We start from the raw sequence: 115,047 nt of genomic DNA, 5'->3' as shown, positions 1-115,047 counted from the left end.
CGGCCACGGTGGTCAGCGCCAGGGACTCCAGCGGCGGGCGGGCCGCCAGGAGCAGGCCGAGCGCCGCGAGCCCGGCTCCCGCCCCGCACACCCAGGCCGTCCCCGGCGCCACCGCCAGCGCGCCCAGGGCGGCCAGCCAGGCCGCCACCGCCGGGACCAGCAGCCGAAGGTCCGGCGGCCGGTCCAGCCCGTAGGCGTCCGTTCCCAGCCAGGCCACCACCGCCCGCTCACCCCACCGTCACGTGCGGCCGGAGGGTGGCGAGCATCTTCTCGCCGATCCGGGTCACGTTCAGCAGTTCGTCGACGCTGGAGAAGGGGCCGTGCTGTTCCCGGTGGGAGATGATGTTGTCGGCGATCACCGGGCCGACTCCGGGCAGGGTCTCCAACAGCGCCCTGTCCGCCTGGTTGAGGTTCACCGGGCCGCCGACCCCGGCGGGGTCGGGACCGGGTGCGCTGGAGGCGGCCGGAACGCCCACCAGCAGCTGCTCGCCGTCCACCAGCGGCCGCGCCAGGTTGAGCAGGTCCAGGTCGGCCCCCTCCAGCGGGCCGCCCGCCTCCTCCACGGCGTCGGCGACCCGTGAGCCCGGCTCCAGCGTGTACAGGCCCGGGTCGCGCACTTCTCCGCCCACGTGCACCACCAGCTCCGCCCCCTCCGCGCCGGTCGCGGGCGCGTCGGCCGCCGCGGGCCGCGGCGCCGCGCCCTCCTCCGGGGCGGGGTGGTCGGCGGGCGCGGCCTGGGGAACCATCTCCGGCGCGGTCACCGCGGTCGGCCGGTGGTGCAGCGCCAGTACCGCGACGACCGCCAGCGCGCCCAGGACCACCAGGGCGATCACCGCCCGCCGGGAGAGCGCCGCGTGGGGCGGCCAGCGCCGCGCCAAGCGTTCGAGGAGGGCCTGCGGCGGCTCGGCGGTGAACTCGGTGTAGCCCGGCGGGGGAGGGGAGGGGCGCGTCCTCCCGGTACCGTCCCGCCGGGCCCCCGTGGCGGGGCCGTCCCCGGCCCCCACGGCCTCCTCGGCGGAACCCGGGGCCGCGGGCGCCGGGTGCGGGTCCGTGCCCTCCGCGGGCCGGGAGCGGGCGTCGCGGGTTCCGGGCCGGGGCCCGCCCCCGGAGGCGTCGGGCGGGTGCGGCCGGTACGGGGAATCCGCTCCGGGCACGGCGTAGGGGGCGCTGGGGATTGGCGGCGAGCCCTCGCCGGGCTGCCCGGGCGGGCGGGGGGAACGGGCGCGCGGCTCCCGGGCCGCGGGTGCGGCACCCGTGGTGAGCGCGCGGAGCCGGTCCTGCTGGTCGGGACGGGGAGAGCGGCGCCTGGTACGGCGCTGAGCGGTCATGGTTCCACGCTAGGAAGCGGGGAACGCCGTGTCAGCGGGTGGTTCCAGGCTGTGGACAACGCGCGGGGAGCCGGAGAAAGACGAACCCCGGCCGGTGCGGAGCACCGGCCGGGGTCGGAAGGTCAGACTCAGGCGGACTGCAGCTGGTGCAGACGCTTGGCGATCGCGCTCTTGCGGTTCGCGGCCTGGTTCTTGTGGATGACGCCCTTGCTCGTCGCCTTGTCCAGGGCGCGCGCGGCGGCGCGCTGCGCGACGGTGGCCTTCTCGACGTCCCCGGCCTCGGCAGCTTCGCGGAACTTGCGGACGGCCGTCTTCAGCGAGGAGCGCACCGCCTGGTTGCGGACACGGGCCTTCTCGTTCTGCCGAATGCGCTTCTTCTGCGACTTGATGTTCGCCATGCGAAAACGTGCTCCAGTTGATCTGATCAGCGCGCCGACCGGACCCAGGCGGCTCAGCTCGCGGGCAGCCGTTCCGCGAGGGGCGCGCGTGGGCGACGGCGCAGGGTGTGTGAGTCCACAGGGCTCATTCGAACGTGGAAGTCCGAGACACGGACCTCCAGTATGCAGCACGCCGGGCACCGCTCGGGCACGCCCGGCCTCAGGAGAGCAGCCATCCGGCGGTGTAGGCGGCCACGTCCTCCCGGCTGGCCTCGTCGCCCAGGTAGAACGCCACCCCGAGGGTCATCCCCTCGGACGGCTCCGCCTTGGTCATCCCCAGCCTGATCGCGGCCAGCGCGGTGGCCACGGACTCCTCCCCGCCCCCGGGGGCCCACTCGCCGCCGCCGTGCGTGGGCAGCCCGAACCGCACCGCCACGTCCCCGCGGGTGCGCAGCGCGGTCACCGACTCGGTCACCTGCCGCACCATGAACCCGCCGTACAGCGCCTCGCCGGGCATACCCGCGCCCACGCCGGGCAGGACCACCTCGTCCGCGTGCTCGGCCACCCGGCCCAGGTACCCCTTGGACCAGTACTTCTCCTCGCGCTCCAGGACGAAGGACGGCACCCGCCCTCCCGGGACCAGCTCCACGTGCTGGGCCTGGAGCGACAGCACCGGCCCCTCACCCAGTTCCTCGCGCACGAGCGCCATGAGCGCGGGCATCGAGGGGTCGTTCACCGTCACCGGCCGGATCTCCAGGTGGACCCCGGCGAACCCGTCCGCGGCCACCTCGGCCACCGCCGGGGCCAGCGCCTCGCGGGCCCCGCCGTCGAGCCGGTCGCGGACCAGCGACGATCCGCTCTCCACGTGCCGCAGCCAGGCCAGCGCGCGCACGTCCGGGTACCGCCGGCCCAGCCAGGACAGCGCCTCCGCGGTGTCCGCCACGCGCTCGATCCCGCCCTCGGCGTCGATGTCGCCCGCGTACACGTACACCGTGTCCACCCCGCCGGTGTCCAGCACCCGCTCCAGGGCGGCGGTGTCCTCCCACGAGGACACCCACGCCGCGTCGGCGCCCCGGGAGGCCGCCCACGGAGCCGGTGCCCCCGAGTACTGGTAGGCCAGCAGGGCCCCGCCCCCCGCCACCACGACCGCGACCGCGGCCAATCCGGCCAACAGCCGTGTCAACAGCCACTTCACCCGCCCGCTCCTCCCACGTCCGGCACGGCCCGTTCCCGGTCCCCGGTCGCATAACCTGGACACGAGTCCCACGCCCGCGCCCCATACTGCCGCACGGGCCGCGGCCGTCCCCGGCAGAGGGGGACCCGTCGCCGTGGGATGATGGACGATGCCGTGGGGACACGACCGCGGCGGGGCGGCGCCCCAGCGAGGCGCGCACCCGGACCCAACCTGTGAACGGAGCACGGTGGCACAGCCGAACTGGACCGATCCCGCGCTGATCCGCAACTTCTGCATCATCGCGCACATCGACCATGGCAAGTCGACGCTGGCCGACCGGATGCTCCAGATCACCGGGGTCGTCGAGGACCGCCAGATGCGCGCCCAGTACCTGGACCGCATGGACATCGAGCGCGAGCGCGGCATCACCATCAAGTCGCAGGCGGTGCGGATCCCCTTCACCGCGCTCGACGACCGGACCTACACGCTCGACCTCATCGACACCCCCGGCCACGTCGACTTCACCTACGAGGTCTCGCGCTCCCTGGCCGCCTGTGAGGGCGCGATCCTGCTGGTGGACGCCGCGCAGGGCATCGAGGCGCAGACCCTGGCCAACCTGTACATGGCCCTGGAGAACGACCTCACCATCGTCCCGGTGCTCAACAAGATCGACCTGCCGGCCGCGCAGCCGGAGAAGTACGCCGAGGAGCTCGCCGGGATCATCGGCTGCGAGCCCTCCGACGTGCTCAAGGTCAGCGCCAAGACCGGCGAGGGCGTCGAGGAGTTGCTCAACGAGATCGTCAACCAGATCCCGGCGCCCGTGGGGGACGCCGACGCGCCCGCCCGCGCGATGATCTTCGACTCGGTCTACGACACCTACCGCGGCGTGGTCACCTACGTCCGGGTCGTGGACGGCAAGCTCAGCCCCCGCGAGCGCATCCAGATGATGTCCACCCGGGCCTCCCACGAGATCCTGGAGATCGGCGTGAGCTCCCCCGAGCCCACCAAGTGCGACGGCCTGGGCGTGGGCGAGGTCGGCTACATCATCACCGGTGTCAAGGACGTGCGCCAGTCCAAGGTCGGTGACACCATCACCTCCCTGAACAAGCCCGCCACCGAGATGCTCTCGGGCTACCAGGAGCCCAAGCCCATGGTGTTCTCGGGCCTGTACCCGATCGAGGGCACCGACTACCCGGTGCTGCGCGACGCCCTGGAGAAGCTCCAGCTCAACGACGCCGCCCTGGTGTTCGAGCCGGAGACCTCCGCCGCCCTGGGCTTCGGGTTCCGCTGCGGCTTCCTCGGCCTGCTCCACCTGGAGATCACCCGGGCCCGCCTGGAGCGCGAGTTCAACCTCGACCTCATCTCCACCGCGCCGAACGTCATCTACCGCGTGGAGATGGAGGACGGCGAGGAGCACACGGTCACCAACCCCAGCGAGTTCCCCTCCGGCAAGATCGCCGCGATCTACGAGCCGATGGTCCGGGCCACGCTGCTCAGCCCCGCCGACTACATCGGTCAGATCATGGAGCTGTGCCAGGAGCGCCGCGGTGAGCTGAAGGGCATGGACTACCTGTCCGAGGACCGCGTGGAGATGCGCTACACGCTGCCCATGGCCGAGATCGTCTTCGACTTCTTCGACGCCCTGAAGTCGCGTACCAAGGGCTACGCCTCCCTGGACTACGAGCCCACCGGCGAGCAGCAGGCCGACCTGGTCAAGGTCGACATCCTGCTCCAGGGCGAGGCCGTCGACGCCTTCTCCGCCATCGTGCACAAGGACAAGGCCTACACCTACGGCGTGGAGATGACCAAGAAGCTGCGCGAGCTCATCCCCCGGCAGCAGTTCGAGGTGCCCGTCCAGGCGGCCATCGGCGCCCGGGTGATCGCCCGTGAGAACATCCGCGCCATCCGCAAGGACGTGCTCGCCAAGTGCTACGGCGGTGACATCAGCCGTAAGCGCAAGCTGCTGGAGCGGCAGAAGGAGGGCAAGAAGCGGATGAAGATGGTCGGCCGGGTCGAGGTGCCCCAGGAGGCCTTCATCTCCGCCCTGTCCACCGACACCAGCGGCGCTGAGGACAAGAAGAAGAAGTAGTCCCGGCCGGCGGGAGCGGACTCAGGCGGGAACGGTCCGGGTGAGCATGTGCGACGAGCGCATGCGCCCGTCGGGGGCGAACCGGCCGAAGAGGTGCACCTCGATCGCGAGGTCCCTGCCGCGCTGGGTGACGTGCAGGGTGTAGCGCGCCGCGCTCGGGACCCTGGCCGCCGACCCCGAGGCCGGGCTCGGGGTGATCGCCAACGCCGCGGGTGTGACCCGTCAGACCGTCTACGCGCACTTCGCCTCGCGTGAGCGCCTGCTGGGAGCCGTCGCCGACCGGATGCGAGGCCACCGTCGCCGCGATGGACGCCGCCCAACCCGACGCGGGACCGGCCGCCGACGCCCTGGTCCGCTGGAGGCCGCGGTCGGGGCGGCTGCGGCACCCCGCCCTGGCGCGGTTGCTCAGCGCGTCGCCGGTCGGTCCGGACACCGACCGCGCCCGGCACGCCGCCATCGCCGAACGGCTCAGGCGGGTGGCCGAACGCGGTCGGCGAAACGGGGAGCTGGACCCCGACTGGCTGGTCGCCGCCGCCGTCGGGCTGGCCCACCTCGCCGGGGAGAAGCAGGACGCCGGACGCATGTCCGAGGCCGCCGCGGCGGGCGCTCCGTGTGAGCCTGCTGAGAATCCTCGCGGTCCCCGCCGCGAAGCGGTGAGCGGTTCCGAGCGCGAGGCGGCCGGGGCCAGGGCGACCTGACGTTGCTGCTGGGACAGCGAACTCGTGGGATAGATGGGTCTGCTCCCCGGCAGAGGGAACTGGATTTCCCAGTCCAACTTCCGGGGAGCAGTTCAGGCCGGGGCGTCCCTTCCCGGTGTCCGGCGGCCGGGCCGCGGCCTCAGCCCTTGACCGCTCCGGAGGTCAGGCCCTCGGTGATGTAGCGCTGCAGGAACCAGAACACCGCCAGCGTGGGCAGGGACAGCATGATGGCCCCCACCGCGAACATGCCGAAGTTGGCGTTGCGCTGCGAGGCCACCAGCTGGTACAGCCCCAGCCCCAGGGTCTTGGTTTCGGTGTCGCGCAGGAACACGCTCGCCATCAGGAACTCGTTGATGGTGGAGATGAATACCAGCAGGCCCACGATCGCCAGCACCGGGGTGACCAGCGGCAGCATGATGCGGAAGAAGACCTGTGCGTGCGAGGCCCCGTCCATCTGCGCCGACTCGTCCAGTTCCTTGGGCACCGTGTCGAAGAAGCCCTTCATCAGCCACGTGTTGATGCTCAGCGCGCCGCCCAGGTAGACCAGCAGCAGGCCCCAGCGGGTGTCGAAGCCGATCGCGGGGTAGTACTCGCCGATGTTGGTGAACATCAGGTAGATCGCCACGATCGCCAGGAACTGCGGGAACATCTGGATCACCAGCAACCCGATCAGCCCCACCCGGCGGCCCTTGAACCGCATCCGGCTGAAGGCGTAGGCCGCCAGCGCCGACAGCAGCACCGTGATCGCCGCGTTGCTCACCGCGAAGAACAGCGAGTTGCCGTACCAGGTGGCGAACGGGGTGTTCCGGAACAGGTCCGCCGCGTTGGCCAGGCTGGCCCCGGTCGGCCACAGCTGGGCGCTGGACAGGGTGCCCAGCGGGTTGAGCGCCGCGGAGACCACGAACAGCACCGGGAAGAGCGCGAAGGCCGCGACCAGCCACATCACGGCGTGGCGCCAGCCGAGCCGCTTCGCCCACAGGGCGAACCGCGTGGCCGCGCCGCGCCGGTGGGGCGCGCGTGCCGCGGGGGTGTCCACCGTCATCGGTCCACCTCCTGGAGGGCCTTGCTCCGGCTCAGGCTGACCACGGAGATCACCGAGACGATCACGAAGATCATCACCGACAGCGCGGCGGCGTACCCGTACTGGGCGGTGGCCTCGTTGAAGGCGAGCCGGTAGGTGTAGGTGATGAGCAGGTCGGTGGCCCCGGCCGTCGGGTTGTCCGGCGAGAAGGGGCCGCCCTTGCTGATCAGCCACACCGCGTTGAAGTTGTTGAAGTTGAACGCGAACGTCGCGATGAGGATCGGCGTCATCGCCACCATCAGCAGCGGCAGGGTGACGTTGCGGAAGGCCTGCCAGGGGCCCGCGCCGTCGATCTGCGCGGCCTGGCCCAGCTCGCGCGGGATGGCCTGGAGCGCTCCGGTGGCCACCAGGAACATGTACGGGTAGCCCAGCCACACGTTGGCCAGGATCACCGCGGCACGCGCGCTCCAGGCGTCCCCCAGCCAGTCCACCTGCAGGCCGAGCATCCGGTTGAACAGGCCGAAGTCGGTGTTGAACATGTCCCGCCACAGCAGGTACATGGCCAGGGAGCTCATGGCGTAGGGCAGCACCACCAGGATCCGGTAGAGCGCCCTGCCGCGCAGGCGGGGCACGTGCAGGGTCAGCGCCACGGCCAGGCCCACCACGAACACCAGGAAGGTCACGCTCGCCGCGAAGGCGACGTTCCACAGCAGGATGCCGAAGAAGGAGGAGGCGAAGGTCGGGTTCAGCAGGAAGCGGGCGAAGTTGTCCAGGCCCACGCCGACCTGCCAGCCCTGGGCCAGCCGCTCGCCCTCCTCGTTGTAGAAGGCGCCGCGCTCGTCGTCGGCGTGGTAGACCGCGCCCGACTCGGTGTCGGTGACACAGTCGCAGTCCTCGTCGTAGACGCGGGTCGCGCTGCCCTCGAAGGCGCTGGACAGGCCGCTGGAGCGGATGCCCGCGCCGCTGTCGGTGGGCACCGCGAACTCCTGGAGGTCGGCGCTGCGCGCGTTGACCTCGGCGGGCGTGAGGACCGTGTACCCGAAGGCGTCGGTGACCTTGCCCGAGGCCGGGTCGACCTCTGCTCCGGACAGCGTGTCCAGCCCCTCGGCGGTGCCCACGTAGGCCTCGTCCCCGGCGTCGGTGAGCAGGAAGGCCAGTTCGCCGGTCTCGGGGTCGCCCATGGTGGCGACGGTGAGCGTGTACTCCGGGGAGTCGGGGTCGCGGGTGACCGAGAAGGCCTCGATGGCCGCGATGGCCTGTTCCTTGTCTCCCCGGTGCCCGTCGCTGAGGTTGGTCACCGAGGTGCTCATCGTGTAGAGCACCGGCAGGATCTGGAAGGCGGTCAGGAAGAGCACGCCCGGCAGCAGGTACTTGGCCGGGACGGTGCGCCCGGACAGGTAGACCCAGTAGACCAGGCCGACCACGGCGACGACGAGGCCGATGCCCCACCAGTTGTCCGCCACGTACAGGGGCAGGACCGCCCACACCCCCAGGGCGGTGAACAGTCCCAGCAGTGCGGTCTTGAGCAGCTGTCCGCCCAGCGACCCGGTACCCGCGAAGCGGCCCGCGGGCAGGGGCGGACGGGCGGGCGCCCCCGGGGAGGGGGCGCCCTCGCTGTCGGTGTTGGAGGCCACCACTACTCGCCGATCTGTTCGGCGATCGTGTTGTGGGCCGCCTCCATGGCCTCACGGACGTCCTCGCCCGCCAGGGCCTGGGCCTGGGCCTGGCCCAGCGGCTCCCAGGTCTCGCCCATCTCGGGGATGGAGGGCATCGGCATGCCGTCGGCGCCGGCCTCGGCGATGGCGGCGATGTTGGGGTCGTCGGCCGAGACGCTCTCCAGGGCCTCGGACTGGACCGGGGTGCGCGGGTCGGCCTCGTAGAGGCTGAGGACGAACCCGGGGTCGGTGACGTAGTTGGTCACGAACTCCTGGGCCAGGGCGCTGTTGGCGCTGCCCTCGGTGACGAAGAAGGCCTGGTAGCCGATGTAGGGCCTGGCCGGACCGCCGTCCTCGAAGCCGGGGATGGGGCTGATCGCGTACTCCACGCCCGACTCGTTGGCGTCACCGATGTTCCACGGGCCCGCGACGAAGAACGGGGCGTCCTGCTCGTAGAAGAGCACGGCGTCGTTCTCGGTGTCGATGGAGCGGCGCAGGACGCCCTCGCCCTGCTCGCCGTACTCGGCGATCTTCTCCATGGCGGCGATGGACTCGTCGGAGCCCACGCCCAGGTCGGAGGGGTCCCAGGTGCCGGTGTCGTCCTGGCCGAACAGGTAGCCGCCCGCGGAGGTGAACAGGGCGTTCATGCGGAAGGGCTCACCCTCCTGGCCCACGGCCATGGCCAGCACCTCGCTGGTCTCGCCGTCCTCCTTGAGTCGTGTGCCGACCTCGACCAGTTCCTCGAAGGTCTCGGGGGCCTCCGGAACCAGCTCGCTGTTGCGCATGAGGAAGATGTTCTCCTGCGAGTACGGCACCCCGAAGAGCTGGCCGTCGAAGGAGAGCGCCTCCAGGGCGGTCTCGTCCACACCCGCGGCGCGGTCCTGGGGCAGCTCGACGGGCTGCACGGCGCCGTTGCGCACCAGGTTGCCGGTCCAGTCGTGGGCGCCGATGAAGACGTCCGGGGCGTTGCCCGCCTGGTGGGCGTTGAGCAGGTCGCCCTGGATGTCGTCGAAGGCCAAGCCCTGCACCTCGACCTCGATGCCGTTGGCCTCGGTGAACTCCTCGGCCGCGGCCTGGATCGCGTCGGCCCGCTCGGGGTCGGACCAGATGACGAGGGTGCCCTCGGCGGCGGTCCCGCCGCCCTCGTCGGCGCCGCCACCGCCGCAGGCGGTCGCCATCAGTGCGATCGCGGCGATGCCCGTGACCGCTGGTGCGCTGCGGAATCTCATGGTGTCTTCCTTCCGGGAGGCCGTGATGAGGAGGTCGCGCATGCGTGTCGTCGGTGGCCCCGGGGCCGGCTGGGGCATGCGTGGTGATGTGACGCTAGCAATAACTTGCAATCTTTGAAAGACTTTTCAGGTCGCTTGCATAAAGATGTGGAAACGCGGCGGAAACAGAAGGGTGACTTCCTGCTCTGTGTAGCCGCGGTGTGACCGATGGCTGATCACCCGGGGCGGACGCCGGTTGGGCGACACCGTGGAACGCGTCGTGGTCGGCTACTCGATACCGGCCCTGATCTGCGCCTCCGCCTCCGCCAGCGCCGCCGCCGGGTCCGCGTCGCCGATGATGTCCGCGCTGGCCTGACCGAACGGGCCCCACACCGCGTTCATCTCGGGGATGGCGGGCATGGGCACGCCGTCCCGCCCGGCGCGCTGGAAGGCCGCCAGGTCCGGATCCTGCTCCGCCACCTGTTCCAGGCCCGCCACCAGCGCCGGAACGCGCGGATCCGCGTCGTAGAGGGTCACCGAGAACTCCGGTTGGGCCACGAATCCGGCCGCGAGCTCCTCGGCCAGCCCGGGGGCCGAGGCGCCGGAGGAGACGAAGAAGGTCCGCACGCCCAACAGCGGACGGGCCGGGCCGCCGTCGGCGAAGGGCGGCACCGGACTGATCGCGTACGGCACCCCCGCCTGCTTGACCGACGCCATGTTCCAGGGCCCGGTGACGAAGAAGGGCGCGGCGCCCCCGGTGAAGAGCGCGGTGGCCCCGGCCGCGTCCGTCTCCCGGCCCAGCACCCCCGAGCCCGCCTCGCCCAGCCCCCGCAGCCGCTCGAAGGCCGCCACCGACTCCGGCGCCGCCACGCCCAGGTCGGCGGGGTCGGGGTCCCCCGACGCGTCCGCTCCGAACAGGTAGCCGCCGGCCGAGGTGAACAGGGGGTGGATGTGGTAGGCGTCGCCCTCCGGTCCCACCTGCAGGCTCAGCGCGCGCTCGGCCCGGCCCGCCCGCACCAGCTCCGTCCCCGCATCGACCAGCTCGTCGAAGGTCTCGGGGGCCTCCGGGGCCAGGTCGGTGTTGCGCAGCAGCGCCAGGTTCTCGGTGGCGTAGGGCACCCCGTACACGCGTCCCTCGTAGGTGACGGCCTCCAGCGAGCCCGGCGTGAACGCGCCGGCGTCCTCCGGGCCCAGTCCGCCGGGTACGCGTCCCGACGCCGCCCGGACCGCCTCCGGGTTCCCGGTGCCCAGGGCGTCCGGGGACCCGGGGCGGCCCCACGGCCTCGGCCGCACCGAAGGCCGTGGTGGCACCGGCGGCCTCAGCCGCGCAGCCACACCGCCGTCTCGGCGGGCAGGGCCAGGGTGCCCTCGGCCGGGGCCTCGACCGGGCCGCTGGCCACGAGCACCTCACCCGTGGCGGAGAGCTCCACCGGCGCGCCGGTGAGGTTGACCGCCACCCGCACGTCCGGCTCGCGCTCGAAGTACAGCACGCCCTCGGGCGCCTCCAGCCAGGTCATGGAGCCATCGCCGAGCGCGTCCAGCTCCCGGCGCAGGCCCAGCGCCCTGGTGTACATCTCCAGGGTCGAACCCGCCACGCCGCGCTGGGCGTCACGCGCCAGGGCGCCCCACCCCTCGGGCATCGGCAGCCACGGCACGCTGCCCTCGGGGCCGAAACCGTACGGGGAGTCCCCGTCCTCCCAGGGCAGCGGAACCCGGCAGCCGTCCCGGCCCCGCTCGGTGCGCCCGGAGCGCTCCCAGGTCGGGTCCTGCAACGCCTCCTCGGGCAGGTCGGTGACCTCGGGCAGCCCCAGCTCCTCGCCCTGGTACAGGTACACCGAACCGGGCAGGCCCAGCATCAGCAGCGTCGCCGCGCGCGCCCGGCGCAGCCCCTGCTCGCCGCCGCCGAAGCGGGTCACGTGCCGGGTCACGTCGTGGTTGGACAGTACCCAGGTGGTGGTCGCGCCCACCGCGCTGTTGGCGGCCAGGGAGCGGTCGATCACCTGGCGCAGCCGCCCGGCGTCCCAGGGGGCGGTCAGGTACTCGAAGTTGAACGCCTGGTGCAGCTCGTCCGGACGCAGGTAGCGGGCCACCCGGTCGGCGTCCTCCACCCACGCCTCCGCGACCAGGGCGCGGTCCCCGGGGTACTCGGCGGCGATCCGCGACCAGCGCCGGTAGATCTCGTGCACGCCGTCCTGGTCGAAGTAGGGCAGCGTGGTGCTGCCGTCGAGCAGGTCGGCCCTGGCGTCCTCGGCGATGTCGGGCAGTTCCGGGTCCTTGACCAGGCCGTGCGCGACGTCGATGCGGAAGCCGTCCACGCCCCGGTCCAGCCAGAAGCGCAGCACGTCGTCGAACTCGTCGTGCACGTCCCGGTGGGTCCAGTCGAAGTCGGGCTGCTCGGCGTCGAACAGGTGCAGGTACCACTGCTCGGGAGTGCCGTCGGGCCGCTTGAGGCGGGTCCAGGCCGGTCCGCCGAAGATCGACTTCCAGTTGTTCGGCGGCTCCTCCCCGTCGGGTCCGAGCCCGTCCCGGAAGACGTACCGCGAGCGGGCGGGGTCGCCCGGTTCGGCGGCCACGGCCTCGCGGAACCACCCGTGGGCGGAGGAGGAGTGGTTGGGCACCACGTCGATGATCACCCGGATACCCAGGTCGTGGGCGCTGGCCAGGAGGGCGTCGAAGTCCTCCAGGGTGCCGAAGCGCGGGTCCACGTCGCGGTAGTCGGCGACGTCGTAGCCGCCGTCGGCGAGGGGGGAGACGTAGAACGGGGTCAGCCAGATCGCGTCCACACCGAGCTCGGCCAGGTGGGGCAGGCGTTCGCGGATGCCGGCGAGGTCGCCCTCCCCGTCCCCGTTGGAGTCGGCGAAGCTGCGCACGTAGATCTGGTAGATGGCTGCTTCACGCCACCAGTGCGGCTGAGGCTCCATGAGCGGGGGTCCTTCCCTGTGGGCTACTGCAATTTCTTGCGCAAGATTACCGCCAACTTTCGGCCATGTGACGGTGATCTCGACTAGAGTTGCGCCCATGGGTCCACGACTTGCCGACATCGCGCGGCACGCAGGCGTCAGCGAGGCCACCGTCTCGCGGGTGCTCAACGACAAGCCGGGCGTCGGCAGCGACACCCGCAAGGCCGTCCTGACCGCCCTGGACGTACTCGGCTACGAACGCCCCGCCCGGCTGCGGCAGCGCTCGGCGGGACTGGTCGGCATGGTCATCCCCGAGCTGGAGAACCCGGTCTTCCCGATGTTCGCCCAGGCCGCGGAGGGAGCCCTCGCCCAGCGCGGGTACACGCCCGTGCTGTGCACGCAGACCCCCGGCGGGATAACCGAGGACGAGTACGTGGAGCTGCTCCTGGAGCGCAACGTCTCGGGCATCCTCTTCGTCTCCGGACGCCACGCCGACACCACCGCCTCCCACGAGCGCTACCACGCGCTGGTCTCGCGCCGGCTCCCCATCGTGCTCGTCAACGGGTTCGCCGACGCCATCCCCGCCGCGTTCATCTCCTGCGACGACCGCGAGGCGGGCCGCCTGGCCGTCAACCACCTCGTCGCCCTCGGCCACACCCGCATCGGCTTCACCAGCGGCCCAGAGCGCTACGTCCCGGTCCGCCGCAAGCTGGAGGGCTACCATCAGACCCTGGCCCAGCACGGCCTGGACGGCGGCGACCTCGTGGAGCTGTCCCTGTTCGGCGTGGAGGGCGGCCACGCCGCCGCCATGCGGCTGATCGACCGCGGCGTGACCGCCATGGTCTGCGGCTCGGACATGATGGCCCTGGGCGCCATCCGTGCCGCCCGCCAGCGCGGCCTGCGCGTCCCCCGGGACTTCTCGGTGGTCGGCTTCGACGACTCCCAGCTCATCGCCTTCACCGACCCGCCGCTGACCACCGTCCGCCAGCCGGTCAACGCCATGGCGCTGGCCGCCGTGCGCGCGCTGTGCGACGAGATCGCCGGGCACCCCGTCTCCCACAACGAGTACGTCTTCGACCCCGAACTGGTCGTGCGCGGCTCCACGGCCATCGCCCCCGCCAGGGACTCCGACCCCCTCACCCCGCAGACCGTCGAGGCCGCCCCCGCCGAGAGCCGCGCGAGCAGCCCCCGCGTCTGAGCCCGGCCCGGGTGCCGGGGCGCCCCGCGCGCTCCCGGCGCCCGCTCCCCGCCCTCCGGGGACGCGCCCGGGGCCCCTCCCCGCCCCGCGCCGGACGGAGGCGGGCACCGCTCCCGCGTTCGGGCACGTCCGGGGCACGCCGCCGGGTCGGCGACACTGGAACCATGCCTTCCGTTGCCCTCGACGGCGATCCCGTACCGAGCACCGGGGAACTGCCCGCGCCCTCCCTGGCCGAACTCGGCGACCGCCCCCTCGGGTTCTACGTCCACGTGCCCTTCTGCGTCACCCGCTGCGGCTACTGCGACTTCAACACCTACACGGCCGAGGAGCTCGTCTCGCGCGACGGCACCGCCACCGCCTCCCGCGACACCTACGCCGACCAGGCCGTCGCCGAGGTGGAGCTGGCCGACCGGGTCCTGGCCGGCGCGCGCCCGCCGGTGAGCACCGTCTTCGTCGGCGGAGGCACGCCCACCCTGCTGCCCGCCGAGGATTTGGGCCGCGTCGTCGCCGCGATCCGGGACCGCTTCGGGCTGACCCCGGACGCCGAGCTGACCACCGAGGCCAACCCCGAGACGGTCACCCCCGACTACCTGGAGCGGCTGCGCGCGGCGGGGTTCACCCGCGTCTCCTTCGGCATGCAGAGCGCCCGCCCGCACGTGCTCCGGGTCCTGGAACGCGGCCACACCCCCGGTCGCCCCGAGCAGTGCGTGGAGTGGGCGCGCGGAGCCGGGTTCGAGCACGTCAACCTCGACCTGATCTACGGCACCCCCGGCGAGGGCGACGACGACTGGCGGGCCTCGCTGGAGGCCGCGGTCGGCGCCGGCCCCGACCACGTCTCGGCCTACTCGCTCATCGTGGAGGAGGGCACCCGCCTGGCGGCCCGGGTCCGCCGCGGCGAGCTCACCGAGCCCGACGACGACACCATGGCCGACCGCTACCTCATGGCCGACGACATCCTCTCCGCGGCCGGGTACACCGCCTACGAGGTGTCCAACTGGGCGCGCACCGACCAGGGGCGCAGCAGGCACAACATGCTCTACTGGACCGGCGGCCACTGGTGGGGTGTGGGACCCGGCGCGCACAGCCACGTGGGCGGCACCCGCTGGTGGAACGTCAAGCACCCGGCCGCCTACGCCGCGCGCCTGGCCGCCGGGGACAGCCCCGGCCAGGCCCGTGAGGTGCTCACCGAGGAGGAGCGCCGCTTCGAGCGCGTGCTGCTGGAGTTGCGGGTGGAGCGGGGGTGCCCGCTGGACCTGCTGGAGCCGCACGGTCGCGCCGCGGCCGTGCGCGCCGTGGCCGAGGGGCTGCTGGACGCCGAAGCCCACGCGGCGGGCCGCGCCGTCCTCACCCGGCGCGGGCGGCTGCTCGCCGACGCCGTGGTGCGCGACCTCACCTGATCCCCCGCCGCCTCGCCGCGCCGCACCGGTCGCGCCTCGGAACGCGGCGAGGGGCCCGGCTTCCGTGTCCGGGCCCCTCGCGGTGCGCGGGTACTACTTGATCCAGCTGACGTTGAACGGGTAGCGGTACCACTCGCCCCGGTTGGCCGCCGTGCCGCCCAGGATGCCGAAGACGACGGCGACGATCGCGACGATGAGCCATGTCACCAAGCCGATGAGCAGGAAGGTCAGGACCCACGACACGACTATGCCGATGGTGATCAGCAGCTGGAAGTTCAGGGCCTGCGCCGCCTGGTCCCGGACGAACGGCGACTCGTCCTTCTTGAGCAGGTAGATGACCAGGGGGGCGACCCAGCCGAGCCCTCCGAAGACGAGGCTCACCAGGCCGCCGCCCAGGTGGGCGAACAGGCCCATCTGGCGTTCGCTCGCGTTGGGCTGGCCGGTCGTGGCCGAGGAGGGGCCGTACCCTGCCGGCGGGTAGCCGTAACCGCCCTGGGGCTGACCGTAGGGGCCCTGCTGGTGGGGCCCGCTCTGGTAACCGCCGGTCTGCTCCTGGTAACCGGGCTGGCCCGGCGGGTATCCCTGGCCCGGGTAACCGCCCCCAGGCTGCCCCGGGTGGCCGCCGTACTGCCCGGGTCCTCCGGGATGGCCCTCCCCGGGCTGGCCGGGATGGCCGCCCTGCTGGTGGCCGGGCTGGGAGGGGTAGCCGCCGGAGCCCTCTTGTCCGGGCTGCCGACCATGGCCGTAGGGCTCCTCGGGCGGGTTGGTGGGGTGGGACATCGTGGTTCCTTAGGTGCGGAAGCGCTCGGTCTGGGTGCGGGAGCGGATCACTTCAGCAGGCGGATGCTCACGGGGTAGCGGTACCACGTCCCCCTGTTCGCGCCGCTGGCCCCCATGACGCCGAACACGATGGCGACGATCCACGTCAGCGCGATCAGGAGGGAGCCGATCCAGGACACTCCCGGAAAGAAGATACCCAGGCCGATGAAGACCACCCATGAGAAGAGGTACGGAATCAGCAGGGTGATCTGGAAGTTCGCCGCCTCCGCCGCGTGGTGGCGCACGAACGGCGACTGGTTGCGCTTGGCGAAGTAGATGGCCAGCGGGGGGACCCATCCCAGGCAGGCGATCACGAAGCCGGACAGGTGGGCGAGCATGGCCACCAGCACGCCGCCGTCGCCCTGCTGCTGGGGCTGGGCGTAGGCCCCCGCCTGGCCCGGGGCGGCCGGGGGCTGCTGCCCGTACGGCTGCTGCGGCTGTCCCGGTTGCCCGTACCGCGGCTGCTGGGACTGTGCGTAACCGTACGGCTGCGGCTGGCCGTAGGGCTCCTGCTGACCGTACTGCGCGGCGTAGCCCTGGTGGGCGCCGGGGGGCTGGGCGTACCCCGGCTGGGCTCCGGAGGCCTGCCCGTAGCCGGGCTGCGGGGCGTGGGGCGACTGCGCCCCGGACGGCTGCCGCCCGTAGGCCCCCGGCTGTCCGTACCCCGGCTGCTGGGGCTGCTCGGGGGAACCCTCCGGAGGCGCGAAACCGGGCTGCTGCGGCTGTCCCGGTTGCCCGTACCGCGGCTGCGCGTAACCGTACTGCTGGGCCTGGCCCTGCTGCTGGCCGTGGTCCTGCGGGGGCTGCTGCGGCTGGCCGTACCCCCCCGGCTGGCCGTGCCCCTGCGGTTGGCCCTGGTGGGCGCCGGGGGGCTGGGCGTACCCCGGCTGGGCTCCGGAGGCCTGCCCGTAGCCGGGCTGGCCGCCGGTGGGGTGCTGCTCCTGCTGTCCGTAGCCGGGCTGCGGGGCGTGGGGCGACTGCGCCCCGGACGGCTGCCGCCCGTATCCGGGCTGGGGGCCCGAGGGCTCGCCGGGCTGCCCGCCGTGGTGCGGCCCCTGTCCTCGCTCCTGCGGTGCCTCCCGCCCGTTGTCCGGCTGCTGGTCCTGCTGGGGGTCCTCCGGGGACGGTGGGTTCGTCGGGGTCTCGCTCATGCTTTTCCTTGGCTCCGCTGATGAGGGGCGGTTCTTGTCCTACCGTGCCGTACCGACGACCGCGCGGGGCCGGAGGCGGGACCGCGGTGCCAGCGGCGCCGACACCCCGTTCCGGGCCAAATCCTAGGCCCCTGGCGTCCCACCGCGCGCGAAGCCGCACAGGCGGCGTGCCCGGGAGCGCGTCCGGCGGGACGGCCCGGGGTACCGCGCCGCCGGCCGTACCGGGGGCGCGCGACCCGGAGGGGGGAGCGCCGGGCGGGTCTCAGCGCTCCTCGGGGTGCGGCCCGGTGACGAAGTCGATCAGCTCCTCCACCCGGCCGAGCAGGGAGGGCTCCAGGTCGGCGTAGGTACGGACCGAACCGAGGATCCGGCGCCACGCCTCACCCGTCTCCATCCGCCACCCCAGGGCGCTCACGACCCCCTCCTTCCAGGGCAGCCCCCTGGGTACCTCCGGCCAGGCCTCGATCCCCACGGCGCGCGGTCGCACCGCCTGCCACACGTCCACGTAGGGGTGCCCCACCACCAGCACGTGCTCGCCGCGCACGCGTTCGGCGATCCGGGTCTCCTTGGAGCCCGGGACCAGGTGGTCGACCAGGACGCCGAGTCTGCGGCCGGGGCCGGGTGAGAAGTCCGCCACGATCGAGGGCAGGTCGTCCACCCCCTCCAGGAACTCCACGGCCACGCCCTCCACGCGCAGGTCGTGCCCCCAGACCTTCTCCACCAGTTCGGCGTCGTGGACGCCCTCCACGTAGATCCGGCTCTCCCGGGCGGTACGTGCGCGCGCGTCCGGAACCGCCACCGACCCCGAGGCGCTGCGCAGCGGGCCCCGCGGGGCCGCGGAGGGCCGCACCAGCGTGACCGGCGCGCCGTCGACCAGGAAAGCGGCCGGACCGAGGTCGAAGACCCGGCGGCGCCCGTGCCGGTCCTCCAGGGTCACGGTCGCCTTGTCCCAGGCCACCACCGCCCCGCAGAAGGCTTCTTCGGCGTCCTCCGCGACCAGGCCCCGGGCCAGCGGTACCTCGGGCACGGACCCCTTCCTCGGCAGGCGCCAGTCCCCGGCGAGCACGTTCCGGCCGTAACGGTCGGTTCCCTTGGTTGCCACGGTCGTGCAGTCTACTGGTGGGGCACTCCCGGACGCGGTCGGTCGCGGCGCGCGCCGCGACCGGGGTGGGAGGGGGCCGTCCCCGTGTGGTACTACCCGTGGGTAGCCTTCGGGGTTTGCGCCCGGGCATAGAATTAGCACTGAGGACCATGGAGTGCCAGGAGGTGGCGAGTTGCTGGATGAGCGCAAGCTCGCGGTCCTGCGTGCCGTCGTCGAGGACTTCGTCAACACCAACGAACCCGTGGGGTCCAAGGCCCTGGCTGACCGGCACAGGCTCGGTGTCTCCCCGGCGACCATCCGCAACGACATGGTCGCGCTGGAGGAGGACGGCTACATCACCCAGCCGCACACGAGTGCGGGCCGGGTGCCCACGGACAAGGGGTACCGGCTCTTCGTGGACCGGCTCTCCTCGGTCAAGCCCCTCTCACCCGCCGAACGGCGCGCCATCGAGTCCTTCCTCAACGGCGCCGTCGACCTCGACGAGATCGTCGCCCGCACCGTACGGCTGCTCGCGCAGCTCACCCGGCAGGTCGCGATCGTGCAGTACCCCTCGCTGACCCGTTCCTCGGTACAGCACGTGGAACTGGTCCCGCTGGGCGGCCAGCGGGTCATGATGGTCGTGATCACCAACACCGGGCGGGTCGAACAACGCGTCATCGACGGCCTGGGAGAGGTCAACGAGGCCGCCGTCAACGACCTGCGCTCCATGCTCAACCGGGCCATCGCCGGGCTCCACCTCGGTGACGTGCCCGACGCGGTCGAGGACCTGCCTTCCCAGGTCCCGCCCGAACACCGCCAGGTGGCGGTGTCGGTGCTCTCCGTCCTGCTGGAGAGCCTCGTCGAACGGCACGAGGAGAAGATCGTCCTCGCCGGGACGGCCAACCTCGCCGCCGTCGACTTCGCAGCCAGCCTCCGGGACGTCCTGGAGGCGCTGGAAGAGAACATGGTCCTCATCCGTTTGCTGGGGGAGGCGAAGGACCCGTCGATGCTCACGGTGCGCATCGGCGCGGAGAACTTCCACGAGGGCCTGAGGTCCACCTCCGTCGTCTCGGCCGACTACGGTGTGGGAAACCAGTCGCTCGCCAAGATCGGAGTGGTGGGACCCACCCGGATGGACTACCCGGGAACGATGGGAGCGGTACGCGCCGTGGCTCGGTACATCGGACAGATTTTGGCAGGACAGTAGCTCAGTGGCCAGAGACTATTACCAGGTCCTCGGAGTGCGTCGTGACGCCTCGAAGGACGAGATCAAGAAGGCCTACCGGCGGCTCGCGCGCGAGCTGCACCCGGACGTCAACCCGGACCCCGCGACCCAGGAGCGGTTCAAGGAGGTGACCCAGGCCTACGAGGTCCTCTCCGACGAGAACAAGCGTCGGATGTTCGACATGGGCCAGGACCCCTACGCCCCCGGTGGCGGCGGCGCCGGAGGGTTCGGCGGCGCGGGCGGGTTCGCCTTCGACGACATCATGAACGCCTTCTTCGGCGGCGGGCAGCCCGGTGGCCGGGGCCCGCGCGAGCGGGTCCGCCGCGGCCGCAGCATCAAGATCCGCGTCGAACTGGACCTGGTGGAGACCGCGTTCGGGGTCAGCAAGGAGATCACCTTCCCCACCGCCATCCTGTGCGAGACCTGCCAGGGCGAGGGGACCGCGGCCGGTTCGCACCGCACCACCTGCGAGATGTGCCACGGCCAGGGGGAGGTCTCCCAGGTCACCCGCTCCTTCCTCGGCCAGGTCATGACCTCGCGCCCCTGCCCGCAGTGCTCGGGTCAGGGGACGGTCATCACCAACCCCTGCGGCGACTGCGCGGGCGAGGGCCGGGTTCGCGAGAAGGTCACCCGGACCGTCAAGATCCCCGCGGGCGTGGACGACGGCACCCGCATCCAGCTCGCCGGTGAGGGCGAGGTCGGCCCCAACGGCGGGCCGCGCGGCGACATCATCCTGGAGATCATCCAGCGCCCGCACCCCACCTTCGAGCGCCGCGGCGACGACCTGCACTGCACGGTCACCGTCCCCATGACGGCCGCCGCGCTGGGCGCCTCCTTCGCCTTCGACACCCTGGACGGCACCGAGAACATCGACCTGCGCCCGGGAACCAACTCCGGCCACGTCATCACCCTGCCCGGCAAGGGCGTCACCCACCTCGACGGCGGCGGCCGGGGCGATCTGCGCATCCGCGTCGACGTGGAGACCCCGAGCCGACTCGACGAGGAGCAGGAGGCGCTGCTGCGCAAGTTCGCCGAACTGCGCGGCGAGGACCAGAACCCGGGCCGCTTCAGTCCGGGGCACGGCGGTTTCTTCTCCAAGATCCGCGACGCCTTCGGCGCCAAGTGACCCCGCCGGTCTTCCTCGTCGAGACCGCCGACCTGGCGGCCGACCGGGTGACGGTGGGCGGCGCCGAGGGCCGCCACGCCGCCGTGGTGCGGCGCATCCGCGAGGGCGAGACCGTCGACCTGTCCGACGGCCTCGGCCTGCGCGTGCGCTGCACGGTGGCCGCCGTGGCCAAGGACCACGTCGTCTGCGCGGTGGTGGAGCGCCGGGAGGAGCCCGCGCCCCGTCCCCGCCTGACCGTGGTCCAGGCCCTCCCCAAGGGCGACCGGGGCGAGCTGGCCGTGGAGATGATGACCGAGGCCGGGGTGGACGCGGTCGTGCCCTGGGCGGCGGAGCGCTGTGTCACCCGCTGGAGGGGCGAACGGGCCGCCAAGGCCCTGGCCAGGTGGCGCGCCACCGCTCGCGAGGCGGCCAAGCAGGCCCGCCGCGTCCGCCTCCCCGAGGTCGCCGGCCTCGCGGACCGCGCCGAGGTCGCCGGACTGCTGGCCGGGGCCGATCTGGGGGTCGTGCTGCACGAGGACGCCGAGGCCCGCCTGGCCTCGATGGAGCTGCCCCGCACCGGGGACGCGGAAATCGTCCTGGTCGTGGGGCCCGAGGGCGGCTTCTCCGAGGCCGAACTCGACGCGTTCACCGCCGCCGGGGCGGTCCGGGCCCTGTTGGGGGACAGCGTGCTGCGCACCTCCACCGCCGGGCTGGCCGCGCTGTCGGTGCTTCAGGCGCGCACCGGCCGCTGGTAGGGCCGCCGCCGGTCGGGGCCCGCACCCGCGGCGGCGCGGGCGGACGGGCGTTCCCGAGGTGCGCCCCCGCGCGCGCGTCAGTTCTCGGACTTGGTGGTGGTGCCGTCACCGGTGGTGGTGCCGCCACCGCTCTCACCGGTCTCCTCACGGCCGCCCTCGCCGGCACCGGAACCGGTGTCGCCGCCGGAACCGTCGCCGGCGCCGCCCGTGCCGCCGCTGCCGCCGTCACCGCCACCGGTGCCGGTGCTGGGCTCGCCCGTCGGCTCGCAGCCCTCCTCGGCGGACTCCGCGTCCTCCTCGGCGCCGCCCGCCGGGGCGGAGGGATCGTCGCGGGAGGCCGCCGGGCACGTGGGGGTCGCCTCCGGGTCCTCCTGGACGGCGGTGGAGCCCTCCTCGGAGGGTTCGGGACTGGGCGGGGTCGCCGGGTCCGGCGGGGGCGGCTGCTCCTGCTGGGCCTGGCCGGGGGCGGAGTCCGTGGAGGACGTGGACGGGACCACACCGCCGTCCGGGACCTCCTCGGGCGGTGTGCCCTGGCGGTCGGCGCCCGCGGGCACGATCTCCAGAACCTGGTCGCGTACCTGCGGGCTGGACATGATCACCGAGGCGGCGATCAGTCCGGCTCCCGCCACCGCCAGGGCGGGGCGCAGCCAGGGCAGTCCGAACCAGATCGATCCGCGGTTGCGCTCAGTGCGCTCGCGGATGAGGTTCAGCGCCTCGGGCGAGGTGGTGACCGTGTCGGCCTCGGCCTTGAGTAGCTGGCGAAGCTGCTCCTCGAACGGATCGTTCGTCGGGTTTGTCGGGGTGGTCATGTCGTCTGCTCCAGAACAGAGCGGAGCGCGGAGATACCGCGGGACGTGTGGCTCTTCACCGCGCCCCGGCTGATTCCCATGGCGTCCGCGATCTGCGCCTCGGACAGGTCGCCGTAGTACCGGAGCACGATGGCCTCTCGCTGACGGGTGGGTAGTTTGCGCAGGGCGCGGATGACCGCCTCGCGCTCCAACAGGTTCAGGGCGCCGTGTTCGGCGCTGGGGGCGTCGGGCAGGGCCTTGGGCGCGTGCTTTTCCACAACCGCCCTGTGACGGAGCACGGACCTGGCCTTGTTCACCACGGCCTGGCGGAGGTAGGACAGGGCCTTGTTCGGGTCGCGCAGGCGGCGCCAGGCGCCGTGCATGGCGACGAACGAGTCCTGGACGACCTCTTCCGCGGTCGCGTGGTCTCGGACGAGCAGGGCGGCGAGACGGACGAGCGGACGGTAGTGCTCCCGGTAGAGCTCCGTCACCGCGTGGTCGGCGTCCCACTCCACCGAGAGCGGGGCCGTGGCGGCTCCGGCCACCATCGTTTCTGTCGTCACATCAGTTCGACGCACACCCTTGTCGCGGGGTTTACGAAAGGGCATACCTCTTCTTTTCCGGGTAGACGTGCGTTTCCATCCGAACACGCGGGAACTCGGCCGGGGCCGGACGGAGCCGACGACCTGACGCGCACGGATGGAAAGCGTATCGCGGCTGGAACCCGGACCAACGCCGAACCGGCTTCCAGAAGATTACGAAAAGACCGCCTTGGGGCCTACGTCCGCGGCCGACCTGCGGCATCATGGTCCCGGACAATCCCGAGACGGCGACCGCCCCGGCGGTCGCGGACGGAAAGGTTCCCGATGGCCCAGGACGACTGCCTCTTCTGCAAGATCGCGAAGGGGGAGGTGCCCGCCGAGATCGTCCGCGAGAGCGAACGCACCGTGGCCTTTCGCGACATCAACCCCCAGGCGCCCACGCACGTTCTGATCATCCCCCGTGAGCACTACCCCAACGCCGCCGAGGCCGCGGCCGCCGACACCGGGCTGCTCGACGAGATCGTCCGGGAGGCGCACGAGGTGGCGGCCGAGGAGGACGTCGCCGACCTCGGGTACCGGCTGGTCTTCAACACCGGCAGCGGTGCCGGGCAGACGGTCTTCCACCTGCACGGGCACCTGCTCGGCGGGCGCGGGCTGAACTGGCCCCCCGGGTAGGCGCCGGGGCCGCCCCGGCGGTCTCTCCCCGCCCGTGATAACCGATCGAGCGGGGAGGGGGCGCCTTGGTAGACTAGTGACCGTGGGCTTCGAGGGTTCGGTGTGACCTCTGGGAACACCGGCGAGGAGCCTGGCCCGGCGCCGTTCTCCGAGCGCCGGGAACCGTCCACGAGGTGCACCGCCCGCGACGCGGGCCGGTGCCCGATGAAGGGTAGGGGCAGCGGCCGCCAGGCCACACCATGTCCGAGACAACGCACACGCACCCGCCGCGGGACACACAGGTCAAGGTCGTGGTGCCCGACGAGCACACGATGATCAGCCTGCTCGGCTCGGGGGACGAACTCCTCAGGGCGTTGGAGCGGGCCTTCGAGAGCGACATCCACGTCCGTGGCAACGAGTTCACCATCAGCGGCAGCCCCGAGGAGACCGCGGTCGTGGTCCGCCTCGTCGAGGAGCTGATCGAACTCGCCAAGAGCGGCACCCACGTCACCCCCGACACCATCGGGCGCATGATCCACATGCTGCGCTCGCCCGGTACCGAGCGCCCCGCGGACGTGCTCACCACCAACATCCTGTCCAACCGGGGCAGGACGATCCGGCCCAAGACGCTGAACCAGAAGCGCTACGTCGACACCATCGACCGGCGCACCGTGGTGTTCGGCATCGGTCCCGCGGGCACCGGCAAGACCTACCTGGCCATGGCCAAGGCGGTCAAGGCGCTCCAGGACAAGGAGGTCAACCGGATCATCCTCACCCGCCCCGCGGTCGAGGCCGGTGAGCGCCTGGGCTTCCTGCCCGGCACCCTCTACGACAAGATCGACCCCTACCTGCGCCCGCTCTACGACGCCCTGCACGACATGCTCGACCCCGACTCCATCCCCAAGCTGATGGCGGCCGGGACCATCGAGGTCGCACCCCTGGCGTACATGCGCGGCCGGGCGCAGCCGGTGCACACCAACGTCCTGACACCGGAGGGCTTCCGGCCCATCGGTGACCTGAGGGTCGGCGATCTGGTCGTCGGGTCCGACGGTGAACCGACCCCGGTCCTGGGGGTCTACCCGCAGGGCCCCAAGGCGGTCTACCGGCTCACCGCGCAGGACGGGTCCTCGACCCTGTGCTCGGAGGACCACCTGTGGTCCGTGCGCACCCGCGACGACACCAGACGGGGCAGGCCTCACCGGGTGCTCACGGCCAAGGAGATCCTCCAGAGCGGCCTGCGCAGCTCCCACTACCGCAAGTACGAGCTTCCCCTGCTCAGCCGGCCCGTGGAGTTCCCCGCGAGGGAGGTTCCCATGGACGCCTACGCGCTCGGCCTGTTGCTGGGCGACGGGTGCCTCACGGGTTCGACGACGCCGAGCTTCTCCACGGAGGACCCCGAGCTCGCCGAGGCCCTGGAGGCGCTCGTTCCCGGTGTCCGGGTCAACTGGAAGGCGGGACCGGACTACGTCGTCAACCGCGTACGGCAGCCCGGCGACGTCATCACCATCGCCAACCCGGTGACCGCGGTCATGCGGGAGCTCGGCCTGTGCGGGACCACCTCGGCGACGAAGTTCGTTCCGGAACCGTACCTGTACAACTCCGCCGAGGTGCGCCTCGCGCTCCTGCAGGGTCTCCTGGACTCGGACGGCGGACCCGTCTCCCAGAACGGTCGCACCTGCCGGATCCAGTACAGAACCGCCTCGCCGGGGCTGGCGTCCGCGGTGCGGTTCCTGGTCCAGTCCCTGGGCGGTGTCGTGTACACGCGTACACGTGGGTCCGAGGGCAGGGCGCCGGGTCTGGCCCGCGGCAGGCAGGTGTTCCACCGCCACGACACCCACGTCCTCGACCTGCGGCTGCCGGAGGGCGTCGAGCCCTTCCGGCTCGGGCGCAAGCGGGACAGGTACGAGGCCACCGGTGGCGGCCGTCCGATGCGCTTCATCGACTCCATCGAGCCCGCGGGGACCGAGGAGTGCGTCTGCATCCAGGTGGCGGCACAGGACTCCCTGTACGTCACGGAGGACTTCCTGCTTACCCACAACACACTGAACGACTCCTTCATCATCCTCGACGAGGCCCAGAACACCTCGCCGGAGCAGATGAAGATGTTCCTCACCCGGTTGGGCTTCGGTTCCAAGATCGTGGTCACCGGCGACGTCACCCAGGTCGACCTGCCCGGCGGGCAGACCAGCGGCCTGCGCACGATCGAGGGCATCCTGCGTGACATCGACGACATCGCCTTCTGCCGGCTGAGCAGCGAGGACGTCGTCCGGCACAAGCTGGTCGGCCAGATCGTGGACGCCTACGGCCGCTACGACGCCGCCCAGGGCGACTCCCGGGACCGCCGCGGCCCCGCCAACGGCGTCCGCCCCCGGCGCGGTCCGGGGCGGCGCGAGGCCTCCGACACCCCGGCGGAGCCCGAGGCGGGCGACGGCCGGACCGCGGAGCAGGCAGACTGAGGTAGTACGGCGTTCGAACCGGTGGGCCCGTCCAGTACGGGTCCACCGGTTCGGTTGCCACGGGCGCGCCGCCCAAGGGCGTGCCGCACCACCGGCCGGGCGCCCCGCCCGGCCGCCGCTATCCCGAGTGAGGCATCCGCAACCGATGAGTATCGACGTCGCCAACGAGTCCGGCGTCTCGACCGTGGACGAGGAGAGGCTCTCCCGTCTGGCCAGGCACGTGCTCGACGCCATGCGCGTCCACCCGCTGGCCGAGCTGTCCGTCGTGCTGGTGGACGAGGGTCCGATGACCGACCTGCACGTGCGGTGGATGGACGAGCCGGGCCCCACCGACGTGCTGTCCTTCCCCATGGACGAACTGCGCCCCGGAGGCCCCGGCCGCACCAGTGAGCCCGGCGTCCTCGGGGACGTGATCATCTGCCCGCAGGTCGCCGAGCGCCAGGCAGAGAAGGCCGGGCACAGCACCGAGGCCGAGATCGACCTGCTGTGCACCCACGGCATCCTGCACCTGCTGGGCTACGACCACGCCGAGCCCGAGGAGCACAAGGAGATGTTCGGCCTGCAGGCCGAGATCCTGTCCGCGTGGCGTGAGCGCGAGGCCGCGGCCGGTGAAGGGGACGAGAGCGGCCGATGAGCCCGTCAGTGTGGCCCGGCCTGGCCGCGCCGACCGCAGGGGACCCCGCCGGGTGGCTCACCGCCTTCGCGGTGGCCCTCGCCCTGACCGCCGTCGCGGGTTTCCTGGTGGCGGCGGAGGTGGCCGTCACCCGCGTGATGTCGGTCGGGCTGGCCGCGGTCAGCGGGACCGAGGGCTCCGCACGGACGGGACGCCGGTGGGAGCGGGTCATGGCCGACCCCACGCGCCACCTCAACGTGCTGCTGTTCCTGCGCGTGGTGTGCGAGGTGTGCGCCGTGCTGGCCGCCGCGGTGGGCATGGTGTTCCTGCTGGGGCCGGACTGGCCCGCGCTGGTGCTGACCGCCGGGGCCATGGTGGTGGCGGAGTCGGTGCTGATCGCGATCGCGCCGCGCATCCTGGGCCGCCAGTTCTCCGGGCCGGTGGCCCGGGCCAGCGCCGCCGCGGTCTACCCGGTCCAGGTGGTGGTGGGTCCGCTGGCCCAGCTGTTCGTGGGCGCGGGCCGGGCGCTCACCCCGCGCGGCAAGGGCGACCGCGACGGCCCCTTCAGCACCGAGGTGGAGCTGAGGCAGCTGGTGGACCTGGCCGAGCGGGGCGAGGTGATCGACTCCGCCGAGCGGGAGATGATCCACTCGGTGTTCAAGCTCGACGACACGTCCGTGCGCGAGGTGATGGTGCCCCGCCCCGACATCGTGTTCACCTCCCGGGATGACGACGCCGACGAGGTGCTGAGCCTGGCGCTGTCCAGCGGGTACTCGCGCATCCCGGTCACGGGCGAGGACGAGGACGACGTGGTCGGCATCGTCTACCTCAAGGACCTGGTGGAGCGGTTGCGCGACCGCTGGGCGGCGGTCGCGGGCGGCGGGGAGGACGTGTCGCTCACGGCGGGGGACGTGATGCGCCAGGCCACCTTCGTCCCCGACACCAAGCCCATCGACGAGCTGCTGCGCGAGATGCAGAAGCAGCGCAACCACGTGGCCGTGGCCATCGACGAGTACGGGGGCACCGCGGGCCTGGTGACCCTGGAGGACATCGTGGAGGAGATCGTCGGCGAGATCACCGACGAGTACGACCACGAGATCCCGCCGGTGTCCTGGCTGGACGGGGACCGGGTGCGGGTGACCGCGCGCCTGCCGCTGGGCGAGCTGGACGAGCTGTTCCCGGACCGGAACCTGGACGTTCCGGACGTGGAGACGGTCGGCGGCCTGGTCGCCTACGTGCTGGGCCGGGTGCCGGTCGGCGGGGCCCAGGCCGAATACGCTGGTCTCAGGCTCACCCTTGAGGGCAAGAGCAGCCGCCGCAACCGGATGACCACGGTCCTGGTGGAGCGCCTGCCCGACGACTCCGAGTCGGAGCCGTCGGCCGAGAACGACAACGTGAGGAGCACGGATCAGTGACGGAGACCACGGGGCTCGGGCCCGAGGACGGCAAGCTCATCACCCTCGCCCGGGCCTCCCGGGCGCGCAACGCGGCCGCGGAGGGCGCGGCCGTGCGCGACGAGACGGGGCGCACGTACGTGGCCGCCACGGTGGCGCTGCCCTCGTTGAGGCTGAGCGCGCTCCAGGCCGCGGTGGCCGCGGCCGTCTGCGGGGAGGCCTCCGCGCTGGAGGCCGCGGTGGTCGTGACCGAGGCCGCGCAGCTGACCGAGGACGACCGCGCGCTGGCGGAAGACCTGAAGACCCAGCTGGTGGTGATCGCCGCCCCCGACGGGGTGCCCGCGAGCATCACCCGCCGCTGAGAAGGACACCTGAAGGACGCATGAACGATCTCGACCTGGAGAAGCTGCGGGTGCCGCTGGAGACGCCCTCCCACCCGGAGGGCTTCCGCAGCGGTTTCTCGTGCTTCGTGGGCCGCCCCAACGTGGGCAAGTCCACCCTGATGAACGCGCTGGTCGGGCAGAAGGTGGCGATCACCAGCAACCGGCCGCAGACCACCCGGCGCACGGTGCGCGGCATCGTGCACCGGCCCGACGCGCAGCTGATCATCGTGGACACGCCCGGACTGCACAAGCCGCGCACCCTGCTGGGCGAGCGCCTGGACTCGCTGGTGCGGTCCACGCTGGTCGAGGTGGACGTGATCGCCTTCTGCCTCCCCGCCGACGAGCCGATCGGGCGGGGCGACACCTACATCGCCAAGGAGTTGGCGGAGCAGACCAACACCCCGGTGGTCGCCCTGGTCACCAAGACGGACCGGGTGGACAGGGACGCGGTGGGCCGCCACCTGATGGCGGTGAACGAGCTGGGGGACTGGGCGGACATCGTCCCGGTCTCGGCCCAGGGGGGCTTCCAGCTGGAGACCGTGACCGACGTGCTGTGCTCGCACCTGCCGGAGGGGCCGCCGCTGTACCCCGACGGCGACCTCACCGACGAGCCGGACGAGATGCTCGTGGCCGAGCTGGTGCGCGAGGCGGCGCTGGAGGGTGTGCGCGACGAGCTGCCGCACTCCATCGCGGTGGTCGTGGACGAGATGTCCGAGCGGGAGAACACCCGGCCGGGCAAGGAGCTGGTGGACATCTACGCGTCGCTGTACGTGGAGCGACCCAGCCAGAAGGCGATCGTGATCGGGTCGAAGGGCTCGCGGCTGCGCGACGTGGGTTCGCGGGCGCGCAAGCAGATCGAGGCGCTGCTGGGCCGGCGGGTGTTCCTGGACCTGCGGGTGCGGGTGGCCAAGGACTGGCAGCGCGATCCCAAGCAGCTGCGCAAGCTGGGCTTCGACCAGCCGACGTGACGGGCGGGGGTGCGGGGCGCGGCTCCCGCACCCCTTCTAGCTCTGGTTGTTGAGGTCGGTGGCGAGCATGGCGGCGCAGCGGCGCACGATGGGCGCGGCGCGTTCCACGAAGTCCCAGCCCACCCGGGCCTCGGGGCCCGAGACCGACACCGCCATCCCCGAGGGCGCGCCGACCACGGGGGCGGCGACGCAGCGCACGCCGACCTCCTGTTCGCCGTCGTCGATGGCGTAGCCGCTGGAGCGGATGCGCCGCAGCTCGGCCATGAACTTCTCGGGGTCGGTGATGGTGCGCTCGGTGGCGGCGGGCATGCCGGTGCGGCCCAGGGTCGCCCGCGCCTCCTCCTCGTCGAGCTGGGAGAGCAGGGCCTTGCCCACGCCGGCGGAGTGCGGCAGGACGCGCCGTCCGACCTCGGTGAACATGCGCATGGAGTGCTGTGAGGGCACCTGCGCCACGTAGACGACCTTGTCGCCGTCGAGCATCGCCAGGTTGGCGGTCTCGCCCAGGTCCTCCACCAGGCGGGCCAGGTGCGGCCGGGCCCAGGTGCCCAGCATCTGCGAGGCCTTGTCGCCCAACCCGATCAGCCGCGGTCCCAGCGCGTAGCGGCGGGAGGGCAGCTGTCGCACGTATCCGTTGCCCACGAGGGTGCGGATGATGCGGTGGATGGTCGGCAGCGGTAGGCCGGAGGACTCGGCCAGCTGGCTCAGCGAGGTCTCGCCGCCGGCCTCGGCCATGATCTCCAGCAGGGAGAAGGCCCGGTCGAGGGACTGCACGCCGCCGGGGCGTTCACGTTTTCCCTGCTCGTCCGGGTGTAGAGGGGTCTGTGGGGCTGACAACGATCGCGCTCCCATGCTGAGGGCCGTGGGTTCGGGGACCTGCCCCCGTCGGGGTGGGGGCGGCTTTGCGGCATCACTTCTTCTATAGCACGTGGTGCGCGGGCGGTCCGCTCGTCCGGAAGGCTTCCCGCGGTTCCGGGTATTCCTGGAACACCTCTGTGCTCCTTGTTATTCCGGGATGCAAAAGTTAGTATCCGCGATAGGAAAAATGCGAGGGAGAGGACACCACGTGGAAGAGGACCGGACCCTCCGGCCGGGCGCGGGCCGCGATCTGGGCCTGGACGTGCTCACCGCCGGACTGAACGCGCGCCTGGCCGACGCCGACGCCCGGCTCGCCCTGGACTACCCGGGTTCCTCCGGTGACCGGCAGCCCGTGCACACCGTCTACGTCCCCGCGGACCGCGTACGCGCCGGCCTGGCCGCCGAGTGGGGCCGCGCGGCGCTGTCCTGTCTGGACGAGCACGCGCCCGACGCGGCCGCCCTGGCCGCCGCCACCGGCGTGGCCGAGGACGCCGTCGCCGAGGTGCTGCCCCGCCTGCGCGACAAGCTGCGCCGCGAACCCGTCGAGGACCTTCGCGTGGACCTGGAGGACGGCTACGGCGACCGGGGCGACGAGCAGGAGGACCGCGACACCGTGGCCGCCGCCCGCGCCCTGTGCGCGGACCTGGCCGCCGGTCAGGCCCCGCCCGGCTTCGGGGTCCGGACCAAGGGCATGGAGGCGGCCGGACGCGCCCGCGGCACGCGCAGCCTCACCCTGTTCCTGCACACCCTCATGGAGGAGCACGGCTCCCTGCCCGAGGGGCTGGCCCTCACCCTGCCCAAGATCACCTCCGTGGAGCAGGTCGAGGCGATGGCCTGGCTCACCGAGGAGTTGGAGCAGCGCCTGGACCTGCCCGAGGGACGGCTGCGGTTCGAGCTGCAGATCGAGACCCCGCAGTCCGTCCTGCTGCCCGACGGCACGGTGGCCGTGGCCCGGATGATCCGCGCCGGACGGGGCCGGGTCAGCGCCCTGCACTACGGCACCTACGACTACAGCGCCGCCTGCGGGATCACCGCCGCCTACCAGAGCATGGCCCACCCCGTCGCCGACCACGCCAAGGCCGTCATGCAGGTGGCCGCCGCGGGCACCGGGGTGTGGCTCTCCGACGGTTCCACCAACGTGCTGCCCGTGGGCGGGGCCGAGGAGGTCGCCTCCGCCTGGCGCCTGCACGCCTCCCTGGTCCGCCGCTCCCTGGAGCGCGGCTTCTACCAGGGCTGGGACCTGCACCCCCACCAGCTGCCCACCCGCTACCTGGCCACCTACGTCTTCTACCGGGAGGCCTTCGCGCCCGCCGCCGACCGGTTGCGCTCCTACCTGGGCGCCGTGGCCGGGGGAGTGCTGGACGAGCCCGCCACGGCCCAGGCGCTGGCCGCCGCCCTGGTCAGCGGGGTACGCTGCGGGGCGCTGGACGAGGCCGAGGTGGCGAAGGCCGCCGGAACCGACACCGGCACGCTCGCCGCCCTGGCCAGCCGACGCGTCGGACAGGAGAACTGAGCACACATGACCCGACACGATCTCGCCGTCCGCGCCCGCCGCGCCATCACCCCGCAGGGGGAGCGACCCGTCACCGTGGGGGTTCGCGACGGGCGCGTCGTCAACGTCCTGGCCGGGGACGGCGCCCCCCTCATCGCCCGCCGCGAAATGGTCCTGGCCGAGGACGAGGTGCTGCTGCCCGGACTGGTCGACAGCCACGTGCACGTGAACGAACCGGGCCGCACCCAGTGGGAGGGCTTCGCCACCGCCACCCGGGCCGCCGCACTCGGCGGCATCACCACGCTGGTGGACATGCCGCTCAACAGCGTTCCGCCGACCACGACCGTGGCCGGCCTGGAGGCCAAACGCGACGCGGCCCGGGGCAAGCTCGCCGTGGACGTGGGCTTCTGGGGCGGGGCCGTTCCCGAGAACAGCCGCCCCGGCGCCACCAAGGAGCTCGCCGCGCTCTGGGCCGAGGGCGTGTACGGCTTCAAGGCCTTCCTGTCCCCCTCCGGAGTGGAGGAGTTCGGCCACCTCTCGCCGGAGGAGCTGCTCTCGGCGGCCGAGGCGATCGGGGAGTTCGACGGCCGTCTCATCGTGCACGCCGAGGACCCCGAAGTCCTGCGGGAGGCACCGGCCGCGGCCGGGCGCGACTACGCCTCCTTCCTGGCCTCGCGCCCCGACACCGCCGAGAACGCGGCCATCGCCCGGGTGATCGAGGTGGCCCGGGTCACCGGGACGCGGGCCCACGTGCTGCACCTGTCCAGCGCCTCCGCCCTGCCGCTGATCGCGCGGGCCCGCGCGGACGGGGTGCCGCTGACCGTCGAGACGTGCCCGCACTACCTCACCCTGGAGGCCGAGCGGGTGCCCGCGGGGGCCACCCAGTACAAGTGCTGCCCGCCCATCCGCGACGCCGCCAACCGGGACCTGCTGTGGCGGGCGCTGGAGGAGGACCTGATCGACTGCGTGGTCAGCGACCACTCGCCGAGCACGCCGGACCTGAAGGACCTGGACACCGGCGACTTCGGCACCGCCTGGGGCGGGGTGTCCGGGTTGCAGGTCGGCTTCCCGGCCGTGTGGACCGAGGCGCGCCGCCGGGGCCTGTCCCTGGAGGACGTGGTGCGGTGGATGGCCTCCGGGCCCGCGCGCGTGGCCGGGCTGCGGGGCAAGGGCGGGATCGCTCCGGGCAACGACGCCGACTTCGCGGTGGTCGCCCCGGAGGAGTCCTTCCGGGTGGACGTGCGCGAGCTGCGGCACCGCAACCCGGTGAGCCCCTACGACGGGGTCGAGCTGTTCGGGCGGGTGCGCCGCACCCTGCTGCGCGGTGAGGAGGTCGGCGCCGAGGACACGGGCGGCCGGATGCTGGTCCGGGGGTAGCGCCCACCGGGGACGGAAACGGCGGCGGGGCGGAGCACCCCCGCTCCGCGCCGCCGCCTTCGGGTCAGCCGTGCAGGGCGGTCCAGCGCTCGCGCAGGTCGGCGCTGCCGGTTCCGGTGAGGGAGCCGTAGACGTTCAGGCGGGCGATGCCGCCGTCGGGGAAGACGTCGACGCGCACGTGGGTGGCGGTGACCGGGGAGTCCAGGACGAAGCGGTGGGCGCTGTCGGGCTCCAGGCGGGTACGTCCCACGACCTCGAACCAGGCGTCGGGGTCGGCCGAGCGGGCGTCGCGGCCCAGGACGGCCACCCAGCCCGCGGCGTTGCCCTTGTAGTAGGAGGTGTCCAGTTCCAGGGCGCGGACCGAGGCCTGCGCGGTGAGGCGGAAGCGCACCCAGTCGTGGTCGGTGTCGCGGCGGCGCCGGTTCTCCCAGCCGTCGTCCATCTTGGCGGAGCGCCCGGGCGAGATGATGTTGTCCGGGGAGGAGTAGAAGCGGTCCGAGGCGTCCTCGACGGTGCCGCCGTTGACCAGGGCCGCCACGTCGAACCCGCCCAGCGCCTCCAGCCAGTCCGGGTCGGGGACGGGCTCGCCGTACACGCGCAGGCGGGCGACGCCGCCGTCGGGGAACTGCCTCAGCCGCAGGTGGGTCCACCGCCGCTCGGCGGTGACCTCGAAGCCGTTGGCGGCGTGCCCGTACACGGGGGTGCGGGGGACGATCCCGGTCCACTCCGCCTTGAGCAGGTCGTCGGTGGCGGGGGTGCCCGGCAGGCTCGTGGCCTCGACGGAGACCTCACGGGGGTGGTTGCCGCGGAAGTGCGCGGTGTCCACGACCACGCCCCGCACCACTCCGGGCAGGCCGAGCCGGACCAGGGCCCAGTCGTGGTCGTCGGCGTCCGGGTGGGGGTGCTCGGCGCTCACGCCGCGCCGTCGGCGGGTCTCCCAGCCGTCCATGACCTTGCCCTTGTGGCCGAAGGCGTGCGGGTCGAACACGGCGGGTTCGGGCACCAGCAGGTTCTCGCGGTGGGCGAAGAACTCGTCGTTGGCGGCGACCACGCCGCCGCCCAGGCGGCGGTCGGCCAGGTCCACCAGGGCCGAGAAGTCGAGTTCGGTGTGGCGGTAGTCGGCGTAGGGGTCGCCGCCCGCGTAGGGCTTGGCGTTGTAGGCGCGCGGATCGGTGGGCTGGGCCCCGCTCATGTCTCTCCCGGAATGTGGGTTTGTGTCGGACATGTCCAGGTTCGCAAGCGGGAACGGTTACGTCCAGCGAAAGTTTTCGATCATTCTGTTCAGGAAAGCTGAACGGTCTTGTCGGGTGCGGCGATCCCGGCGGCCGTGTCCGCCAGGGCGCGCAGCACCGCGGCGATCTGCGGGCGCCCCTCCGAACCCGAGCGCACGGCCGTCACCACGTGGCGGCGCGGCTGGTCGGGGTGCGGGACCCGCAGGCTGATGCCCGGGGTGTCGCCCACGGCGGCCAGCCGGGGGATCAGGGCCACGCCCATGCCCGCCGCGACCATGTCCAGGATGGCCCGCCAGTCGGAGGCCACGTGCGCCTGCTCGGGTACGAACCCGGCCTGGGCGCAGGCGGCGAGGGTGATGTCGCGCCAGGGCCCCGAAGCGCCGTAGATCCAGGGCTCCCCGGCCAGGTCGCGCAGGCGCGGGGCGCGGGAGGCGGCGAGGCGGTGGTGGGCGGGCAGGGCCACGTCGAGCGGGTCGGTGAGCAGTTCGCGCCGGTCGTAGCGGTCCTGGCCGCCGATCCGGCCGTCGCGCTCGCGGGGGGCCTGGGCGGCCAGGGACAGGCCCAGGTCGATCTCCCCGGCGGAGAGCAGGTCGTAGACCTCCGCGGCCTCGGCCTGGTGCACCCGCGTGGTCAGCTCCGGTCGGGTGCGCCGCAGCCGCCGCAGGGCGGGCACCACCAGGCTGGGGATGGCGGTGGCGAACGCGCCGACGCGCACGTGTCCGGCCTCGCCGCGGGCGAAGCCGGACAGCTCGGCCTCGGCCCGTTCCAGCTGGGCGAGCACGAGGTCGGTGTGGCACAGCAGCGCGTGCGCGGCGTCGGTCAGGCGCACCCGCCGTCCGTGCGCCTCCAGCAGCGTCACGCCCACCTGCCGGGAGAGGGAGGACAGCTGCTGGGAGACGGCTGAGGGGGTCATGCTCAGCGCCTCGGCCGTGGCCCGGACGGTGCCGAACTCCTCCAGGGCGCGGAGGACGCGGAGTTTGCGCAGATCCCAGTCGGTCACCCTGCCAGGGATACCATTCACTCCTGCTGAACGGAAGTCCGAGTTCCGTATCCGCGGGCTGATCAGTTCGGGAGCAGAGGGTTGGGCCGACGCCCCGCACCCGGGGCGGAACGCCGGCCCGCGCGGGTCACCGCCGCGGCTCGTCCAGGGGCTCGGAGCCGCCCTCGCGGTAGGCCGCCCCCGCCTGGTCGGTGTACTTGGCCTCACCGGGGCCGGCGCTGCCGATCTCCTCGGTGTCGATCGCGGCGGGCGCCGAGGCGTCCCGGCCGCGTCCGAGGACGTTGAAGCACACGTTGAGCACGATCGCCACGACCGCCGCCCCGATGATGCCCGAGTGCGCGATCATCTCCACCGACTCCGGCAGGTAGGCGTAGAAGTCGGGGTAGGCCAGCGGGATCACCGCCACGCCGACGGAGGCGGCCACCAGCACCAGGTTGAGGTTGTTGGTGAAGTCCACCTTGGCCAGGGTCTTGATCCCGCTGGCGGCCACGCTGCCGAACAGGACCAGCCCGGCCCCGCCCAGGACGGGGGTGGGGATCGCGGCCATGACCCCGCCCAGCACCGGGAACAGCCCGAGGGCGACGAGGATGCCCGCGCCGGTGGCCACCACGTAGCGGCTGCGCACCTTGGTCAGGGCCAGCAGCCCGATGTTCTGCGCGAAGGAGCTGGTGGGGGTGGCGCTGAGGATCGGACCGATCAGCGAACCGCTCACGTCGGCGCGCAGGCCCGCGGAGATGCGTCTGGCGTCCACCCTGGAACCGGTGATCTCGCCGACCGCGATGATGTGCGAGGCGCCCTCGGTCAGCACCACGAGCATGATCACGCACATGGTGATGATCGCTGCGGCCTCGAACCGGGGCGGGCCGAAGTAGAACACCGAGGCCGGGTTGAACACGAGGTCGGCCTCGCCCACCCGGCTGAAGTCGGCCATGCCCAGGGGCAGCGCGACCAGCGTGCCCACGACCAGGCCCAGCAGGATGGACAGCCGTCCCCAGATGCCGGGGAAGACCCGGGAGCCGACCACGATGACCGCCAGGGTCAGCCCCGCCAGGGCGAGGTTGCCCGGGGGAGCGGCCGGGACGGAGGAGCCGTCCTCCAGCGTGCGGGTGGCGCCGTCCATGATCCACCGGGCGGCCACCGGCATCAGGCTCACGCCGATGACGGTGATGATGGTGCCCGTGACGATCGGCGGGAAGAAGCGGATGAGCTGCCCGAAGAACGGCGTCAGCGCCAGGGCGAAGAGCCCGGCGGCCAGGGAGGCGCCGAAGGCGACGGGCAGGTTCTCCCCGTCCTGGCCCGCGGCGAGCGAGGTGATGGCGCTGACGGGGACGAAGGAGCAGGCCACCACGATGGGCATCTGCGCGCCCAGGCGCCGGTGGCCCACGGTCTGCAGGAGGGTGGCCAGACCCGCCACCAGGAGCGCGCCGCTGACGAGGATGCCCATGGCGGCGGGGTCGCTGGCGAGTCCGGCGGCGGCGCCGATGACCAGGGCCGGGGCCACGGCGCCGGCGTACATGGTGAGGATGTGCTGCAACCCGTAGACGAGCAGGAGCCGCGCGGGCAGCCTCTCGTCCTCGGGGCGGGAGGGGGTGGGCGAGGCGTTCGTTGTGGCCGAGTCCTTGGCGGACGGACTGTTCGACATGGCCAGTTTCCAGCCTTTGCGCTTGTCGGCGCCCGGGAGGGGCCGGGTTCACGGGCACGGGGCCCGGTGGTGTCGCACCGGCACGGCGGCGGCCCGCGGGGCGCGCCGGAGTCCGGGGGAGCCCGCCGCGAAGGGCGGGTCGGAGAGCCGGAGGGTCGCTCCGGCGGGTGGGGGAGGCCGGGGCCCGGCCAGCGAGGCGGGCCCCGGGGACCGGGGGTCACACGAAGCCCGGTACGGCCTTCCAGGCGTCCCCGGCGTCGGGGGCGTCGTCGCGTTCGACGGTGGCCTCGATCTTGCCGTAGGGGCGGTCCGCCGCGAAGAACACCTCGTTGGGGTTGTCCAGGCCGAACGGGGACAGGTCCACGAGGAAGTGGTGGTTGTTCGGCATGGAGAAGCGGATCTCGGCGATCTCCGGGTGCGCCTCCAGGACGGCCCGGCCCATCTCGTAGAGGGTCTGCTGCAGGGCCAGGCTGTGCGTCCGGGCGAAGGCCTCCAGGCACAGGGCGCGGACGGAGGAGTAGGCCTTGTCGAAGTCGTGCTCCACGCCGGCGTAGCGCCAGCGGGCGGTGACGTCGGTGGCCAGGATCCGGTCGGTGGTCTCGGGCAGCGTCGTGTACTTGGTCTTGGGGTAGCCGTGGAACTCCGAGCCGGTGGACTTGAGCACGGTCAGGCCCTCGAAGCCGGAGACCACCCACTCGCGGGCGCCGTCCTTGTTGACCACCGTGGTGCGGGTCTCGCCGCCGCTGCGGGTGAACGCGTGGTCGTGCGGCCCCTCGGAGGTGGTGATGCGCTCCCAGGAGTACTCGTGCACCTCCTGGCGGGCCCCGTGCACGTAGCTGTGCTCGTCCACGAAGTGGCGGGCCAGCCGCAGGGCGAAGTCCTCGATCGCGCCGACGCCGCCCCACTCGCGGGCCTTGGCGTAGACGGTGTTCTTCTGGGTGTCGGTCGGCAGGCACGTGCTGTTGTCACCGACGGTGTGGACCGATTCCAGGTCCCCGCGCAGCTGGGAGGTGACGTTGACGTCCTTGATCCGGTGGACGTCGGTGTCGCGGTTGACGTGGACGAGGCGGACCTCCGCCTTGCCGTACTGGTTCTCTCCGAGTCGGATGCCCATCAGGGTGAACTCCATCCGTGTGGATGCGTGAAGTCGTCATCGTTGGCGCCGGGCGCCGTGCTACGAGGGAGGACCGCTGTGGTCATGCGGAAGGACCTGTCGCGCACTCGAAGAATCAGGTGTCACATCCTGCACCGGGTAAGACGCGTGCCGACCACTCCTCTCTGTTCTCCGGCAGGGGCGCGCCCTCGGGGGCGCGCCGGGGATCCGCGGGTTGCGGCGGGCCGCTAGGAGCCGCGGTAGGTCGAGTAGGCGAACGGGCTCAGCAGCAGCGGGACGTGGTAGTGCGCGTCCTCGTCGGCCAGGTCGAAGACGATGGCGACCTCGGGGTAGAACCCGCGCTGGCCGGTGGCCTCGAAGTAGGCGCCGGTGTCGAAGACGACCCGGTAGTACCCGGCGGCGAGCCGCTCCGGGCCCAGGTCGGGCACGCGCCCGTCGTCGTTGGTGCGCCCCTCCGCGACGGGTTTCCACGCGGTGCGGGCGGTGTCGGCCGCGGCCTCCAGGCGTACGGGGACGTCGCGGGCGGGGCGGCCCAGGGCGGCGTCCAGGACGTGGGTGGTCACGTGGCTCATGCGTCCTCCAGGAGTTTGACCAGGCGCAGCCCGGCGATCTTGCGCAGTTCGTCGCCGACCACGGCCAGTTCGGTGGCGCGGTCGTTGGCCAGGCGCTCGACCAGGTCGGACAGGAGTTCGCGGCTGGAGCGCCCGCTGGCGCAGACCAGGTAGATCTGGCCGAACCGGTCCTCGTACTCGCGCTGGGCGTGGGCGAAGATCCGCTGCACGCGGGCGGAGGCGTCGTCGGTGCCGGCGGCGAAGGCGGACTGCTCCCCGCGCGACCACGCGGACTCGGTGTCCGCGCCGTCGGCCCTCTCCCCGATGCGCGGGTGGCGGGCCAGGGCGGTGGCGGTCTCCTCGGCGGTGATCGAGCGCGCGTGCCGGTCGGCCGACTCCAGGAGCGCGGCCCGGTCGGCGAAGGGGGCCTCGGCGGCCAGGGCCGCGACCCAGCGGTCGACGTTCAGGCACTGCGCGAGTCGGGTGCGCAGCTCCTCCTCCGGCAGGGCGTTCAGGCGGTCCAGGCCCGGGTCGGTTCCGGCCGTCCGCTCCCGCGGGGTGGTCTCGGGCATGTGCTCTCCCGTGGCTCGCGGGGTCCCCGGGTCATCGGCCCCTGGGCCGGTGCCGGTGAACTCCCGTTGAGCTTTCGTAGTGCAGATATCTAATTCCGTATTACGGACTGCACGGACTCTAGTTGATAGCAGTGTGACCCTGTCAACACCCCCGGCGCAATCGTCGCGAAGTCACGGATTTCGTGGTGCGCCACCAGGGGGTTCCGTATCTCCGTACCAAGAGGGCGGGTGGGGGCGGGATTCGCGCGGGGTGGTTGACAAGCGGGGCGGTGCGCCGCACACTTCAATCATTCCTTAAAGCGAAATCTACTTTCCGCAATGTGGAAGTAGAAGCTGGAGGCAAGGTATGAGCCACACCCTCGGATACACGGTGAACTGCTCGCTGCTGTTCACCGAGCTCCCGCTGCACGAGCGCCCACGGGCCGCGCGTGAGGCGGGCTTCGAGGCCGTCGAGTTCTGGTGGCCCTTCGCGAGTCCGATCCCGCCCCAGGACGAGGTGGACGGTTTCGTCAAGGCCCTGGACCGGGCCGGAGTCCGCCTCACCGGCCTCAACTTCTTCGCGGGCGAGCTGCCCGGCCCCGACCGGGGCGTGCTCTCGCACCCCGCGCGCCGCGACGAGTTCCGGGCCAACATCGACGCCGTGGTGCGCATCGCCGAGCGCACCGGCACCACCGGGTTCAACGCCCTCTACGGACTGCGCCAGCCCGGGGTCGACTTCGACGAACAGGACCGGACCGCCCTGGAGAACACCCTCGCCGCCGCGCGCGCGGTGGCCCGGGTGGGCGGCACCGTCCTCGTCGAGCCCATCAGCGGCGCCGAGAGCTACCCGCTCAAGACGGCCGCGGACGGTCTCGCGTTCGTCGCCCTGGCCCGCGAGGCCGGGGCCGACAACGTCGCCCTGCTCGCGGACCTGTACCACCTCGTGGTCAACGGCGACGACGTGGCCGCCGTGATCCGCGACCACGCCGCCGAGTTCGGGCACGTCCAGATCGCCGACACCCCCGGCCGCGGGGAGCCCGGCAGCGGACGCCTGCCCATCGACACCCTGCTCGGCGCCGCCCAGGAGGCGGGCTACGAGGGGTTCGTCGGACTGGAGTACAAGCCCACCGTCGCCAGCGAGAAGAGCTTCGGCTGGCTCGCCTGAACCGTTCGCGGAGTGAGCCCTCCGCGCCGCGGAGCCAGCCGCACGGGCGCCCGAGCCGGCCCGCGCACACCATCCACACCGGCCACCGAGCCGCACCAGCCACGAAGGGGACCCACGTGTCCGTCAAGAAGATCGCCTTCATCGGCCTCGGCATCATGGGCCTGCCCATGGCCGTCAACCTCGTCCGCGCCGGGTACACCGTCACCGGCCACAACCTCACCCCCGACCGCGTCGACGCCCTGGTCGCCGAGGGCGGCCTGCGCGGGGGCGGCGTCGCCGGCGCCGTCGCCGACGCCGACGTCGTCATCACCATGGTCCCGGACTCCCCGGACGTGCGGGAGCTCCTGCTCGGCGAGGGCGGCGTCTACGACAACGCCAAGCCCGGCACCCTGGTCATCGACATGAGCAGCATCCGCCCCGACGTCTCCCGCGAGGTGGCCGAGGCCGGAACCGCGCGCGGCCTGCGCGTCCTGGACGCCCCCGTCAGCGGCGGCGAGGCCGGGGCCATCGAGGCCAAGCTCTCCATCATGGTCGGCGGCGAGCGGGAGGACTTCGAGACGGCCCGCCCGATCTTCGACGTCCTGGGCACCACCCCCGTCCTGGTCGGCCCGCACGGCGCGGGCCAGACGGTCAAGGCCGCCAACCAGCTCATCGTCGCGGGCAACATCCAGCTCCTGGCCGAGGCCCTGGTGTTCCTGGAGGCCCACGGCGTGGACACCGAGTCCGCCCTGGAGGTCCTGGGCGGCGGGCTCGCGGGCAGCACCGTCCTCCAGCGCAAGGGGAGGGCCATGCGCGAGCGCGACTTCGCGCCCGGCTTCCGCATCGCCCTGCACGACAAGGACATGCGCATCGTCACCGACTCCGCGCACGCCGCCGGGGTCGCCATCCCGCTCGGCGCGCAGGTGGCGCAGTACGTCGCGGCGCTCAAGAACCAGGGCCACGGCTCACTCGACCACTCCGCCCTGCTGAAGATCGTCGAGCAGCTCTCCGGCCGGTAGCCGCCTCCCCCCGCGGCACCCGCGCCCGCGTCCCCGGTGTTGGCCGCACCCGGGACAGACGAGGCGGGGCCGCCCCAGACCAGCACCCCTAGCACTGAAGGGTTCCCTTCCCATGCCACAGATGCCCGCGATGAACGCGGTCGTGGAGGTCCTCAAGGACGAGGGCGTCGACACCGCCTTCGGATGTCCCGGAGCGGCCATCCTGCCCCTCTACAAGGCGATGGAACAGGTCGGCGGTATCGAGCACCTGACCGTGCGCCACGAGGAGGGCGCCACGCACATGGCCGACGGCTGGTCGCGCACCACCGGCAAGGTCGGCGTGGCCATCGGCACCTCCGGTCCCGCCGGGACCAACATGATCACCGGCCTGTACACGGCCATCGCGGACTCCGTCCCGATCGTGTGCATCACCGGCCAGCAGCGCACCGACCTGCTGGACAAGGAGGGCTTCCAGGCGGTCGACATCGTCGAGATCGCCAAGCCCGTCACCAAGTGGGCCGTCCAGATCAAGGAGGCCGCCACCGCCCCCTGGATCTTCCGCGAGGCGTTCCGGATCGCCCGGGAGGGCCGTCCCGGGCCGGTGCTGGTGGACATCCCGGTGGACATCGCCCAGCAGATGATCGACTACGACCCCACCATCGACGCCCCGCTCAAGGTCAACACCGTCGAGCCGCACCTTCCCCGGGTCGAGCGCGCCCTGGACCTGCTGCTGGAGGCCCGGCGCCCGCTGATCCTGGCGGGCGGCGGCGTGATCCTGGCCGAGGCCTCCGAGGAATTGCGCGAGCTGGCCGAGTACCTCCAGGTGCCGGTGCAGGTCACACTCATGGGCAAGGGCTCCTTCGACGAGGACTCGCCCCTGTACTCCGGTATGACCGGCGTGCAGACCTCCCAGCGCTACGGCAACGCCTCCTTCCTGGAGTCGGACCTGGTCCTGGCCGTGGGCGCCCGGTTCGCCGACCGCCACACCGGCCAGATCGACGTCTACCGGGGCGAGCGCACGTTCATCCACGTCGACATCGAGGCCACCCAGATCGGCCGGGTCTTCGAACCGGACCTGGGCGTGGTCTCCGACGCCCGGCTGTTCCTGCGCGAACTGCTGGCGGCGGCCCGCCGTCGCGGCGCCACGGCCGACGTGCGGCCCTGGATCGACCGGATCGGCGAGCTCAAGGCCACCCTGACCCGCCGCGAGGACTTCGACACGGTCCCGGTCAAGGCGCCGCGCGTGTACAAGGAGATCAACGAGGTCTTCGGCCCCGACACCTACTTCGTCACCGCGATCGGCCTCTACCAGATCTGGGGCGGCCAGCACCAGAAGGCCTACAAGCCCCGCCACTACCAGATCTGCGGCCAGGCGGGCCCGCTCGGCTGGGAGATCCCCGCCGCGATCGGCGTCAAGAAGGCCCTCAAGGACACCGAGCCGGACGCCGAGGTGGTCGGCATCGTCGGCGACTACGGGTTCCAGTACATGGTCGAGGAATTGGCGGTCGCCGCCCAGTACGACGTTCCCTACGTCATCATCATGCTCAACAACGAGTACCTGGGCCTGATCCGCCAGGCCTCGATCCCGTTCGACATGAACTACCAGGTGGACATCCACTACGACGAGTACGGCACCGACAACGTCAAGCTCATGGAGGCCTACGGGTGCTCCGGGCGGCGCGTGTGGGAGCCGGGGGAGATCCGCGAGTCCCTGGAGTGGGCCCGCAAGCAGGCCCAGGCCACCTCGCGGCCGGTGCTCGTGGAGATCATGATCGAGCGTGAGGCCAACACGCCGCACGGCCCCGCGATCGACGCGGTGAAGGAGTTCGAGCCGGCCCCCGGCGCCTGACCCGCCTCCGAACGGCCCCGGGCGGGAAGGCCACCGCCGTCGGCGGTCCGCCCGGGGGCTCCCGTGGCCCGTGGCGCCCCCGGGAGCCGATGAACCCCCCGTTACTGGGTTGTGTCCGTAGTGTGGCGTGACGTGGGTTTTCTCCGGAACGCACCTGGGGAAACGTGGAGGGACGTGGACGGCGGGACCGCCCGTCAGGGAGCGGGACACCGGGCCCGTCGTCGGCACTCCGGGAAGTTGGCAAGCATGACCCCCCACGCGCGTATGCTCTCCGCGGCCGCACTTGCGGCCGCCGCGCTCACCTCCGCCGCCTGCTCCCCCCAGGGCGGGTCCGAGGAGGAGTTCCACCGACTGCTCACCGACAGCGGGCTCCCCGGCGGGGAGTTCCGGATCACGGCCCCCGACTCAGACGGGTACTGGTGGGCCACCTACGAGGCCACCGAGGACTGCCAGCTGCAGTTCAAGTGGGACGGAAGTTCCTCCGCGGTGCTCTACGGCGCCCACACGGGCGGCTACCTCCGCGAGGCCCCCGAGGAGACCTACGTGGAGGACTTCGGCGCCGACGCCGTGCGCCGGGCCTGCGAGGGCGAGTTCTGACCGGGCCCCGGACCCGGGCCGCCGCCCGGGTCCGGGGCGGGCTCAGCCGCAGTAGGCGGCCTGGGCGCCGACGATCCGGTAGGGGCAGTCCGCGTAGTCCAGCAGGCGCAGCACGGCCTCCCGGTTGCGCGCGGTCTCCCGCGCGATCACCGACGAGGGCGGGTAGAAGCCGCCCCCGGCGGCGCTGCGGGGGTACATCTCGTACGTGAAGTTCACGATCCGCTGGTCGCCCCACAGCCAGTCGCTGATCGACCCGTCGGTGATGTACAGGTCGCTGGACTGCTGGGGGGTGTAGCCGTTGGCCTGGGCCATGTGCCGGCCCAGCGCCGCGTGGGTGCGGTACTCGGTCCGGTCCATCCCGTTCACGACGTCGCTGTAGGTGTAGCCGAACGGCCACAGGACGAGCTCGCTGTAGGTGTGGAAGTCGATGGCCGTGGTGATCTGCTGCTCGCCGCCGACCACCCGGCCGCGCACGAAGTCGGCGATCACCCGCACCTCGGGGGCGGACTCGGGGGCCGGGCCCCGGTAGGTGATGCTGCTGGGGCTGCCGGAGGACCCGCCGCAGCAGCCCCACCGGTAGTCCCAGTTGCGGTTGAGGTCGGTGCCCACCGCGGAGGAACCGGCGTTGGGCTGGCGGTTCTTGCGCCAGTTGCGCCAGGTGGAGCCCGCCATGTCGTACTCGCTGCCGTCGGGGTTGACGTTGGGCAGGATCCAGATCTCGCGGTCCTGGACCAGCCGGGTGATCCGGGCGTCGCTGCCGTACCCGTCGGTGAGCTGGCGCATCAGGTAGACGGCCATCTCCACGGTGAGGTGCTCGCGCGCGTGCTGGGCGTGGACGAACAGCACCTCGGGCTCGTCCTCGTCCACGCGCACGTTGTCGCTGATCTTGACCGCGACCAGGTCCCGGCCCTCGTGGGAGCGCCCGATGACCGACCTCGACGCGATGCCGGGGTGGTCGGCCACCACCTGGTTGACGACGCCGAGCAGCTCGGCGTAGGTGGTGTAGCCCTCATCGGGGCTGGCGAGGGTGGTCACCGGGTCGAACTCCTCGACGCCGTAGCCGAGGAGTTCGAGCTCCTCCGCGTCGTCGGGCGTGGCGGTGACCAGGACCGAGCCGCCGTCGACCTGGTCGATGGCGGCCCCGGTGGACGCGATCTCCGTGCGGTCCCGGGCGTTGTCGGCCCCGTGGACCTCGTAGCGGTCATAGGCCGGTTCGGCGGTGGCGGTGCTGGCGGTCAGCGTGCTCAGCACGAGCGCGCCCACGGTCGCGGGCACGAGTGTGACGAGGGTTCTGCGTAGGGGGGTGAGGGACACGATGCCTCCGTAAGCGGGGGTGAGGCGTCGGATAGGTGGCGTTATTGCACGAGAAAGCCGCACATACTGTCAATATGGCTAACTTTCTGTCACTGGCGTGGCGAAGTGACTTGTTTAGCGCGCACGCCAGGTGAAGCCCGCTTTGCCCGCGCGCACCCGTGCCGCCCCCGTGGCCGGATGTGGCCACGGGGGCGCAGGAGGAGGGGCCCTCTCCCGGTGCAGACTCCGGACTGGGGATCGACGCGACGCGTTCTCCGCTCGGTCACACGTGCGATGGTTTCGAGGCCGCTGTCGCGGTGCAGCAGTGTGGGTCCGCGAAGTTCGGCACAGGCGGCCACCACGAGGTCCACAGGACCGGCGCCGCGGTGCTCGCCACGGGAGGTGGGGATGCGCTGAACCTCCCACGCTCGTCGGTGGTCTCCGTCGTCCGTCTCGACGGGGAGCGGCATCCTGTTGAGCGGAGACACGATGCGGTTGCGATGACTGGTGGACCGGGCGCTGTACGGGAACTCCAGTTCGGTGAGGGGGCAGACGGCGACAACCCCGCTCACCGGGGCGTCCTCCCACCCAGGGGAACCCGGGTGCCCGAAGACCCGGACAGAGCGCTCGTGTCGATGAGGTAGCGGGCTGGGCCCATCGGCTGGCGGGCGGGAACGAGAAACCCCGCCGACGGGACCGGCCCGGCCGCGGACGCGCTGTAGGCGGGTCCCGCGGCGGCCTCGGGCGTTGGCCGCACCCTGGGCCCCGTCGACGGGGTCTTGAACAACCCCCCTAGCACTGAAGGGTTCACTGAAAATGGTACAGACCTGTCCGGGGTCTCTTGAAATCGAGGTACCCGTAAGCGGGAGGCGGGTGGTGGCCGACCTCACGCTCCGGAGAACTTCCAGCTCAGCGAGGTCGCGTCCCACAATGTGGGCGTGAGGTACCAGGTTTTCGCGGCGGTCTGCTAGCGTGGCCACCACTATGCTGCGCGAGCTGCTCCTCCTTAGCGGCCGCGGCGGGGGTCGTTAGAAGGTCGGCTCCCTCGCCGCGGGACTTTGGCTTGTCCTGGTCGACCATGACCACGCGCCAGAACCACGAGGAGTAACCCGAGATGGTGCCGCAGCAACAGCCCAGCCCCATGCCCTTCCAGCGCTACGCGCCCTTCGCGCCGGTGGACCTGCCCGACCGCACCTGGCCCTCGAAGACCATCACCGAGGCACCGCGCTGGCTGTCCACCGACCTGCGCGACGGCAACCAGGCGCTGATCGAGCCGATGGACGCGGTACGCAAACGCGAGATGTTCCAGCTGCTGGTCCGCATGGGCTACAAGGAGATCGAGGTCGGCTTCCCCTCCGCGAGCCAGACCGACTTCGACTTCGTCCGATCCCTGATCGAAGGGGACCTGATCCCCGACGACGTGCAGATCTCGGTGCTGACCCAGGCCCGCGCGGACCTGATCGAGCGCACCGTGCAGAGCCTGGTCGGCGCCAGGCGCGCCACCGTGCACCTGTACAACGCCACCGCCCCCACCTTCCGCCGGGTCGTCTTCCGGGTGGACCGCGAGGCCTGCAAGGACATCGCCGTCGAGGGCACCCGGCAGGTCATGCGCTTCGCCGAGCAGTACCTGGGCGAGACCGAGTACTTCGGCTACGAGTACTCGCCCGAGATCTTCGTCGACACCGAGCTGGACTTCGCCCTGGAGGTCTGCGAGGCCGTCATGGACGTCTGGCGGCCCGGTCCGGGCCGGGAGATCATCCTCAACCTGCCCGCCACCGTGGAGCGCGCCACCCCCAACGTCTACGCCGACCAGATCGAGTGGATGAGCCGCAACCTGTCCCGGCGCGAGCACGTGGTGCTGTCCGTGCACCCGCACAACGACCGCGGCACCGGCGTGGCCTCGGCGGAACTGGCCGTCATGGCCGGGGCCGACCGCGTGGAGGGCTGCCTGTTCGGCCACGGCGAGCGCACCGGCAACGTCTGCCTGGTCACCCTGGGCATGAACCTGTTCAGCCAGGGCGTGGACCCCAAGATCGACTTCTCCGACATCGACGAGATCCGCCGCACCGTCGAGCACTGCACCCAGCTGCCGGTCGCCCCGCGCCACCCCTACGGCGGCGACCTGGTCTACACCGCCTTCTCCGGCTCCCACCAGGACGCCATCAAGAAGGGGTTCGCCGCGCGGGAGGAGGCGGCCGGGGCCGCCGGGACCCCGGTGGACGAGTACGGCTGGGACGTGCCCTACCTGCCCATCGACCCCAAGGACGTGGGCCGCAACTACGAGGCGGTCATCCGGGTCAACAGCCAGTCGGGCAAGGGTGGCGTGTCCTACATCATGCAGCGCGACCACGCCCTGGACCTGCCGCGCCGCCTGCAGATCGAGTTCTCCCAGGTCATCCAGAAGTTCACCGACGCCGAGGGCGGCGAGTTCGCCGCCGAGCGCATCTGGGAGATCTTCTCCCAGACCTACCTGTCCGAGGCGGGCCCGGTGGCGGTGCTGGCGCACCGCTCCACGACCGACGGCGAGGGCACGTACCGGATCGAGGCCGACGTGCGGGTGCGGGGCGAGATCCGCGAGCTGACCGGTACCGGCAACGGCCCCATCTCCGCGTTCTGCGACGCCCTGACCGACGTGGACGTCAAGGTCCGGGTCATGGACTACGTGGAGCACTCCATGGGCGGTGACGGCGACGCCCGCGCCGCCGCCTACGTGGAGGCCGAGATCGACGGCCGCGTGGTGTGGGGCGTGGGCATCCACAGCAGCATCACGACCGCCTCGCTGAAGGCCCTGTGCAGCGCGATCGGCCGCGCCTGACCCCTGCCGCGCGTCGGTGACCCGCCGCCCCGGGGCGGCGGGTCACCGTTTCACAGCAGACCGAAGGGGCCGGGGTCGGGCAGGCCGAGCCCCGCGCACGCCTCCCGGTGCACAGCGGTCAGCTCCCGCAGCGGCACCGGAGCGCGGGTGGTCGCCGCGAGGTCCTCCCGGGTCCGGGCCGACCACGGGAAGGGGTACAGGGCCAGCCCCTGCGCCGGCTCCAACGCCTCGGCCTCCCGGCGCCAGCCCGGCCAGCGCAGGTCGCGGTAGAACTCCTCCAGGCTGCCCTCCAACATCCACAGCATCCAGGCGGAGTAGGTCAGGCCCAGGTCCTCCCACTCCAGGGTGTCGGGGGCGAAGTAGACCATCTCGCCGGGCCTGCCGGGGTGCTCCGCGCCCTCGGCGCCGGGCCCGTTGAGCGCGAACACCCCGCCCAGCACGTCGTGGGCGGTCACCAGGCGCGGGGGCGGCCCGTAGACCACCGCCGCGCTCAGGTCGTTGACCTCGCCCAGGCCGGGCAGGTGCGCTCCTCCGCCGCCGTGCACGCGGAGCCAGCCGCCGTCCACGAGCAGGCCGCCGCACTCCAGCGCCATCGCGCCCAGGAAGGAACGCGCGGTGACCTGGAGGCGGTGCAGGCAGGTCCGGCCCCGTTCGGGGTCCACGGGCAGCACGCGCACCGCAACCCCGCTCCGGGCCAGGTGCCGGGACAGCACGGGCCAGGCGGGCTCCGCCACATCGACCAGCTCGTTCAGCTCACGCATGGACACCTTCCGTCGGAACGCGGGGGACCGCGGCGACGGCCAAGGCTACCGGTCGGTCCCGACGCGTTCGGCCCGAGCGCCGGAATTACTCCCAGCCGAACATCTGGGTCCAGGCGTTGCCGGACTCGCCCACGCCGATGGCGACCAGGTCGCAGTTGAGGATGTTGGCGCGGTGCCCCTCGCTGTTCATCCAGGCGTTCATCACCTGCTCGGGGCTGGTCTGCCCCTTGGCGACGTTCTCCGCGCCCCAGGCGTCGTAGCCGTGGCGGCGGGCGCGGTCCCCCGGGCCCTCTCCCTCGGGGCTCTGGTGGCTCATGTAGTCGCGCCGGTCCATGTCCTCGCTGTGCTCCTGGGACGCGGCGGTGAGCCGGTCGTCCACCCGCAGCGGGTCGCACCCGGCCGCGGCGCGCTCGGAGTTGACCAGGGTCACGACCCGGCCGGCCACCCCGGTGGAGGACCCGACGCCCCCGGAGTTTGCGCCGCCCGAGCCGCCTCCGTTCCCGGAGCCGCCGCCTCCGCTGCCGTCGCCGGATCCGCCGCCCGCGCTGGAGCCGCCTCCGTTCCCGGAGTCCTCCGTCTCCCGCTCCTCGGGGTCCTCGGGCAGGGAGGAGGCCGTCACGTCCGCGCTCTCGGGCTCTCCGGCGTAGGAGGAGGGCCGCTCGGCCGGGGTCTGGGGTGAGGGGGAGGGCCGGGCGAAGAAGTCGTCCTCGGTGGGGCTGGGCGCGGACGACTCCCCGGTGACCGCGTCACCGATCTGGCCGTCCGCGGTGGTGCGGAAGGGGTCGAGGTCCTCGCCCGCCCCGCTGACCAGCAGGGCGGCGGCCACGGCCAGACCGACCGGTACCGCGGTCAGGCCGGCCGCCAGGGGCGCCCTGCTCCCGCGCCGCCTCGAGCGGCGCCTGCCTCGGCGACCACGCGCCATGTCGCTCTCCTTGGATCGGGGGCACCGCGATGACGCGGTGTGAGGGGTGTGGCGCTGTGGGGGCGCCTAGCGCGTGAGAGTAGAGCAAATGCCTCGAAAAGGGAAACCAAACTGTAATAAAGCTGGTCAATGTGGGACTCGCGGGGCCAACGGTCCGCAGGATCCGCGACAATGGGGGCGTGAGTCTCTACCGCGACGAGGGTGTCGTCCTGCGCAACCAGAAACTGGGTGAGGCCGACCGCATCGTCACCCTCCTCACCCGGCGCACCGGCCTGGTCCGCGCCGTGGGCAAGGGGGTGCGCCGTACCAAGTCGCGGTTCGGCGCCCGCCTGGAACCGTGCACCCACGTCGACCTGCAGCTGCACACCGGCCGCACCCTGGACGTCATCACGCAGGCCGAGACGGTGCGCTCCTACGGCGAGGCCGTGGTGTCCGACTACGCCCGCTACACGGCCGCCACGGCGATGCTGGAGACCGCCGAGAAGATCGTGGCCGTGGAGAAGGACCCCGCGCTGCGCCAGTTCCTCCTGCTCATCGGCGCCCTGCGTACCCTGGGTGAGGGCAGCCACGACTCCCGGCTGGTGCTGGACGCCTACCTGCTGCGCTCGCTCGCCGTCGCGGGGTACGCCCCGTCGCTGGCCGAGTGCGCCCGCTGCGGCAGCCGCGGGGAACACCGCGCGTTCGCGGTCCACGCCGGAGGTATGGTCTGCTCGGTGTGCCGCCCGCACGGCTCCGTACACCCGTCCCCGGACACGCTCCGGCTCATGTCGGCCCTGCTCGGAGGGGACTGGGACGGCGCGGACGCCAGCGAGGGCAGGCACCGCTCCGAGTGCAGCGGGTTGGTCGCGGCCTACCTGCAGTGGCACCTGGAGAACGGAATCCGATCACTGCGCCACGTGGAGCGTTCTTGAGCCTGTTCAGCTTCGACACCGGTAAACGGCGGGAGTACACCGCGCCCGTCCCGCACCCCAGCGGCGCGCGGCCCCCCGAGCTTCCCGCCGACCTGGTGCCCCGGCACGTGGCCGTGGTCATGGACGGCAACGGCCGCTGGGCCAAGGAGCGCGGCCTGGCGCGCACCGAGGGGCACAAGGCCGGGGAGTCCTCGCTCTTCGACGTGATCGAGGGCGCACTGGAGCTGGGCATCCCCAACCTGTCCGCCTACGCCTTCTCCACCGAGAACTGGAAGCGCTCGCCGGACGAGGTGCGCTTCCTCATGGGCTTCAACCGCGACACCATCCGCAGGCGCCGCGACGAGCTGCACGCCCGGGGCGTGCGCGTCAGGTGGGCCGGACGCGCGGGACGGCTGTGGAAGAGCGTCATCCGCGAGCTCCAGGACGCCGAGGAGATGACCAGGGACAACACGGCGATGACCCTGCAGTTCTGCGTGAACTACGGCGGGCAGGCCGAGATCGTCGACGCCGCCCGCGCGCTGGCGCGCAAGGCCGCGGCCGGTCAGATCTCGCCGGACAAGATCACCGAGAACACCCTGGCCCAGCACCTGTACGCCCCCGAGGTGCCCCCGGTGGACCTGTTCGTGCGCTCCTCCGGCGAGCAGCGCACGTCCAACTTCCTGCTGTGGCAGTCCGCCTACGCCGAGTTCGTGTTCCTGGACACGCTCTGGCCCGACTTCGACCGGCGCGACCTGTGGCGCGCGTGCGAGGTCTACGCGAGCCGGGACCGGCGTTACGGCGGTGCCGTGCCCAACCCCGTGAAGGAGGAGAAGTGATGGAGCTGCGGCAGGGGATGTCCCTGGTGTCAGTGGGGGACAGCTTCACCGAGGGCGTGGGCGACCCCCGCCCCGAGGGCGGCTTCCGCGGCTGGGCGGACCGGGTGGCCGAGCACCTGGCCGATCACCTGGGCGAGATCCGCTACGCCAACCTGGCGGTGCGCGGCAAGCTCATGCGCCAGATCGTCACCGACCAGGTCCCGCCCGCCCTGGCGATGTCCCCGGACCTGGTCACGCTGAGCGCGGGCGGCAACGACCTGCTGCGGCCGGGCGGCGACCCGGAGCGGATGGCCAGGGTGCTGGACGCCACCGTCCGCCGCCTGCGGAAGGCCGGCAGCCAGGTCGTGCTCTTCACGGGGGTGAACATCTCCACGGGCTACATGCGCGGCACCATCGGCCTGTTCGCCCGCTACTACATGCACGTGCGGGCCATCGCCGACCGGCACGGCTGCCTCCTCGTGGACCAGTGGCCGATGACGGTGCTCACCGACCCCCGGGCCTGGGACGCCGACCGGCTGCACATGTCCCCGGAGGGCCACCGGCGCCTGGCGCTGCGCGTGGCCGAGGTGCTGGGCGTGCCGGTGACCGAGCGCTGGGACGAGCCCTGGCCCGAGCGCGAGCGGGTCACCTGGGCGCGGGCGCGCCGCGAGGACCTGGTGTGGGTGCGTGAGTCGCTCGGCCCGTGGATCGGCCGCCGCCTGACCGGGCGCTCCTCGGGGGACACGGTCACGGCCAAGCGCCCCGAGCTGACCCGGATCACCAAGGCCGGCGTGTGACGTAGCACCCAAAACGCCGCCGGGCATCAACCTACTGTCGCGTAACCACGGCGCTGGGTTGGATCATCGGGCACCATGAGCGGCTTTGGGATGAACTCCACGGACATCGTGTCCTACGTCGCCCTCGGCGACAGCTTCACCGAGGGAATGAGCGACCCCTACCCGGACAGCGGCAGCGTGCCCAACGGGCGCTACCGGGGCTGGGCGGACCGGCTGGCCGAGCACCTCGCCGAACACGTCGGCGAGGTGCGCTACGCCAACCTGGCGGTGCGCGGCAAGCTCATCGGCCAGATCGTGGCCGACCAGGTGCCCCGGGCGGTGGAGCTGTCCCCGGACCTGATCACCCTGTGCGCGGGCGGCAACGACATCCTGCGCCCGGGCAGCGACCCGGACGCGGTGGCCGTCGCCTTCGCCGGGGCCGTGGAGGAGCTCAGCCGCACCGGTGCGCGCATCGTCGTCTTCACCGGCTTCGACACCAACTGGCAGCCGGTCATGCGCCACCTGCGCGGCAAGATCGCCACGTACAACATGCACCTGCGCGCCATCGCGGACCGCTACGGCTGCGACGTGGTGGACGTGTGGAGCATGCGGGTCCTGGACGACCCCCGCGCCTGGAGCTGGGACCGGCTGCACCTGTCCGCGGAGGGGCACCGCCGGATGGCCCTGCGCGTGTGCGAGGTGCTCGGGGTGCCGGCGGAGGGCGGCTGGAACGAGCCCTGGCCGCCCGCGGAGGCGCGCCCCTGGCACGCCGCACGCCAGCAGGACCTGCACTGGGCGCGCGAGTTCCTGGTGCCGTGGATCGGCCGCCGCCTGACCGGGCGCTCCTCGGGTGACAACGTGAGCGCCAAGCGCCCCAGCCTGGAACCGCTGGACCTGCGCCGCGACTGACGCCTCCCGCCCCCGCCGATCCCGTAACCACAGCGCGATCGGGCGTCGGAACTCGCCACAAGTACGAGGTCACGCCAGGTGGGCGGGGGCGGGAGGCGCCGGGGCGGCGGTCAACGGGAGCAGTTGGCGCAGGTACCGAAGACCTCGACGGTGTGCGTGACGTCCCGGAAGCCGTGCTGGGCGCCCATCTCCGCGGCCCACTTCTCCACGGTCGGGCCCTCGATCTCCACGGCGGTCGCGCACACCCGGCACACGATGTGGTGGTGGTGGCTCTCGGTGTCGCACGCCCGGTAGACGGCCTCGCCGTCGTCGGTGCGCAGCACGTCCACCTCGCCGGAGTCGCTCAGCGCCTGCAGCGCCCGGTAGACGGTGGTGAGCCCGATCTTGGAACCCTCGGCACGCAGGTCCGCGTACAGGTCCTGGGCGCTGCGGAAGCCGGAGGACCCGGTCAGAGCCTGGCGTACCGCCTCGCGTCGTGTACTCATGGTGTCACCCTCCCCCGATCAGTCTGGGGCATCGTACCGGCAACGCCCGTCACGGGCGCTGCCGGGGACCTGCCCGCGGAGGCGCGGCGCAGCAGGCCGCCGACCGCGACCGCCACGCAGAAGACGGCCAGGGCGAGCACGACGATCGTCGCGCCCGGGGACAGGTCGGCGTAGAAGGACGTGGTCAGGCCGCCGACCGAGGACAGCAGCCCGATGAGGACGGCCAGCAGCATCGTCACCCGGAAGCTGCGGGTGAGCTGCTGGGCGGCGGCGACCGGGACGATCATCAGGGCGCTCACCATAAGCACCCCCACCACCCGCATCGCGATCACCACGGTCAGCGCGGCGGTCACCGCCAGCAGCACGCTCAGGAAGCGCACCGGCAGCCCGTGCGCCCGGGCCACCTCCTCGTCCTGGCACAGCACGAACAGTTCGCGGCCGAACACCGCCACCACGGCCGCCACCCCGGCGGCGAGCACGCCCACCACCCACAGGTCGGCCTCCTCCACCGTGCTCACCGAGCCGAACAGGTAGGAGACCAGCGTGGCGTTGCTCGCCCCGGGGGTGAGCCCGATGAGCAGCACCCCGCCCGCGATGCCGCCGTAGAAGAGCAGGGCCAGCGCCACGTCCCCGCTCGTGCGGGTGCGCACCCGCACGAGTTCGATGAGGACGGCGCCCAGTGTGGCCACCACGGCCGCGGTGAGGACGGGGGAGGTGCTGGTGAGCAGGCCCAGCGCCACCCCGGTCAGGGCGACGTGGCCGATCCCGTCGCCCAGCAGGGCCAGGCGCCGCTGGACCAGGTAGGTGCCGATGACCGGGGTGACCAGGCCGACGAGCACGGCCGCGATCAGCGCGCGGCGCATGAACTCGTAGTTGAGCAGCTCAGTCACGGCCGGGTACCTCGAGTCGGATCATCTCCGCGGCCGTGGTGGTGTCCGCGGAGTCGGGTGCGTTGGGGTCGGGGTGCGGGTGCTGGTGCTCGTGCCCGGGGCGCGCGCACTCGCCGGTGGGCTCGGGCGCGGCGCCGTCGTGCACCACGTGGCCCGCGTCCAGCACCACGGAGCGCTCGATCACGTCCTCCAGCGGGCCCAGTTCGTGCAGGACCAGGAGCACGGTGCTGCCGCGCTCGCGCAGCCGGGCGATGGTGTGCGCCAGTGCCCGCTGGTTCTCGGCGTCCACACCGGCCATGGGCTCGTCCATGACGAAGGTGTCGGGCCGTCCGGCCAGGGCGCGGGCGATGAGCACCCGCTGCTGCTGTCCGCCGGAGAGTTCGCGCACCGAGTGGCGGGCGCGGTCGGCCAGGCCCACGGTCTCCAGGGCCTCGTCGACGGCGGCCCGGTCGGCGCGGGTGGGCAGGGACAGGCGGCGGCGCGCGGCGACCCGGCCCGAGGCGACGATCTCGCGGACGGTGGCGGGCACGGCGCCCCCGGCGGTGAGCCGCTGGGGAACGTAGCCGATCCGGTGCCAGGAGCGGAACCGGCGCAGCGGTGCGCCGTGCACGCGGATCTCGCCGGAGGTCAGGGGCGCGACGCCGAGCATCGCGCGCATGAGGGTCGACTTGCCCGAACCGTTGGGGCCCAGGACGGCCACGGTCTGCCCCGTGGGGATGGTGAGGTCGACACCGTCGAGCACGGGGACCCCGTCGTAGGCGACGCGTGCGTCGACGACCTGGAAGGCGGGAGGTACGTCGCCGGGGACGTCCGTGAACTGGTCAGACACTGCCCCATTATCGCGAAAACGAAAATGGTTGTCAAAAATGGGCCGATCGGCGGATCCGGGATCGGCGCGGTGCCGGCTCCCGGGGCCGAAGGGGTCGACGGCGCCGGGCCGGCGGGGTGCGGGGGCGTTCAGTAGCCCAGGACGCGCGCCACCGTCAGCACCACGAGGACCGCCACCACCAGCACGCGCGGTGTCCGCTGCTGCGCGGTGAGGGAGGGCCAGGTCAGGAAGGCCAGCCACGCCAGGAACAGCGCCACCAGCAGCAGGCACAGCGCCCCGACCGGGCCGGGCGCCATCAGCCCCGCCACGAACAGGACGCCCAGGAGCAGGGGGGCCAACCAGCGGGGGCGCTGGTGCAGCCACACCAGCGGCACCGCGCTGCGCTCCTCCACCGTCCGGCGCAGTCTCCCCGCGCCCGGTGTCCGCGGGAGGTCCCCCCCGGGGAGGGGACGCCCCTGTTCTCGCCGCTTCTCGTCACCGTGCTCGGGAGGGGCCATGGTGTCCGTATCCGCTTCTGGTCCTGTGCCGCCGGGGCCGTGCTGTCTCGCCCTTGAACCCTAGTGCAGGAATCCGCCGGGATCCCTGCCCCCCGGGGTGGTACATTCCCTCCCCACCGGGGGGTCCAACTCCTTTCCCGCCGGGTGCCCCGCCACTTCCGCGACACGCGTGGCCGCCGGAGTATGGTCTACGCAGAGTAGTTGAACAATCACCCGCACTCCGGGGCGCCTGGCACCCGAGGCAAGTACCCAGAGTCATGCAACAGTCGCTCCACGCAATGAATCTTCGGAGGATGTCAGCTTCCGTGCCCGCCGCCACTGTCATCGTGACGTTCGACGTCACCGAGCCCCACCTGCAGCACTGCCTCGACTCCCTGGCCCGCCAGCGCGACGGCGACCCGGATCGCACCCCCGGCCCCGTCGAGGTCCTCCTCGCCCCGGTCCGCGACGGTGACCACCGCGCCCCCGCCGACGGCGGCGCGGACGCGGAGGACCGTCCCGCTGGGGAGAACCACACCCCGGAGGAGGACGGCCCCGGCGCGGGGGAGGCGGACGAGACCGCCGAACCCGTCCGCGAGGACGCCCTGGCCACCGCCGCCGCCTTCGCCGCCGCCCCGCCCCCCGGGCTCACCGTCCGCCCCCTGCCCCAGGAGCCCGCGCCCGACCGGCCCGCCGCGCGCGCCCGCGCCGCCGCCGCGGCCCGCGGCACCCACCTGCTCTTCCTCGACGGCTCCGACGCCCTGACCTGCTACGCCCTGGCCTACCTGCTGCGCAGCGCCGCCGACACCCGCTCCGACCTGGTGGTCGGCAACGTGTACACCTTCAACGAACTGGGAGCCTCCCCCTCCCGGGCGCACCGCCGCTACTGCGCCCGGCACCGCGTGGCCGAGGACCCCCGGAACGTACCCGCGCTGCTCGCGGACGGCGTCCTCGGCAACCGGCTCTGGCGCCGGGACTTCTGGGAGTCACTGCCCGACCGGTCCCTGGACCCCCGCGACGACGACCTCGCCCTGCGCCGGGCCGTGCTGTCCGCCGAGGCCGTCGACGTCCTGCCCGGCCCCGTGCTGCTCAGGCGCGCACGCGAGGCCGCCCGGCCGTCCCTGGACCGGGACGCGCTCACCCGCCGACTCACCGCCATGGGCGCCCTCGCCGCCAGCCTGTCCACCGCCGACCGCGAACTGTGGGACCGCACCCTGCTCCAGGGCGAGCTCCACCGGCTGCTGCTGCACCTGGACGACGCCGACGAGGAGGCCCGCGCGGCCGCCCTCGACCTGTTCGACGCCCACCTGGACCGCGTGCCCGCCCGGCTCCTGCGCGGCCTGGGCGTGCTGGACCGCCTCCTGTACCACCTGGTGCGCGCGCGGCGCCTGTCCGACGTGCTGGAGGTGGCCACCTTCGCCAAGAGCGTCGAGATCAAGAAGGCCGACGTCGTGCGCCGGGGCCTGGGCTACTACGTCCGCTACCCCTTCTTCGAGTCCGAGGACCCGGAGCGGGCGGTGCCCCGGGAGGTCTACCGGCTCGACGAGGAGCTCCGGGTCCGCCAGAAGACCGAGGACATCCGCTGGGAGAACGGCCGCCTGCACGTCAGCGGCCGGATCGGCATCCGCCACCTGCGCGCCCGCAAACGCTGGCAGCAGCACGTGGTCGCCTTCGCCGTCCACGCCTCCACCGGACGCCGGGTCCGCGTCCCCGTGCGCCTGCGGCTCGCCGCCGAGTACCGGCTGCCCGACGTCCCCGACGCCGCCCGCCACGACCACGGCGGGTTCACCGTCGTGGTCGACCCGCGCAGGCTGCGCTCCGGGGGCCGGTGGGAACCGGGGGACTGGAAACTGGAGCTGGTCGTCCTCAACCGGGGCATCACCCGGCGCAGAACCGTTTCGAACCCCGTCCCGGGGCCGACCGAGCGCCCCGGCTACCACCGGGTGGACGGGGACACGTGGGTGCGCCCGCACTGGAACCGGGACCGCCAGCTGGTGGTCGGCGTCGAACCGGTCCGGGCGCGCGTCACCGGGCACCGCTTCGACACCGGGAGCGGCGAGCTGGAGCTGGAGGGCGAACTGGTCGCCCCGCCCGCCGCCGAGGCCACCGCCCTGCGCCTGACCCGCCGCCCCGGCACCGCCGTGCTCACCCTTCCGGTCCGCGTCCGCGACGGCCGCTTCACCGCCCGGATCCGGGCCGAGGAGCTGTTCGAGCGCGCCGTCACCGAGTGCGGCGGGGTGATCCGCCAGGAGGAGTGGGAGGCCGACCTGGTCACCCCGGACGCGCGGGCCGTGCCGCTGGTCCTGCCGGACGGGGTGCCCACCGCCGGCTACGCCTCCGACGGCACGCACCGGGAGCTGGCCGTGCGGCGCGGCACCACCGGCCACCTGCGGCTGCGCGCCGGACACGCCCGGCCCCGGGTCGACCGGGCCGACTGGAGGGGGCGCGACCTGGTGTTGGAGGGGGACTTCCTCGCCGACGCCGGACTGGCCCTGGTGGCCCGGGCGCGCGGGCGCGACGAGGAGCACGCACTGGTCACCGAGCGCTCCGGTCGCCGCTTCACGGCCCGCCTGTCCCCGGCCGACGTCCCCACCCTGTCGGGTGAGCTGTCCCTGCCCGCGGGCTCCTACCAGCTGTGGGGGCGCGTCACCGACCCCGTGGCCGGGGGAGGGCCCGCCGACGCGGTCGGCACCACGGACGTGGGGGTGGAGTTCACCGAGGAGCTCATCGGCGCGCTGCCCGCGCAGATGCAGACCCGGGAGCGCGCCTACACCCTCTCCTACCAGGGGCGAGGCATCCCCGTGCTCCAGGTGGGCAGCGACCTGCGCCCCGCCGAGCGCGGCGCCTTCGCCCAGCGCGAGCTGCGGGAGGGCTTCTACCCCGCCCAGCGCCGCGAGCCGGTCGCCGAGGGCGTCCTCTTCGACGCCTACACCGGACGCCAGTACTCCGACAGCCCGCGCGGCATCCACGCCGAACTGCGCGGGCGCCCGGGCTGGGCCGACTACCCGATGTCGTGGCTGGTCGCCGACGGCCAGGTGCGCCTGCCCGGGGACCTCGTCCCCGTGCGCCACCGGGGCCGCGAGTACTACGAGGCCCTGGCCCGCACCCGCTACCTGGTGACCAACTCCCGGCAGCCCGCGTGGTTCCACCGCCGCCCCGACCAGGTGGTCGTGCAGACCTGGCACGGGTCGATGCTCAAGCGGATCGGCTTCGACGTGGCGAACATCCGCGGCAAGTCGCGCGACTACTTCGACAAGCTCGCCTGGGAGACCCGGCAGTGGGACTACCTGGTCTCGCCCAGCCCGTGGGCCACCCCGATCCTGCGCAGCGCCTTCCGCTTCGAGGGCGAGATCCTGGAGACCGGCTACCCGCGCAACGACATCTTCTTCGCTCCCGACCGGGAGGCCGTCGCCGAGCGAGCCCGTGCGCGGCTGGGCCTGCCCGAGGGGAAGAAGGTCGTGCTCTACGCCCCCACCTGGCGCGACGACAAGTACTACTCGCGCGGCAGGCACAAGCTCGACCTGCACCTGGACCTGCGCCGCATGTACGACAAGCTCGGCGGGGACCACGTGCTGCTGGTGCGCCGCCACCCGCGCGTGGTCGACAGCGTGCCGATCGTGGGGGAGGGCTTCGTGTACGACGTGTCCCTGTACCCGGAGATCATGGAGCTGTTCCTGGTCACCGACGTGCTCGTCACCGACTACTCCTCGATGATGTTCGACTTCGCCAACACCGGCCGCCCGATGCTCTTCTTCACCTACGACCTGGAGAGCTACCGCGACAACCTGCGCGGGTTCTACTTCGACTTCGAGGAGACCGCGCCGGGGCCGCTGCTGACCGAGTCCGACCAGGTCGTCTCCGCGCTGCTGGAGATCGACGAGGTGGCCGCGCGCAGCCGGGACTCCTACCGGGCCTTCGTCGAGCGGTTCTGCCCGCTCGACGACGGACGCGCCGCCCAACGGGTGGTGGACCGGGTCTTCGGCCGGGGCTGACCGGCCCGGAGGCGCCGTCGCGGGCGCGACCGCGCCTCCGGGCGGGGCGCGGTCCTGCGGGCAACCGTTCGGAGATCCCGGGCTTGGGCCACAATGGTTCCGTGATCGTCATCACCCGTTACTCCGTGCCCGAGGCCGACACCGAGGCCTTCCAGACCGACGCCGCGGCCGCGGTCGAGGTGCTCTCCCGCCGCCCCGGGTTCCGGGGCCACCGGGTGGGCCGCGCCGCCGACGACCCCCGCCTGTGGACCGTGGTCACCGAGTGGGAGGGCGCCGGCTTCTACCGCCGGGCCCTGTCCGACTTCGACGTCAAGGTCAACGCCGTGCCGCTGCTCTCCCGCGCCATCGACGAGCCCACCGCCTTCGAGGTGATGGCCGGCGGGGACGCGCCGGCCTGAGCCGGACGGGCCCGCGCGCCCGGACCGCAGGGAGTGCTCGCCTGAGCCGGGCTGAGCCGCGCGGGGCCCGTCCACGCGGCCGAAACCGTGTGTGCCCGGTTGCGGAGTGCTCTAGCCTGGGTGGACGAGGTCGTCCGCCGACGCCGCCCGTCCCGGGCCGCGGCGCACACCCACCGCCTTCCACGACCAACCGATGTATCGCGCACGCGATCCACCGACACCCAGCCGGATGGAGAGTCACCCCATGGCCGCCAAGTCAGAGGCAATGGACGCACTGGTCAACCTCGCCAAGCGCCGAGGCCTGGTCTACCCCTCCAGCGAGATCTACGGGGGTCTGCGCGCCGCCTGGGACTACGGCCCCCTCGGCGTCGAACTGAAGAACAACGTCAAGCGCCAGTGGTGGCGCTCCATGGTGCAGGAGCGCGAGGACATCGTCGGCCTGGACTCCAGCGTCATCCTGGCCCGCGAGGTCTGGGAGGCCTCCGGCCACGTGACGGCCTTCGTCGACCCGCTCACCGAGTGCCAGTCCTGCCACAAGCGCTTCCGGGCCGACCACCTCATCGAGGCCTACGAGGAGAAGCACGGCCACGAGCCCGCCGAGGGTCTGGCCGCGATCGCCTGCCCCAACTGCGGCGCCAAGGCCTCCTTCACCGAGCCGCGCATGTTCAACGGCCTGCTGCGCACCTACCTGGGCCCGGTCCAGGACGAGAAGGGCCTGGCCTACCTGCGCCCGGAGACCGCCCAGGGCATCTTCATCAACTACAAGAACGTCGAGCAGAGCGCCCGCCGCAAGGTCCCCTTCGGCATCGGCCAGATCGGCAAGTCGTTCCGCAACGAGATCACCCCGGGCAACTTCATCTTCCGCACCCGCGAGTTCGAGCAGATGGAGATGGAGTTCTTCGTCAAGCCCGGCACGGACGAGGAGTGGCACCAGCACTGGATCGACGTCCGCCACCAGTGGTACGTCGACCTGGGCATCGCCAAGGACAACCTGCGCCTGTACGAGCACCCGCAGGAGAAGCTGTCCCACTACTCCAAGCGCACGGTCGACATCGAGTACCGCTTCAACTTCCAGGGCTCGGAGTGGGGTGAGCTGGAGGGCATCGCCAACCGCACCGACTACGACCTCAAGACGCACTCCGAGGCCTCGGGCGTGGACCTGTCCTTCTTCGACCAGGAGAACAACGAGCGCTACATCCCCTACGTCATCGAGCCCGCGGCCGGTGTCGACCGGGCGGTGCTCACGTTCATGCTGGACGCCTACAACGTCGACGAGGCGCCCAACGCCAAGGGCAAGATGGAGAAGCGCGCCGTGATGCGCCTGGACCCGCGCCTGGCCCCGGTCAAGGCCGCGGTCCTGCCGCTCTCGCGCAACGCCGACCTCTCGCCCAAGGCCCGCGACCTGGCCGCTCGCCTGCGCCGTCGCTGGAACGTGGAGTTCGACGACGCAGGTGCGATCGGCCGCCGCTACCGCCGCCAGGACGAGATCGGCACCCCGTTCTGCGTCACGGTGGACTTCGACACCCTTGAGGACGACGCGGTGACCGTGCGCGAGCGCGACACCATGTCCCAGGAGCGCGTCTCCCTGGACCGCGTCGAGACCTACCTGTTCGAGCGCCTGCCGGGCTGCTAGGAGCCGCTGCTCGCGCCGACCGCGAACGCGAGAACCGCCCGGGCCCCCGGAAGAGGGGCCCGGGCGGTTCCGTGTTCCGGGCTCACAGCCTCCGGTGCATGATGTGCAGGCCGACGTAGCCGTGCTCGGGGTGGGCGAACCCCTCGGGCAGGGTGCCGATCACCGTGAACCCCAGGGAGCGCCACAGCGCGACGGCCCGGGTGTTGGTCTCCACCACCGCGTTGAACTGCATGGCGCGGAATCCGTCGGCCCGGGCCCGCTCCAGGACGTGGTTCCCCAGTGCGCGGCCGACGCCGCGCCCCCGGTGGGCGGGGTCGACCATGAAGCTCGCGCTCGCGATGTGGGAAGCGGGTCCCCCGTGGTTGCGGACACTGTTGGCGGTACCCATCACGGTGCCCTGGTCGTCGACCGCCACGAACGTGCGCCCCGGCGCGGGCGGGAACCACATCTCCCGCGCCTGCTCGGACCCGGTGGTGGTCTCCCAGCTGAAGGTGGTGCCCGCGGCGATGACGGGCTGCATGAACGCCCACATCACGGGCCAGTCGCCGGGCGTGGCGTCGCGGATCAGCATGTCCCCAGCCTCACGGGCGGCCGCGCTCCCCGCAACCGGTTTTCCAGCCCGGACAGGGGAGACGGCCGGACCCGGGGGGAGATTGGTTTCCGGCCGTCTCTGTGTGGCTCCCCGGCCGCACACGGCCGGGACACCGCTTTCAACGTAGCGCCAGTCCTCAGGTGGAACGCGGTGGTTTCGCACCTCTTGTCCTACCGCGTGAGCGAATCGTGACGCCGGTTCGGTGCGGACGCGGGCGGCTGGTCACGGGCGGTGCGGTCGTGGTTCCGTACCGGGGCGACCGTGCGTTGACCTCCTCAAGGGGCTGACCGCCCAGGACGAGGCGGTGGCGCGCACCTGGGCTCGCTGGCCCCAAGGATCCGGCCGCCCGGAAGGGGGGCGACCGCCGCGTCCTCCTCCCGGTGGGGAGCCCGGCCCTGGCAGCGCCCCCTGGCCAGTCAGAGCAGAAAGGTGTCCCGGCACGATGCGGCCGGACCCGGGGGATGGTTTCCGGTCGCCCCCTCGACCCCGTGGCCGCACGCGACCACGGAACCTTGTCCCCGATCTGGCGGTAGGGATTGGGCGTTAATCGATACTCTGATGCGCTTTGTCCTACTGCGTAAGCGAACCGTGAACGTCGATCGCGGTCCGTCCCGTGCCCGGGTGCGGGTGCGTGCGGCTCCGTTCGAGGCCACGGGCCTTCCGCGCGGGCGTGCCGGAACGCGAGTGCCGCAACACCTAACTCCTCTATGCCTAGCTCTGCTAGGGTTATATCCCTAGCGGAACTAGGTATGGGATATCGGCATGCACATCGACAAGGATCTTGTCGCGGCCTCGGCCACACCGCTCGTCCTGGGCATCCTGGCTGAGGGCGATTCCTACGGCTACGCGATCGTCAAACGCGTCAACGAACTCTCCGACGGGCGGATGCAGTGGACGGACGGGATGCTCTACCCGCTGCTGCACCGTCTGGAGCGCAACGGCCACGTCCGGGCGTTTTGGAGCACCTCCGAGGCGGGACGCCGCCGCAAGCACTACGCCATCACCCCGGCGGGGCTCCGTTCGCTGGCCGAGCGACGCCGGCAGTGGGACGTCGTCGCCGACGCGCTCAGGCAGGTGTGGCGGACCGCGCCGCGGCCCCCGCTCCTGGGAGAGGCCTCGGCAGGGGGGATCGCCTGATGAGCGGCACCCCGGGTGCGGGCGTCCTGGAGGCCCAGATCGACCAGTGGCGCGGCTTCGTGAGCCGCCGCCGGGCCATCGCCGCCTCCGACGTCGAGGAGATGGAGGACCACCTGCGCGAACAGATCGCCGACCTGGAGGCCGGCGGCCTCGATCACGAGGAGGCCTTCCTCGTCGCGGTCAAGCGCATGGGCAGCCTGGACGAGGTGTCCCGCGAGTTCGCGCGCGAGCACTCCCACCGGCTCTGGAAGCAGTTGGTCCTGGTCCCCGAGGCCGGTGACGGCGGGGGCGGCCTCGCGCGCTGGCGCGACCTCGGCACGGCGCTCGCGTTCGCGCTCGGCGCGGGCCTGGCGCTCAAGCTCCTGTTCACGTTCGTCAACGGCGACATGGCGCTGGTCCGCAACCTCGCCTTCACGGTGCTGCCGTTCCTGGCGGGTTGGTTCGCCTGGAAGCGGCGCGTCACCTGGCGGGTGTGCGCGGCGGTGGCCGCCCTCGCGCTGGTCCCGGCCCTGGCGGTGAACCTCTACCCCTTCGAGGCCACCGCGGGGCCGTTCCCGGCGCCCGGGATGACGGCGGTGCTCGCGTTCACGCACGCCCCGGTCCTGCTGTGGCTGCTGGTGGGGGTCCTGCACGCGGGCGGCGCGTGGAAGTCCCACGACCGGCGGATGGACTTCGTGCGGTTCACCGGCGAGCTGGTGGTGTACCTGGCGCTGATCATGCTGGGGTCCATGGTCCTGGTGGGCCTCACCTTCGGCGTGCTCGGACTGGTTGGTATCGATCTCGAGCCGTTCCTCGAGGACTGGCTCCTGCCGTTCGGCCTGCCCGGCGCGCTCCTGGTCGGCGCGTGGCTGGTGGAGGCCAAGAAGAGCGTGGTGGAGAACATCGCGCCCGTGCTGACCCGCGTCTTCACCCCGCTGGCGGTGGTGATGCTGCTCGCGGACCTGGTGGCGCTGCTGGTGAACGGGCCGCTGACCACGGCCGACCGCGAACTGCTCATCCTCATGGACGCCGTCCTGGTGCTGGTGCTGTTCCTGCTGCTGTACTCGGTCTCCGCCCGCGACCGGCTGGCCCCGGCGGGCGTGTTCGACTGGCTCCAACTGGTGCTGGTCGGTGCGGCGCTCGCGGTGGACGCGGTGGCGCTGACGGCGATGCTCACCCGCATCGCCGAGTTCGGGTTCACCGCCAACAAGACCGCCGCGCTCGGGTTGAACCTGGTGCTGCTGGTGCACCTGGCGTGGTCGGCGTGGCTGATGGCGGGGTTCGTACGCGGCAAGCGGCCCTTCGGCGCCGTCGAACGCTGGCAGACGGCCTACCTGCCGGTGTACGCGGCTTGGACGGGGCTGGTGGTGCTGGCGTTCCCGCCGCTGTTCGCCTTCGCCTGATCCGGAGGGTGATCGGCGCCCCCGCGCACCGGGTCCCCTCCCGGAGCGCGGGGGCGTGCGTGTGGGCTCGGTTCGCTTCGAGGCGGGCGTCGTGCAGGTGGCGGCCGTGGCGGAAGAGGCGCATGACGCGGGAGGCCAGGTCCCGGGGCGAGCAGTTCGTCCTCCACGGTGGACACGCAGTCCACCGTGCGGTCCGGGCGCAGCCGGAGCTCCATGGGCGTGCCGAGGCCGGTGTCCTGGACGATGGGGCACTTGGCGGGGGAAGCCGAAGCCGCCGACCTCCGGACCGGAGGCGGCGACGAGGTCGCGGACCGTCGCGCAGTACCGGTCGAACACGAACGGCACACCCGGTCGCGGTGCCCCGGTGTTCTCAGGCCGCGGCGTAGACCACGAACGACACCGCGACATAGTGGCAGACGAAGGCCGCGATCGTCAGCGAGTGGAAGATCTCGTGGAAGCCGAACCAGCGCGGGGCCGGGTCGGGCCACTTGAGCCCGTAGACCACCGCGCCCACGCTGTAGAGCACCCCGCCCACCAGGATGAGGATCCACGTGGCCGGGTTGGTGCCGCCGACCAGGTCCGGGATGAACAGCACCGCCACCCAGCCGATCGCCAGGTACAGCGCCGTGGACAGCCAGCGCGGGGCGTTGAGCCACAGCAGTTTGAAGCCCACCCCGGCGATCGCGCCGCCCCAGATGAGCGCCAGCATCGCGACGCGCAGCGTCCCCTCCAGGACCAGCACCACGAAGGGCGTGTAGGTGCCCGCGATGATGAGGTAGATGTTGGAGTGGTCCATGCGGCGCAGCACCCGCTGCGCCCCGGGCGACCAGCGGCCCACGTGGTAGATGGCCGAGGTGCTGAACAGCAGCACCGAGCTGAGCGCGTACACCGCGCTGGCGGCCAGCGCGGGAAGGGTGGGGGAGAGCGCCACCAGGACGATCCCGGCTGCCAGGGCCAACGGAGCGGTGCCCAGGTGCAGCCAGCCGCGCAGGCGCGGCTTGACCGCCTCCAGCAGGTCCCCGGCGGCGGACGCGGCCCGTTCGGGCACTGAGGGGTCCGAGGGCTGGGGGGGAGCGTCCCGGTCGGTCTCCGCGCGTCCGTCTCCCCGAGCCTGTTCCTCCGACACGCCGCATCCCTCCGTCTTCGGGGTCCGCCCTTCTGCGGGCCTTCCGGCAGCCTAACCTACGGAACCGTAGGTTACCTTCCGGTATGGCTGTGTTCCCGGGCACAGGAGACCCTTCGGTGCTGGTGCCAAACTGCCCCGTGTGGTGGGTGTGAAACCGGATTGGTAGGGCACGCCCCTGAGGAGAAGATCACGGGCGGAAAGCGGGATTGTGAGCTCGAGCACGACCGTGAGCAGGGGTGTTGCGGTCTCCGCGGGCCGGGTGCGGTGGATTCGGCGACCGGGGGCCCGTGTATCTGCGATAGACCATTGGTATAGACCTCTTTAATAGCTCTTAACTGCGGATATGGCGAAAAGAGGGAGTTCGTGAAGGAGGAAGCCCGCACGGTGTGGATAGAGTCCCGCCCAACCGGGCACAGGCGCCGACCCAGCGCCGGGTCATCGAGAGACGAGGGAGCACCCCCGTGGCGAAGTACGTCTACAAGTTCACCGAGGGCAACAAGGACCTGAAGGATCTGCTCGGAGGCAAGGGGGCCAACCTCGCCGAGATGACCAACCTCGGCCTGCCGGTGCCTCCCGGTTTCACGATCACCACGGAGGCGTGCCGCCACTACCTCGCCCACGGCAGCGTCCCCGCGGGCCTGGACGCCGAGATCGAGGCCAACCTCAAGGAGCTGGAGAAGGCCATGGGCCGCCGGCTCGGCCAGCCCGACGACCCCCTCCTGGTGAGCGTACGCTCGGGCGCCAGATTCTCCATGCCCGGCATGATGGAGACCGTCCTCAACATCGGGCTCAACGACGAGTCCGTGGTCGGCCTGGCCGCGCAGGGCGGCGAGCGCTTCGCCTGGGACTCCTACCGGCGCCTGATCCAGATGTTCGGCAAGACCGTCCAGGGCATCGACGGCGAGCTCTTCGAGGACGCCATCGAGGAGGCCAAGGCCGCCAAGGGCATCACCAACGACCTGGACCTGGACGCCGACGACCTGCGCGGGCTGGTGGACCGCTTCAAGGCGGTCGTGCTGGAGCAGACCGGCAGCCCCTTCCCCGGCGACCCCCGCGAGCAGATGACCCTGGCCATCAAGGCCGTCTTCGACTCCTGGAACGCCCCCCGCGCCGTCCTGTACCGCCGCCAGGAGCGCATCCCCGCCGACCTGGGCACCGCGGTCAACGTCTGCTCCATGGTCTTCGGCAACCTCGGCATGGACTCGGGCACCGGTGTGGCCTTCACCCGCGACCCCGCCTCCGGCCAGCCCGGCGTCTACGGCGACTACCTCCAGAACGCCCAGGGCGAGGACGTGGTGGCCGGTATCCGCAACACCGTGCCCCTGGCCGACCTCCGGGAGATCGACGCCCGCAGCTACGAGGAGCTGATGGGCATCATGGACACCCTGGAGAACCACTACCGCGACCTGTGCGACATCGAGTTCACCATCGAGCGCGGCAAGCTGTGGATGCTCCAGACCCGGGTGGGCAAGCGCACGGCCGCCGCCGCGTTCCGCATCGCCGACCAGCTCGTCGACCAGGGCATGATCACCCTGGACGAGGCGGTCCAGCGCGTGACCGGCGACCAGCTCGCCCAGCTGATGTTCCCCCGCTTCGACGAGGGCGCCGCCGCCGGTACCGACGCGCACCTCCTGGGCCGGGGCATGAACGCCTCCCCGGGCGCCGCGGTGGGCAAGGCCGTCTTCGACTCCTACACCGCCGTGAAGTGGTCGCGCAGCGGCGAGCGCGTCATCCTGTGCCGCCGCGAGACCAACCCCGACGACCTGGAGGGGATGATCGCCGCCGAGGGCATCCTCACCAGCCGGGGCGGCAAGACCTCGCACGCCGCCGTGGTCGCCCGCGGCATGGGCAAGACCTGCGTGTGCGGCGCCGAGGAACTCGACATCGACACCAAGAACCGGCGGATGACCGCGCCCGGCGGCGAGGTGATCGAGGAGGGCGACGTCATCTCCATCGACGGAACCAGCGGCGAGGTCTTCCTCGGCGAGGTGCCCGTGGTGGACTCGCCCGTGGTGCGCTACTTCGAGGGCGAGATCGACCCCGCCTCCGACCAGGCCGACGACCTGGTGCGCGCCGTGGACCGGCTCATGCACTACGTCGACGCCGCCCGCCGGATGCGCGTGCGCGCCAACGCCGACACCGCCGAGGACGCCGCCCGCGCCCGCCGGATGGGTGCCCAGGGCATCGGCCTGTGCCGGACCGAGCACATGTTCCTGGGCGACCGCCGCCAGCTGGTGGAGCGGCTCATCCTCGCCGACACCGAGGACGAGCAGACCGAGGCCCTGGACGCGCTGCTGCCCCTCCAGCGCGCGGACTTCGGCGGGATCCTGGAGGCCATGGACGGTCTGCCGGTGACCGTGCGCCTGCTCGACCCGCCGCTGCACGAGTTCCTGCCCGACATCACCGAGCTGTCGGTGCGCGTGGCCGTGGCCGAGGCGCGCGGCGAGAGCCACGAGAACGACCTGCGCGTGTTGCAGGCCGTGCACCGCCTGCACGAGCAGAACCCCATGCTGGGCCTGCGCGGCGTGCGCCTGGGGCTGGTCGTGCCCGGCCTGTTCACCATGCAGGTGCGCGCCATCGCCCAGGCCGCCGTGGACCGGATCAACGCGGGCGGGCGCCCCTGTCCCGAGATCATGATCCCGCTGGTGGGCACCGTGCAGGAGCTGGAGATCATCCGCGAGGACGCGCTGCGCGTGCTGCGCGAGGTCGGGCAGGAGCACGGCGTGGAGCTGGACTTCCCCGTCGGCACGATGATCGAGCTGCCCCGCGCCGCGCTGACCGCCGGGCAGATCGCCGAGAACGCCGAGTTCTTCTCCTTCGGCACCAACGACCTCACTCAGACCGTGTGGGGCTTCTCCCGCGACGACGTGGAGGCCTCCTTCTTCTCCGCCTACCTGGAGAAGGGCGTGTTCGGGGTGTCGCCGTTCGAGTCCCTGGACGTGGACGGCGTGGGCCGCCTGGTGCGCATCGCGGCCGAGGAGGGGCGGGCCGCCCGCCCGGGCATCAAGCTCGGCGTGTGCGGTGAGCACGGCGGCGACCCCGCCTCGGTGCACTTCTTCCACAAGGTCGGCCTGGACTACGTGTCCTGCTCGCCCTTCCGGGTCCCCGTCGCCCGCCTGGAGGCGGGCCGGGCGGCCGGGCGCAACGCGTCCTGACGGGGTCCGGACGCACGGCGGACGCGGTGGCGGCGGCCACCGCGTCCGCGGTGTTCCCGGGGGAGGGGCGGTCCCGGAAACGCCCTAGACTCGTGCCGGTCGGCGGTCACACGCGCACGGAGTCAACCGTGACCAGTTCGTGATGTATTCTGACCGCCAAGCAGGGCATTCCCGTTCCCCCGTCCTTCCCCACCCCGGAGGAGCGAGGGCGCGCCGACACCTTCCCCCAGTACGGCCCCGGGCCGAACCGTCTCGAACCGGGGGCGGACGGGGGCCGTCCCAGTGGGGGTACACATCCCCCGATCAGAGAAGTTGTGCGGAGGTGAGCCGGTGCGAACGGCGAACGACGGCCGCGGCGAGGAGCCGTGGGAGAACCCCACCACCCCCTCGTCCGATGACGAGGCCACCCGGGTCTTCTCCCGGGACTCCTTCTCCGCGGTCCCCGGCGGGGAGGCCGACACCACCCGCGCCCTTCGCCGCGATCCGGCCGACGAGACCACCCAGCCGCTGCGGCGCGCGGAGCCCGCCGACCCCGACGCGACCCGCGCGTTCAGCCGGGCCGACACGGCTGCCGCGGATCCGGCGCCCACCCGCGTCGCCGGCACCCCGGCCACCGAGGCCCCTGACGGGGACGCGTCCGGAGAGGGCCCCTCCTTCACCCGCCGCTTCGTCCGCGAACGCCCCCCCGGACGCGGCCGCGCGCCCCGCCCGGTCCGGGGGCGCCCCGAACCCCGGCCGCGGCCGGAGGAGCCGCGGCCCGGACCCGCCCCGCGCGAGCGCGGCTCCGCGCCGCCAGGGCCGCGCCGGCGGAGGCAGCGCCGACTGCGTCTGCGCTGGGTGGTCACCCTGCTGCTGCTCACCGCCCTGGCCCTGCCGCCCGGCACCTGGGCCTGGGTCTGGTACACCGCGCGCCAGGACGACCGCACCGCCTCCGACGCCATCGTCGTGCTCGGCGCCAGCCAGTACAACGGCGTCCCCTCGCCCGTCTTCGAGGCCCGGCTGCGCCACGCCCAGGTGCTCTACCTGGAGGGGGTGGCCCCCGTCATCGTCACGGTGGGGGGCAAACAGCCCGGCGACAACTTCACCGAGGCGGCCTCGGGGCGCAACTGGCTGATCGAGGTGGGCATCCCCGCCGAGCGGATCATCGCGGTGGAGGAGGGCAGCGACACCCTGCAGAGCATCCAGGCGGTCTCCCTCGTCTTCGAGGAGAACTCGTGGAACAGCGCCACCCTGGTCTCCGACCCCTGGCACAGCCTGCGATCCCAGCGCATGGCCGCCGACCACGGCATCGAGGCGGGCACCTCGCCCTCCCGCTCGGGCCCGGCCGTCATCGAGCGCCGCACGCAGCTGTGGTACATCACCAGGGAGACCGCGTCGCTCTGGTACTACTGGATCTTCAACGACAGCAGCGACATCCAGGTCAACGCCGCCTGACCGGGGCGGACGGCAGGGGTGTCCGCCGCTGGGAACAGGGCCGCACACACGATGAGCAACCACCTCCGTGAGGGCGGGGCACCGGGCTACACGGCGCACGACACCGAACGCCTGGCGCGTGAGAACCGCAAGAACCGCGCCCGGGACCCCTTCGAGCGCGACCGGGCCCGCGTCCTGCACAGCTCGGCCCTGCGCCGCCTGGCCGCCAAGACCCAGGTGGTCCAGCCCGGGGTGAGCGACTTCCCGCGCACCCGCCTCACCCACTCCCTGGAGTGCGCCCAGATCGGCCGCGAGCTCGGCCAGGCGCTGGGCTGCGACCCCGACCTGGTGGAGGCGGCCTGTCTGTCCCACGACCTGGGCCACCCGCCCTTCGGCCACAACGGCGAGCGCGCCCTGGACGAGGCCGCCGCCGACTGCGGCGGCTTCGAGGGCAACGCCCAGAGCCTGCGCCTGCTGGTGCGCCTGGAGGGCAAGGTCATCGACCCCGAGGGGCGCAGCGCCGGGCTCAACCTCACCCGGGCCACCCTCGACGCCACCGTCAAGTACCCGTGGATGCGCGGCGAGGGCGGCGACACCCCCAAGTTCAACTGCTACCCCGACGACGCCGAGGTGTTCGCCTGGCTGCGCCGGGGCGCGCCGCACGGGCGCACCTGCTTCGAGGCCCAGGTCATGGACTGGGCCGACGACGTCGCCTACTCGGTCCACGACGTGGAGGACGCCCTGCACGCGGGTCTGGTGGACCTGGCCGCCCTGCGGGGGTCCGCCGAACGCGCGGAGATCGTGCGGATCGCCGCCGCCCACTACTGCGACGCCGAACCGGCCGAGCTGGAGGAGGTCTTCACCGGCCTGGTCGCCGACCCCGTCTGGCCGCGGGAGTTCACTGGGGACCTGCCCTCGCTGGCCGCCCTGAAGAACCTCACCAGCCAGCTCATCGGCCGCTTCTGCCGGGCCGCCGAGGACGCGACCCGGGCCGCGCACGGCCCCGGGCGGCTCACCCGCTACGGTGCCGACCTGCTCGTGCCGCGCCGCCCCCTGCTGGAGTGCGCCCTGCTCAAGGCGGTGGCCGCGCACTTCGTGATCTCCCGTGAGGAGGCGCTGGTCTACCAGGCCGAGGAGCGGCGCCTGATCACCGAGCTGGTGGACGTGCTGTGGAAGAGCGCGCCCGAGCACCTGGACCCCCAGTTCCGCGCCTCCTTCACCGAGGCCGCGGACGACGCCGCGGCCCTGAGGGTGGTGATCGACCAGGTGGCCTCGCTGACCGACACCTCGGCGACCACCCTGCACGCGCGCCTGGTGGGCTGAGGGGCCGATTTTCCCTCCGGCCCACGCCAGGGGGTTGACATCTGCCATGTGAGCGTTAACACTGTTGCCCACCTCACAAGTGTTTCCCCCTCGTAGACCGGAGGTGTCCTCCTCGTGAACCCCCCAGGTGGCCGTACCCCCGTCATGGCGGACGTGGCCCGGCTGGCCGGCGTCTCCCACCAGACGGTGTCCCGGGTGATCAACGGCCACCCCAACGTCCGCGAGGAGACCGTGCTGCGCGTGCGGCGCGCCATCGAGGAGCTCGGCTACCACCGCAACTCCACCGCGCGCGCCCTGGTCACCCGCCGGACCAACGTGCTCGGGGTCATCGCCTTCGACACCACGCTCTTCGGCCCGGCCCAGACCCTGTCCGGGATCGAGCGCGCGGCGCGCGAGGCGGGCTACTTCGTCAGCATCGTCAGCCTCGACGACGTCTCACCGGACGGCATCGTGGCCGCTGCCGAGTACCTCATCCAGCAGTCGGTGGAGGGGTGCGTGGCCATCGCCCCCCAGCGCAGCCTGGTCGAGGCGCTGGCCGACCTGCCCGGACCGCGCCCCCTGGTCGCGGTGGAGGGCGGCGAGGGCTCGGGCCTGCCCGTGGTGTGCGTGGACCAGACCCAGGGCGCCCGCGAGGCCGTCCGCCACCTGCTCGACCTCGGGCACACCACCGTCCACCACGTCGAGGGCGACCCCCTGTGGCTGGAGTCGGAGGCCCGGGCGGTCGGGTGGCGCGGGGCGCTGGAACAGGCCGGGGCGCCGGTCCCCGAACCGCTCCAGGGCGACTGGAGCCCCCGGTCGGGCTACGACCTGGGCCGCCGCCTGGTGGCCCGCAGGGCGGCGGGGGAGCGGGTCACCGCGATCTTCGTCTCCAACGACCAGATGGCCATCGGGGTGCTGCGCGCCCTGCACGAGGCGGGGCTGAACGTGCCCGGGGACGTCAGCGTGGTCGGTTTCGACGACGTGCCCGAGGCGGAGTTCCTCACCCCCTCACTGACCACCGTCTTCCAGGACTTCGCCCAGGTGGGCAAGGAGAGCCTGGCACTGCTGCTCGGCCAGATCGGCACCGGGCGCGAGGGCGCGGCGCCCCCGGCCGGGGGCGTGCGCCGGGTCGTCCCGGCGCGGCTGCGGGTCCGGGGCAGCAGCGGCCCTCCGCCGCCGTGACCCCGATCCCCGTCCGCTGACCGACGTTCGCTGACCCGTCTCCTTCCGTCCCCTCCGTTCCTCCCGCCGACCCCTGCCCCCGCTGGCCCCCGCCGAAAGGGACTGACTCCTCATGAACCGAAATGTTAACGATCACAATTCATCTTCGACCGACTACGTGCCGTCGGTCGACGCCGTGGCCGTCGGAGTCGACTTCGGAACCCTCTCCGGACGCGCCGTCGTGGTGCGCGTGAGCGACGGCGCCGAGCTCGCCTCCGCCGCCCACGCCTACCGGCACGGCGTCATCGCCGACCGCCTGCCCGGATCGGACGCCGCACTGGAGCCGGAGACCGCCCTCCAGTCCCCCGAGGACTACCGCGAGGTCCTGCGCGTGGCCGTCCCCGAGGCGCTGCGGGCCGCGGGTGTCTCCCCCGAGCAGGTCGTGGGCATCGGCACCGACTTCACCGCCTGCACGGTCCTGCCGGTCACCGCCGACGGCACCCCCCTGTGCGAACTGCCCGGCCTCGCCGAGCGCCCGCACGCCTGGCCCAAGCTGTGGCGCCACCACGCCGCCCAGCCCGAGGCCGACGAGATCAACGCCCTGGCCGCCGAGCGCGGCGAGAAGTGGCTGGCCCGCTACGGCGGCAAGATCTCCTCCGAGTGGGAGTTCGCCAAGGCCCTGCAGGTCCTGCGCGACGACCCCGAGGTCTACGCGCGCACCGAACGCTGGATCGAGGCCGCCGACTGGATCGTGTGGCAGCTGTGCGGCCGCGAGACCCGCAACGTCGCCACCGCCGGGTACAAGGGCATCTACCAGGACGGTGAGTGGCCCTCGGAGGACTTCCTCGCCGCCCTGGACCCGGGTTTCTCCGGTTTCGTCCGCGACAAGCTCGCCCACCCCCTTTCCCAGCTCGGCGAGCGCGCGGGCGGCCTGACCGCCGAGGCCGCGGCCTGGACCGGCCTGCCCGAGGGTCTGCCCGTGGCCGTCGGCAACATCGACGCCCACGTCACCGCCGCCACCGCGCAGACCACCGGGCCCGGCCGGATGCTCGCCATCATGGGCACCAGCACCTGCCACGTCATGAACTCCGACGTGCTGGCCGAGGTGCCCGGCATGTGCGGGCTGGCCCTGGGCGGCATCACCCCCGGCGCCTGGGGCTACGAGGCCGGACAGAGCGGCGTCGGCGACATCTTCGGCTGGTTCGCCGAGAACTACGCGCCCCCCGCCTACCACGACGAGGCCCGGAAGAAGGGCGTGAGCCTGCACGACGTGCTCACCGCCAGGGCCGCCGACGCACCCGTGGGCGGGCACGGCCTGGTCGCCCTGGACTGGCACAGCGGCAACCGGTCGGTCCTGGTCGACCACGACCTGTCCGGCGTCCTGGTCGGCATGACCCTGGCCACCCGGCCCGAGGAGGTCTACCGGGCCCTGATCGAGGCCACCGCCTTCGGCACCCGCACCATCATCGAGACCTTCGCGGCCTCCGGGGTACCGGTGCACGACCTCACCATCGGCGGCGGCATGGTCCGCAACCCCTTCGTCCTCCAGGTCTACGCCGACGTCCTGGACCGGCCGCTGCGCATCGTGGCCTCCGAGCACGGCTGCGCGGTCGGCTCCGCCATCCACGCCGCCGTCGCCGCCGGAGCCCACCCCGACATCCACGCCGCCTCCGCGGCCATGGGCCGGGTCCGCGAGGAGACCGTCACCCCCGACCCCGCCCGGACCGCCGCCTACGACGAGCTCTACGCCCTCTACCGCGAACTCCACGACCACTTCGGCCGGGGCGGCAGCCGCAGCCTGCACCGGCTGCGCGCCCTGCGCAACGCCGCCCACGCCGCCCGCACCGCCCCGAAGGGAGACCGATGAGCACCCCGACCCCCCTGGCCGTCCCCGACGACCTCCGCGAGGAGGTGGACCGCCTGCGCGCCCAGGTGTGCGACCTGCACGCCGAACTGCCCCGCTGGGACCTGGTCACCTGGACCAGCGGCAACGTCTCGGCCCGCGTTCCCGGCGCCGACCTGATGGTGATCAAGCCCAGCGGCGTGTCCTACGACAACCTGACCCCCGAGGACATGGTCGTGTGCGACCTGTACGGGCGGGTCGTCGAGGGAGGGCACAAGCCCTCCAGCGACACCGACTCCCACGCCTACGTCTACCGGGCCCGCCCCGACGTCGGCGGCGTCGTGCACACCCACAGCCGCTACGCCACCGCCTGGGCCGCCCGCGGCGAGGCCATCCCCTGCGTCATCACCGCGATGGCCGACGAGTTCGGCGGCGACATCCCCGTCGGGCCCTTCGCCCTCATCGGCGGCGACGACATCGGCAAGGGCGTGGTCGCCACCCTGGAGGGCCACCGCTCGCCCGCCGTCCTCATGCGCGGCCACGGCGTGTTCACCATCGGCGACAGCGCCAAGGCCGCGGTCAAGGCCGCGGTGATGTGCGAGGACGTCGCCCGCACCGTCCACATCGCCCGTCAGGGCGGCCCCCTCGAACGCCTGCCCCAGGAGCACATCGACGCGCTCCACCACCGGTACCAGAACGTCTACGGCCAATAAGGAAGTACGTACCGTGCCCGTACCCACAGCCCCGGCCACCGAGCACCCGCCCGTGAGGGTCGGCAAGCCCCGCATCGGCCTGCTCGGCATCATGCAGCCCCTCTACGACGACATGATCCCCGGCATCACCGAGCACCAGGCGGCCTACGCCGCCCGGGTCGCCGAACAGCTCTCCGACGTCGCCGAGTGGACCGTCAGCCCGCCCGTGCGCGGCCGCGCCGACGCCGAGAACGCCATGCGCGACTTCGAGGCCGCCGGACTCGACGGCGTCCTGGTCGTCATGCTCACCTACGGCCCCTCCCTGCGCGTCACCCCCGTGTTCAGCCGGATGCGCCTACCCGTGGCCCTGGCCAACATCCAGCCCGACCCCCAGGTCAGCGCCTCCTGGGACATGGCCGACATGACCTACAACCAGGGCATCCACGGCGCCCAGGACACCGCCAACGCCATGGTCCGCGCGGGTGTGCCCTTCGAGGTCATCACCGGCGACTGGCAGGCCCCCGAGTTCGCCGCCCGGGTGGACCGCTGGGCCCGCGCCGCTCGCACGGTCACCGCTCTGCGCTCCCTGCGCGTCGGCGTCTTCGGCTACCCCATGAACGGCATGGGCGACGCCCGCGTGGACGAGACCGCCCTGATGCGCGCGCTCGGCCCCGAGGTGCACGTCATCGCCCCGGGCACCCTGCACCGGACGATGGCCGACCTGCCCGAGGAGGCGGTCGCCGACCTCATGGCCTGGGAGGACGGGGTCTTCGAGGTCGACGAGCGCCTGTCCAAGGAGGAGCGCGTCGACCACGCCCGGATGCAGCTGGGCATCGAACGGCTCCTGGAGGAGTCCGGGTGCGGTGCCTACTCCACCCACTTCGACGCGATCGGGGAGGACGGCCGCTTCGCCCGCCTGCCGATGGCCGCCGCCTCCACCCTCATGGCCAAGGGGTACGGGTTCGCCGGTGAGGGCGACGTGCTCGCCGCCTCGGTGGTCTACGCCGGACACCAGCTCGCCGGGGACGGCCACTTCACCGAGATGTACGCGATGGACTTCCCCAGCGACTCCATCCTCATGAGCCACATGGGAGAGGGCAACTGGCGGGTGGCCCGCGAGGACGAGCCCATCCGCCTCATCAAGCGGCCCCTGGGCATCGGCGGTCTGGACGACCCGCCCACCATCCTGTTCCGCTACCGGCCCGGCCCGGCCACCCTGGCCTCGCTGGTGGCCCTGGGCGGTGAGCGCTTCCGCCTGGTCGTGGCCGAGGGCGAGGTGATCGACGCCTCCGAGCTGCCCTCCCTGGAGATGCCCTACGGCCAGTTCCGCCCGGAAAACGGCGTGCGCGGGTGCATGGACGCCTGGCTGCGCGCGGGCGGCACCCACCACATGGTCATGAACACCGGCGCGCGCGCCGAGGACTGGCGGGTCCTGTGCGCGCTCACCGGAGTCGAGTACGTCCGGGTCTGACCCGGATCCGCGGCGCCCCGGCGCCCCGACCCCCCAACGGAGGGCCTCCGGGCGGGGCCCTCCACCCCCTCAGGCGCAAGGAGAACACCGTGCGCGAAGCACCACCACCATCCCCCACACCCTTCCGGGCCGCCCTCTCCGGCCCTCTCCCCGGCTCCGGCCGGTCCTCCGGCCCCGGCCGCCGCGCCGTGCTCGGCGCGGGCCTGGCGGCCGCCGCCGGACTCGCCGTCGCGGGCTGCGCTCCGCCCGACGCCCTGCTCACCAGCCGCACCCGGCTGCGCCAGTGGAACCTGTTCGCGGGCGGCGACGGCAACCGCATGATCGAGATGCACGACGCCTACCAGGCCGAGCACCCCGGGGTCGACTTCCGCGCCACCACCTTCACGTGGGGGGCGCCCTTCTACACCAAGGTCGCCATGGGCGCGGCCGGCGGCCGGGGCGCCGACATCGCCACCGTGCACATCTCCCGGCTGGAGAGCCTGGCCCCCGGGCGGCTGCTGGACCCCATCGACCCCGCGATACTCGCCGAGGCGGGCATCGACGACACCGTGGTGCTGCCCAACATCTGGGAGAAGTGCTTCTTCGACGGCCAGCTCTACGCCATCCCCATCGACACCCACGTCCTCATCCAGTACTACAACCTCGACGTGTGCCGCGAGGCGGGCGTGCTGGACGCCGACGACCGGCTCGTGGAGGTCTCCGGGCTGGACGACTACCTCGACCTGCTCCGCGAGATCCAGGGCGTCACCGGCGCCTACGGCCTGTCCCTGGACACCTGGAACCCCTGGTCCAACTTCTGGGCGCTCTACCGCCAGCAGGACGGCGACATCGTCTTCGGCGAGGACGACTACGAGATGGACGACGACAAGGCCCTGGCCGCCATGGAGGTGCTCTACCGGCTCTCGGAGGAGGGGCTCTCCCCCCGCCACTCCCGGGACGCCGACACCGCCGCCAACCTGGTCAACGCCCGGGCCGGGCTGATGATCCACGGCAACTGGGAGATCCCCACCCTGGAGGCCGCCGGGACCAACTTCTCGGCCACCCAGTTCCCGGCCGTGTTCGGCAACCACCGCACCCGCGGCGACTCCCACTGCTACGTCTTCCCCCACCAGCGCGACCGCGACCCCGAGCGCACCCGGGCCGCCGTGGAGTACGCCGCGTGGATGCTGCGCAACAGCCTCACCTGGGCCCGGGGCGGGCACATCCCCGCCTACCAGCCGGTCGTGGAGAGCGCCGAGTACGACGCACTCCAGCCCCAGGCCGAGTACCGCGAGGCCGCCGAGAACGTGCAGTTCGAGCCCCAGGCCTGGTTCAGCGGATCGGCGGGGCGCCTCCAGGACGAGGCCGCCGGCCCGCTGACCACCCTGCACCAGGGCACCCAGACCCCCGAGCAGGCCCTGGACCAGCTCAAACGGATCATCCGCGACCTGCTGACCGTCCCGTCACCGGTGTAGGGAAGGGAGTGCCCACCATGACCAGCCAGACCCGCGCCCCCGCGCCCAGCACCTCCGCCGGAACGGCGCCGCGCGCCCCCCGCGGCCTCGTCGACGTCCGGCGCAGGCCCACGACGTGGACGGGCCTGTGGTTCACCCTGCCCTTCCTGGCCTTCTACGCCCTGTTCCTGCTGTGGCCCTCCGTGCTCGGCCTCGGCTACACCTTCACCGACCGCAGCCTGGCCGGGGGAGAGATCTCCTTCATCGGGACGGACAACTGGCGGGAGAGCCTGACCGACCCCGACCTGTACGACTCCCTGTGGAACACGCTGTGGTTCACGGTCCTGAGCGTGCCCGTCATGGTCCTGCTCGCGCTCGGCCTGGCCCTGCTCACCGACCACGCCCGTCGGCTCGGGTGGTTCCTGCGGCTGTCCTTCTTCGCGCCGTTCGTGCTGCCCGTCGCGGTGATGACCCTCATCTGGAACTGGATGTACAACCCGAGCCTGGGGCTGTTCAACGGCACCCTGGAGCGGTTCGGCATCACCGGCCCCGAGTGGCTCTTCAGCGAGGACACGGCGATGATCTCCGTGGTCATCGCGACCGCTTGGTGGCAGGTCGGCTTCAACTACCTGCTCTATCTGGCCGCCATGCAGTCCATCCCCAAGGACGTCTACGAGGCGGCGGCCATCGACGGCGCGGGCGCCTGGCAGCGCATCGCCCGCATCACCCTGCCCATGCTCACCCGCACCACCGCCCTCATCGCGGTCCTCCAGCTCATCGGCTCACTGCGGGTGTTCGAGCAGATCTACCTCATGACCATGGGCGGCCCCAACTTCGCCACCCGCACCGTCATCCAGTACATCTACGACTCCGGCTTCGTGGGGCTGCGCGTGGGCCTGGCCTCCTCCATGGCCTACATCTTCATGGTCCTCATCATCGCCGCCTCCATCGCCCAGTTCCGCCTGTTCTCCCGGAAGGAGGGCTGACCATGGCCGCACCAGCCCCCGCCACCACCCCCGCGCCGCGCGCCGTCTCGGCCCCCGCGCGCCCGCCCCGGACCTCCCGGAAACGGCGTGTCACGGTCGGCTCGGCCGCGCTGTACACGGTCGCCGCCCTGGCCGGGATCCTGTGGTTCGTCCCCCTGCTGTGGGCCTTCGCCACATCGGTCAAGCCCGAGGGCGAGACCACCGTCATGCCGCCCAGCTGGTTCACCCCCAACGCCACCCTGGACGCCTACGCGGAGGTCCTGGGCCGCGGCGACATCGTCCGCTGGACGATGAACTCCCTCATCACCACCACGATCGTCACCGCACTCACCCTCGTCGTGTGCGTGCTGGCCGCCTACGGCTTCTCCCGGTTCGACTTCCGCGGCCGCGGCTGGCTCTTCGCCCTGGTCATCGGCGGCATCCTCATCCCGCCGCAGGTGCTCATCGTGCCCCAGTTCGTGCTGATGACCCAGCTCGGTCTGGTGGACACCTACTGGGGCGTGGCCCTGCCCCAGGTGGTCGCCCCGGTGTTCGTGTTCATCCTCAAGCGGTTCTTCGACGCCATCCCGCGCGACTACGAGGACGCGGCCAAGATGGACGGCGCCGGACCGCTGCGCGTGCTGTGGAACGTCATCCTGCCGCTGTCGCGGCCCATCCTCACCGCCGTCGGCATCTTCACCTTCATCGGCGCGTGGAACAACTTCCTGTGGCCGTTCATCGTGGTCAACGACCCGGAGATGATGACCCTGCCCGTGGGCCTGGGCACCGTCCTCGGCCAGTACGGCATCCAGTACGCGCAGGTCATGGCCTCGGCCGTGCTGGGCGCCCTGCCCCTGCTCGTGGTCTACCTGCTCTTCCAGCGGCACATCGTCACGGGTGTGGCGGGTGCCGGGATCAAGGGCTGACACGCTTCCCCCGACCCCCAGGAGCCCCTCATGCCACACCCGCTCACCCGCACCGCGACGGTGCTCGCCGCCGCGCTGACCGCATCCGTGGTCGCCGCCACGGCCCTGACCGCCCCGGCCTCGGCCGCACCGAAGGACTGGGACCGCCCGCCCAACAACCCCGGCCTGCCCCTGAGCGGATACCAGCCCGAGGACCAGCACCCCTTCACCGGAGGGCTGCGCGTGCACGACCCCGCCCTGTACAAGGGCGGCAGGGGGCAGGACTGGTACGTCTTCGGCACCGGCAACCCCGACATCGGCGACGGCAACATCCAGATCCGCAGCTCGCGCAACGGGCGCCACTGGACCTACACCGGCACGGTCTGGGACACCAAGCCCGACTGGCTCACCGAGGCCGTCCCCGGCGTGGAGACCCTGTGGGCGCCCGACATCCACCACTCCGACGGCACCTACTACCTGTACTACTCGGCCTCCACCTTCGGCTCCAACCGCTCGGTGATCGGCCTGGCCACCAACACCACCCTGGATCCCGAGGACCCCGACTACGCCTGGGCCGACCGGGGCCCGGTGTTCGAGTCCTTCCCCGGCGACCCCTACAACGCCATCGACCCCGGCGTGGTCGAGGACGCCGAGGGCCGCCACTGGATGACCTTCGGCTCCTTCTGGAGCGGCATCCGGATGGTGGAACTGGACTGGCCCAGCGGCCGGGCGGCCGAGGGCGCCGAGGTGCTGCACCTGGCCGACCGCCAGGAACCCCCCAACGCCGTCGAGGCGCCCTACATCGTGCACCGCGACGGCTACTACTACCTGTTCGTCTCCCTCGACCACTGCTGCCGCGTCGAGAGCGACTACAAGATCGCGGTCGGCCGCTCCGCCGACGTCACCGGTCCCTACCTGGACGCCGACGGCGTGCCCCTGCTCGAGGGCGGCGGCACCGTGATCCTCGCCGACGAGGGCACCATCACCGGGTCGGGCGGCCAGTCCGTCTCCGGCGGCCTGCTCGCCTACCACTACTACGACACCGACCTCGGACCCGACTTCGACTTCCGCATGGCGATCCGCAGGCTGCACTGGACCGCCGACGGCTGGCCGTACGTCCGCTGACCCGCACCGCACCGGGTCCGGCCCCCGCGGGCCGGACCCGCCCACCACAGGAGGAGAACCCTTGCTCAACGCCTCGCTCCGCGTCGACGCGGCCACCCCCCTCGCCCCCGTCCACCGCCGCACCTTCGGCTCCTTCGTGGAACACATGGGCCGCTGCGTCTACACCGGTGTCTACGAGCCCGACCACCCCACCGCCGACGCCGACGGGTTCCGCCGCGACGTCGCCGACCTGGTCCGCGAGCTGGGCGTGACCACCGTGCGCTACCCCGGCGGCAACTTCGTCTCCGGCTACCGGTGGGAGGACGGGATCGGCCCCAAGGACCAGCGCCCCGTCCGCCGCGACCTGGCCTGGCACAGCCTGGAGACCAACCAGTTCGGCCTGAACGAGTTCATGACCTGGTGCCGGCGCATGGACATCGAACCGATGATGGCCGTCAACCTCGGCACCCGCGGCCTCCAGGAGGCCCTGGACCTGCTGGAGTACACCAACCACCCCTCCGGCACCCACCTGTCGGACCTGCGCGCCGCCCACGGTCACGCCGACCCCTACGACATCCGCATGTGGTGCCTGGGCAACGAGATGGACGGCCCCTGGCAGATCGGCCACCTGGACGCCCGCTCCTACGGCCGCAAGGCCGCCCAGGTGGCCCGCGCCATGAAGATGGCCGACCGCGACCTCGAACTGGTCGTGTGCGGCAGTTCCGGATCGGCCATGCCCACCTTCGGCGCGTGGGAGGCCACCGTCCTGGAGGAGACCTACGACGCCGTCGAGTACATCTCCCTGCACGCCTACTACGAGGAGCACGACGGCGACCTGGCCAGCTTCCTCGGCTCGGTGACCGACATGGACCACTTCATCGAGTCTGTGGTCTCCACGGCCGACGCCGTCGGTGCAAGGCTGGGCAACCGCAAGCGCATCCAGCTCTCCTTCGACGAGTGGAACGTGTGGTACCTCAGCCGCCACCAGGCCCAGGCCGAGGTCCAGCCCACCGACGACTGGCGTGTGGCCCCCCGCGTCATCGAGGACCAGTACAACGTCGCCGACGCCGTCGTGGTCGGCAACATGCTCATCAGCCTGCTCCGGCACAGCGACCGCGTCACCGCCGCCAGCCAGGCCCAGCTCGCCAACGTGATCGCCCCGATCATGACCGAGCCCGGCGGGGCGGCCTGGCGGCAGACCATCTTCCACCCCTTCGCGCTCACCGCGGCCGCCGCCTCCGGCCACGTGCTGCGCGCCGAGGTCACCGCCCCCGTCCAGGACACCGCCAAGTACGGTGAGGTGCCCGTCCTGGACGCCGCGGTCACCACCGACTCCGAGACCGGGCGGGCCGCGCTCTTCGCGGTCAACCGCTCCACCGACCAGCCGCTTACTCTGGAGGCTGACCTGCGCGAACTCGATCCGAGCGGGGTGGCCGAGGCGCTCACCCTCGCGGACGAGGACGTCTACGCGGCCAACACCATGGACGATCCGGACCGGGTCGCGCCCCAGCCCAACAAGACCGCCCGGCTCGACGGAGGGCGGCTCACCGTCACCCTGCCCCCGGTCTCCTGGACCGCCCTCACCCTCTCCATCCCCCGCAAGTGAACGGAAAGGCGCAGCCCATGACCCCCCGTACCACCAAGGCGCTGGCCCTGCTCGGCGCCGCGCTCCTGCTCACCGGCTGCGGCGGCGTCGGCGACGCCGCCCGCTCCGAGGGCGAGGCCGGAACCGTCGGCATCGCCATGCCCACCCAGTCCTCCGAGCGCTGGATCAACGACGGCCAGAACATGGTCGCCGAGTTCGAGGCCCGCGGCTTCGGCACCGACCTGCAGTACGCCGAGGACGTCGTGGAGGACCAGGTCTCCCAGATCGAGAACATGATCACCCGGGGAGCCGACGTCCTGGTCATCGCCGCCATCGACGGCGAGGCCCTCGGAGACGTCCTGGACATGGCCGCCTCCAGCGACATCCCCGTCATCGCCTATGACCGCCTCATCCGCGGCAGCGAGAACGTCGACTACTACGCCACCTTCGACAACTTCGAGGTCGGCGTCCTCCAGGGCCAGTACATCGTCGACGCCCTGGACCTGGAGAACGAGGAGGGCCCCTTCAACATCGAGCTGTTCGGCGGCTCACCCGACGACAACAACGCCTACTTCTTCTACGACGGGGCGATGTCGGTCCTGCAGCCCCACATCGACGACGGCACCCTGGAGGTCCGCAGCGGCCAGACCTCCATGGAGCAGATCGCCACCCAGCGCTGGGACGGCTCCATCGCCCAGTCCCGCATGGACAACCTGCTCAGCGCCCACTACTCCAGCGAGGACGTGGACGCGGTGCTCTCGCCCTACGACGGCATCAGCCTCGGCGTCATCGAGTCCCTGCGCGCCGTCGGCTACGGCACCGAGAGCAAGCCCCTGCCCGTGGTCACCGGCCAGGACGCCGAGGCCGCCTCGGTCAAGTCCATCATCGCCGGGGAGCAGACCCAGACTGTGTTCAAGGACACCCGGGCCCTGGCCACCCAGACCGTGGACATGGTCGAGGCGCTCCTGGCGGGCGAGGAGGTCCCGGTCAACGACACCGAGACCTACGACAACGGCGTCAAGGTCGTCCCTTCCTACCTGCTCGAACCCGTCTCCGTCGACGTCGACAACTACCACGACGTGCTGATCGGCAGCGGCTACTACGAGGAGTCCGACCTCCAATGACAGACCAGGAGAGGCGGCCCGCCGCCCCGGGCGGGCCGCTCCTGCTGATGCGCGACATCCAGAAGGAGTTCCCCGGGGTGCGCGCCCTGGACGGCGTGTCCCTGAGCGTGGGACACGGCCGTATCCACGCCCTCATGGGGGAGAACGGTGCGGGCAAGTCCACCCTGATGAAGGTGCTCAGCGGGGTCCACCCCGCGGGCTCCTACACCGGGGAGATCCTCGTGGACGGCGAGCCCTGCGCCTTCTCCGGGGTCGCCGACAGCGAACGCGCCGGGATCGCCATCATCCACCAGGAGCTGGCGCTCATCCCGCAGCTGTCCATCAGCGAGAACATCTTCCTCGGCCACGAGCGGTCCCGTTTCGGGATCGTCGACTGGGGCTCCACCCACGCCCGGGCCCGGGAGCTGCTGCGCCGGGTGGGGCTGGACGAGAACCCGGCCACGCCCGTCTCGGCGCTCAGCGTGGGCGCCCGCCAGCTCGTGGAGATCGCCAAGGCCCTGGCCAAACGGGTCCGGCTGCTCATCCTGGACGAGCCCACCTCGGCACTGAACGAGGTGGAGAGCGCCCGGCTGCTGGAGCTGCTTCTGGACCTGCGCGAGCAGGGCGTGACCTGCATCCTCATCTCGCACAAGCTCAACGAGATCATGCGAGTGTGCGACGAGGTCACCATCCTGCGCGACGGCCGCACCATCGAGACCCTGGCCGTGGAACGCGACGCCGAGGGCACCCCCTCGGTGGACGAGGACCGCGTCATCCGCGGCATGGTCGGCCGCGCCCTCGACCAGCGCTACCCAGACCGGACCGGCGAGATCGGCCCGGTGCGCTTCGAGGTGCGCGACTGGACCGTGGACCACCCCGCCCAGGCCGGGAGGCGCGTGGTGGACGGGGCCCACCTCACCGTCCGTGCCGGGGAGGTCGTGGGCATGGCGGGCCTCATGGGCGCCGGGCGCACCGAGTTCGCCATGAGCCTGTTCGGCCGCTCCTACGGCCGCCACGTCCGCGGCACCGTGCTCAAGGACGGCACCGAACTCGACACCAGCGGCGTCGCCGAGGCCGTGCGCGGCGGCATCGCCTACGTGCCCGAGGACCGCAAGACGCTCGGCCTGCTCCTCGACGACGACATCCGGCACAACACCACCATGGCGGCGCTGGGCCGGATCTCCCGGCACGGGGTCCTCGATCCCGGGCTGGAGGCCGTGGAGGCCGAGCGGATGAGCGAGCGGATGCGCGTCCGCAGCCACGGCACCACCCAGACCGTGCGCACCCTCAGCGGCGGCAACCAGCAGAAGGTCGTCCTGGGCAAGTGGATGTTCACCCAGCCCGACCTCCTGATCCTCGACGAGCCCACCCGGGGCATCGACGTGGGCGCCAAGTACGAGATCTACCTCATCGTGCGCCAACTCGCCGCGGCCGGTGCCTGCGTGCTGCTCATCTCCTCCGAGCTGCCCGAGATCCTCGGCATGTGCGACCGGATCTACACGATGTGCGAGGGGCGCATCACCGGAGAGGTCCCCCGCGCGGGGACCGACCAGGAGACCCTCATGAGACTGATGACACGAACCGGGGACCGCCCGTGAAAGAGCCGACCACCACCTCACGCCTGTCCCGGCTCGGCGCCGCCCTGATGCGGGACAACGCCCGCCAGTACGGCATGGCCATCGCCCTGGTGGCCATCATCGTGCTGTTCCAGATCCTGACCGGGGGACTGCTACTCACCCCGCTCAACGTCACCAACCTGATCATGCAGAACTCCTACATCCTGATCCTGGCGATCGGGATGATGCTGGTCATCGTCACCGGGCACATCGACCTCTCGGTCGGCTCGGTGGTGGCGTTCACCGGCGCGGTGTCGGCGATCATGCTCACCTCCTGGGGGCTGCCCACCGTGGTGGTCGTGCCCCTGGCCCTGCTCCTGGGCGCCCTCATCGGCGCCTGGCAGGGCTTCTGGATCGCCTACGTGCGCGTGCCCGCCTTCATCGTCACCCTCGCCGGGATGCTCGTGTTCCGCGGCGCGACCCTGGCGGTACTGGGCGGGGAGTCCATCGCCCCCCTGCCCGCCAACCTGCGCTCCCTGTCCAGCGGTTTCCTGCCCCTCCAGGGAGAGGGCCTGCACCTGCCCACCCTGGTGCTGGGCGCGGCCGGGGCCGCGGCCATCGTGTGGGTCCAGTGGCGCGCGCGGTCGCGCTCGATCGGACACGGACTCCCGGTCCCGCCCGCCGGGGTCACCGCCGCCTCCTCGGCGGTCGTGGTCGCGGCGGTGCTCGCCTTCACCTACGTGCTGGCCCAGTACAACGGCCTGCCCGTGGTGGGCGTGTTGCTCATCGCGCTCATCGCCGGGTACTCGTTCGTCATGCGCTCCACCACCATGGGGCGGCGCGTGTACGCCGTCGGCGGCAGCGAGCAGGCCGCCGCGCTGTCCGGCATCCGCACCCAGCGGACCACGTTCTGGGTGTTCGTCAACATGGGCGTGCTCTCGGCGCTGGCCGGGCTGGTGTTCACCGCCCGGCTCAACGCCGCCACACCCGGCGCCGGGACCATGTTCGAGCTCGACGCGATCGCGGCGGCCTTCATCGGCGGCGCCTCCGCCTCCGGGGGCGTGGGCACCGTCGTCGGGGCCGTCATCGGCGCCCTGGTCATGGGCGTGCTCAACAACGGCATGTCGCTGATCGGCCTGGGCGTGGACTGGCAGCAGCTCATCAAGGGCCTGGTGCTGCTGCTCGCCGTGGCCTTCGACATCTACAACAAGCGCCGCGCCACCTCCGGGCGTTCCGTCTCCCTGCCCCTGACGCGGCGGCGCGACGGGAACGGAGGCGGGGGCGGCGGGGGCGGCAGGACGCCCGCGCCCGCCCGGGCCTCCTCCTCCTGAGGACCCGGGAGGTCCGGGGCCGCAGCTAGCTGTAGCCCCGGATCTCCCGGAACACCCGCTCCAGCTCCTCCTCGCGGGCGTCGAACACCCGCCCGCCCGTCATCTCGGCGAGCTCGGTCATCTCGGGCACGTCCGACTCGCCGAACAGCACCGTGAACACCGGCACCCCCGCCACCGCGTCCGGCAGCTCCGCCAGCGACTCCCCGAACCCCTCCAGGTCGGTGCCCGTGTTCACGACGCCGTCCGTCATGAGCACCACCGACATCAGACGTTCGTCGTCGGGGCCGGAGTAGTCCTCCTCCAGCAGTTCGTAGGCCCGCACGAGGGCGTCGTAGGCCGCCGTGTCGCCCAGCGCCTCCAGGTCCTCCACCGCCGCGGCCAGGTCGGCGTTGGCCTCTCGTGCCGCACCCGGCTCCATGACGAACCTGAGCGGCTCGGCGGGTTCGGTGGCGAACGGCAGCAGGGTGACCTCCTCGCGCTCCTGGAAGGTCTGCGTGCTGCGGGACAGCGAACCGCCGTCCGCCCGGGTCAGCGCCTGCAGGGCCGACTTCAGCTCCGCGAGCCGGTCGCCCTCCATCGACCCCGACACGTCCAGCACGTACACGGTGCGCGCCGGGCGGCGCAGCGTGGCGAAGTAGTCGGCCACCAGTCCGTCCACCACCTCACGGCTGGAGGGGAAGGCCAGTTCCACCAGGGAGGGGACGGGCGGGGACAGCTCGGCCTCCCCGTTGACGGGGCGCCGCCGCGTCTGGTCGGCGATCCGCTGCTGGGTCTCCGCCGAGGTCAGGTCCTCCACCAGCCGCTCGTACCCCGCCAGGACCTCCTCGGAGGGTTCCGACAGCAGTGTCAGCGGGTAGTCGGCGGTCACCACGCCGTCGGCCGGGTAGACCACGGTCAGCGGTTCGGGCAGGGCGCCGGCGTCGTTCAGGGACAGGATCACCGATTCGTAGTTGATCAGGCCGTCCACCGGCCGGCCCTCCCGTGCGCGCCGCACGTAGGCGTCCGTCAGCCACCCCGAGGACCCCGCCGTCACCTCTTGCCCCTGGAAGAACTCCGCGAGCTGGGGGCCCACTCGTTTCACGTCCTCGGTGCTCAACGCAGCGCCGGTGTCGGCCATCGCCGCGGCCACGCCGATCAGCGCCGAGAAGCCGGAGTTGGAGGCGCCCGGGTTGGTCATCCCGTAGGTGAAGTCCTCCGCCGCGACCGCCTCGTGCACGTCCGACCAGGTCACCTCGGCGCCCCCGGTCCAGCCCAGCTCCTCGGCACGGTCGGCGGCCACGCCCAGGACCACGGGGGAGACCATGATCGGGGTCTCCGCGTGGATGGCCGACCGGGCGCCCCCGTCCAGGGCGAGGTAGCGGTTGGAGGCGAACCAGACCGCGTCGTAGGTCCCCGCCTCGCCCTCGCGGTCGCCCGCGGCGATCTGGGCCATCCCGTCCAGGGTGCCCCGGTACTCCAGCGCCACCGTCACCCCGGTGCGCTCGGCGACCTCCTCCAGCAGCGGCTCCAGGTCGGCGAGCTCGCTGCCGGCCAGGACCCGCAGCGTCACGTCGGGCTCCCCGCCGCCAGGGGCGCAGCCCGTCGCCAGCAGGACCGCCGCCAGCCCCGACGCGCACGCGGCGCGGACCCTTCCCGTTCCCAGCACCCGTTCCCCGCTCCCGTGTCCGGTGTTCGTCCGCATGACGTCAGCTCCCGCCGCCGCGGGCCGCCTCGTCGGCCGTGGGCGGGCGTATCCCGTTGTCGCTGTAGGCCTGCTCGATCGCGGTCAGCAGGCCCTCCATGGCCTCGTGGGTCGGGCTGTTGACCACGTCGTCCAGGCGGGTGCGCACCGGCAGCCCGTGCTCGGCCACCAGGTCGTCGAAGGAGTTCCCGGCCTGCGTGCGGAAGCCGTGCTCCGCCGCGAGCTCCTGCAACCGCTCGTCCTCGGTGAGCAGCCGCCCGACCTCCGCGCCCGCGTCGGTGAACGGGACGACCCTGTGCTCGGAGTAGACGGTCGGGGCCGGGTAGAGCACCACGGCGTCCTCGGCGAGCGCGGGCCCGTTGACCATCGCGTCCACGTACTGCGACTCGTAGGCCCACAGCAGCGGCGTGTGCCCCGCGCCCAGGTCGCGGTACTGGTCGAAGGGCTGCTGGGAGGACTCCGGAGGATGGCCCTGGGCCAGGAACAGCCGCGAGAGCGTGTCCGTGAGCTCGCGGTCCACGCCGCCGGGGGGCACCACCTCCTCGCCGTTGAGCAGGTAGGACAGGGCGGCCACGTGCATCGCCGCGGAGTTGGAGGTGCGCGGGTCGGTGGTGCGCACCAGCACCTCGTTGCGGTTGCTGGAGCTGACCGCGCTCCCGGGCAGGTCGCGCCAGCGGACGCGTTCCCCGGTCAGCTCCAGGTAGGCGGCCAGGTCGAAGGACCAGGTGCCGTCCTCGGCCCGGTGCGCCACCCCGGCCTCCTCCAGGGCGTCCACCATGGGCCGGTAGCTGAGCACGACCATCGGCGTGCTGAAGGGCCGGTACTCGTCCCCGAGGCCGTGCAGCCGCCGGACGTACTCCGCGGCCTGGCCTGATCCTGGGGAGAGGAAGTCGGCCTCCCCGGGGTCCTCGGCCATCAGCCGCGAGCCCCGGGCCCGCACCGCCACCTCGTAGCCGAGTTCCGCGAACCGGTCCCGGACCCGCTCGTCGGTGAACAGCTCCACCTTCTCCGAGCCGACCAGGCCCTGTACCGGCGTCGTGCTCTGGAACACGCGCCCGAGAACGACGAACCCGAGCGCGACGGCCAGGGCCACCGCGAGCACGGAGGCGACGACCACGAACCAGAACGCGCCCCGGCCGGACGTGTGGGGGGATGCACGCACCTCGCCGATCCTCCTCGAAGCATGGGAGTGGAGGCCATCACGCTGCCACGGCGGCCGGGCGCCGAAACGACCGGGAGGTGTCCGGGGGGTGGAGTGAAGGGAAAGCCCGGGCGGGTGCGGTCACCGTCCGGACCCATGCCGTACGGCTCGGTCCGTGCCGTGCACGGGGGCCGGGCCGGGGACGACGACGGGAACGTCCCCGGGGCGAACTACCCTGGACAGCGTGGCAGGCCGGATCAAGGACGAAGACATCGCGCTCGTACGCGAACGCACCCCCATCGCCGACGTGGTCGGTGAGTACCTGCAACTCCGCAACGCCGGAGGCGGCTCGCTCAAGGGGCTGTGCCCCTTCCACGACGAGAAGTCCCCCTCCTTCAACGTCACCCCAGCCAAAAACCTTTGGTACTGCTTCGGCTGCGGGGAGGGCGGTGACACCATCACCTTCCTGCAGCGGATGGAGAGCCTGAGCTTCACCGAGGCGGTCGAGGCGCTGGCCCGCCAGATCGGCGTCACCCTGCGCTACGAGGAGGGCGGGCGCAGCGCCCGGCGCGACGAGAGCAAGCGCCAGCGCCTGCTGGACGCCCACCGGGCCGCCGCCGAGTTCTACGCCGAGCAGCTGCTGGCCCCCGGCGCGGTCACCGCGCGGCGCTTCCTGTCCGAACGCGGCTTCAACCGCGCGCACGCCGAGCACTTCGGCCTCGGCTACGCCCCCGCGGGCTGGGAGAACCTCACCGCCCACCTGCGCCGCAAGGGCTTCACCGACGCCGAACTGGTGGAGGGCGGCCTGGCCAGCCAGGGACGGCGCGGCGCCTACGACCGCTTCCGCAACCGGCTGCTGTGGCCCGTGCGCGAGGTCACCGGCGAGGTCGTGGGCTTCGGGGCCCGCAAGCTCGACCCCGAGGAGGACGGCCCCAAGTACCTCAACTCACCCGAGAGCCCCATCTTCCACAAGGGGCGCCTGCTCTACGGCCTCGACCTGGCCAAGCGACACATCTCCCAGCGGAGCCAGGCGGTCATCGTCGAAGGCTACACCGACGTCATGGCCTGCCACGTCGCGGGCGTGACCACCGCCGTGGCCACCTGCGGCACCTCCTTCGGCGAGGACCACCTCAAGATCCTGCGCCGGATGCTGCTGGGCCGCTCCAACCAGGGCGGCCGCGTGGTGTTCACCTTCGACGGCGACAAGGCGGGCCAGAAGGCGGCCGTACGCGCCTTCGCCGAGGAGCACGGGTTCGCCTCCGAGACCTTCGTCGCCGTGCAGCCCGACGGGCTCGACCCCTGCGACCTGCGCCTCAAACAGGGGGACCAGGCCGTGGTGGACCTGGTGGAGCACCCCGCGCCGCTGTACGAGTTCATGATCCGCAACGTCATGGAGGGCTACGACCTGACCACGGCCGAGGGGCGCATCGCCGCCCTGGACGCCGCCGCCCCGGTCGTGGCCAGCATCCGCAACGAGGGCGTGCGCCTGTCCTACGGCAAGAACCTGGACCGCTGGCTGGGCCTGATGGACGAGGCCTTCGTGCTGCGCCGGGTCCGCCAGCACATGCGCGGGGGGGACCGGCCGGGTCGGCGCCGGGAGGTGCCCGCCGCGCGCCCGGCTCCCACCCCCGACGCCCGGGAGGCCCCCTACGACCTCGGCGACCCCTCGGTCCAGCGCGAACGCCAGGCGCTCAAGCTCGCCCTGCAGTACCCCTCACTGGCGGCGGGCTTCGACCGGCTCGTCGAGGAGGACTTCACCGTCCCCCAGCACCGGGCCGTGCTCAGGCTCGTCGCGGACCATGGCGGGGTGGCCGCCGCGCACGACCCCGCCGCCTGGGTCGCCGGGCTGCGCGAGGCCGCGCCCAACGACACGCAGCGTGATTTCCTCACCCGTTTGGCGGTCGAACAACTGGAGTTCTACGGAGAACTCGACGAGCGTTACGCCCAGCAAATACTGGGCACAATCAAGACTCATTCCATCAATCGGAGAAAAATAAACCTCAAGTCCCAGCTCTCGCGGCTCGACCAGGTCTCGGAACCCGAGGAGTACCTGCGGTTGTCCACCGAGTTGCTCCGCCTTGAGCAGGAAAGACGCGCACTCGCCGAGGAGTGACCACCCGCTATGTAGCAGCGGGGTGACAATAATAGTTCTCCCTTTTCCGGTACCCGTGCGGGCACAATGGGGGGCGTGGCTCCCACAGTTGTGACCAACGAAACGCCGCCCGTTCAACAGGTGGTCCGGCTGCTCCCCGACGCGGGTCGGGGACCGGTCAGCCGCGGCGAGGTCGCCTCGGCGCTGGAACGGCTGGACGCGCCACCCGACTTCCTGGACCAGGCGGTCGTCCACCTGTCCCGGATCGGTGTGGAGGTCACCGACCCCGACGACGCCGGGCCGCTCGCCGATCCGGGCCGACGCTCGGGCTCGGACCTGGTCCGGCTCTACCTGCGCGAGATCGGCCGGGTGCCCCTGCTGACCGCGGAGGAGGAGGTGGACCTGGCCAAGGCGATCGAGGTCGGCCTCTACGCCCAGCGCCGCGCCGCGGACGGGTGCACGGCCGAGGAGCTCGGCGCCCTGGTGGAGGAGGGCAGTCGGGCCAAACGGCGCCTCATCGAGGCCAACCTGAGGCTGGTCGTGTCCATCGCCAAACGGTATATGGGCCGGGGTCTGCTTTTCCTCGACCTCATCCAGGAGGGCAACCTCGGACTGATCCGCGCGGTGGAGAAGTTCGATTACCGCAAGGGTTTCAAATTCTCCACCTACGCCACGTGGTGGATTCGCCAGGCCATCACCCGGGCTATCGCCGACCAGGCGCGCACGATCCGTATTCCCGTGCACATGGTCGAGACCATCAACAAGATCGTCCGGGTGCAGCACCAACTGCACCAGCAACTGGGCCGCGAACCCAGTACCGCGGAGATCTCCTCGGCCGCCGGATTCTGCGGCGAACGGGTCCGTGAAATCCAGCAGCTCGCCCGCGAACCGGTTTCGCTGCAGTCGCCCATCGGCGAGGAGGAGTCCGACTTCGGTGATTTCATCGAGGACTCCGACGCGGTCGTCCCCGTGGAGGCGGCGGCCTTCACCGTCCTGCAGGAGCACCTGGGCGCGATCCTGGCCGGGCTCTCCGACCGCGAGCGGCGCATCATCCGGCTGCGGTTCGGGATGGCCGACGGCCATCCGCACACCCTGGAGGAGGTGGGACGCGAGTTCGGGGTGACCCGGGAGCGGATCCGCCAGATCGAGGCCAAGACCCTGGCCAAGCTGCGCCATCCCTCACGGGCGGGCACCCTGCGCGACTTCCTCATCGCCGACTGACGCCGGGAACACCCACGACCAACGCGCGGGCCCCTCCCCGGGTTCCGGAACGGCCTGTTGTGGCCGACCTGTGCCAGACACCCGGTTTCCCGTCCCGGGCCGTCTACGGTCGTACTGTGAACGCCTCTCCATCCACACGCGGTGACGGGGCCCGGCCGCGGCGCCGCCTGCGCGTCCTGGGCGCGGTCCTGGCCGCCGCCGTACTGATCACGGGGGTCTTCGTGGCGGCGAGTACCCGGGAGCTGGAGCGCATCGGCTACTTCGCCGACTGGAACGTGGCCAACCGCGACTACACCGTCAAGGAATTGGAGGCCAGCGGCGCCCCCGCGCACCTGACCCGCCTCATGTGGGCCTTCGGCGACGTCAGCCCGGAGGGGCTGTGCCACATCCCGGGCAACCACGACCAGCCCTGGGAGCTGTACCAGCGCCGCTACGAGGCCGAGGAGAGCGTCGACGGGCGGGCCGACGACTACGACCAGGGGCTCGCGGGCAGCCTCCACCAGCTGCGCCTGCTCCAGGACGAACACCCCCACCTGCGGGCCAGCCTGTCCCTGGGCGGCTGGAACTGGTCCACGCACTTCTCCACCGCCGCGCGCACCGAGGAGTCCCGCCGGGCCTTCGTCTCCTCCTGCCTGGACCTGTGGCTGCTCGGGAACCTGCCGGTGCTCGGGGACGAGCCGCAGGGGGGACCGGGCTCCGCCGCGGGCATCTTCGACGGCATCGACCTGGACTGGGAGTGGCCCGGCGGAGGGGGCGCCTCCGACAACGTCGAGCACCCCGACGACGCGGCCAACTTCACCCTGCTGGTGGCCGAGTTCCGCCGCCAGATGGACGACCTGTCCAGCCGCACCGGACGCGACTACGTCCTGTCCGTGTCCCTGCCCGGCGGGAGCGGCTCCTCCGACGCCTACGAGGAGGAGGTCTTCGACCACGTCGACTTCGCCACCGTGCAGGGCTACGACTTCGCCGGACCCTGGAACGAGCAGACCGCCTACCACTCCAACCTGTACCCCCCGGCGTTCAACCCGGAGGCCAACAGCGCCGACCGCGCCGTCCAGCGCTACCTGGACCTGGGCGCGCCGCGGCACAAACTGGTCCTGGGCCTTCCGGCCTTCGGCCGAGGCTGGCAGGGGGTGTACCCCGCCGACTCCGGCCTCGGCCAGCCGGCGGACGGGCCCGCCGACGACGCCTACGACGGCCCCACCATGGCCTACGCCGACCTGCGCGAGCGCGGGGGCGAGCACTTCGTGGACGAGGAGGCGGGCGCCGCCTGGACCTACGACGGCGACCAGTGGTGGACCTACGACACCCCCGAGGTCGTGGAACTCAAGGGCGCCTACGTGCGCGAGCGGGGCCTGGGCGGCCTCATGGTCTGGAACCTGGACATGGACCCCTCCGGCGAGCTGGTCCGAGCCATGGACGCCTCCCTGCGGGGCTGAACCCCCGCGCGCGCGGACGGGCTCGCGCGGCGCCCTTGCGGCGCCGCCGACGCACCCGCCACGCTGAACACCATGGCCGACCCGTACAGCACCACAGACCGCACCGACGTGACCGCCCTGCGCCGCGACCTGGAGAGCCGGGTCCGCGGCACGGTCGCCCTCGATCCGGGAACCCTCGCCCTCTACACCTCCGACGCCTCCAACTACCGGCGCGTACCGCTGGCCGTGGTCGTCCCCGAGACCGTCGACGACTGCGTGGCGGCCGTGCGGACCTGCGCCGAACACGGTGTTCCGGTCGTGCCCCGGGGCGGGGGCACCTCCATCGCGGGCAACTCCATCGGCACCGGCGTGGTCATCGACACCTCCCGCCACCTGCGCGCCATCGAGCGCATCGATCCCGAGGCCCGCACCGCCACCGTCCAGCCCGGCGTCATCCTGGACGACCTGCGCAAGGCCACCGCCGAGTACGGGCTCACCTTCGCCCCCGACCCCTCCACCCACAGCCGCTGCACCATCGGCGGCATGGTCGGGAACAACGCCTGCGGCTCCCACTCGGTGGCCTGGGGCACCACAGCCGACAACATCGTCTCCCTCGACGTGCTGCTCAGCGACGGCACCCGGCTCACCGTCGGCTCCTACGACAGCGACGAACAGATGCGGGCCCTGGCCGCCCGCCCCGGCCGCGAGGGCCGGATCCACGCGGCCCTGGCCCGTCTGGTGGAGGAGTACCGGGCCGAACTGCGCACCGCCATGCCGGACTTCCGCCGCCGGGTGTCCGGCTACGCGCTGGACCGGCTGCTGCCGGAGAAGGGGCGCAACCTCGCCGCCGCCCTGGTGGGCACCGAGGGCACCTGCGTGTTCGTGCTCGGCGCCACCGTGCGCCTGGTCCAGTCGCCGCCCGCCCGCGCCCTGGCCGTCCTGGGCTACCTGGACGCGCCCGCGGCCGCCGACGCCGTCCCCGACCTGCTCGGCCACTCCCCGCTCACCGTGGAGGGCATCAACTCCCGCATGGTGGCCGATCTGGACCGGCACGGCTCGGGGCCGCGGGTCCCGCTGCCGGAGGGCGGCGCCTGGCTCCTGGTGGAGACCGCCGGGCCCGACCGCGAGGGCGCGGCCGAGGCCGCCGAGCGCATGATCGCCGATCTCTCCGGCGCCTGCCGCCCCCAGGACGCCCTCGTCGTCGCCGACCCCGCCCACCAGAAGGCGCTCTGGCGCATCCGCGAGGAGGGCGCCGGACTCACCCAGCGCACCCCCACCGGGGCCGAGGCCTGGTCCGGCTGGGAGGACGCCGCCGTACCCCCCGAGAACCTGGGCGCCTACCTGCGCGACTTCGACGACCTCATGGAGCGCCACGGCCGCTTCGGCGTGGTCTACGGGCACTTCGGCGACGGCTGCCTGCACGTGCGCATCGACTTCGAGCTCACCCACGAGCGCGGCCGCCGCGAGTACCGGGAGTTCATGGAGGAGGCCGCCGGGATCGTCGTCAAGCACAACGGCTCCCTGTCGGGGGAGCACGGCGACGGCCAGGCCCGCTCGGAGCTGCTCGCCCGCATGTACCCCGAACGCCTCATCCGGGCCTTCGGCGAGTTCAAACGCGTCTGGGACCCCGAGGGCCTCATGAACCCCGGCATCATCGTCGATCCGCTGCCGCTCGACGCCGACGTGCGGGTGGCCGCCGACACCCGCCCGACCCTCCCGCTGCTGTCGCGGACCGCCCTGGCCTACCGGGAGGACGGCGGCGACTTCGCCAAGACCCTGCGCCGCTGCTCGGGCGTGGGCAAGTGCCGCCGCCAGGAGGGGCCGGGCGTGATGTGCCCCAGCTACCAGGTCACCCAGGAGGAGAAACACTCCACCCGGGGCCGCGCCCACCTGCTGTTCGAGATGGCCAACGGCGAGGTCATCACGGACGGGTGGCGCTCGGAGGAGGTGCGCGAGAGCCTGGACCTGTGCCTGTCCTGCAAGGGCTGCCTGAGCGACTGCCCGGTCAACGTGGACATGGCCAGCTACAAGGCCGAGTTCCTGCACCAGCACTACCGGGGGCGGGTGCGCCCGGCCGCCCACTACTCGATGGGCTGGCTGCCGGTCTGGGCGCGCCTGGCCTCGCTCGCCCCGGCCGAGGCCGAGCGCGCCACCCGGCTGCCCGGGGTCTCCCGCCTGGCCAAGCGGCTGGCGGGCGTGGCCGCCGAACGCGACCTGCCCTCCTTCGCCCGCACCACCTTCACCCGGGCCTTCCGGCGCCGCGCCGCACGCGGTGGGGCGCGCACCGAGGGGCCGCGGGTGGTGCTGTGGCCGGACACCTTCGGCAACCACATGAACCCGGGCGTGCCCGCCGCCGCCGTGCGCGTGCTGGAGGACGCGGGGTTCCGCGTGGTACTGCCCCGGGGACAGGTGTGCTGCGGCCTGACCTGGGTCTCCACCGGACAGCTGGAGGTGGCGCGCGCGGTCATGCGCCGCGCGGTGCGGGCCCTGGCGCCGCTGGTGGAGGAGGGCCTGCCCGTGGTGGGGCTGGAGCCCAGCTGCACCGCGGCCCTGCGCCACGACCTGGTGGAGCTGCTCCCCGGGCCCGAGAGCGAGAGGGTGGCCGCGGCCGTGCGCACGCTGGCCGGGTTCCTCAACGAGTACGCGCCCGACTGGCGGCCGCCGCGGATCGACGCCTCGGCCCTGGCCCAGGTGCACTGCCACCAGCACGCGGTGATGGGCTTCGACGACGACCGGGCGCTGATCGCCCGTGCCGGGATCGACGGCGAGGTCCTGGACTCGGGGTGCTGCGGCCTGGCGGGCGACTTCGGCTTCACCGAGGGCCACTACGAGGTGTCCGCGGCCATCGGCGAGCGCGAACTGCTGCCCCGTGTGCGCGCGGCCGGCCCGGACACCCTCGTGCTCGCCGACGGCTACAGCTGCCGAACCCAGATCGGCCAGGGGACCGGCCGCCGGGCCCTGCACCTGGCCGAGGTCCTGGCCCGGGGGCTCGGCGAGCGGTGAGCCGGACGCGCCACCGGTGAGGCGGCCCGCGGCGGCCTCCGGAGGGGGCTTACACGCCCATCTGGTCGCGCAGCTCCGCCAGGGCCCGGGAGACGGCGTCGGGCAGGTGCTGGTCGTCCGGGTCGACCCCCTCGCCCAGGTGGACGCGCCAGGAGACCTCGGCGCCCCCCGGCGGACGGCGCGCCACCAGCCGGAAGCCGGTGGCGGAGTCAGGCTCGGGGAAGGGCACGAAGCGGTTGACCAGGATGGTGGCGGTGACGCGCTCGGAGACGGTCTCGGCCAGGCGGCGGTAGTCCACGCCGTCGGTGCCGGGGCCTGAGCGCAGCGCCACGACGTGCTCTCCCGAGTTCTCCTCCAGGAAGGTGAGGGTGTCGGGGGTCCAGCGGGCCCGGTCGATGTCCTGCCAGGGCACGGCGCGGCCGTCGGGCAGGTGCAGGGCGCGCGTGGTGGCGACCAGGACGGGCTCCTCGGCGCCGCCCCGGGCCGCGGCGGGCGCGTGCGCCAGCACGCGCTCGCCGCGCTCCAGCCGGGCGCGCACCCCGGCGGGTACGCCCCTGGAGAACAGGGCCACTAGCGGTCCCCGCCGGGCGCGCCCCCGTCGCCCGGCGGCTGGGTGCCGTTGGAGCTGTGGGCCTCCCACTCGACGAGCTCGGCCTCCTCGTCGGTGGGCCGGGCCAGGAAGTCGCGCAGCGACGTGACCGGCACCTTGTGCACGGCCTTGTCGTAGACGGTGCGGCCCGCGTTGCTGACCTGGGCGCCGACGAGACCGGCGACCTCCTGGACGACGGGGCTGTCCGCCACCTTGCGGGCGGTGCGGGCGAGCTGCTCGTAGCGGGCCCTGCCCGCCCTGGCCCCCAGGACGTAGCCGATGGCGAGTCCGGCGGCGAACGTGATCCGGTAGCGCATGGGGTACCTCTTCAGCCTTGGAGACGATCGGCGGGATCCTGATTCGACGTTACCCCGAGGGGGCTGGGGCACACATGCCGACACCGGTCACGAGCACTCCGCGGGCACGCTAACCTAGACCTGTCGCCGAGGCCCGTGGGGCCCCGGGCGGCGCCCGATCCCGCGTAGCTCAATTGGCAGAGCAGCCGGCTGTTAACCGGCAGGTTATTGGTTCGAGTCCAATCGCGGGAGCAGTGCGGACGGGTCCCTCCCCCGGGAGGGGCCCGTCGTCGTTTCCGCACCCCTCTCCCGTCCGCGACCTGGTCCGCTGGCCGGGCTCCCGGTTCCTGCTGTAAGGTCACGGCCATCCAGGTGACCCGTGCCCCCGGTTTTCCCCTCACACCCCTTTCCCGGGTACGGCGACAAGCGAGGACCGATGCCAGGCACCACCGTGGAGACCACCGGACGCCCCCGAGCGGTGGAGGCCGCCTTCCTCCTCCTGCTCGCCTACGTCGCCGCAGGCCCCGTCACCTGGGTGCTGGACGTGCTCGTCATCGCCCCGACGGGATGGAGCGAGATGCGCGCCGCGGACGGGGGCAACGGCCTTCGCCAGCTTCTCATCTCAGGCTCCTTCACTCTGCTGACCGCGGTGTTGGGCGTCATCCTCGCCGTCCTGGTGCGCCTGGGCCTCGACTGGGCCCGTGCCGTGGTCGCCGCCGTTGGCGTCCTCGCCGTGCTGATCAGCCTGATCACCGTCACCATGGACGGTACGGCGTTCCAGGTGACGCCCTACGAGCTCCTGGCCCGGACCGTCCCGAACCTCATGGGCCTGACCGCCCTCGTGCTCCTGTTCCTGCCGCGGTCCAACGCCTACTTCTCCCGGCGGCGGGGGTCCTAGGCCCGCGGACCGGCACCGGGCGGAAAACGCGTCGCGAGCACCCTCCGGAAGGCGCTAGGCTTGGGGGCGTCGCCGAGGCCCGTGGGGCCCCAGGCGGCGCCCGATCCCGCGTAGCTCAATTGGCAGAGCAGCCGGCTGTTAACCGGCAGGTTATTGGTTCGAGTCCAATCGCGGGAGCAGTGCGGACGGGTCCCTCCCCCGGGAGGGGCCCGTCGTCGTTTCCGGGCGGCACCGCCCCGCGCGGACGAGAACGCAGCAGGCCCAGGGGTGTCCTTCCGAGCGCCCGGCAGCGGGGCGAGTAACCCGCGACCAGCTTCAAGGACGCTCTGAGGTCACGGGGCGGCAGGCGGCGGGCACCCCCGCCGCCGCGTACGCGGTCAGCCCGTGCACCCCCCTCGCCGGGGGCCGGGCCCCCGGTTCCGGAGCGCTCCGCCGCGTATGGTCATCCCCCGGCCGGGGTAGGCGTCGGTCAGACCACCGCCCCGTCGGCACCCCCGGTGCCAGGAAGCGGGCCCGGGGTGCCTGCTCCCGGACGGGGCGGTGGTCGCCCGATGCCGACGGGAACCGGTGAGATCCCCAGACCCGTAGGCGGTGACCGCACCTTCCCGGTCGGTCCGGGGCGGGGGAGGGGACTCTCCCCCCAGGGGTACGTCGGTCCGGCGTGACGTAGGCACGCCACGGCGGTGACGTGCCGGGGTTTCGGATCCCCTGCCTCGTCCGAGGAGCCCCGGACGCAGGAAAACCCCGCACCGTCCTGACGAACAGGGAGTGCGGGGCTTTTCGCGTTGGGCCGCGCCCTCGTTCTCGGTGCCCACCTGGTCACCAGGTTTTCGAGAGATAACGGGACGTTCCCGGCCTCCGTGTGCCCCCATGGTTCGCTCCGGGCAGGCCCAAGGGAGCCGCCAGGGCACCGGCCCCGGCACCAGCTCACCAGGAGCGCCCATGACCCAGGCACCCGCCCGCCCCGACACGGCCCCCGGGGACTGGCCCGACACCCGCCAGCCGGACAACACCAAGATCGACGCGCAGATCCGCGAGCTGGGCTACGACCCGGTCAACAAAAAGGGCATGGACGGCATGCACTTCCTCTTCGCGGCCGACTACACCACCACGGACGGCGCGCAATTCCTGAACGATGCCCTGAAGGACAAGAGCTACAAGGTGATCGTGCGCTCGCAGGTGCTCACCTTCGCTCCGGGGCCCTTCCAGGCGGTCTCCGACCTCTACACCAACTGCACCGAAGACACGGCCCCCATGGAACTCCAGTGGTCGCAGACGGTGTCCAGCACGATGTCCTTCGAGGTCACAGCGGGTGTGGAGGCCACGTTCTTCGAGGTGGTCAAGGCGTCCATGTCGATGTCCTTCGGCATGTCCTGGACCACGTCGGAGACGTTCTCCAGTACCTACGGTATGCAGGTGCGCTCCAAGCACCTGGGGTGGATGGAACGCTCCGCCAACCGCCAGACCATCACCGGAGAGATCTGGGTCATCAAGGAGCCGGACTTCTTCACTATCGCGTGGTACGGGAACGGGCAGATCACCGGGCAGGCCACGGACGGGCGCCCCAAGGGCACGCTGGTGCCCAAGACCCGCCCGATGACCCAGGGCGAGATCAGCAAGTTCTGCACCACCCGCCAAGACGACGGGGTCGGCCCGGTCCTCCCCTCCTTCGCGCTGCCCTACCTGAGCGCGGTCTCGCTGGACGCCCAGGAGGAGTAGCGGCCGCGGGCGAGTACGCAACACGGAGTCGCGACCTGACACCGAAAGTGATGGGAGTGCCATGAAGAACACCACCCGGACGCTGACCGTCCCCGCCCTGACCCCGGCCGGGTCCTTCACCGCCGCCAGTCCGGCCGCCGCCGTCCCCCGGACTCGACGGCCTCATGGGCGGCCTCCCCTCGCTCCTCCCCCCCGAACCCGGATAAGGAGGTGCGCCGGGGTGCCGGTGCACACCGGGTGAGACCAGGACACACCGGCGGCCCGCACCCCTTGTTCGCCCGGGTTGCGGGCCGTCGCGGCGGTCGCCGGCCTGCCCGTCGCCCCTTTCCGGCCTGTCTTGTCCGCCCCGCGGGGCCTCGAACCCGGTGTCCCCGATCCCGTGGCGCGCGTAGTCCGGGGTCTGGCCGTGCCAGCCGGTCAGCACGCCCTCATCCGGGGGTTCCCGCGTCCGGCCACCACGGTCGTCCTCCCCCGGGAAGGGGCCCGTCGCCGTTTCCGGGCGACCCCGCCCCGCGCGGACAAAAACGCCGAGGGTCTGTTGACGCGACCTTGGCAAGCGCTTACCGTTCCGCAGAAAGCGCTTTCCTTCTCCGTGGGGGGAGGGGGCGGACGCCGTGCGGCACCCGGCCCCTCCTCTCTCCACCCCCCACACCCCCCGACCTGGAGAAGACCATGAAACTCAGACACGTCACGGCGTGCGCCGTCCTGCTGGCGGGCTCGCTCGTCGCTCTGTCCGGTACCGCGGCGCAGGCGGCCTCCACCCGCTACGAGGCCGAGAACTCCCCGGCCGTGTGCACCGGCACCATCGACTCCGACTGGAGCGGCTACTCCGGCAGCGGTTTCTGCAACGGCACCAACACCGTCGGAGCCCACACCCAGTTCGGCGTGGACGCCTCCGCGTCGGGCACCGCGACCCTGCGGGTCCGCTTCGCCAACGGCACCGCCTCGGCCCGCCCCGCGCAGGTGGTGGTGAACGGCTCGGCGATCGCGTCGGTCTCCTTCGAGGGCACCGGCGCCTGGAACTCCTGGGCGACCAAGACGCTCACGGTGCCCCTTGGGTCGGGCGGCAACACCGTCCGGCTCCACCCCACCGGCTCCGAGGGCCTGCCCAACGTCGACTACCTCGACGTAGAGACGGGCGACACCCCGCCGCCTCCGGGCTCGGCGCTGTACGTGGCGCCCGGCGGCACCGCGAACGCGGCCGGAACGGAGTCCGCCCCCACGACCCTCGCCTCGGCGATCGGCCGGGTCGCCTCCGGCGGAACGATCTACGTGAGGGGCGGCACCTACCGTTACTCGCAGACGATCACCATTCCCCAGGGCAACAACGGCACCCCGGGGGACCGCACGGAACTGTTCGCCTACCCCGGTGAGACCCCCGTGCTGGACTTCTCGGCCATGAGCGAGAACTCCGCCAACCGCGGGCTCGCCGTGAACGGGTCCTTCTGGCACGTCCGCGGCATCGTGGTCGAGCGGGCCGGGGACAACGGGATCTTCGTCGGCGGAAGCAACAACGTCCTCGAACGCACGGTGACCCGCTTCAACCGCGACACCGGGCTCCAGCTCTCCCGGATCTCCTCCACCACCCCGCGCGACCAGTGGCCGTCCCACAACCTCATCCTGAGCGCTGAGTCGCACGACAACGCCGACTCCGACGGCGAGGACGCCGACGGCTTCGCCGCCAAGCTCACCTCCGGCCCCGGCAACGTCTTCCGCTACGCCGTGGCCCACCACAACATCGACGACGGCTGGGACCTCTACACCAAGACCGACACCGGGGCCATCGGCGCTGTGACCATCGAGGACTCCCTCGCCTACGGGAACGGCACCCTGAGCAACGGCACCCAGAACCCCAGCGGCGACCGCAACGGCTACAAGCTGGGCGGCGAGGACATCGGGGTCAACCACGTCATCCGGCGCAGTATCGCCTACGACAACGGCAAGCACGGGTTCACGTACAACCGCAACCCCGGCACCATGACGGTGTCGAACAACCTCAGCGTCGGCAACGCGCAGCGCAACTTCAACTTCGAGGCGGGCACCTCGGTGTTCCGGAACAACACCTCATGCGACAGCGGGTCGACCGACCGCTTCGTCGGGAACGCCGACGGCTCGAACCAGTTCTGGTCCGGCTCCAACGGGTCCCGGTGCTCCTCCTACACCGGTTCCCTGGGCTGGTCCTTCGCCTCGGACGGTCGCCTCGTCGTGACCCTCGGAGGCCGTCAGGTGCAACTGTGACCTGACGTCGGGTGCCAGCGAGCACCACGGCGCCGACCGCGGGGCCCTTTCCGGCAGGGGAGGGCCCCGTCCAGTGCCCACTCCTTTCCACCCATGACCCGATGATCCTTTTCCGAAATTCTTCCGGAAAATTCCCGTAAAGTCTGGCTGGAAAGCGGTCTCCTTCCTACGATGGTTTCACTCCCGGTTCCGGACCCGCGACCCTCCGTCCTCCGAACACGCCTCCGCGGGAGCGGTGGCCCCGCCGGGCCGAGCCGGACCACCCCCCATCCGGCGCGCGCGAGGGGCCCGTCCCGTCGGCCGCGCGCTCCTCCCGGAGGTCTCCATGTCCTTCCACCGACACCGGCACCGACACCGTCCCCGAACGTGGGCTGCCGCAGCCCTGGCGGTCGCCGCCGGCCTGGCCGCCCTGACCCTGGCACCGGCACCGGCCGCGGCCAGTCCGGACGAGCACAACGGCGCCGACTGCGCGGTGCCCGGCTCGGGCTCCCCGGCGTCCACCTCCCAGCTCCCCGACCCCTTCACCCGGCTGGACGGCACGCGCGTGTCCACCGCGGACGAGTGGGAGTGCCGCCGGGCCGAGATCCACGAGCTGGCCGAGCGCTCCGTCTACGGATCCAAGCCCGCTCCGCCGGACAGCGTGACGGGATCCGTCTCCTCGTCCCGGATCACCGTGAACGTGACGGACCAGGGCCGCAGCACCAGCTTCTCCGCCTCGGTCGACCTGCCGAGCGGCCAGGGTCCCTTCCCGGCCGTGATCGTCTACGGGGGCTTCGGGGCGGACACGGCCACGATCAAGGCCGCCGGTGCCGCCGTCATCAGCTACGACCCCTTCGCGGTCGGGGCGGAGGGCACGTCCCGGGGCAGCAAGCGGGGCGCGTTCTACGACCTCTACGGCTCCTCCAGCGGTACGGGACTGCTCATGGCCTGGGCCTGGGGCACGAGCCGGATCATCGACGTCCTCGAACAGTCCGGCGGTGCCGTCCTGCGTACCGACGCCACCGGCGTCACGGGGTGTTCGCGCTACGGCAAGGGCGCCCTCGTCGCCGGCGCCTTCGACCAGCGCGTGGACCTGACCATGCCGATCGAGTCGGGTACCGGCGGAGTTCCCGCCCTGCGCGCGGTCGCCCAGGAGAGCGGAGCCCAACCGCTGAGCAGCGCCTACGGCGAGCAGCCGTGGCTGGGCGACGCCTTCGGCGACTACACGGGCAACCCGAACGCGCTGCCGGTGGACACACACCAGATCGTCGGCATGGTCGCGCCGCGGGGCCTGCTCATCATGGACAACCCGCACGTCGACTGGCTGGGCGCCCGCTCCGCCAGCGTCGCCGCCCGGGGCGGGGCCGAGGTCTACCGGGCGCTCGGCGCCGAGGCCAACATCAGTTACTGGTCCGACGTCCAGGACGGCACCCACTGCGCCAGCAGATCCGAGTGGCGGGGACCGCTGCGGCAGAGCATCGAGGCCTTCCTGCTGGGGACGGGCCAGGCGCCCGGTGTGTTCCGCGTCTCGCCCGCCAAGTCCGGCGACCTGTCCGCGTGGCGGAACTGGCAGACCCCGGTGCTGACCGGCGGCGGGGACCCGGGTGACGGCGACCCCGGGGACGGTGGTCCGGGCGACGGCGAGGACGGCGCCTGCACCGCCAGCTACCGCACGGTCAACAGCTGGTCCGGAGGGTTCCAGGGCGAGGTGTCGGTCCGCAACGACGGCACCACCCCGCTCGACGGCTGGACCGTCGGCATGACCCTGGCCTCCGGTCAGTCGATCGCCAACCTCTGGAACGGGCAGAACACCGGCACCAGCGGGTCCGTGCGGGTGCGCAACACCCCCTGGAACGGCACGGTGGCCGCCGGAGCCGCGGTCACGTTCGGGTTCGTCGTCAGCGGCGGTTCGTCCGCTCCGCCCGGCGGCGTCAGTTGCGCCAGCCCCTGATCCGGGCGGCGCGCGCGTACGCGGGGAGCGGGGTCCTTCCGCGGGAGGGGCCCCGTGGCCGTCGCCCCGGCTTCCCACGGCACTCCGTTCCGGCGAACCGGGTCCGGTGGGAGGGCGGCCCCTCGCCCGCTGCCGGGCCACGGCGGCTCCAACGCGGGTCAGAGGGCGACGGGAGAGGGATCAGATTTCGCCGATGCCGCCGATCAGCAGGCGGCGGTTGCGCTGGGGCATCTGGTAGCAGCCGGGCACGGGCGGTGCCACGGGCAGCGTGCGCCAGCGCTGGACCTCGATCACTCCGGGCTCGCTGATCCGCCAGCCCTCGAAGAAGGCCTCGATGGCCTGGCGGGAGCGCCAGCGACCGGATCCGAGACGGTCCAGGAAGAGCCGCTCCAGCTGTTCGGTCCGCGCGACGTCCTTGGGGAAGGCGGCGGAGTCGGGACGGCAGTAGTGGCTGAGGACCATGCGGCTTCCGGGGGCCAGGGCGTCGCGCAGGGCGGCGATGTGCTTCCCCGGAGTGTCGGCGTCGGAGGTGTGCGCGACCACGCCGGTGAGCAGCAGGCCCACGGGCTCGTCGAGGTCGAGGAAGCCCCGGGTCTCGGAGCTGCGCAGGAGTTGGTCCGGCTGGGTGAGCCCGGCCCGTACCGCCGTGGTGGTGCGCCCGTCGCGCAGCAGAGCCAGGTGGTGGGTCAGTACCACCGGGTCGTCGGTGGCGTAGAGGACGCGGGCCGAGGGGTCGCTCTCGTGCGCGATCTCGTGTGGGTCGCCGGGCGCGGGCAGGCCCGCGCCGAGCTGGACGAACTGGCGGATACCCAGGTCCTCGCTCAGGTGCCGTACCGCCCGCTGCAGGAAGGCGCGCTCACCCAGGACCAGGTCCTGGAACCCGGGGGCCACCTGCTCCGCCCGGCTGGCCAGGTCCCGGTCCACCTCGAAGTGGTCCTTGCCCTTGAGGTGGAAGGAGTGCAGCCGTGCCAGACTCGGTCGGGTCAGATCGAGGGGGGGCGGGGGATTGGCCCGGACGTGGTTGCCCCCCGCCCGCCTCAGGAAGTCGGGAGAGGTGAATCGAGACATCGCCGTCCTCTTGTCGGAGGTGGGGAAGTGGGTCGACCACTGGATTCTATTCCGAGTGTGCGGTGTTGTTAACCGAGTCACAGACACGGGATGGAGAAATCATCGCTCGGAGTGCCCGGGAAGTGTCGAGGAGTACGGCCGAGGGTGCTCTTGGGGTGGCTAGTACTTATATGCTCAATGTCCATTATGTGGCGTATTGGGGAGGGCTCTCGGTGCACGCAAGCCCGTGGGTGCGGGCTTCGGGCGTATACGGCTGTCAACCCCTGTGACTCCGGCGCCTTCGGGGAGAGCGTCGGTCGGACCGCGCCGGGCGCGATCGGAACCCGGGCTTCCCCGTGCCCGGCCGTGGAGAAAGGAACGTGGTCACCGCCCGGCGGGCCATTCTTTGCCGCGCGGCGGCTGCCTGCGGGAATCAGCTTTCTGGACACGGAATTCCCGCCCACCCGACCGACGATGGGACGTATCGGAAATCGCTCCCGCCCACCCGCGTCCACGGCTCTCCGGTCGCCTGCGGCGCCCTCCGGGGCCCGGCCCGCGCCTCACGTAGGATGATCCGCGTGGACCGCCCCTATACCATCCTCAGCTGCGCCATGTCGGTCGACGGACGCATCGACGACACCGGCCCGGAGCGGCTCCGCCTCTCCAACCCGGCCGACTTCGCCGAGATCGACGCCCTGCGCGCGGAGTGCGACGCGATCCTCGTCGGCGCGGGCACCCTGCGGACCGACGACCCCCGGCTCCTGGTCCGCTCACCCGAGCTGCGCGAGCGCCGACGCGCCAGGGGGCGCACCGAGCACCTGCTCAAGGCCCTGGTCACGCGCAGCGGAAGGGTCGACCCCGCCGCCCGTTTCTTCGCCACCGGCGACGCGGGGGCCGTGGTCTACACCGGGGGAGCGGGCGTGTCCACCGCCCGTGAGGCGCTGGGCCGCCGCCCCGACGCCGACCCGCCCGCCGAGGTCGTGGACGCGGGCGACCCGCCCACCGCCGCGGCCGTCCTGGCCGACCTGGCCGGACGCGGAGTGGAACGGCTGCTGGTCGAGGGCGGCGGGCACATCCACACCCTGTTCCTCACCTCCGGACTGGTCGACGAGCTGCGGCTCGCCGTGGCCCCCTTCTTCGTGGGCGAGGAGGCGGCCCCGCGCTTCGTCCTGCCCGCCGCCTTCCCCCAGGGCCCCGGCGCGCCGATGCGCCTGGCGGAGGCACGCTCGCTCGGGGACGTGGCGGTCCTGCGCTACCGCCTGAGCGACCGGGAGGACGGCGCGGGGGAGCGGGGGTGAGCTCCGGTCCGCCACCGTCCGAGGGGACGGCCGACGCCCTCTGGCTGCGCCGTACCGTCGGGCTGTCGCGCTCGTGCCCGCCCTCGGCCACCGCCTTCTCGGTGGGCTGCGCGGTGGTCGCCGCCGACGGCACCCTCCTGGGGGAGGGCTATTCGCGCCGGGACGACCCCCGCGACCACGCCGAGGAGACGGCCCTGCGCGGGATCGACCCCGAGGACCCCCGGCTGGCCGCCGCCACCCTGTACTCGTCGCTGGAGCCGTGCAGCTCCCGCTCCTCCCGGCCGCTGGCGTGCAGCGACCTCATCCTGACGACGCCGGTGGCGAGGGTGGTCTTCGCCTGGCGCGAGCCCGCCCTGTTCGTGGACTGCGACGGGGCCGAGCGCCTGCGCGCCGCGGGGCGGACCGTGGTGGAGCGCCCCGACCTGGCCGGGGCGGTCCGCGAGGTCAACGCCCACCTGCTGGGCTGAGCCGCGCGCCCGCTCAGAGCCGGTTGACGTCCACCACGCGGACCACCGCCCGGCCCTCGGCGTCGGAGGCGGCCAGGTCCACCTCGGCGCTGATGCCCCAGTCGTGGTCGCCCGCAGGGTCGGCGAGGATCTGGCGCACCCGCCACAGCTCCGGTTCCCGCTCGATGAGCAGCATCGCCGGACCGCGCGCGTCGGGACCGGTGCCGATCTCGTCGTGCTCCTCGAAGTACTCCTCCAGGGCCTCCGCCCAGGCCTCGGCGTCCCACTCCCCGTTCTCCTCCAGGGCGCCCAGCTCGCCGAAGCGGCGGCGTGCGGCCAGTTCCACCCGCCGGAACATCTCGTTGCGCACCAGCACCCGGAAGGCCCGGGCGTTCGTGGTCACCGGGCGCACCCTCTCCTCGGCGGGCTCGTCCTCCGCGGGGGCCTCCGCCTCGGGGTTGGTCAGCTGCTCCCACTCGTCCAGCAGGCTGGAGTCGACCTGGCGCACCAGCTCGCCCAGCCACTCGATGAGGTCGCGCAGCTCCTCGGTCTTGGCGTCGTCGGGCACCGTCTGGTTCAGCGCCTTGTACGCGCTGGCCAGGTAGCGCAGTACCAGGCCCTCCGAGCGGGCCAGCTCGTAGTAGCCCACGTACTCGGTGAAGGTCATCGCCCGCTCGTACATGTCGCGGGCCACCGTCTTGGGCCGGAGCGGGTGGTCGCCCACCCACGGGTGGCCGCGCCGGTAGACCTCGTAGGCGTGGCTGAGCAGCTCCTCCAGCGGCTTGGGGTAGTCGACCTCCTCCAGCCGTTCCATGCGCTCGTCGTACTCGACACCGTCCATCTTCATCTGCTGGACGGCCTCGCCGCGCGCCTTGTTGAGCTGCGCGCCCAGGATCTGGCGGGGGTCGTCCAGGGTGGACTCCACCACGCTGAGCACGTCCAGCGGGTAGGCGGGCGACTCCTTGTCCAGCAGCTCCAGCGCGGCCAGCGCGAAGGTCGACAGGGGCTGGTTGAGCGCGAAGTCGGACTGCAGGTCCACCGTCAGCCGCGCGGTGCGCCCCTGCTCGTCGGGTTCGTCCAGCGTCTCCACGATCCCGCCGTCCAGCAGCGACCGGTAGATGGCGATCGCCTCGCGGATGTGGCGGCGCTGCGTCTTGCGGTCGTCGTGGTTCTCCCGCAGCAGGTGGCGCATCGAGGAGAAGCAGTCGCCGGGCCGGTTGATCACGCTCAGCAGCATGGCGTTGCTCACCCGGAACCGCGAGGTCAGCGGTTCGGGCTCGGACTCGATGAGCTTGCGGAAGGTGGCCTCGTCCCAGGAGACGAACCCCTCGGGGGCCTTCTTGCGCACCACCTTGCGCCGCTTCTTGGTGTCGTCGCCCGCCTTGGCCAGCGCCTTCTCGTTCTCGATGACGTGCTCGGGGGCCTGGGCCACCACGTGGCCCACGGTGTCGAAGCCCGCGCGACCGGCCCGCCCGGCGATCTGGTGGAACTCGCGGGCGCGCAGGCGGCGCACCCGGATTCCGTCGTACTTGCTCAGGGCCGTGAACAGCACGGTGCGGATGGGCACGTTCACGCCCACGCCCAGGGTGTCGGTGCCGCAGATGACCTTGAGCAGCCCGGCCTGGGCCAGTCGCTCCACCAGCCGCCGGTACTTGGGCAGCATCCCCGCGTGGTGCACGCCGATGCCGTGCCGCACGTAACGCGACAGGTTGCGCCCGAACCGGGTGGTGAAGCGGAAGTTGCCGATCTCCGCCGCGATCGCCGCCTTCTCCTCCTTGGTGCACATGTTGATGCTGGTGAGCGACTGCGCGCGCTCCACCGCCTGCGCCTGGGTGAAGTGCACGATGTAGACCGGGGCCTGGCCGCTGCCCAGCAGCTCCTCCAGGGTCTCGTGCAGCGGGGTGACCCGGTAGTCGTAGTAGAGCGGGACGGGGCGCTCGGCGGAGGCCACCACGGCGGTGGACCTGCCGGTGCGCTCCTCCAGGTCCTCCTCGAAGCGGCTGACGTCGCCCAGTGTGGCCGACATCAGGACGAACTGCGCCTGCGGCATCTCCAGCAGGGGCACCTGCCAGGCCCACCCGCGGTCCGGTTCGGCGTAGAAGTGGAACTCGTCCATGATGACGGTGTTGATGTCGGCGTGCGCGCCCTCGGCCAGCGCGATCTGCGCGAGCACCTCGGCCGTGCAGCACACGATGGGCGCGTCGGCGTTGACGCTGGCGTCACCGGTCATCATGCCGACGTTCTCGGTGCCGAAGATCTTGCACAGGTCGAAGAACTTCTCCGAGACCAGCGCCTTGATCGGCGCGGTGTAGAACGCGCACTCGTCCCGGGCCAGGGCGGCGAACAGCGCGCCCGTGGCCACCAGGCTCTTGCCCGAGCCGGTGGGGGTGTTGAGGATGACGTTGGACCCGGAGACGACCTCGATGAGGGCCTCCTCCTGGTGGGGGTAGAGGGTGAGGCCCCGCTCCTCGGCCCACAAAGCGAACGCCTCGAAGAGGGAGTCGGGTTCAGGTTCGGCCGGAAGCACATCGATGAGACTCACGGTCTCTATACTGCCTGCTCCGCGAAGCCCTTCGGGACGGTGCGCCGCCCCCACGACGACGGGCACGCCCCGCGTGGGGCGCGCCCGTCACCGTGTCGCTCCGGTCGTCAGACCAGGCCGAGCTGCTTGACGGTGTCGCGCTCCTCGACGAGCTCCTTGACGGAGGCGTCGATGCGGCCGCGGGAGAACTCGTCGATCTCCAGGCCCTGCACGATCTCCCACCTGCCGTCGCGCGAGACGACCGGGAAGGAGGAGATGAGGCCCTCGGGCACGCCGTAGGAGCCGTCGGAGGGAACGGCCGCGGAGGTCCAGTCGCCCTCGGGGGTGCCGTTGACCCAGTCGTAGACGTGGTCGATGGCGGCGTTGGCGGCGGAGGCGGCCGAGGAGGCGCCCCGGGCCTCGATGATCGCGGCGCCGCGCTTGGCGACGGTGGGGATGAAGTCGTTCTCCAGCCAGGCCTGGTCGCCCACGGCCTTGGCGGCGTTGGCGCCGTTCACCTCGGCGTGGAACAGGTCCGGGTACTGGGTGGCGGAGTGGTTGCCCCAGATGGTCAGCTTCTTGATGTCGTTGATCGACACGTCGAGCTTCTTGGCGAGCTGGGTGAGCGCGCGGTTGTGGTCCAGGCGGGTCATCGCGGTGAAGCGCTCGGCCGGGACGTCGGGGGCGTGGCTCTGCGCGATGAGCGCGTTGGTGTTGGCGGGGTTGCCGACCACCAGCACGCGGATGTCGTCGGCGGCACCGGCGTTGATCGCCTCACCCTGGGGCTTGAAGATCCCGCCGTTGGCCTCCAGCAGGTCACCGCGCTCCATGCCCTTGCCGCGCGGGCGGGCGCCGACCAGCAGGGCGACGTTGGCGCCCCGGAAGGCCTGGGTGGCGTCGTCGAAGATGTCGATGCCCTGGAGCAGCGGGAACGCGCAGTCGTCCAGCTCCATGGCCGTGCCCTCGGCGGCCTTGACGGCCTGCGGGATCTCCAGCAGGCGCAGCTTCACCGGGGTGTCGGCGCCGAGCAGCTGGCCGGAGGCGATCCGGAACAGCAGCGCGTAGCCGATCTGCCCGGCGGCGCCGGTTACGGTCACGTTGACAGGTGCTTTGGACATAGCGTGAACTCTCCTGAACGACGTTGTGCGACCCGCGATGTTACCAACGGGTTCACGCGGCGCCGGTGCCGGGCGCTGGGGGCCGTCCATGGCGCGCCGCACCTCAACACCCTAGACCTCGGACTCCGGCGGCCGGTGACCCAGGGGCGCGGTAGGGCCCCGGGGTCCGCCCGCAGGCCTTGTCCGGTAACGGATTCCGGGCGGGGAAAGGCCGGACACACCCTGTTAGGATGACGTTTGCCGACGACGGCGGGCCGGTAGCTCAGTTGGTTAGAGCAGGGGACTCATAATCCCTGGGTCGCGGGTTCGAGTCCTGCCCGGCCTACTCTCTCCGAACGTCAGAAAGGCGCCGCCGACCTGCGGATCCAGGCCAGCGGCGCTTTCCCGTGCTATCGGTGGCCGACCGAAACGATAGGGCGCCGGCCGGCGCAATACCCCTTGTCCGGAACTCGGCGCGCCCGGCTTCCGCGCGCGAATGCGAAATCGGACATCAGTATCGTGTCTTCCCGTTTCAGTGCGTGTGCTGGAGAAACTCCCCGGTGCGGTGGTGCGCACGGGGCCGGGGACGGGGGGTCAGGTGCTCGCGGCCAGCGGCCAGGAGCCGTCCACGACCGCGTCGGGGTTCCTGCGGCGGAGGTAGTCCTGGAAGCTGGCGGCTTGGGCGGCCTTCCAGGTGACCTGGGCGTCGTGCAGGTCGTCGATGTCCATGTCGGCGAGTTCGGGGTGGGTGGCGGCGAGCTTCCAGGCCAGGCGGGCGGCGGCCAGGGCGTCGGCTGCGGCCCCGTGGGCCTGGTCGGCGTCCAGGCGCACGCCGTGGTGGGCGCACACGTCGACGAGTTTGCGCGAGCCTCGCCGGAAGGTGTCGAAGCGCTTGTCGATCACCAGGGGGTCCAGAACGCGCACGGCCTCCCCGAAACGGGCCTCCGCGCCGTGCCGGCGGAGTTCGGCGGAGAGCAGGCCGAGGTCGTAGGGGGCGTTGTAGATCACCACGGGCAGCCCGTCGGCGACGGCCTTCTCCAGGGCGGCGCCGATCTCGGGCACCGCCTCGGCGGCGGGGCGCCCGTGTTCGCGGGCGTGGGCGGTGGTGATGTGGTGGATGTCGGTGGCCTCCTGGGGGATGTCGATCCCCGGGTCGACCAGCCAGGTGGTGACGTCCTTGGTGCGGGCGGCGGGGTCGATGCGCCACAGGGCGGCGGTGACGATGCGGTCGTGGGCCAGGTCCAGGCCGGTGGTCTCGATGTCGAACGCGGCCATGGGCCGGGTGTGCCAGGTCATGCGGGCCTTTCCGGTTCGGGGGTGCGGTCCTGGGTGTGCCCGCCGCGGGCGCCGCACACCGTTACTGGTGGGTTCCGACCGGGTCCGCGCGCCAGGACGGCCGGGCCCGCACGGTACCGCCTGACCGCGACATTAGCGGTACGGCGTGCCGGGCGCCCGGCATCGGCACAGGTGGTGGCGGACGCGAAACGCCGCCCGGAACATCCCGGAACCTCCGCGGTCCCCGGGGGCGGCTCGTTTACGCTGGTGGCCCGTTAGGGGGCGTGGTGTCCCACGTCCCGGTCACCACCGCGCGCCCGGTGCCGTTAACGGTGGGACACCGTATGCCTGGGGAGGCGAGTGTTGGGAGCGGATCGGACATCCGACGGAAGCGGGCGGCGCGGAAGCCCCCACCGCCTGCTGCACACGGTCTCGGCGGTCACGGTCGCCCTGCTCCTGGCCGCGGTGGTCAGCACCACGGCCTCCCGCGGCGTCGGAGCCAAGTCCGCGATACCCGAACAGCCCGCCGCGCCCCGGGCGGCCGCCCCCTCCTTCGAGTCCCTCGTCGACCGGATCGGCATCTCCCGGGACGCCTCACCGGACAACGTCGACCTCGACGGCTCCGGCAACAGCCTGTCCGCGCAGGCCCTGGCCGCCGCCGGGTGGACCCCCGGAAGCGAGGTCGTCCTGCTGGGCACCCCCCTGGAACTGCCCGACTACGCCCCCGGGCGCTCCGACCACCTGGTCGCCGACGGCCAGTCGGTGGGCCTGCCCGGGAAGCGCTACCGCTCGCTGACCTTCCTGGCCACGGCCACCGGCGGTTCCGGCGCGCGGGGCACCGGAACCGTGGTCTACGCCGACGGCGAGCGACAGGGGTTCACCCTGTCCGTCCCCGACTGGTCCGAGGGGGCCGCGAGCGAGGCCGCGCTCACCCTGCCCTACGCCAACTCGGCCGGGGACGGTCCCAGCCTGGGCACGGTCCGCCTGTACGCGCGCGCCGTCCCGGTCGACCCGGCGCGCGAGATCTCCCACGTGGTGCTGCCCGAGGAGGCGGGTCGGGGCCGCATCCACCTGTTCTCGCTGGGCGGGCGTCCCGCGGACTCCGGGTGGACCGGCACCTGGGCGCGGGCGACCTCGGGCTACGTGGAGGCAGGCCCCTGGGAGGACCAGACCCTGCGTCTGGCGGTGCGCACCACCACCGGCGGCCACCGGCTCCGGATCCGCCTGGAGAACACCTTCGCCGCCGAGCCCGTCACGGTGGGCGCTGCCTCCCTGGCGCTGCGGGGGGAAGGGGCGGCGACGCGGGGCTCGGCGGTCGCGCTCACCTTCGGCGGGAGTTCCGGGACCGTCATCCCGGCCGGGGGGCAGGTCTTCAGCGACCCGGTGGAGGTCCTCGCGCCTCCGCAGACGGACGCCCTGGTCAGCCTCTACCTGCCCGAACGGGTCACCACAGCTCCGGTGCACTACGCCGCCTCCGACACCCACTACACGAGTGCCCGGGGCAGCGGCGACCAGACCCTGGACACCACCGGGGAGCCGTTCACCGGCCGGATCCGGCAGTGGCCCTTCCTCACCGGGGTGGAGGTGCTCGACGCCCCCGGGGCGGTCGCGGCCCTGGGCGACTCCATCACCGACGGCACCCGCTCCACCGCCGACGCCCACGCCCGCTGGCCCGACGTGCTCAGCGCCCGCCTGGCCGAGCGGTCCGGTCCGCCCGACCCGGGCGTGCTCAACCTCGGTGTGGCCGGCAACCACGTGGTCCTGGACGGCTACCCCGGAGAGGGGGTCTCCTCCAACCCCAGCGGTGTGGCCATGCTCCGGCGGGTGGACCGCGACGTGTTCGCCCAGAACGGGGTGGACACGCTCATCGTCTTCGCCGGTATCAACGACCTGCGCTGGGGGACCGACCCCGACGAGGTGATCGGCGGTATCGAGCGGATCGCGGGGCTGGCCCGCGAGTACGACATGCGGGTCTTCGCGGCCACGCTCACCCCGTGCGGGGGGGAGCGGCGCTGCACGGAGGACGTCGACCGGGCCCGGCAGCGGGTCAACGCCCACCTGCGCGAACAGGCCGGGGTCCCGGAGTCCCCCTTCGACGGGGTCTGGGACTTCGACGCGGTCCTGCGCGACCCACAGGACCCCGCCCGCCTGCTGCCCGCCTACGACTCCGGGGACCACCTGCACCCCGGCGACGCCGGTCTGCGGGCCCTGGCCGAGTCGGTCGACCTGGACCAGCTGCTCGGCCTCTGAGCGGCCGGGGCTCAGCGCGGGCAGCCCAGGTGGTGGTGGATCACCAGGTCCACGTACACGGCGCCGAGGTCGTCCAGGCTCAGGCCCGCCCCGGGGTCGTACCAGTACAGCAGGGAGTCGAAGGTCTCCAGCACCTCGTCGGCGGCCCGGCCGGGGTCGCACACCCGGAACACGCCCGCGACCACCCCGTCCACGATGACGCCGCGGATGTGCTCGCGGTAGATCCGGGTCAGGGAACTGACCTCGCGGTGGCGGGTCGGGTGGATGGCCCGCAGGACGGGCAGCATCTCGTGCGCCAGGGAGGTGGCCGCGCGGTGCTTCCACCCGTTCTCCACCTGTCGCCTGACCAGGGCGGCCATCCGCTCG

Annotated in this window: 95 protein-coding genes, 3 tRNA genes and 4 pseudogenes (2 of these 102 cut by a window edge); 62 read left to right on the top strand and 40 right to left on the bottom strand. The window is 72.3% G+C overall.

The window, feature by feature from the left end:
• From FYW95_RS01760 to FYW95_RS01745, 4 genes are all read right to left on the bottom strand, one after another.
• On the bottom strand, positions 1-220 hold the 5' portion of the coding sequence (locus FYW95_RS01760) for a ComEC/Rec2 family competence protein (RefSeq protein WP_159939865.1). Its footprint begins 2,114 nt before the window's first position; the window shows 220 of its 2,334 coding nt (coding positions 1-220); its start codon is at positions 218-220; its stop codon lies beyond the left edge, outside the window.
• A gap of 7 nt (positions 221-227) precedes the next feature.
• Positions 228-1,328: a helix-hairpin-helix domain-containing protein gene (locus FYW95_RS01755; protein WP_159939867.1), complete on the bottom strand. Its 1,101-nt coding sequence runs from the start codon at positions 1,326-1,328 to the stop codon at positions 228-230.
• 128 nt (positions 1,329-1,456) lie between these two features.
• A complete protein-coding gene (gene rpsT, locus FYW95_RS01750; protein ID WP_159939869.1) occupies positions 1,457-1,726 on the bottom strand; it encodes a 30S ribosomal protein S20 in 270 nt (89 codons plus the stop codon).
• 199 nt (positions 1,727-1,925) lie between these two features.
• Positions 1,926-2,900, bottom strand: a complete 975-nt coding sequence (locus FYW95_RS01745; protein ID WP_160049896.1) for a hypothetical protein — start codon at positions 2,898-2,900, stop codon at positions 1,926-1,928.
• Positions 2,901-3,126: 226 nt separating this feature from the next.
• Here FYW95_RS01745 and lepA point away from each other — a divergent pair, with 226 nt between their 5' ends.
• Entirely contained in the window at positions 3,127-4,968 is a 1,842-nt protein-coding gene (gene lepA, locus FYW95_RS01740; RefSeq protein ID WP_159939873.1) for a translation elongation factor 4, read from the top strand.
• A 21-nt stretch (positions 4,969-4,989) separates the two neighbouring features.
• Here lepA and FYW95_RS01735 read toward each other — a convergent pair whose 3' ends face one another.
• Positions 4,990-5,172, bottom strand: coding sequence for a hypothetical protein (locus FYW95_RS01735; RefSeq protein ID WP_201294600.1), 183 nt, complete (start codon positions 5,170-5,172; stop codon positions 4,990-4,992).
• Between FYW95_RS01735 and FYW95_RS28790 the strand changes: the two are divergent.
• A pseudogene (locus tag FYW95_RS28790) lies at positions 5,162-5,206 on the top strand (hypothetical protein); the annotation flags it as partial. The gene FYW95_RS01735 and the pseudogene FYW95_RS28790 sit on opposite strands and share 11 nt — an antisense overlap.
• Positions 5,207-5,219: 13 nt before the next feature.
• Positions 5,220-5,666, top strand: coding sequence for a hypothetical protein (locus tag FYW95_RS01730; protein ID WP_236567576.1), 447 nt, complete (start codon positions 5,220-5,222; stop codon positions 5,664-5,666).
• A 139-nt stretch (positions 5,667-5,805) separates the two neighbouring features.
• On the opposite strand, the gene FYW95_RS01725 is transcribed toward FYW95_RS01730, so the two are convergent.
• The 5 genes from FYW95_RS01725 to FYW95_RS01705 all read right to left on the bottom strand — a co-directional run bounded on the left by FYW95_RS01725 (position 5,806) and on the right by FYW95_RS01705 (position 12,471).
• Positions 5,806-6,708, bottom strand: a complete 903-nt coding sequence (locus FYW95_RS01725) for a sugar ABC transporter permease (protein WP_159939875.1) — start codon at positions 6,706-6,708, stop codon at positions 5,806-5,808.
• Positions 6,705-8,324 (bottom strand): ABC transporter permease subunit, encoded by a 1,620-nt coding sequence (locus FYW95_RS01720; RefSeq protein ID WP_159939877.1) that lies wholly within the window; start codon positions 8,322-8,324, stop codon positions 6,705-6,707. The genes FYW95_RS01725 and FYW95_RS01720 overlap by 4 nt, the downstream gene beginning before the upstream one ends.
• Entirely contained in the window at positions 8,324-9,571 is a 1,248-nt protein-coding gene (locus FYW95_RS01715) for a sugar ABC transporter substrate-binding protein (protein WP_159939878.1), read from the bottom strand. The genes FYW95_RS01720 and FYW95_RS01715 overlap by 1 nt, the downstream gene beginning before the upstream one ends.
• Positions 9,572-9,838: 267 nt before the next feature.
• On the bottom strand, positions 9,839-10,843 hold the full coding sequence (locus FYW95_RS01710; RefSeq protein ID WP_236567577.1) for a sugar ABC transporter substrate-binding protein: 1,005 nt from the start codon (positions 10,841-10,843) through the stop codon (positions 9,839-9,841).
• A gap of 26 nt (positions 10,844-10,869) precedes the next feature.
• Positions 10,870-12,471, bottom strand: coding sequence for a glycoside hydrolase family 13 protein (locus FYW95_RS01705; protein WP_159939882.1), 1,602 nt, complete (start codon positions 12,469-12,471; stop codon positions 10,870-10,872).
• A 97-nt stretch (positions 12,472-12,568) separates the two neighbouring features.
• On the opposite strand from FYW95_RS01705, the gene FYW95_RS01700 reads away from it, so the two are divergent.
• On the top strand, positions 12,569-13,648 hold the full coding sequence (locus FYW95_RS01700) for a LacI family DNA-binding transcriptional regulator (RefSeq protein WP_159939884.1): 1,080 nt from the start codon (positions 12,569-12,571) through the stop codon (positions 13,646-13,648).
• 164 nt (positions 13,649-13,812) lie between these two features.
• Positions 13,813-15,045, top strand: coding sequence for a radical SAM family heme chaperone HemW (gene hemW, locus FYW95_RS01695; protein ID WP_159939886.1), 1,233 nt, complete (start codon positions 13,813-13,815; stop codon positions 15,043-15,045).
• A 93-nt stretch (positions 15,046-15,138) separates the two neighbouring features.
• Here the strand turns inward: hemW and FYW95_RS01690 are convergent, their stop codons facing one another.
• Positions 15,139-15,825 carry a DUF4870 domain-containing protein gene (locus FYW95_RS01690; RefSeq protein WP_159939888.1) on the bottom strand — a complete coding sequence of 229 codons (687 nt, stop codon included), beginning with the start codon at positions 15,823-15,825 and terminating at the stop codon, positions 15,139-15,141.
• Between the two features lie 47 nt (positions 15,826-15,872).
• A complete protein-coding gene (locus FYW95_RS01685; RefSeq protein WP_159940066.1) occupies positions 15,873-16,202 on the bottom strand; it encodes a DUF4870 domain-containing protein in 330 nt (109 codons plus the stop codon).
• On the opposite strand from FYW95_RS01685, the gene FYW95_RS01680 reads away from it, so the two are divergent.
• Entirely contained in the window at positions 16,191-17,036 is an 846-nt protein-coding gene (locus FYW95_RS01680) for a hypothetical protein (RefSeq protein WP_160049895.1), read from the top strand. The genes FYW95_RS01685 and FYW95_RS01680 overlap by 12 nt on opposite strands.
• Positions 17,037-17,277: 241 nt before the next feature.
• Here the strand turns inward: FYW95_RS01680 and FYW95_RS01675 are convergent, their stop codons facing one another.
• Complete coding sequence (locus tag FYW95_RS01675; protein ID WP_159939892.1) at positions 17,278-18,117, bottom strand: DUF3097 domain-containing protein; 840 nt, start codon at positions 18,115-18,117, stop codon at positions 17,278-17,280.
• A 172-nt stretch (positions 18,118-18,289) separates the two neighbouring features.
• Between FYW95_RS01675 and hrcA the strand changes: the two genes are divergently transcribed.
• From hrcA to FYW95_RS01660, 3 genes are read left to right on the top strand one after another with little or no spacing between them, the layout of a single operon-like run.
• Positions 18,290-19,303, top strand: a complete 1,014-nt coding sequence (hrcA, locus tag FYW95_RS01670; protein WP_159939894.1) for a heat-inducible transcriptional repressor HrcA — start codon at positions 18,290-18,292, stop codon at positions 19,301-19,303.
• 4 nt (positions 19,304-19,307) lie between these two features.
• Positions 19,308-20,447, top strand: a complete 1,140-nt coding sequence (gene dnaJ, locus FYW95_RS01665; protein ID WP_159939896.1) for a molecular chaperone DnaJ — start codon at positions 19,308-19,310, stop codon at positions 20,445-20,447.
• Positions 20,444-21,181, top strand: a complete 738-nt coding sequence (locus FYW95_RS01660) for a 16S rRNA (uracil(1498)-N(3))-methyltransferase (RefSeq protein ID WP_159939898.1) — start codon at positions 20,444-20,446, stop codon at positions 21,179-21,181. The genes dnaJ and FYW95_RS01660 overlap by 4 nt, the downstream gene beginning before the upstream one ends.
• Before the next feature lie 77 nt (positions 21,182-21,258).
• Here the strand turns inward: FYW95_RS01660 and FYW95_RS01655 are convergent, their stop codons facing one another.
• Together FYW95_RS01655 and FYW95_RS01650 are read right to left on the bottom strand one after the other, a co-directional pair.
• On the bottom strand, positions 21,259-21,990 hold the full coding sequence (locus FYW95_RS01655; RefSeq protein ID WP_159939900.1) for a hypothetical protein: 732 nt from the start codon (positions 21,988-21,990) through the stop codon (positions 21,259-21,261).
• A complete protein-coding gene (locus FYW95_RS01650; RefSeq protein WP_159940068.1) occupies positions 21,987-22,517 on the bottom strand; it encodes a SigE family RNA polymerase sigma factor in 531 nt (176 codons plus the stop codon). The genes FYW95_RS01655 and FYW95_RS01650 overlap by 4 nt, the downstream gene beginning before the upstream one ends.
• A gap of 318 nt (positions 22,518-22,835) precedes the next feature.
• Here FYW95_RS01650 and FYW95_RS01645 point away from each other — a divergent pair, with 318 nt between their 5' ends.
• The 8 genes and pseudogenes from FYW95_RS01645 (at position 22,836) to era (ending at position 28,979) form a co-directional block, all read left to right on the top strand.
• Entirely contained in the window at positions 22,836-23,186 is a 351-nt protein-coding gene (locus FYW95_RS01645) for a histidine triad nucleotide-binding protein (RefSeq protein ID WP_159939902.1), read from the top strand.
• A 239-nt stretch (positions 23,187-23,425) separates the two neighbouring features.
• Positions 23,426-24,124 (top strand): annotated as a pseudogene (locus FYW95_RS28785) (PhoH family protein); the annotation flags it as partial.
• Positions 24,113-24,940 (top strand): annotated as a pseudogene (locus FYW95_RS28780) (LAGLIDADG family homing endonuclease); the annotation flags it as partial. The pseudogenes FYW95_RS28785 and FYW95_RS28780, both read left to right, overlap by 12 nt.
• Before the next feature lie 264 nt (positions 24,941-25,204).
• Positions 25,205-25,621, top strand: a pseudogene (locus FYW95_RS28775) (PhoH family protein); the annotation flags it as partial.
• Between the two features lie 145 nt (positions 25,622-25,766).
• Positions 25,767-26,255, top strand: a complete 489-nt coding sequence (gene ybeY / locus FYW95_RS01635; RefSeq protein WP_159939906.1) for an rRNA maturation RNase YbeY — start codon at positions 25,767-25,769, stop codon at positions 26,253-26,255.
• Positions 26,252-27,649, top strand: a complete 1,398-nt coding sequence (locus FYW95_RS01630; RefSeq protein ID WP_159939908.1) for a hemolysin family protein — start codon at positions 26,252-26,254, stop codon at positions 27,647-27,649. The genes ybeY and FYW95_RS01630 overlap by 4 nt, the downstream gene beginning before the upstream one ends.
• Positions 27,646-27,990 carry a cytidine deaminase gene (locus FYW95_RS01625; RefSeq protein WP_159939910.1) on the top strand — a complete coding sequence of 115 codons (345 nt, stop codon included), beginning with the start codon at positions 27,646-27,648 and terminating at the stop codon, positions 27,988-27,990. The genes FYW95_RS01630 and FYW95_RS01625 overlap by 4 nt, the downstream gene beginning before the upstream one ends.
• A gap of 20 nt (positions 27,991-28,010) precedes the next feature.
• Positions 28,011-28,979: a GTPase Era gene (gene era / locus FYW95_RS01620; protein ID WP_159939912.1), complete on the top strand. Its 969-nt coding sequence runs from the start codon at positions 28,011-28,013 to the stop codon at positions 28,977-28,979.
• Positions 28,980-29,015: 36 nt separating this feature from the next.
• Here the strand turns inward: era and FYW95_RS01615 are convergent, their stop codons facing one another.
• The gene (locus tag FYW95_RS01615) at positions 29,016-29,750 is read right to left on the bottom strand and encodes an IclR family transcriptional regulator (protein WP_159939914.1); all 735 of its coding nucleotides are present in this window, start codon (positions 29,748-29,750) and stop codon (positions 29,016-29,018) included.
• A gap of 271 nt (positions 29,751-30,021) precedes the next feature.
• Between FYW95_RS01615 and FYW95_RS01610 the strand changes: the two genes are divergently transcribed.
• Positions 30,022-31,347, top strand: a complete 1,326-nt coding sequence (locus FYW95_RS01610) for a DUF6986 family protein (protein ID WP_159939916.1) — start codon at positions 30,022-30,024, stop codon at positions 31,345-31,347.
• Between the two features lie 6 nt (positions 31,348-31,353).
• Entirely contained in the window at positions 31,354-32,703 is a 1,350-nt protein-coding gene (gene allB / locus FYW95_RS01605) for an allantoinase AllB (RefSeq protein ID WP_159939918.1), read from the top strand.
• A 64-nt stretch (positions 32,704-32,767) separates the two neighbouring features.
• On the opposite strand, the gene alc is transcribed toward allB, so the two are convergent.
• The 6 genes from alc to uraD form a co-directional block, all read right to left on the bottom strand.
• Complete coding sequence (gene alc, locus FYW95_RS01600; RefSeq protein WP_160049894.1) at positions 32,768-33,895, bottom strand: allantoicase; 1,128 nt, start codon at positions 33,893-33,895, stop codon at positions 32,768-32,770.
• Between the two features lie 89 nt (positions 33,896-33,984).
• Positions 33,985-34,935, bottom strand: coding sequence for a LysR family transcriptional regulator (locus FYW95_RS01595; protein ID WP_160049893.1), 951 nt, complete (start codon positions 34,933-34,935; stop codon positions 33,985-33,987).
• Between the two features lie 127 nt (positions 34,936-35,062).
• Entirely contained in the window at positions 35,063-36,577 is a 1,515-nt protein-coding gene (locus FYW95_RS01590; protein WP_159939924.1) for a nucleobase:cation symporter-2 family protein, read from the bottom strand.
• 217 nt (positions 36,578-36,794) lie between these two features.
• Complete coding sequence (gene pucL, locus FYW95_RS01585; protein WP_159939926.1) at positions 36,795-37,691, bottom strand: factor-independent urate hydroxylase; 897 nt, start codon at positions 37,689-37,691, stop codon at positions 36,795-36,797.
• Between the two features lie 227 nt (positions 37,692-37,918).
• Positions 37,919-38,263 (bottom strand): hydroxyisourate hydrolase, encoded by a 345-nt coding sequence (gene uraH, locus FYW95_RS01580; RefSeq protein ID WP_159939928.1) that lies wholly within the window; start codon positions 38,261-38,263, stop codon positions 37,919-37,921.
• Entirely contained in the window at positions 38,260-38,814 is a 555-nt protein-coding gene (uraD, locus tag FYW95_RS01575) for a 2-oxo-4-hydroxy-4-carboxy-5-ureidoimidazoline decarboxylase (protein ID WP_159939931.1), read from the bottom strand. The genes uraH and uraD overlap by 4 nt, the downstream gene beginning before the upstream one ends.
• A 346-nt stretch (positions 38,815-39,160) precedes the next feature.
• Between uraD and FYW95_RS01570 the strand changes: the two genes are divergently transcribed.
• The 4 genes from FYW95_RS01570 to FYW95_RS01555 all read left to right on the top strand — a co-directional run bounded on the left by FYW95_RS01570 (position 39,161) and on the right by FYW95_RS01555 (position 43,381).
• On the top strand, positions 39,161-39,958 hold the full coding sequence (locus FYW95_RS01570) for a hydroxypyruvate isomerase family protein (protein WP_159939933.1): 798 nt from the start codon (positions 39,161-39,163) through the stop codon (positions 39,956-39,958).
• A 116-nt stretch (positions 39,959-40,074) separates the two neighbouring features.
• The gene (locus FYW95_RS01565) at positions 40,075-40,956 is read left to right on the top strand and encodes a 2-hydroxy-3-oxopropionate reductase (RefSeq protein ID WP_159939935.1); all 882 of its coding nucleotides are present in this window, start codon (positions 40,075-40,077) and stop codon (positions 40,954-40,956) included.
• A gap of 112 nt (positions 40,957-41,068) precedes the next feature.
• A complete protein-coding gene (gcl, locus tag FYW95_RS01560) occupies positions 41,069-42,784 on the top strand; it encodes a glyoxylate carboligase (RefSeq protein ID WP_159939937.1) in 1,716 nt (571 codons plus the stop codon).
• A gap of 246 nt (positions 42,785-43,030) precedes the next feature.
• Entirely contained in the window at positions 43,031-43,381 is a 351-nt protein-coding gene (locus tag FYW95_RS01555; RefSeq protein WP_159939939.1) for a hypothetical protein, read from the top strand.
• Positions 43,382-43,423: 42 nt separating this feature from the next.
• Here the strand turns inward: FYW95_RS01555 and FYW95_RS01550 are convergent, their stop codons facing one another.
• A complete protein-coding gene (locus FYW95_RS01550; RefSeq protein ID WP_159940070.1) occupies positions 43,424-44,698 on the bottom strand; it encodes a M14 family metallopeptidase in 1,275 nt (424 codons plus the stop codon).
• A gap of 1,090 nt (positions 44,699-45,788) precedes the next feature.
• Here FYW95_RS01550 and leuA point away from each other — a divergent pair.
• Positions 45,789-47,489, top strand: a complete 1,701-nt coding sequence (leuA, locus tag FYW95_RS01545; protein WP_160049892.1) for a 2-isopropylmalate synthase — start codon at positions 45,789-45,791, stop codon at positions 47,487-47,489.
• A 50-nt stretch (positions 47,490-47,539) separates the two neighbouring features.
• Here the strand turns inward: leuA and FYW95_RS01540 are convergent, their stop codons facing one another.
• Together FYW95_RS01540 and FYW95_RS01535 are read right to left on the bottom strand one after the other, a co-directional pair.
• A complete protein-coding gene (locus FYW95_RS01540) occupies positions 47,540-48,250 on the bottom strand; it encodes a DUF2625 domain-containing protein (protein WP_159939943.1) in 711 nt (236 codons plus the stop codon).
• A gap of 85 nt (positions 48,251-48,335) precedes the next feature.
• Positions 48,336-49,172 (bottom strand): CAP domain-containing protein, encoded by an 837-nt coding sequence (locus tag FYW95_RS01535; RefSeq protein WP_159939945.1) that lies wholly within the window; start codon positions 49,170-49,172, stop codon positions 48,336-48,338.
• A gap of 179 nt (positions 49,173-49,351) precedes the next feature.
• On the opposite strand from FYW95_RS01535, the gene recO reads away from it, so the two are divergent.
• The 4 genes from recO to FYW95_RS01515 all read left to right on the top strand — a co-directional run bounded on the left by recO (position 49,352) and on the right by FYW95_RS01515 (position 52,562).
• Positions 49,352-50,083, top strand: coding sequence for a DNA repair protein RecO (gene recO / locus FYW95_RS01530; RefSeq protein ID WP_160049891.1), 732 nt, complete (start codon positions 49,352-49,354; stop codon positions 50,081-50,083).
• The gene (locus tag FYW95_RS01525; protein ID WP_159939949.1) at positions 50,080-50,898 is read left to right on the top strand and encodes an isoprenyl transferase; all 819 of its coding nucleotides are present in this window, start codon (positions 50,080-50,082) and stop codon (positions 50,896-50,898) included. The genes recO and FYW95_RS01525 overlap by 4 nt, the downstream gene beginning before the upstream one ends.
• Entirely contained in the window at positions 50,898-51,674 is a 777-nt protein-coding gene (locus FYW95_RS01520) for an SGNH/GDSL hydrolase family protein (RefSeq protein ID WP_236567578.1), read from the top strand. Before FYW95_RS01525 ends, FYW95_RS01520 begins: the two co-directional genes overlap by 1 nt.
• A gap of 75 nt (positions 51,675-51,749) precedes the next feature.
• Entirely contained in the window at positions 51,750-52,562 is an 813-nt protein-coding gene (locus tag FYW95_RS01515) for an SGNH/GDSL hydrolase family protein (RefSeq protein ID WP_236567579.1), read from the top strand.
• A gap of 110 nt (positions 52,563-52,672) precedes the next feature.
• Here FYW95_RS01515 and FYW95_RS01510 read toward each other — a convergent pair whose 3' ends face one another.
• The 4 genes from FYW95_RS01510 to FYW95_RS01495 form a co-directional block, all read right to left on the bottom strand.
• Positions 52,673-53,047 (bottom strand): Fur family transcriptional regulator, encoded by a 375-nt coding sequence (locus FYW95_RS01510; protein ID WP_159939951.1) that lies wholly within the window; start codon positions 53,045-53,047, stop codon positions 52,673-52,675.
• Entirely contained in the window at positions 53,044-53,937 is an 894-nt protein-coding gene (locus FYW95_RS01505; protein WP_159939953.1) for a metal ABC transporter permease, read from the bottom strand. Before FYW95_RS01505 ends, FYW95_RS01510 begins: the two co-directional genes overlap by 4 nt.
• Positions 53,930-54,766 carry a metal ABC transporter ATP-binding protein gene (locus FYW95_RS01500; RefSeq protein WP_159939955.1) on the bottom strand — a complete coding sequence of 279 codons (837 nt, stop codon included), beginning with the start codon at positions 54,764-54,766 and terminating at the stop codon, positions 53,930-53,932. The genes FYW95_RS01505 and FYW95_RS01500 overlap by 8 nt, the downstream gene beginning before the upstream one ends.
• A gap of 128 nt (positions 54,767-54,894) precedes the next feature.
• Positions 54,895-55,263, bottom strand: a complete 369-nt coding sequence (locus FYW95_RS01495) for a DUF6703 family protein (protein ID WP_159939957.1) — start codon at positions 55,261-55,263, stop codon at positions 54,895-54,897.
• Positions 55,264-55,568: 305 nt separating this feature from the next.
• On the opposite strand from FYW95_RS01495, the gene FYW95_RS01490 reads away from it, so the two are divergent.
• The 3 genes from FYW95_RS01490 (at position 55,569) to FYW95_RS01480 (ending at position 61,265) form a co-directional block, all read left to right on the top strand.
• Positions 55,569-59,234, top strand: a complete 3,666-nt coding sequence (locus FYW95_RS01490) for a CDP-glycerol glycerophosphotransferase family protein (protein WP_159939959.1) — start codon at positions 55,569-55,571, stop codon at positions 59,232-59,234.
• Between the two features lie 101 nt (positions 59,235-59,335).
• The gene (locus tag FYW95_RS01485; protein WP_159939961.1) at positions 59,336-59,632 is read left to right on the top strand and encodes an antibiotic biosynthesis monooxygenase family protein; all 297 of its coding nucleotides are present in this window, start codon (positions 59,336-59,338) and stop codon (positions 59,630-59,632) included.
• Between the two features lie 244 nt (positions 59,633-59,876).
• Entirely contained in the window at positions 59,877-61,265 is a 1,389-nt protein-coding gene (locus FYW95_RS01480; protein ID WP_201294596.1) for a glycine--tRNA ligase, read from the top strand.
• An 82-nt stretch (positions 61,266-61,347) separates the two neighbouring features.
• Here FYW95_RS01480 and FYW95_RS01475 read toward each other — a convergent pair whose 3' ends face one another.
• Positions 61,348-61,836: a GNAT family N-acetyltransferase gene (locus FYW95_RS01475; protein WP_159939963.1), complete on the bottom strand. Its 489-nt coding sequence runs from the start codon at positions 61,834-61,836 to the stop codon at positions 61,348-61,350.
• 783 nt (positions 61,837-62,619) lie between these two features.
• On the opposite strand from FYW95_RS01475, the gene FYW95_RS01470 reads away from it, so the two are divergent.
• Positions 62,620-62,994, top strand: a complete 375-nt coding sequence (locus tag FYW95_RS01470) for a PadR family transcriptional regulator (protein WP_159939965.1) — start codon at positions 62,620-62,622, stop codon at positions 62,992-62,994.
• Complete coding sequence (locus FYW95_RS01465) at positions 62,994-64,376, top strand: permease prefix domain 1-containing protein (protein WP_160049890.1); 1,383 nt, start codon at positions 62,994-62,996, stop codon at positions 64,374-64,376. The genes FYW95_RS01470 and FYW95_RS01465 overlap by 1 nt, the downstream gene beginning before the upstream one ends.
• A 370-nt stretch (positions 64,377-64,746) precedes the next feature.
• Here FYW95_RS01465 and FYW95_RS01460 read toward each other — a convergent pair whose 3' ends face one another.
• Positions 64,747-65,502 carry a PAQR family membrane homeostasis protein TrhA gene (locus FYW95_RS01460; RefSeq protein WP_159939969.1) on the bottom strand — a complete coding sequence of 252 codons (756 nt, stop codon included), beginning with the start codon at positions 65,500-65,502 and terminating at the stop codon, positions 64,747-64,749.
• A 461-nt stretch (positions 65,503-65,963) separates the two neighbouring features.
• On the opposite strand from FYW95_RS01460, the gene ppdK reads away from it, so the two are divergent.
• The 15 genes from ppdK (at position 65,964) to mmsB (ending at position 86,521) form a co-directional block, all read left to right on the top strand.
• Positions 65,964-68,657, top strand: coding sequence for a pyruvate, phosphate dikinase (ppdK, locus tag FYW95_RS01455; protein ID WP_159939971.1), 2,694 nt, complete (start codon positions 65,964-65,966; stop codon positions 68,655-68,657).
• A gap of 330 nt (positions 68,658-68,987) precedes the next feature.
• Entirely contained in the window at positions 68,988-70,091 is a 1,104-nt protein-coding gene (locus FYW95_RS01450) for a YdcF family protein (RefSeq protein ID WP_159939973.1), read from the top strand.
• 51 nt (positions 70,092-70,142) lie between these two features.
• On the top strand, positions 70,143-71,393 hold the full coding sequence (locus tag FYW95_RS01445) for a deoxyguanosinetriphosphate triphosphohydrolase (protein WP_159939975.1): 1,251 nt from the start codon (positions 70,143-70,145) through the stop codon (positions 71,391-71,393).
• A 144-nt stretch (positions 71,394-71,537) separates the two neighbouring features.
• The gene (locus FYW95_RS01440; RefSeq protein ID WP_159940078.1) at positions 71,538-72,554 is read left to right on the top strand and encodes a LacI family DNA-binding transcriptional regulator; all 1,017 of its coding nucleotides are present in this window, start codon (positions 71,538-71,540) and stop codon (positions 72,552-72,554) included.
• Between the two features lie 175 nt (positions 72,555-72,729).
• Positions 72,730-74,400 (top strand): ribulokinase, encoded by a 1,671-nt coding sequence (araB, locus tag FYW95_RS01435; RefSeq protein ID WP_159940080.1) that lies wholly within the window; start codon positions 72,730-72,732, stop codon positions 74,398-74,400.
• Complete coding sequence (locus tag FYW95_RS01430) at positions 74,397-75,089, top strand: L-ribulose-5-phosphate 4-epimerase (RefSeq protein ID WP_159939977.1); 693 nt, start codon at positions 74,397-74,399, stop codon at positions 75,087-75,089. The genes araB and FYW95_RS01430 overlap by 4 nt, the downstream gene beginning before the upstream one ends.
• Positions 75,090-75,102: 13 nt before the next feature.
• Entirely contained in the window at positions 75,103-76,539 is a 1,437-nt protein-coding gene (locus tag FYW95_RS01425; protein ID WP_160049889.1) for an L-fucose/L-arabinose isomerase family protein, read from the top strand.
• Between the two features lie 89 nt (positions 76,540-76,628).
• Entirely contained in the window at positions 76,629-77,993 is a 1,365-nt protein-coding gene (locus tag FYW95_RS01420) for an extracellular solute-binding protein (RefSeq protein ID WP_160049888.1), read from the top strand.
• Between the two features lie 17 nt (positions 77,994-78,010).
• On the top strand, positions 78,011-78,958 hold the full coding sequence (locus FYW95_RS01415; protein ID WP_159939982.1) for a carbohydrate ABC transporter permease: 948 nt from the start codon (positions 78,011-78,013) through the stop codon (positions 78,956-78,958).
• Between the two features lie 2 nt (positions 78,959-78,960).
• Complete coding sequence (locus FYW95_RS01410) at positions 78,961-79,863, top strand: carbohydrate ABC transporter permease (protein WP_159939984.1); 903 nt, start codon at positions 78,961-78,963, stop codon at positions 79,861-79,863.
• Between the two features lie 30 nt (positions 79,864-79,893).
• Positions 79,894-80,967 (top strand): arabinan endo-1,5-alpha-L-arabinosidase, encoded by a 1,074-nt coding sequence (locus FYW95_RS01405; RefSeq protein ID WP_159939986.1) that lies wholly within the window; start codon positions 79,894-79,896, stop codon positions 80,965-80,967.
• A 61-nt stretch (positions 80,968-81,028) separates the two neighbouring features.
• A complete protein-coding gene (locus FYW95_RS01400) occupies positions 81,029-82,552 on the top strand; it encodes an arabinosylfuranosidase ArfA (RefSeq protein WP_159939988.1) in 1,524 nt (507 codons plus the stop codon).
• Positions 82,553-82,569: 17 nt separating this feature from the next.
• Positions 82,570-83,655: a multiple monosaccharide ABC transporter substrate-binding protein gene (chvE, locus tag FYW95_RS01395; protein ID WP_160049887.1), complete on the top strand. Its 1,086-nt coding sequence runs from the start codon at positions 82,570-82,572 to the stop codon at positions 83,653-83,655.
• Complete coding sequence (locus FYW95_RS01390) at positions 83,652-85,232, top strand: sugar ABC transporter ATP-binding protein (protein WP_159939992.1); 1,581 nt, start codon at positions 83,652-83,654, stop codon at positions 85,230-85,232. Before chvE ends, FYW95_RS01390 begins: the two co-directional genes overlap by 4 nt.
• Complete coding sequence (gene mmsB / locus FYW95_RS01385) at positions 85,229-86,521, top strand: multiple monosaccharide ABC transporter permease (RefSeq protein ID WP_159939994.1); 1,293 nt, start codon at positions 85,229-85,231, stop codon at positions 86,519-86,521. Before FYW95_RS01390 ends, mmsB begins: the two co-directional genes overlap by 4 nt.
• 25 nt (positions 86,522-86,546) lie before the next feature.
• Here mmsB and FYW95_RS01380 read toward each other — a convergent pair whose 3' ends face one another.
• A complete protein-coding gene (locus tag FYW95_RS01380) occupies positions 86,547-88,202 on the bottom strand; it encodes a VWA domain-containing protein (RefSeq protein WP_160049886.1) in 1,656 nt (551 codons plus the stop codon).
• A 4-nt stretch (positions 88,203-88,206) separates the two neighbouring features.
• The gene (locus FYW95_RS01375) at positions 88,207-89,364 is read right to left on the bottom strand and encodes a hypothetical protein (protein WP_160049885.1); all 1,158 of its coding nucleotides are present in this window, start codon (positions 89,362-89,364) and stop codon (positions 88,207-88,209) included.
• A gap of 223 nt (positions 89,365-89,587) precedes the next feature.
• On the opposite strand from FYW95_RS01375, the gene dnaG reads away from it, so the two are divergent.
• From dnaG to FYW95_RS01355, 4 genes are all read left to right on the top strand, one after another.
• A complete protein-coding gene (gene dnaG / locus FYW95_RS01370) occupies positions 89,588-91,456 on the top strand; it encodes a DNA primase (RefSeq protein WP_160049884.1) in 1,869 nt (622 codons plus the stop codon).
• A 66-nt stretch (positions 91,457-91,522) separates the two neighbouring features.
• On the top strand, positions 91,523-92,656 hold the full coding sequence (gene rpoD / locus FYW95_RS01365; RefSeq protein WP_201294594.1) for an RNA polymerase sigma factor RpoD: 1,134 nt from the start codon (positions 91,523-91,525) through the stop codon (positions 92,654-92,656).
• A gap of 116 nt (positions 92,657-92,772) precedes the next feature.
• A complete protein-coding gene (locus FYW95_RS01360) occupies positions 92,773-94,095 on the top strand; it encodes a glycoside hydrolase family 18 protein (RefSeq protein WP_159940002.1) in 1,323 nt (440 codons plus the stop codon).
• A gap of 72 nt (positions 94,096-94,167) precedes the next feature.
• The gene (locus tag FYW95_RS01355) at positions 94,168-97,077 is read left to right on the top strand and encodes an FAD-binding and (Fe-S)-binding domain-containing protein (RefSeq protein ID WP_160049883.1); all 2,910 of its coding nucleotides are present in this window, start codon (positions 94,168-94,170) and stop codon (positions 97,075-97,077) included.
• A 49-nt stretch (positions 97,078-97,126) separates the two neighbouring features.
• On the opposite strand, the gene FYW95_RS01350 is transcribed toward FYW95_RS01355, so the two are convergent.
• Complete coding sequence (locus FYW95_RS01350; protein WP_159940006.1) at positions 97,127-97,648, bottom strand: hypothetical protein; 522 nt, start codon at positions 97,646-97,648, stop codon at positions 97,127-97,129.
• Positions 97,648-97,983: a hypothetical protein gene (locus tag FYW95_RS01345; protein ID WP_159940008.1), complete on the bottom strand. Its 336-nt coding sequence runs from the start codon at positions 97,981-97,983 to the stop codon at positions 97,648-97,650. Before FYW95_RS01345 ends, FYW95_RS01350 begins: the two co-directional genes overlap by 1 nt.
• Before the next feature lie 158 nt (positions 97,984-98,141).
• On the opposite strand from FYW95_RS01345, the gene FYW95_RS01340 reads away from it, so the two are divergent.
• The 6 genes from FYW95_RS01340 to FYW95_RS01315 all read left to right on the top strand — a co-directional run bounded on the left by FYW95_RS01340 (position 98,142) and on the right by FYW95_RS01315 (position 104,747).
• A tRNA-Asn gene (locus tag FYW95_RS01340) sits at positions 98,142-98,214 on the top strand.
• A 184-nt stretch (positions 98,215-98,398) separates the two neighbouring features.
• Positions 98,399-98,860, top strand: a complete 462-nt coding sequence (locus FYW95_RS01335; protein WP_159940010.1) for a hypothetical protein — start codon at positions 98,399-98,401, stop codon at positions 98,858-98,860.
• Positions 98,861-98,964: 104 nt separating this feature from the next.
• Positions 98,965-99,037: transfer RNA gene (locus tag FYW95_RS01330), tRNA-Asn, on the top strand.
• 765 nt (positions 99,038-99,802) lie between these two features.
• Positions 99,803-100,579 (top strand): hypothetical protein, encoded by a 777-nt coding sequence (locus FYW95_RS01325; RefSeq protein WP_160049882.1) that lies wholly within the window; start codon positions 99,803-99,805, stop codon positions 100,577-100,579.
• A 672-nt stretch (positions 100,580-101,251) separates the two neighbouring features.
• A complete protein-coding gene (locus FYW95_RS01320; protein WP_159940014.1) occupies positions 101,252-102,817 on the top strand; it encodes a carbohydrate-binding protein in 1,566 nt (521 codons plus the stop codon).
• Positions 102,818-103,142: 325 nt separating this feature from the next.
• Positions 103,143-104,747 (top strand): glucuronyl esterase domain-containing protein, encoded by a 1,605-nt coding sequence (locus FYW95_RS01315; RefSeq protein WP_159940016.1) that lies wholly within the window; start codon positions 103,143-103,145, stop codon positions 104,745-104,747.
• A gap of 180 nt (positions 104,748-104,927) precedes the next feature.
• Here the strand turns inward: FYW95_RS01315 and FYW95_RS01310 are convergent, their stop codons facing one another.
• A complete protein-coding gene (locus FYW95_RS01310; RefSeq protein WP_160049881.1) occupies positions 104,928-105,815 on the bottom strand; it encodes an SAM-dependent methyltransferase in 888 nt (295 codons plus the stop codon).
• A gap of 557 nt (positions 105,816-106,372) precedes the next feature.
• Between FYW95_RS01310 and FYW95_RS01305 the strand changes: the two genes are divergently transcribed.
• Positions 106,373-107,092 (top strand): RibD family protein, encoded by a 720-nt coding sequence (locus tag FYW95_RS01305; protein WP_159940020.1) that lies wholly within the window; start codon positions 106,373-106,375, stop codon positions 107,090-107,092.
• Positions 107,089-107,559, top strand: a complete 471-nt coding sequence (locus tag FYW95_RS01300; RefSeq protein WP_159940022.1) for a cytidine/deoxycytidylate deaminase family protein — start codon at positions 107,089-107,091, stop codon at positions 107,557-107,559. The genes FYW95_RS01305 and FYW95_RS01300 overlap by 4 nt, the downstream gene beginning before the upstream one ends.
• A gap of 13 nt (positions 107,560-107,572) precedes the next feature.
• Here FYW95_RS01300 and FYW95_RS01295 read toward each other — a convergent pair whose 3' ends face one another.
• Both FYW95_RS01295 and FYW95_RS01290 read right to left on the bottom strand, forming a co-directional pair.
• Positions 107,573-110,065 (bottom strand): DEAD/DEAH box helicase, encoded by a 2,493-nt coding sequence (locus FYW95_RS01295; protein WP_160049913.1) that lies wholly within the window; start codon positions 110,063-110,065, stop codon positions 107,573-107,575.
• A 122-nt stretch (positions 110,066-110,187) separates the two neighbouring features.
• Positions 110,188-111,177 carry a malate dehydrogenase gene (locus FYW95_RS01290; protein WP_159940024.1) on the bottom strand — a complete coding sequence of 330 codons (990 nt, stop codon included), beginning with the start codon at positions 111,175-111,177 and terminating at the stop codon, positions 110,188-110,190.
• A gap of 251 nt (positions 111,178-111,428) precedes the next feature.
• Here FYW95_RS01290 and FYW95_RS01285 point away from each other — a divergent pair.
• A tRNA-Ile gene (locus FYW95_RS01285) sits at positions 111,429-111,502 on the top strand.
• A gap of 248 nt (positions 111,503-111,750) precedes the next feature.
• Here the strand turns inward: FYW95_RS01285 and FYW95_RS01280 are convergent.
• Complete coding sequence (locus FYW95_RS01280; RefSeq protein WP_160049880.1) at positions 111,751-112,452, bottom strand: exonuclease domain-containing protein; 702 nt, start codon at positions 112,450-112,452, stop codon at positions 111,751-111,753.
• Positions 112,453-112,791: 339 nt separating this feature from the next.
• On the opposite strand from FYW95_RS01280, the gene FYW95_RS01275 reads away from it, so the two are divergent.
• Complete coding sequence (locus FYW95_RS01275; RefSeq protein ID WP_370462342.1) at positions 112,792-114,681, top strand: GDSL-type esterase/lipase family protein; 1,890 nt, start codon at positions 112,792-112,794, stop codon at positions 114,679-114,681.
• 11 nt (positions 114,682-114,692) lie between these two features.
• Here FYW95_RS01275 and FYW95_RS01270 read toward each other — a convergent pair whose 3' ends face one another.
• On the bottom strand, positions 114,693-115,047 hold the 3' portion of the coding sequence (locus FYW95_RS01270; protein WP_159940086.1) for a TetR-type transcription factor C-terminal domain-containing protein. It continues 266 nt past the right edge of the window; 355 of the gene's 621 nt are visible here — the last part of the coding sequence; its start codon lies beyond the right edge, outside the window — the gene reads right to left on this strand; its stop codon occupies positions 114,693-114,695.

The organism is Nocardiopsis sp. FR4 (genome assembly GCF_009830945.1).
In the GTDB taxonomy this organism is placed as follows: Bacteria; Actinomycetota; Actinomycetes; order Streptosporangiales; family Streptosporangiaceae; genus Nocardiopsis.
This window is presented reverse-complemented; position numbering and strand designations above follow the sequence as displayed.

What these genes read in the sequence shown, in the direction of transcription:
- FYW95_RS01755 (WP_159939867.1), bottom strand. Translation starts at nt 1,328, where the DNA reads ATGACCGCTCAGCGCCGTACCAGGCGCCGCTCTCCCCGTCCCGACCAG.
- rpsT (WP_159939869.1), bottom strand. Translation starts at nt 1,726, where the DNA reads ATGGCGAACATCAAGTCGCAGAAGAAGCGCATTCGGCAGAACGAGAAG.
- FYW95_RS01725 (WP_159939875.1), bottom strand. Translation starts at nt 6,708, where the DNA reads ATGACGGTGGACACCCCCGCGGCACGCGCGCCCCACCGGCGCGGCGCG.
- FYW95_RS01715 (WP_159939878.1), bottom strand. Translation starts at nt 9,571, where the DNA reads ATGAGATTCCGCAGCGCACCAGCGGTCACGGGCATCGCCGCGATCGCA.
- FYW95_RS01705 (WP_159939882.1), bottom strand. Translation starts at nt 12,471, where the DNA reads ATGGAGCCTCAGCCGCACTGGTGGCGTGAAGCAGCCATCTACCAGATC.
- FYW95_RS01700 (WP_159939884.1), top strand. Translation starts at nt 12,569, where the DNA reads ATGGGTCCACGACTTGCCGACATCGCGCGGCACGCAGGCGTCAGCGAG.
- hemW (WP_159939886.1), top strand. Translation starts at nt 13,813, where the DNA reads ATGCCTTCCGTTGCCCTCGACGGCGATCCCGTACCGAGCACCGGGGAA.
- FYW95_RS01690 (WP_159939888.1), bottom strand. Translation starts at nt 15,825, where the DNA reads ATGTCCCACCCCACCAACCCGCCCGAGGAGCCCTACGGCCATGGTCGG.
- FYW95_RS01685 (WP_159940066.1), bottom strand. Translation starts at nt 16,202, where the DNA reads ATGCTCGCCCACCTGTCCGGCTTCGTGATCGCCTGCCTGGGATGGGTC.
- FYW95_RS01655 (WP_159939900.1), bottom strand. Translation starts at nt 21,990, where the DNA reads ATGACCACCCCGACAAACCCGACGAACGATCCGTTCGAGGAGCAGCTT.
- FYW95_RS01650 (WP_159940068.1), bottom strand. Translation starts at nt 22,517, where the DNA reads ATGGTGGCCGGAGCCGCCACGGCCCCGCTCTCGGTGGAGTGGGACGCC.
- FYW95_RS01645 (WP_159939902.1), top strand. Translation starts at nt 22,836, where the DNA reads ATGGCCCAGGACGACTGCCTCTTCTGCAAGATCGCGAAGGGGGAGGTG.
- ybeY (WP_159939906.1), top strand. Translation starts at nt 25,767, where the DNA reads ATGAGTATCGACGTCGCCAACGAGTCCGGCGTCTCGACCGTGGACGAG.
- FYW95_RS01630 (WP_159939908.1), top strand. Translation starts at nt 26,252, where the DNA reads ATGAGCCCGTCAGTGTGGCCCGGCCTGGCCGCGCCGACCGCAGGGGAC.
- era (WP_159939912.1), top strand. Translation starts at nt 28,011, where the DNA reads ATGAACGATCTCGACCTGGAGAAGCTGCGGGTGCCGCTGGAGACGCCC.
- FYW95_RS01610 (WP_159939916.1), top strand. Translation starts at nt 30,022, where the DNA reads ATGCGAGGGAGAGGACACCACGTGGAAGAGGACCGGACCCTCCGGCCG.
- allB (WP_159939918.1), top strand. Translation starts at nt 31,354, where the DNA reads ATGACCCGACACGATCTCGCCGTCCGCGCCCGCCGCGCCATCACCCCG.
- alc (WP_160049894.1), bottom strand. Translation starts at nt 33,895, where the DNA reads ATGAGCGGGGCCCAGCCCACCGATCCGCGCGCCTACAACGCCAAGCCC.
- FYW95_RS01590 (WP_159939924.1), bottom strand. Translation starts at nt 36,577, where the DNA reads ATGTCGAACAGTCCGTCCGCCAAGGACTCGGCCACAACGAACGCCTCG.
- pucL (WP_159939926.1), bottom strand. Translation starts at nt 37,691, where the DNA reads ATGGGCATCCGACTCGGAGAGAACCAGTACGGCAAGGCGGAGGTCCGC.
- uraH (WP_159939928.1), bottom strand. Translation starts at nt 38,263, where the DNA reads ATGAGCCACGTGACCACCCACGTCCTGGACGCCGCCCTGGGCCGCCCC.
- uraD (WP_159939931.1), bottom strand. Translation starts at nt 38,814, where the DNA reads ATGCCCGAGACCACCCCGCGGGAGCGGACGGCCGGAACCGACCCGGGC.
- FYW95_RS01570 (WP_159939933.1), top strand. Translation starts at nt 39,161, where the DNA reads ATGAGCCACACCCTCGGATACACGGTGAACTGCTCGCTGCTGTTCACC.
- gcl (WP_159939937.1), top strand. Translation starts at nt 41,069, where the DNA reads ATGCCACAGATGCCCGCGATGAACGCGGTCGTGGAGGTCCTCAAGGAC.
- FYW95_RS01555 (WP_159939939.1), top strand. Translation starts at nt 43,031, where the DNA reads ATGACCCCCCACGCGCGTATGCTCTCCGCGGCCGCACTTGCGGCCGCC.
- leuA (WP_160049892.1), top strand. Translation starts at nt 45,789, where the DNA reads ATGGTGCCGCAGCAACAGCCCAGCCCCATGCCCTTCCAGCGCTACGCG.
- FYW95_RS01540 (WP_159939943.1), bottom strand. Translation starts at nt 48,250, where the DNA reads ATGCGTGAGCTGAACGAGCTGGTCGATGTGGCGGAGCCCGCCTGGCCC.
- FYW95_RS01535 (WP_159939945.1), bottom strand. Translation starts at nt 49,172, where the DNA reads ATGGCGCGTGGTCGCCGAGGCAGGCGCCGCTCGAGGCGGCGCGGGAGC.
- FYW95_RS01520 (WP_236567578.1), top strand. Translation starts at nt 50,898, where the DNA reads ATGGAGCTGCGGCAGGGGATGTCCCTGGTGTCAGTGGGGGACAGCTTC.
- FYW95_RS01515 (WP_236567579.1), top strand. Translation starts at nt 51,750, where the DNA reads ATGAGCGGCTTTGGGATGAACTCCACGGACATCGTGTCCTACGTCGCC.
- FYW95_RS01510 (WP_159939951.1), bottom strand. Translation starts at nt 53,047, where the DNA reads ATGAGTACACGACGCGAGGCGGTACGCCAGGCTCTGACCGGGTCCTCC.
- FYW95_RS01495 (WP_159939957.1), bottom strand. Translation starts at nt 55,263, where the DNA reads ATGGCCCCTCCCGAGCACGGTGACGAGAAGCGGCGAGAACAGGGGCGT.
- FYW95_RS01480 (WP_201294596.1), top strand. Translation starts at nt 59,877, where the DNA reads ATGGCCGCCAAGTCAGAGGCAATGGACGCACTGGTCAACCTCGCCAAG.
- FYW95_RS01475 (WP_159939963.1), bottom strand. Translation starts at nt 61,836, where the DNA reads ATGCTGATCCGCGACGCCACGCCCGGCGACTGGCCCGTGATGTGGGCG.
- FYW95_RS01470 (WP_159939965.1), top strand. Translation starts at nt 62,620, where the DNA reads ATGCACATCGACAAGGATCTTGTCGCGGCCTCGGCCACACCGCTCGTC.
- FYW95_RS01465 (WP_160049890.1), top strand. Translation starts at nt 62,994, where the DNA reads ATGAGCGGCACCCCGGGTGCGGGCGTCCTGGAGGCCCAGATCGACCAG.
- FYW95_RS01445 (WP_159939975.1), top strand. Translation starts at nt 70,143, where the DNA reads ATGAGCAACCACCTCCGTGAGGGCGGGGCACCGGGCTACACGGCGCAC.
- FYW95_RS01440 (WP_159940078.1), top strand. Translation starts at nt 71,538, where the DNA reads ATGGCGGACGTGGCCCGGCTGGCCGGCGTCTCCCACCAGACGGTGTCC.
- FYW95_RS01430 (WP_159939977.1), top strand. Translation starts at nt 74,397, where the DNA reads ATGAGCACCCCGACCCCCCTGGCCGTCCCCGACGACCTCCGCGAGGAG.
- FYW95_RS01415 (WP_159939982.1), top strand. Translation starts at nt 78,011, where the DNA reads ATGACCAGCCAGACCCGCGCCCCCGCGCCCAGCACCTCCGCCGGAACG.
- FYW95_RS01410 (WP_159939984.1), top strand. Translation starts at nt 78,961, where the DNA reads ATGGCCGCACCAGCCCCCGCCACCACCCCCGCGCCGCGCGCCGTCTCG.
- FYW95_RS01405 (WP_159939986.1), top strand. Translation starts at nt 79,894, where the DNA reads ATGCCACACCCGCTCACCCGCACCGCGACGGTGCTCGCCGCCGCGCTG.
- chvE (WP_160049887.1), top strand. Translation starts at nt 82,570, where the DNA reads ATGACCCCCCGTACCACCAAGGCGCTGGCCCTGCTCGGCGCCGCGCTC.
- FYW95_RS01390 (WP_159939992.1), top strand. Translation starts at nt 83,652, where the DNA reads ATGACAGACCAGGAGAGGCGGCCCGCCGCCCCGGGCGGGCCGCTCCTG.
- FYW95_RS01380 (WP_160049886.1), bottom strand. Translation starts at nt 88,202, where the DNA reads ATGCGGACGAACACCGGACACGGGAGCGGGGAACGGGTGCTGGGAACG.
- rpoD (WP_201294594.1), top strand. Translation starts at nt 91,523, where the DNA reads ATGGGGGGCGTGGCTCCCACAGTTGTGACCAACGAAACGCCGCCCGTT.
- FYW95_RS01355 (WP_160049883.1), top strand. Translation starts at nt 94,168, where the DNA reads ATGGCCGACCCGTACAGCACCACAGACCGCACCGACGTGACCGCCCTG.
- FYW95_RS01345 (WP_159940008.1), bottom strand. Translation starts at nt 97,983, where the DNA reads ATGCGCTACCGGATCACGTTCGCCGCCGGACTCGCCATCGGCTACGTC.
- FYW95_RS01335 (WP_159940010.1), top strand. Translation starts at nt 98,399, where the DNA reads ATGCCAGGCACCACCGTGGAGACCACCGGACGCCCCCGAGCGGTGGAG.
- FYW95_RS01325 (WP_160049882.1), top strand. Translation starts at nt 99,803, where the DNA reads ATGACCCAGGCACCCGCCCGCCCCGACACGGCCCCCGGGGACTGGCCC.
- FYW95_RS01320 (WP_159940014.1), top strand. Translation starts at nt 101,252, where the DNA reads ATGAAACTCAGACACGTCACGGCGTGCGCCGTCCTGCTGGCGGGCTCG.
- FYW95_RS01315 (WP_159940016.1), top strand. Translation starts at nt 103,143, where the DNA reads ATGTCCTTCCACCGACACCGGCACCGACACCGTCCCCGAACGTGGGCT.
- FYW95_RS01310 (WP_160049881.1), bottom strand. Translation starts at nt 105,815, where the DNA reads ATGTCTCGATTCACCTCTCCCGACTTCCTGAGGCGGGCGGGGGGCAAC.
- FYW95_RS01290 (WP_159940024.1), bottom strand. Translation starts at nt 111,177, where the DNA reads ATGTCCAAAGCACCTGTCAACGTGACCGTAACCGGCGCCGCCGGGCAG.
- FYW95_RS01280 (WP_160049880.1), bottom strand. Translation starts at nt 112,452, where the DNA reads ATGACCTGGCACACCCGGCCCATGGCCGCGTTCGACATCGAGACCACC.